General features: G+C 62.0%; 103 protein-coding genes and 2 pseudogenes (1 of these 105 running past the window's edge). 64 read left to right on the top strand and 41 right to left on the bottom strand.

Translation table 11 applies throughout. The features are described 5' to 3' along the window. Both HNP33_RS21175 and lysA read right to left on the bottom strand, forming a co-directional pair. On the bottom strand, positions 1-1,192 hold the 5' portion of the coding sequence (locus HNP33_RS21175; RefSeq protein WP_184706629.1) for an IPTL-CTERM sorting domain-containing protein. Its footprint begins 14 nt before the window's first position; the window shows 1,192 of its 1,206 coding nt (coding positions 1-1,192); its start codon is at positions 1,190-1,192; the stop codon falls past the left edge of the window. 386 nt (positions 1,193-1,578) lie between these two features. Further along, positions 1,579-2,841, bottom strand: coding sequence for a diaminopimelate decarboxylase (gene lysA / locus HNP33_RS06895; protein WP_184706631.1), 1,263 nt, complete (start codon positions 2,839-2,841; stop codon positions 1,579-1,581). Positions 2,842-3,104: 263 nt separating this feature from the next. Between lysA and HNP33_RS06890 the strand changes: the two genes are divergently transcribed. Continuing rightward, entirely contained in the window at positions 3,105-4,016 is a 912-nt protein-coding gene (locus tag HNP33_RS06890; RefSeq protein ID WP_233464424.1) for a LysR family transcriptional regulator, read from the top strand. Between the two features lie 53 nt (positions 4,017-4,069). Further along, positions 4,070-5,122, top strand: a complete 1,053-nt coding sequence (locus HNP33_RS06885; RefSeq protein WP_184706635.1) for a purine-nucleoside phosphorylase — start codon at positions 4,070-4,072, stop codon at positions 5,120-5,122. Positions 5,123-5,234: 112 nt separating this feature from the next. On the opposite strand, the gene HNP33_RS06880 is transcribed toward HNP33_RS06885, so the two are convergent. Continuing rightward, positions 5,235-6,764, bottom strand: a complete 1,530-nt coding sequence (locus HNP33_RS06880) for a M20/M25/M40 family metallo-hydrolase (RefSeq protein WP_184706637.1) — start codon at positions 6,762-6,764, stop codon at positions 5,235-5,237. A 109-nt stretch (positions 6,765-6,873) separates the two neighbouring features. Continuing rightward, a complete protein-coding gene (locus tag HNP33_RS06875; protein WP_325064915.1) occupies positions 6,874-7,500 on the bottom strand; it encodes a tRNA-uridine aminocarboxypropyltransferase in 627 nt (208 codons plus the stop codon). A 121-nt stretch (positions 7,501-7,621) separates the two neighbouring features. On the opposite strand from HNP33_RS06875, the gene HNP33_RS06870 reads away from it, so the two are divergent. Then, on the top strand, positions 7,622-9,442 hold the full coding sequence (locus HNP33_RS06870; RefSeq protein WP_233464418.1) for a chorismate-binding protein: 1,821 nt from the start codon (positions 7,622-7,624) through the stop codon (positions 9,440-9,442). A gap of 69 nt (positions 9,443-9,511) precedes the next feature. On the opposite strand, the gene HNP33_RS06865 is transcribed toward HNP33_RS06870, so the two are convergent. The 3 genes from HNP33_RS06865 to HNP33_RS06855 form a co-directional block, all read right to left on the bottom strand. Further along, positions 9,512-9,874: a 5-carboxymethyl-2-hydroxymuconate Delta-isomerase gene (locus tag HNP33_RS06865; protein ID WP_184706641.1), complete on the bottom strand. Its 363-nt coding sequence runs from the start codon at positions 9,872-9,874 to the stop codon at positions 9,512-9,514. Between the two features lie 93 nt (positions 9,875-9,967). Further along, complete coding sequence (locus HNP33_RS06860; protein WP_224152577.1) at positions 9,968-10,765, bottom strand: segregation and condensation protein A; 798 nt, start codon at positions 10,763-10,765, stop codon at positions 9,968-9,970. A 164-nt stretch (positions 10,766-10,929) separates the two neighbouring features. After that, positions 10,930-11,136: a DUF3460 family protein gene (locus HNP33_RS06855; RefSeq protein WP_184706644.1), complete on the bottom strand. Its 207-nt coding sequence runs from the start codon at positions 11,134-11,136 to the stop codon at positions 10,930-10,932. Between the two features lie 43 nt (positions 11,137-11,179). On the opposite strand from HNP33_RS06855, the gene HNP33_RS06850 reads away from it, so the two are divergent. Continuing rightward, positions 11,180-11,674, top strand: a complete 495-nt coding sequence (locus HNP33_RS06850; protein WP_184706646.1) for an outer membrane protein assembly factor BamE — start codon at positions 11,180-11,182, stop codon at positions 11,672-11,674. A 64-nt stretch (positions 11,675-11,738) separates the two neighbouring features. Here the strand turns inward: HNP33_RS06850 and HNP33_RS06845 are convergent, their stop codons facing one another. After that, complete coding sequence (locus tag HNP33_RS06845) at positions 11,739-13,409, bottom strand: SulP family inorganic anion transporter (RefSeq protein ID WP_184706648.1); 1,671 nt, start codon at positions 13,407-13,409, stop codon at positions 11,739-11,741. Positions 13,410-13,647: 238 nt separating this feature from the next. Here HNP33_RS06845 and HNP33_RS06840 point away from each other — a divergent pair, with 238 nt between their 5' ends. Next, positions 13,648-14,622, top strand: coding sequence for a Bug family tripartite tricarboxylate transporter substrate binding protein (locus HNP33_RS06840; protein ID WP_184706650.1), 975 nt, complete (start codon positions 13,648-13,650; stop codon positions 14,620-14,622). Further along, the gene (locus tag HNP33_RS06835) at positions 14,619-15,569 is read left to right on the top strand and encodes a BMP family ABC transporter substrate-binding protein (RefSeq protein ID WP_184706652.1); all 951 of its coding nucleotides are present in this window, start codon (positions 14,619-14,621) and stop codon (positions 15,567-15,569) included. The genes HNP33_RS06840 and HNP33_RS06835 overlap by 4 nt, the downstream gene beginning before the upstream one ends. Positions 15,570-15,572: 3 nt before the next feature. Here the strand turns inward: HNP33_RS06835 and HNP33_RS06830 are convergent, their stop codons facing one another. The 6 genes from HNP33_RS06830 to HNP33_RS06805 all read right to left on the bottom strand — a co-directional run bounded on the left by HNP33_RS06830 (position 15,573) and on the right by HNP33_RS06805 (position 22,052). Then, entirely contained in the window at positions 15,573-15,965 is a 393-nt protein-coding gene (locus HNP33_RS06830) for a hypothetical protein (protein WP_233464417.1), read from the bottom strand. Beyond that, a complete protein-coding gene (gene metG, locus HNP33_RS06825) occupies positions 15,965-18,112 on the bottom strand; it encodes a methionine--tRNA ligase (protein WP_184706654.1) in 2,148 nt (715 codons plus the stop codon). The genes HNP33_RS06830 and metG overlap by 1 nt, the downstream gene beginning before the upstream one ends. 169 nt (positions 18,113-18,281) lie before the next feature. Further along, on the bottom strand, positions 18,282-18,851 hold the full coding sequence (locus tag HNP33_RS06820) for a TlpA family protein disulfide reductase (RefSeq protein WP_184706656.1): 570 nt from the start codon (positions 18,849-18,851) through the stop codon (positions 18,282-18,284). Between the two features lie 4 nt (positions 18,852-18,855). Continuing rightward, a complete protein-coding gene (locus HNP33_RS06815) occupies positions 18,856-19,947 on the bottom strand; it encodes a transglutaminase-like domain-containing protein (protein ID WP_184706658.1) in 1,092 nt (363 codons plus the stop codon). Positions 19,948-20,125: 178 nt separating this feature from the next. Further along, positions 20,126-21,343: a patatin-like phospholipase family protein gene (locus tag HNP33_RS06810; RefSeq protein WP_184706660.1), complete on the bottom strand. Its 1,218-nt coding sequence runs from the start codon at positions 21,341-21,343 to the stop codon at positions 20,126-20,128. Positions 21,344-21,473: 130 nt separating this feature from the next. Next, a complete protein-coding gene (locus HNP33_RS06805) occupies positions 21,474-22,052 on the bottom strand; it encodes a restriction endonuclease (RefSeq protein WP_184706662.1) in 579 nt (192 codons plus the stop codon). Positions 22,053-22,160: 108 nt separating this feature from the next. Here HNP33_RS06805 and apbC point away from each other — a divergent pair, with 108 nt between their 5' ends. The 4 genes from apbC (at position 22,161) to HNP33_RS06785 (ending at position 26,935) form a co-directional block, all read left to right on the top strand. Then, positions 22,161-23,252 (top strand): iron-sulfur cluster carrier protein ApbC, encoded by a 1,092-nt coding sequence (apbC, locus tag HNP33_RS06800; RefSeq protein ID WP_184706664.1) that lies wholly within the window; start codon positions 22,161-22,163, stop codon positions 23,250-23,252. Continuing rightward, on the top strand, positions 23,252-24,190 hold the full coding sequence (locus HNP33_RS06795; RefSeq protein WP_184706666.1) for a LysR family transcriptional regulator: 939 nt from the start codon (positions 23,252-23,254) through the stop codon (positions 24,188-24,190). The genes apbC and HNP33_RS06795 overlap by 1 nt, the downstream gene beginning before the upstream one ends. Before the next feature lie 152 nt (positions 24,191-24,342). Beyond that, entirely contained in the window at positions 24,343-26,661 is a 2,319-nt protein-coding gene (locus tag HNP33_RS06790) for an FdhF/YdeP family oxidoreductase (RefSeq protein WP_184706668.1), read from the top strand. After that, on the top strand, positions 26,645-26,935 hold the full coding sequence (locus tag HNP33_RS06785) for a hypothetical protein (RefSeq protein ID WP_184706670.1): 291 nt from the start codon (positions 26,645-26,647) through the stop codon (positions 26,933-26,935). The genes HNP33_RS06790 and HNP33_RS06785 overlap by 17 nt, the downstream gene beginning before the upstream one ends. On the opposite strand, the gene HNP33_RS06780 is transcribed toward HNP33_RS06785, so the two are convergent. After that, positions 26,936-28,150 carry a hypothetical protein gene (locus HNP33_RS06780; RefSeq protein WP_184706672.1) on the bottom strand — a complete coding sequence of 405 codons (1,215 nt, stop codon included), beginning with the start codon at positions 28,148-28,150 and terminating at the stop codon, positions 26,936-26,938. 92 nt (positions 28,151-28,242) lie between these two features. Then, entirely contained in the window at positions 28,243-29,259 is a 1,017-nt protein-coding gene (locus HNP33_RS06775; protein WP_184706674.1) for a sensor domain-containing diguanylate cyclase, read from the bottom strand. A gap of 197 nt (positions 29,260-29,456) precedes the next feature. Here HNP33_RS06775 and HNP33_RS06770 point away from each other — a divergent pair, with 197 nt between their 5' ends. From HNP33_RS06770 to HNP33_RS06755, 4 genes are all read left to right on the top strand, one after another. Next, entirely contained in the window at positions 29,457-31,976 is a 2,520-nt protein-coding gene (locus HNP33_RS06770) for an ABC transporter permease (protein ID WP_184706676.1), read from the top strand. Between the two features lie 87 nt (positions 31,977-32,063). Continuing rightward, positions 32,064-32,468: a group II truncated hemoglobin gene (locus HNP33_RS06765; RefSeq protein ID WP_184706678.1), complete on the top strand. Its 405-nt coding sequence runs from the start codon at positions 32,064-32,066 to the stop codon at positions 32,466-32,468. Between the two features lie 166 nt (positions 32,469-32,634). Then, complete coding sequence (locus HNP33_RS06760) at positions 32,635-33,228, top strand: LemA family protein (protein ID WP_184706680.1); 594 nt, start codon at positions 32,635-32,637, stop codon at positions 33,226-33,228. Positions 33,229-33,288: 60 nt separating this feature from the next. After that, positions 33,289-34,404, top strand: coding sequence for a M48 family metalloprotease (locus tag HNP33_RS06755; protein WP_184706682.1), 1,116 nt, complete (start codon positions 33,289-33,291; stop codon positions 34,402-34,404). A gap of 157 nt (positions 34,405-34,561) precedes the next feature. Here the strand turns inward: HNP33_RS06755 and HNP33_RS06750 are convergent. Both HNP33_RS06750 and radC read right to left on the bottom strand, forming a co-directional pair. After that, positions 34,562-35,230: pseudogene (locus tag HNP33_RS06750) on the bottom strand (Smr/MutS family protein); the annotation flags it as partial. After that, entirely contained in the window at positions 35,227-35,925 is a 699-nt protein-coding gene (gene radC / locus HNP33_RS06745; RefSeq protein ID WP_184706686.1) for a RadC family protein, read from the bottom strand. The pseudogene HNP33_RS06750 and the gene radC, both read right to left, overlap by 4 nt. Before the next feature lie 68 nt (positions 35,926-35,993). Here radC and HNP33_RS06740 point away from each other — a divergent pair, with 68 nt between their 5' ends. From HNP33_RS06740 to serS, 3 genes are all read left to right on the top strand, one after another. After that, the gene (locus HNP33_RS06740; protein WP_233464416.1) at positions 35,994-36,479 is read left to right on the top strand and encodes an FKBP-type peptidyl-prolyl cis-trans isomerase; all 486 of its coding nucleotides are present in this window, start codon (positions 35,994-35,996) and stop codon (positions 36,477-36,479) included. Between the two features lie 2 nt (positions 36,480-36,481). Further along, positions 36,482-37,465 carry a 4-hydroxy-3-methylbut-2-enyl diphosphate reductase gene (gene ispH / locus HNP33_RS06735; RefSeq protein WP_184706688.1) on the top strand — a complete coding sequence of 328 codons (984 nt, stop codon included), beginning with the start codon at positions 36,482-36,484 and terminating at the stop codon, positions 37,463-37,465. Positions 37,466-37,598: 133 nt separating this feature from the next. Next, positions 37,599-38,915, top strand: coding sequence for a serine--tRNA ligase (gene serS / locus HNP33_RS06730; protein WP_184706691.1), 1,317 nt, complete (start codon positions 37,599-37,601; stop codon positions 38,913-38,915). 129 nt (positions 38,916-39,044) lie between these two features. On the opposite strand, the gene HNP33_RS06725 is transcribed toward serS, so the two are convergent. The 4 genes from HNP33_RS06725 to HNP33_RS06710 all read right to left on the bottom strand — a co-directional run bounded on the left by HNP33_RS06725 (position 39,045) and on the right by HNP33_RS06710 (position 42,415). Then, complete coding sequence (locus tag HNP33_RS06725; protein WP_184706693.1) at positions 39,045-39,794, bottom strand: type 1 glutamine amidotransferase; 750 nt, start codon at positions 39,792-39,794, stop codon at positions 39,045-39,047. A gap of 92 nt (positions 39,795-39,886) precedes the next feature. Continuing rightward, the gene (locus HNP33_RS06720) at positions 39,887-41,185 is read right to left on the bottom strand and encodes a type II toxin-antitoxin system HipA family toxin (protein WP_184706695.1); all 1,299 of its coding nucleotides are present in this window, start codon (positions 41,183-41,185) and stop codon (positions 39,887-39,889) included. After that, positions 41,178-41,657, bottom strand: coding sequence for a helix-turn-helix transcriptional regulator (locus tag HNP33_RS06715; protein WP_184706697.1), 480 nt, complete (start codon positions 41,655-41,657; stop codon positions 41,178-41,180). The genes HNP33_RS06720 and HNP33_RS06715 overlap by 8 nt, the downstream gene beginning before the upstream one ends. Positions 41,658-41,917: 260 nt before the next feature. Then, the gene (locus HNP33_RS06710; RefSeq protein WP_184706699.1) at positions 41,918-42,415 is read right to left on the bottom strand and encodes a ribosomal protein L7/L12; all 498 of its coding nucleotides are present in this window, start codon (positions 42,413-42,415) and stop codon (positions 41,918-41,920) included. A gap of 185 nt (positions 42,416-42,600) precedes the next feature. Between HNP33_RS06710 and HNP33_RS06705 the strand changes: the two genes are divergently transcribed. Further along, positions 42,601-42,891 carry a YkvA family protein gene (locus HNP33_RS06705; protein ID WP_184706701.1) on the top strand — a complete coding sequence of 97 codons (291 nt, stop codon included), beginning with the start codon at positions 42,601-42,603 and terminating at the stop codon, positions 42,889-42,891. A 109-nt stretch (positions 42,892-43,000) separates the two neighbouring features. Here HNP33_RS06705 and HNP33_RS06700 read toward each other — a convergent pair whose 3' ends face one another. Next, complete coding sequence (locus HNP33_RS06700; RefSeq protein ID WP_184706703.1) at positions 43,001-43,915, bottom strand: NAD(P)-dependent oxidoreductase; 915 nt, start codon at positions 43,913-43,915, stop codon at positions 43,001-43,003. A gap of 249 nt (positions 43,916-44,164) precedes the next feature. On the opposite strand from HNP33_RS06700, the gene HNP33_RS06695 reads away from it, so the two are divergent. The 11 genes from HNP33_RS06695 to nagZ all read left to right on the top strand — a co-directional run bounded on the left by HNP33_RS06695 (position 44,165) and on the right by nagZ (position 53,577). Next, positions 44,165-44,647 (top strand): DUF2501 domain-containing protein, encoded by a 483-nt coding sequence (locus tag HNP33_RS06695; RefSeq protein ID WP_184706705.1) that lies wholly within the window; start codon positions 44,165-44,167, stop codon positions 44,645-44,647. A gap of 155 nt (positions 44,648-44,802) precedes the next feature. Further along, positions 44,803-45,174 (top strand): VOC family protein, encoded by a 372-nt coding sequence (locus HNP33_RS06690; protein ID WP_184706707.1) that lies wholly within the window; start codon positions 44,803-44,805, stop codon positions 45,172-45,174. Between the two features lie 190 nt (positions 45,175-45,364). Next, positions 45,365-47,173: a translation elongation factor 4 gene (gene lepA, locus HNP33_RS06685; RefSeq protein ID WP_184706710.1), complete on the top strand. Its 1,809-nt coding sequence runs from the start codon at positions 45,365-45,367 to the stop codon at positions 47,171-47,173. A 12-nt stretch (positions 47,174-47,185) separates the two neighbouring features. Then, positions 47,186-48,154, top strand: a complete 969-nt coding sequence (gene lepB, locus HNP33_RS06680; protein ID WP_184706713.1) for a signal peptidase I — start codon at positions 47,186-47,188, stop codon at positions 48,152-48,154. A 24-nt stretch (positions 48,155-48,178) separates the two neighbouring features. Further along, positions 48,179-48,547 carry a DUF4845 domain-containing protein gene (locus tag HNP33_RS06675; RefSeq protein WP_184706714.1) on the top strand — a complete coding sequence of 123 codons (369 nt, stop codon included), beginning with the start codon at positions 48,179-48,181 and terminating at the stop codon, positions 48,545-48,547. Continuing rightward, positions 48,548-49,231 (top strand): ribonuclease III, encoded by a 684-nt coding sequence (gene rnc, locus HNP33_RS06670; protein ID WP_184706716.1) that lies wholly within the window; start codon positions 48,548-48,550, stop codon positions 49,229-49,231. A 78-nt stretch (positions 49,232-49,309) separates the two neighbouring features. Further along, entirely contained in the window at positions 49,310-50,296 is a 987-nt protein-coding gene (era, locus tag HNP33_RS06665) for a GTPase Era (RefSeq protein ID WP_184706835.1), read from the top strand. A gap of 105 nt (positions 50,297-50,401) precedes the next feature. After that, positions 50,402-51,163 carry a DNA repair protein RecO gene (gene recO, locus HNP33_RS06660; protein ID WP_184706718.1) on the top strand — a complete coding sequence of 254 codons (762 nt, stop codon included), beginning with the start codon at positions 50,402-50,404 and terminating at the stop codon, positions 51,161-51,163. Beyond that, the gene (locus HNP33_RS06655; RefSeq protein ID WP_184706720.1) at positions 51,160-51,930 is read left to right on the top strand and encodes a pyridoxine 5'-phosphate synthase; all 771 of its coding nucleotides are present in this window, start codon (positions 51,160-51,162) and stop codon (positions 51,928-51,930) included. The genes recO and HNP33_RS06655 overlap by 4 nt, the downstream gene beginning before the upstream one ends. A 55-nt stretch (positions 51,931-51,985) precedes the next feature. Continuing rightward, entirely contained in the window at positions 51,986-52,378 is a 393-nt protein-coding gene (acpS, locus tag HNP33_RS06650) for a holo-ACP synthase (protein WP_184706722.1), read from the top strand. Between the two features lie 107 nt (positions 52,379-52,485). Continuing rightward, the gene (gene nagZ, locus HNP33_RS06645; RefSeq protein WP_184706724.1) at positions 52,486-53,577 is read left to right on the top strand and encodes a beta-N-acetylhexosaminidase; all 1,092 of its coding nucleotides are present in this window, start codon (positions 52,486-52,488) and stop codon (positions 53,575-53,577) included. A gap of 6 nt (positions 53,578-53,583) precedes the next feature. On the opposite strand, the pseudogene HNP33_RS06640 reads toward nagZ, so the two are convergent. Beyond that, a pseudogene (locus tag HNP33_RS06640) lies at positions 53,584-54,510 on the bottom strand (LysR substrate-binding domain-containing protein). A gap of 132 nt (positions 54,511-54,642) precedes the next feature. On the opposite strand from HNP33_RS06640, the gene HNP33_RS06635 reads away from it, so the two are divergent. The 9 genes from HNP33_RS06635 (at position 54,643) to HNP33_RS06595 (ending at position 63,371) form a co-directional block, all read left to right on the top strand. Further along, positions 54,643-55,650, top strand: a complete 1,008-nt coding sequence (locus tag HNP33_RS06635) for an alpha/beta fold hydrolase (RefSeq protein ID WP_325064914.1) — start codon at positions 54,643-54,645, stop codon at positions 55,648-55,650. Between the two features lie 7 nt (positions 55,651-55,657). After that, on the top strand, positions 55,658-56,941 hold the full coding sequence (locus tag HNP33_RS06630; protein WP_184706726.1) for an MFS transporter: 1,284 nt from the start codon (positions 55,658-55,660) through the stop codon (positions 56,939-56,941). Between the two features lie 302 nt (positions 56,942-57,243). After that, on the top strand, positions 57,244-58,071 hold the full coding sequence (locus tag HNP33_RS06625) for an ABC transporter substrate-binding protein (RefSeq protein WP_184706728.1): 828 nt from the start codon (positions 57,244-57,246) through the stop codon (positions 58,069-58,071). A 332-nt stretch (positions 58,072-58,403) separates the two neighbouring features. Further along, positions 58,404-59,231, top strand: coding sequence for an ABC transporter substrate-binding protein (locus HNP33_RS06620; RefSeq protein ID WP_184706730.1), 828 nt, complete (start codon positions 58,404-58,406; stop codon positions 59,229-59,231). A 31-nt stretch (positions 59,232-59,262) separates the two neighbouring features. Beyond that, on the top strand, positions 59,263-60,087 hold the full coding sequence (locus tag HNP33_RS06615; protein WP_184706732.1) for a transporter substrate-binding domain-containing protein: 825 nt from the start codon (positions 59,263-59,265) through the stop codon (positions 60,085-60,087). 68 nt (positions 60,088-60,155) lie between these two features. Continuing rightward, a complete protein-coding gene (locus HNP33_RS06610) occupies positions 60,156-60,851 on the top strand; it encodes an amino acid ABC transporter permease (RefSeq protein WP_184706734.1) in 696 nt (231 codons plus the stop codon). Positions 60,852-60,860: 9 nt separating this feature from the next. Beyond that, complete coding sequence (locus tag HNP33_RS06605) at positions 60,861-61,574, top strand: amino acid ABC transporter permease (protein WP_184706736.1); 714 nt, start codon at positions 60,861-60,863, stop codon at positions 61,572-61,574. After that, positions 61,571-62,311, top strand: a complete 741-nt coding sequence (locus HNP33_RS06600; protein ID WP_184706738.1) for an amino acid ABC transporter ATP-binding protein — start codon at positions 61,571-61,573, stop codon at positions 62,309-62,311. The genes HNP33_RS06605 and HNP33_RS06600 overlap by 4 nt, the downstream gene beginning before the upstream one ends. 28 nt (positions 62,312-62,339) lie before the next feature. Beyond that, entirely contained in the window at positions 62,340-63,371 is a 1,032-nt protein-coding gene (locus HNP33_RS06595; RefSeq protein ID WP_184706740.1) for an isopenicillin N synthase family dioxygenase, read from the top strand. A gap of 96 nt (positions 63,372-63,467) precedes the next feature. On the opposite strand, the gene HNP33_RS06590 is transcribed toward HNP33_RS06595, so the two are convergent. From HNP33_RS06590 to lysS, 4 genes are all read right to left on the bottom strand, one after another. Further along, entirely contained in the window at positions 63,468-63,641 is a 174-nt protein-coding gene (locus HNP33_RS06590) for a DUF1328 domain-containing protein (protein ID WP_184706742.1), read from the bottom strand. A gap of 138 nt (positions 63,642-63,779) precedes the next feature. Further along, entirely contained in the window at positions 63,780-64,427 is a 648-nt protein-coding gene (locus HNP33_RS06585) for a mechanosensitive ion channel family protein (protein WP_184706744.1), read from the bottom strand. Positions 64,428-64,564: 137 nt separating this feature from the next. Continuing rightward, entirely contained in the window at positions 64,565-65,578 is a 1,014-nt protein-coding gene (locus HNP33_RS06580) for a hypothetical protein (protein WP_184706746.1), read from the bottom strand. Positions 65,579-65,737: 159 nt separating this feature from the next. After that, positions 65,738-67,279, bottom strand: coding sequence for a lysine--tRNA ligase (gene lysS / locus HNP33_RS06575; RefSeq protein WP_184706748.1), 1,542 nt, complete (start codon positions 67,277-67,279; stop codon positions 65,738-65,740). A gap of 242 nt (positions 67,280-67,521) precedes the next feature. Here lysS and HNP33_RS06570 point away from each other — a divergent pair, with 242 nt between their 5' ends. Further along, a complete protein-coding gene (locus tag HNP33_RS06570; RefSeq protein ID WP_184706750.1) occupies positions 67,522-68,079 on the top strand; it encodes a YggT family protein in 558 nt (185 codons plus the stop codon). A gap of 87 nt (positions 68,080-68,166) precedes the next feature. Here HNP33_RS06570 and accD read toward each other — a convergent pair whose 3' ends face one another. The 5 genes from accD to truA all read right to left on the bottom strand — a co-directional run bounded on the left by accD (position 68,167) and on the right by truA (position 72,734). After that, positions 68,167-69,039 (bottom strand): acetyl-CoA carboxylase, carboxyltransferase subunit beta, encoded by an 873-nt coding sequence (accD, locus tag HNP33_RS06565; protein WP_184706751.1) that lies wholly within the window; start codon positions 69,037-69,039, stop codon positions 68,167-68,169. A gap of 74 nt (positions 69,040-69,113) precedes the next feature. Beyond that, on the bottom strand, positions 69,114-69,923 hold the full coding sequence (gene trpA, locus HNP33_RS06560) for a tryptophan synthase subunit alpha (protein WP_184706753.1): 810 nt from the start codon (positions 69,921-69,923) through the stop codon (positions 69,114-69,116). Continuing rightward, on the bottom strand, positions 69,920-71,188 hold the full coding sequence (gene trpB / locus HNP33_RS06555) for a tryptophan synthase subunit beta (protein ID WP_184706754.1): 1,269 nt from the start codon (positions 71,186-71,188) through the stop codon (positions 69,920-69,922). The genes trpA and trpB overlap by 4 nt, the downstream gene beginning before the upstream one ends. After that, entirely contained in the window at positions 71,181-71,912 is a 732-nt protein-coding gene (locus tag HNP33_RS06550; protein WP_184706756.1) for a phosphoribosylanthranilate isomerase, read from the bottom strand. Before HNP33_RS06550 ends, trpB begins: the two co-directional genes overlap by 8 nt. Positions 71,913-71,915: 3 nt before the next feature. Continuing rightward, on the bottom strand, positions 71,916-72,734 hold the full coding sequence (gene truA / locus HNP33_RS06545) for a tRNA pseudouridine(38-40) synthase TruA (RefSeq protein ID WP_184706839.1): 819 nt from the start codon (positions 72,732-72,734) through the stop codon (positions 71,916-71,918). Between the two features lie 160 nt (positions 72,735-72,894). On the opposite strand from truA, the gene dnaB reads away from it, so the two are divergent. Then, positions 72,895-74,301 (top strand): replicative DNA helicase, encoded by a 1,407-nt coding sequence (gene dnaB / locus HNP33_RS06540; RefSeq protein ID WP_184706758.1) that lies wholly within the window; start codon positions 72,895-72,897, stop codon positions 74,299-74,301. Positions 74,302-74,475: 174 nt separating this feature from the next. On the opposite strand, the gene HNP33_RS06535 is transcribed toward dnaB, so the two are convergent. Then, on the bottom strand, positions 74,476-75,378 hold the full coding sequence (locus tag HNP33_RS06535; protein WP_184706760.1) for a LysR substrate-binding domain-containing protein: 903 nt from the start codon (positions 75,376-75,378) through the stop codon (positions 74,476-74,478). A 192-nt stretch (positions 75,379-75,570) separates the two neighbouring features. Between HNP33_RS06535 and HNP33_RS06530 the strand changes: the two genes are divergently transcribed. The 4 genes from HNP33_RS06530 to HNP33_RS06515 all read left to right on the top strand — a co-directional run bounded on the left by HNP33_RS06530 (position 75,571) and on the right by HNP33_RS06515 (position 81,622). Then, positions 75,571-76,704 (top strand): branched-chain amino acid ABC transporter substrate-binding protein, encoded by a 1,134-nt coding sequence (locus HNP33_RS06530; RefSeq protein ID WP_184706762.1) that lies wholly within the window; start codon positions 75,571-75,573, stop codon positions 76,702-76,704. Between the two features lie 121 nt (positions 76,705-76,825). Continuing rightward, positions 76,826-78,358, top strand: coding sequence for an aldehyde dehydrogenase family protein (locus HNP33_RS06525; protein ID WP_184706764.1), 1,533 nt, complete (start codon positions 76,826-76,828; stop codon positions 78,356-78,358). 112 nt (positions 78,359-78,470) lie between these two features. Then, positions 78,471-79,655: an NAD(P)/FAD-dependent oxidoreductase gene (locus HNP33_RS06520; RefSeq protein WP_184706766.1), complete on the top strand. Its 1,185-nt coding sequence runs from the start codon at positions 78,471-78,473 to the stop codon at positions 79,653-79,655. Positions 79,656-79,930: 275 nt separating this feature from the next. Beyond that, positions 79,931-81,622 (top strand): thiamine pyrophosphate-binding protein, encoded by a 1,692-nt coding sequence (locus HNP33_RS06515; protein ID WP_184706767.1) that lies wholly within the window; start codon positions 79,931-79,933, stop codon positions 81,620-81,622. 119 nt (positions 81,623-81,741) lie between these two features. Here the strand turns inward: HNP33_RS06515 and HNP33_RS06510 are convergent, their stop codons facing one another. The 3 genes from HNP33_RS06510 to HNP33_RS06500 form a co-directional block, all read right to left on the bottom strand. Next, entirely contained in the window at positions 81,742-83,469 is a 1,728-nt protein-coding gene (locus tag HNP33_RS06510) for a PhoH family protein (RefSeq protein WP_184706769.1), read from the bottom strand. Positions 83,470-83,747: 278 nt separating this feature from the next. Beyond that, on the bottom strand, positions 83,748-84,236 hold the full coding sequence (locus tag HNP33_RS06505; RefSeq protein WP_184706772.1) for a peroxiredoxin: 489 nt from the start codon (positions 84,234-84,236) through the stop codon (positions 83,748-83,750). A gap of 154 nt (positions 84,237-84,390) precedes the next feature. Then, the gene (locus tag HNP33_RS06500) at positions 84,391-84,771 is read right to left on the bottom strand and encodes an Mth938-like domain-containing protein (RefSeq protein WP_184706774.1); all 381 of its coding nucleotides are present in this window, start codon (positions 84,769-84,771) and stop codon (positions 84,391-84,393) included. Positions 84,772-84,981: 210 nt separating this feature from the next. Here HNP33_RS06500 and HNP33_RS06495 point away from each other — a divergent pair, with 210 nt between their 5' ends. The 7 genes from HNP33_RS06495 to moaD all read left to right on the top strand — a co-directional run bounded on the left by HNP33_RS06495 (position 84,982) and on the right by moaD (position 94,038). Then, entirely contained in the window at positions 84,982-86,274 is a 1,293-nt protein-coding gene (locus tag HNP33_RS06495) for a pyridoxal phosphate-dependent aminotransferase (protein WP_184706776.1), read from the top strand. Positions 86,275-86,436: 162 nt separating this feature from the next. Then, on the top strand, positions 86,437-87,771 hold the full coding sequence (locus tag HNP33_RS06490) for a homoserine dehydrogenase (RefSeq protein WP_184706778.1): 1,335 nt from the start codon (positions 86,437-86,439) through the stop codon (positions 87,769-87,771). 178 nt (positions 87,772-87,949) lie between these two features. Further along, a complete protein-coding gene (locus tag HNP33_RS06485; protein WP_184706780.1) occupies positions 87,950-90,133 on the top strand; it encodes a M48 family metallopeptidase in 2,184 nt (727 codons plus the stop codon). 165 nt (positions 90,134-90,298) lie between these two features. After that, complete coding sequence (gene thrC / locus HNP33_RS06480) at positions 90,299-91,726, top strand: threonine synthase (protein WP_184706782.1); 1,428 nt, start codon at positions 90,299-90,301, stop codon at positions 91,724-91,726. A gap of 61 nt (positions 91,727-91,787) precedes the next feature. After that, on the top strand, positions 91,788-92,348 hold the full coding sequence (gene mobB, locus HNP33_RS06475) for a molybdopterin-guanine dinucleotide biosynthesis protein B (protein ID WP_184706784.1): 561 nt from the start codon (positions 91,788-91,790) through the stop codon (positions 92,346-92,348). A gap of 168 nt (positions 92,349-92,516) precedes the next feature. Then, positions 92,517-93,749 carry a gephyrin-like molybdotransferase Glp gene (gene glp / locus HNP33_RS06470; RefSeq protein WP_184706786.1) on the top strand — a complete coding sequence of 411 codons (1,233 nt, stop codon included), beginning with the start codon at positions 92,517-92,519 and terminating at the stop codon, positions 93,747-93,749. Positions 93,750-93,777: 28 nt separating this feature from the next. After that, a complete protein-coding gene (gene moaD / locus HNP33_RS06465; protein WP_184706788.1) occupies positions 93,778-94,038 on the top strand; it encodes a molybdopterin converting factor subunit 1 in 261 nt (86 codons plus the stop codon). An 85-nt stretch (positions 94,039-94,123) separates the two neighbouring features. On the opposite strand, the gene HNP33_RS06460 is transcribed toward moaD, so the two are convergent. Next, a complete protein-coding gene (locus HNP33_RS06460) occupies positions 94,124-94,444 on the bottom strand; it encodes a hypothetical protein (protein WP_184706790.1) in 321 nt (106 codons plus the stop codon). 168 nt (positions 94,445-94,612) lie between these two features. On the opposite strand from HNP33_RS06460, the gene ddpX reads away from it, so the two are divergent. The 6 genes from ddpX to HNP33_RS06430 all read left to right on the top strand — a co-directional run bounded on the left by ddpX (position 94,613) and on the right by HNP33_RS06430 (position 100,761). Next, positions 94,613-95,182, top strand: a complete 570-nt coding sequence (gene ddpX, locus HNP33_RS06455; RefSeq protein WP_184706792.1) for a D-alanyl-D-alanine dipeptidase — start codon at positions 94,613-94,615, stop codon at positions 95,180-95,182. A 103-nt stretch (positions 95,183-95,285) separates the two neighbouring features. Then, on the top strand, positions 95,286-96,896 hold the full coding sequence (locus HNP33_RS06450; RefSeq protein WP_184706794.1) for an ABC transporter substrate-binding protein: 1,611 nt from the start codon (positions 95,286-95,288) through the stop codon (positions 96,894-96,896). A gap of 100 nt (positions 96,897-96,996) precedes the next feature. Further along, entirely contained in the window at positions 96,997-98,106 is a 1,110-nt protein-coding gene (locus HNP33_RS06445) for an ABC transporter permease (protein WP_184706796.1), read from the top strand. Between the two features lie 48 nt (positions 98,107-98,154). Then, a complete protein-coding gene (nikC, locus tag HNP33_RS06440) occupies positions 98,155-99,090 on the top strand; it encodes a nickel transporter permease (protein WP_184706798.1) in 936 nt (311 codons plus the stop codon). A gap of 10 nt (positions 99,091-99,100) precedes the next feature. After that, positions 99,101-99,994: an ABC transporter ATP-binding protein gene (locus HNP33_RS06435; protein WP_184706800.1), complete on the top strand. Its 894-nt coding sequence runs from the start codon at positions 99,101-99,103 to the stop codon at positions 99,992-99,994. After that, the gene (locus HNP33_RS06430) at positions 99,991-100,761 is read left to right on the top strand and encodes an ABC transporter ATP-binding protein (RefSeq protein WP_184706802.1); all 771 of its coding nucleotides are present in this window, start codon (positions 99,991-99,993) and stop codon (positions 100,759-100,761) included. The genes HNP33_RS06435 and HNP33_RS06430 overlap by 4 nt, the downstream gene beginning before the upstream one ends. A 65-nt stretch (positions 100,762-100,826) precedes the next feature. Here the strand turns inward: HNP33_RS06430 and HNP33_RS06425 are convergent, their stop codons facing one another. Then, the gene (locus tag HNP33_RS06425) at positions 100,827-101,078 is read right to left on the bottom strand and encodes a hypothetical protein (RefSeq protein WP_184706803.1); all 252 of its coding nucleotides are present in this window, start codon (positions 101,076-101,078) and stop codon (positions 100,827-100,829) included. A 231-nt stretch (positions 101,079-101,309) separates the two neighbouring features. Here HNP33_RS06425 and moaE point away from each other — a divergent pair, with 231 nt between their 5' ends. From moaE to HNP33_RS06390, 7 genes are all read left to right on the top strand, one after another. Beyond that, entirely contained in the window at positions 101,310-101,768 is a 459-nt protein-coding gene (gene moaE, locus HNP33_RS06420) for a molybdopterin synthase catalytic subunit MoaE (RefSeq protein WP_184706805.1), read from the top strand. Between the two features lie 239 nt (positions 101,769-102,007). Further along, positions 102,008-104,617, top strand: a complete 2,610-nt coding sequence (gene clpB, locus HNP33_RS06415) for an ATP-dependent chaperone ClpB (protein ID WP_184706807.1) — start codon at positions 102,008-102,010, stop codon at positions 104,615-104,617. 180 nt (positions 104,618-104,797) lie between these two features. Then, positions 104,798-105,136 carry a hypothetical protein gene (locus tag HNP33_RS06410; protein ID WP_184706809.1) on the top strand — a complete coding sequence of 113 codons (339 nt, stop codon included), beginning with the start codon at positions 104,798-104,800 and terminating at the stop codon, positions 105,134-105,136. Positions 105,137-105,306: 170 nt separating this feature from the next. Then, the gene (locus tag HNP33_RS06405) at positions 105,307-106,743 is read left to right on the top strand and encodes an aldehyde dehydrogenase family protein (RefSeq protein ID WP_184706811.1); all 1,437 of its coding nucleotides are present in this window, start codon (positions 105,307-105,309) and stop codon (positions 106,741-106,743) included. A 387-nt stretch (positions 106,744-107,130) separates the two neighbouring features. Next, the gene (locus HNP33_RS06400) at positions 107,131-107,670 is read left to right on the top strand and encodes a GNAT family N-acetyltransferase (protein ID WP_184706813.1); all 540 of its coding nucleotides are present in this window, start codon (positions 107,131-107,133) and stop codon (positions 107,668-107,670) included. A gap of 122 nt (positions 107,671-107,792) precedes the next feature. Continuing rightward, the gene (locus HNP33_RS06395) at positions 107,793-109,064 is read left to right on the top strand and encodes a methyltransferase (protein WP_184706815.1); all 1,272 of its coding nucleotides are present in this window, start codon (positions 107,793-107,795) and stop codon (positions 109,062-109,064) included. Positions 109,065-109,141: 77 nt separating this feature from the next. Next, positions 109,142-110,122, top strand: a complete 981-nt coding sequence (locus HNP33_RS06390) for a tRNA dihydrouridine synthase (RefSeq protein ID WP_184706818.1) — start codon at positions 109,142-109,144, stop codon at positions 110,120-110,122. Positions 110,123-110,130: 8 nt separating this feature from the next. Here the strand turns inward: HNP33_RS06390 and HNP33_RS06385 are convergent, their stop codons facing one another. Both HNP33_RS06385 and ribD read right to left on the bottom strand, forming a co-directional pair. Continuing rightward, positions 110,131-111,957: a phospholipase D-like domain-containing protein gene (locus HNP33_RS06385; protein WP_184706820.1), complete on the bottom strand. Its 1,827-nt coding sequence runs from the start codon at positions 111,955-111,957 to the stop codon at positions 110,131-110,133. A gap of 822 nt (positions 111,958-112,779) precedes the next feature. After that, positions 112,780-113,889 (bottom strand): bifunctional diaminohydroxyphosphoribosylaminopyrimidine deaminase/5-amino-6-(5-phosphoribosylamino)uracil reductase RibD, encoded by a 1,110-nt coding sequence (gene ribD / locus HNP33_RS06380; protein WP_184706821.1) that lies wholly within the window; start codon positions 113,887-113,889, stop codon positions 112,780-112,782. Positions 113,890-114,116: the final 227 nt, after the last annotated feature.

Below are 114,116 nucleotides of genomic sequence, written 5' to 3'. Positions count from 1 at the left end.
TGCGGCTGCGTGTAATACCGAATATCGCAAGCAGAGACGACAGGGCGATCAGGCCCAATACGCCCAGCGACGGCACAGGCGTAGGCCCTGCCACTGCTTGCGAGTCATCGTCTTTGACAACGACTTGTGCGGGCGAGCCCGACACGGTGTAGGCATCTGCAAGCGTAGGCGCGGCAATGGACAGCTGCGCAGTGACGTCTCCATCGCCAGGCGTCGTGTTGGCCGTCGCAGTGATGGTGCAGGAGGCAGAAGTTGCATTGGCCGCCACGGTGATGGGCGAAGCGCAGGTTGTGCTGTAGCGCGGGCTTGCAGCCGGCAGATTCAGGTTGACATCCATGGCCTGTGCAGAGGCCAGGCTGAGCGTCACGGTGCAGGTGCTGATCTGGTTGGCTGCATCGGTCAACTCCGAAGGCGTGCAGGCCACACTGGCTTGCGGTGCGGGAGCGGGTGTGAACGTCAAGGTGATGGATCCATCACCGCCATTGGTCTGAAGCGCTCCTCCATTGGATGCGACCGCAAAGGAGATATTCGCTCCCGCAGAGACGCTGCCTCCTCCTCTTCCGCCGCCGCCACCCGATGAGATGCCGCCACCGAATCCGCCACCACCACCACCAGCTTGGCTGTTGACGGGATTCACGCCACCTGCTCCCGTCCCGTTGCCAATCCCACCAGCGCCACCAACCCCGTCGCCACCCAAAAAGTTGCCATTTCCTCCAGGGCCGCCATTTCCTGCGGCACCAGGCCCGGGACCACTGAGGCCCGGAGTGGGGTTTGCGCCAAATTGAGAACTCCCGCCGCCGCCTCCGCCAGCGATGACCTGGTTGCCGATGGCGTCTGCATTCACATTGCTTGAGCCGCCGCCACCGGCCCCTGCGTTGAATCCCTTGCCTCCGCCTCCGACAAACAGCGGTAGGTTACTTCCTGGGGTGACCGAAATGGTTCCGGTAACGATTGCGCCCGCCGCCCCCGCCTTGCCTACGCCGCCTCCACCGCCAGCGCCCGTGGCAGAGACCGAGATGGAGGTGACGCCAGCAGGCACCTGGCAATCGTTGGCGCCCACCGTGGTGTACGGAACGCCGCTGACGCAAGGGGCCGCAATCGACGAGCCAGAGGCAATGCCCAACGCCGAAGCCAACGCGCCATAGACCGCAATGCGGTTGGAGCGAATGCCAAAAATAGAGAAGTGACTCATGCTAGTTCCCGCCGTACCTAGTACGTATGACCCATCGACTTGATCGCGCTCAGGCGATCTACAGTTATTGAAGCGCTCGATTAAATACGATAATCGATATAGAAAAATCAATAAATTGCAATCAATTGCCACTTGTGGGCTGGAGGCGCCAAACGGGGCTTCCTCGGGCACATGCACATGTGTGCTGTCAATTGAAAATTCTAGCGGTGCATTTGTTGGATGTAAACAAATGCTTCATTTTGGCGCGTCTGCGCGGCGGAACACGGACGCATCAATGCATGTCTGCGCAACCGGATAGCGCAGTTTTTTGGGGGCCATTGGCCGTTTGCCGGCGCGCAGGCACCGGGAACGGTCATGGTGTTCATGCCCGCACCCGGCCGGTTGCCTTATAAGCCCAGCTCCAGGGCCAGCAATTCATCTACCGTCTGGCGGCGGCGGATCAGGCGGGCGTTGCCGCCATCGACCAGCACCTCGGCCGCCAGCGGGCGGGTGTTGTAGTTGCTGGACATGGAGGCGCCGTACGCGCCGGTGTCGTGGATGACGAGCAGATCACCCACTTGTGCGTCTCCCAGCGAGCGTGGCAGCACCACGCCGCCGTCGCCCTGGGTGAACACGTCGCCCGATTCGCACAGCGGGCCCGCCACCACGGCGTCGCGCGCTCCGCTGCCTGTGTTGGGGAGTACGCCCACGCCACGGCGCTGGATATGCATGCCATGGTAGCTGCCATACATGCTGGGGCGCATCAGCTCGTTGAAGCCGGTGTCGACCAGCACGAAGTGGTTACTGCCCGCATTCTTGGTGGCGCGCACCGTGCCCAGCAGCACGCCCGACTCGGCCACCAGAAAGCGGCCAGGTTCCAGCTCCAGCCCCAGGTGGTGGCCAAGAATGGCCTCGGCCTGTTTGCGCGCGGCATCCCACAGGCCAAAGTAGTGACTGGTGTCGATGGTGGCGTCGCCTTCGCGGTAGGGGATGGAGAGGCCGCCCCCTGCTGAAATGGCTTGCAGATCGTGGCCTGCGGCCTTGGTGCGCTCCACCAGTTGCACCATGGCGCCACACACTTCCTGCAGATGGCCGTAGTCCACACCCGAGCCGATGTGCATGTGCAGGCCCGCAAGCCGGAGGCCGCGCTCGGCGATCACGGTCAGCGCCAGGGTCAGATCGGTGTGCCAGATACCGTGCTTGCTGTGTTCGCCACCGGTGTTGGTCTTGTTGCTGTGGCCATGGCCAAAGCCGGGGTTGATGCGCAGCCACACCACATGGCCTGGCGAGGCCTGGCCCAGCTGGTGCAACATGTCGATGGAGCCTGCGTTGACGGGCACCTGGTGCTGCACCACGGTTGCCAGCGTGGCTTCGTCCATCACATCAGCGGTAAAGACGATCTCGGCAGGCTCGCCAAAACCGGGCTGAAAGCCCGCCGCGATGGCGCGCAGGATTTCGCCGCGCGAGACGGCATCCACTTTCACGCCCTGCTGGCGCATCAACTGCAGGATGTGGATGTTGGAGCAGGCCTTTTGCGCAAAGCGCACCGTGTCAAACGCCTGAAGCTGGGCAATGCGGTTGCGGATGGTGGTGGCGTCATACACCCACAGCGGCGTGCCGAACTCATCGGCCAGTTGCCACAGCAGATCGGGGGCGAAAGGGTTGCTCATGATGTTGTTTGCTCTGGAAATGGGAGCTTTCGGCGCTCGACGGATAAGCATTGAAAGCCAGGATTCTTGAAAGCCTGAAACGCAACGATCCTTGCCTTTGCGCCAGAAAGTTGCAGTGTGCCTGCACTCATCTATCCAGTCGAATACTTGTTTTTCAATAAGTCATTCATAATGGATATGGATTCAATACCGCCGCCTTCATCATGCCTCGCCATTTCCAGGCGGACTCCACTGCCGAGTCTTCCGTCGATACCGCCAGCTCCATGCCCGAGGCGCCACGCATCCAGCATCGCCACATCGAGGTGTTCCGCGCCATCATGCTGGCAGGCGGGGTGACGGGCGCTGCGGGCCTGCTCTTCACATCACAGCCCACGGTGAGCCGTGAGCTGGCGCGGCTGGAGCAATTGCTGGGCTACGCGCTGTTCGAGCGCGTGCATGGGCGCCTGCGGCCCACGGCGCGCGCGCTGGCATTGTGGGACGAGGTGCAGCGCTCATGGCAGGGGTTGGATCGGGTGATCGAGCGCGCTGCTGCGCTGGGCAGGCCGCAAGGCGCGCGCATCAGCGTGCTCAGCATGCCTGCGCTCAGCCACGCCCTGCTGCCCCTGGCATTGGCCCGCATGCAGGCTGTGCATGGGCCAGTCGCTGTCAGTGTGGCCACCCAGGAGGCACCGCTCCTGCAGGAGTGGATGGCTGCACAGCGCTACGACCTGGGCCTGACCGAGCAGGGCGAGGTGCCGCCCGGCGTGCGCATGGTGGCGCTGCCTGCGGTCGATGAAGTGGCTGTGCTACCGGCTGGGCACGCATTGGCCCAGAAGTCACGGCTGCAGCCGCAGGATTTTGCGGGCCAGCCCTTTGTCAGCCTGGCCGAAGGCGATCCCTACCGCATGCAGATCGACCGTGTATTTGCCGATGCAGGGGTGGCGCGCCAGATGCTGCTGGAGACGCACAGCGCCATTGCGGTCTGCGCCCTGGTGCAGCAAGGGCTGGGCGTGGCCATCGTCAATCCGCTCACGGCGCGGGCCTGTGCCGCCGGGGCCAGCATGGTGGTGCGGCCGCTGACGTTTTCGATTCCGTTCGAGCTGCAGGCCCTGCTGCCGCTGCACCGCGCTGCCGTACAGGAAGTGGAGTGGCTGGTGGATGCGCTCAAGCAGTCCATGGCGCCAGAGTCAGCCTGAACCCAGCGCCTTTGCGCCCCTACAATCTGCGCATTTGCCCGTTGGAGATGTCCATGCGCTTTCGATTCACCGCTTCGGCCCAGGTGGCCGCCGTGGCCTGTGCCACGGTTTTGCTGGCAGGCTGCGCCAGTACAGACCGTCCATCCCAGGCAGCCAGCGCCGCCCAGCAGGCTCAGCCTGTGCAGGTCAAGGTGTTTGTGGCGGCCATGTTCGAGATCGGTCAGAACACGGGCGATCGGGCGGGCGAGTTCCAGCACTGGTACGAGCGCTACTTTCGCAATGCCCAGCCCATTGCCGTGGCTGGTGCGCTGAATCCGGTCTACTGCAACACCGATGGCGTGTGCGGCAGCGTGCTGGGCATGGGCAAGGTCAACTCGTCGGCATCGATGCAGGCGATCGTGCTCAACCCGCAGTTCAACTTTGACAAGGCCTACTACGTCATCAGCGGCGTGGCGGGCACGCCTCCTTCGCGTGGCACGATTGGCGATGTGACCTGGGGCAGCTGGCTGGTCGATTACGACCTGGGTCACCGCTGGGCACCCGAGGAGGGCCAGCCGGGCGCACCGGTCTTTGTGCCGCGCAAGGGCTACGAGGACTACCGCCGCTTTGCGCTCAACCCAGCACTGGTACAGGCGGCATACGCAATGACGCGCGCCGTGCCATTGCAGGACAGCGAATCGGCCCAACGCTACCGCATGCGCTACCCAGATGCTGCAGCGCGCAAGGCGCCGAGCGTGCATGTCGGCACGCACATCACGGGCGACACCTTCTTCCACGGGCCCGGTCTGTCGAGGGAAGCCCAGTACATTGCCAAGCTGTACGGCGCAGACGACTACGTTGCCACCGAGATGGAGGCTGCGGCGATTGCGCTGGTGCTGAAGCGCACGCACGGCACCGACCGCATCCTGAGCCTGCGCGGCTCGGTCAACTTCGACCAGGGCAATCCCAAGGAGACCACGCAGGCACACCTCGATCCCAAGCCGGGAGAGACCGCTGGCGGCTTTGCCGAGACCGTGGCGAATGTGGCGGTGGTGGGCAGCACATTTGTCGATACCGTGGTGAAAAACTGGCCGCAGTGGCAAAACGGCGTGCCAGCGCAGCGCTGATCCGGCAGCGCTGCCCAGCAGCACACGCCAAAAGAGGAAAGAGCCGCAGTACCTGCGGCTCTTTTTTGATGGACAGGCAGTTGCCAGCCCGTTGTCAGCCGGTTGCCCGGGCTTACTGCCAGGGCTGGGTCAGGATGTAGGTCAGGCTCTTGATGCCGTCGAAATAATTGCCCAGACGCATGTTCTCGTTCTTGCTGTGCTGGTTGTTGTCGGCATTGACCATGGGCACGATCACAAAAGGCACTTTCAGCGCCTGCACTGCAGCGCCCGTGGGAACGGTGCCGCCCATCATGCGGATCTGCACGGGCGTCTCGCCCCAAGCCTGCTGCATGCCCTGGCGCAGCCAGTTGCCGATGGGCGCGCCCAGATCGGTGCGCACGGCGGTGGACGATGCGGACACGCCTCCCATCTTCAGGCTGGCCAGCTTGGGGTACTGCGCGCGCTGCGCAGCCGTGGGTTCGCCATCGACCAGCTGAAAACCCTGCGCTTCGATATGGGCCTTGAGCAACTGCTGCAGGCGCTCAGGTGGCGTTTCGGGCACGGTGCGCAGGTCGAGTTCCGCAATGGCCTGCGCCGGCACCACTGTGCGGGCCTTGGCACCCACATCGGCAATCTGCAGCCCGCGCACATTGAGCGATGGGTACTGCATGGCCTCCTGGTAGTTGCTGCCCACCTTTTCCGCCTGCGCAATGCCCAGGCGCTTGCGCAGCGCGGCTTCATCGTCGGGAACCGCCTTCATCACGGCCTGGGTCTGCGCATCCAGTGTGATGCCGTCGTAGTAGCCCTTGACCAATACGCGGCCGTCGGGTGCCTTCATCGAGGTGAGCAACTGTGCCATCGTGAACGCCGGGTTGGCGGCGTAGTTGCCGTAATGACCGCTGTGCAGGTCCTGGCTGGGGCCGTAGACTGTGAGCGTGGCCTGCGCGATGCCGCGATTGCCAAACACCAGGGTCGGGCGATTGCTGGCGTGCATGGGGCCGTCGAGCACCAGCAGGGCGTCGGCCTGCAGATCGGCCAGATGCTCCTGGATGACCTGGCCGAGGGTGGGCGAGCCTTTTTCCTCTTCCGAATCGAGCAGGATCTTGATATTGGTGGCGGGGGGCAAGCCTTGTTGCTTCAATGCATCCAGTGCGGCCATCAGCATGATGATGGGGGCCTTGTCGTCTGACGACGACCTGCCGAAAACGCGCCACTCGGGGTTGGGCTGCGCGCTGTACAACTGGTCGAGCGCAATCTCCTTCCATGCGCCATCGGCCTGGCGCTCCTTGAGCACGGGCTTCCAGGGGCTCTCCTGCTGCCATTCGGCGGGAGTGACGGCCTGGCCATCCATGTGGGCATAGAAGAGCACGGTCTTGGTGGCGCCCAGCACTGGTGGCAGCGTAGCCAGCACCATGGGCTTGCTCTGGTTGGGCAGCAGTTTGGCGGTAAAGCCGCGCTTTTCCAGTGCTGCCTTGAACCAGTCCGCGTTCTTCTGGATATCGGCGGCCACGTTGGAATCATTGGGTATCGCCAGCACGTCGATCCATTCGCGCAGACTGGCGTGGCTGGCCTGTTGTATGGCTGATATAGACGGAGAGGCAGCCTGGGCGAGCCCTGCGGTACACAAGGCGGCTGCGGTCAGCGAGAAAGTGGAAAACTGCATGCAAAAGCTCCGGAAACAGGGAGAAATCAGAGGGCTATGCGGCGCAGTATCCCTGAGTGCGTGCTTGCATATGCGCTGTGCTTGTCGCGTGGGAGGCAGGCCACGCCAGTCAGTGCAGGGCCCGCAACCGCTGGTGTTGCGCAATCAGCCCAGCAAAGGACTGCTGCAGTGCCTGGACTTGCCACGCCTGCGCAGGCCAGCCCTCCAGTGCTTGCAGGGCATGCGTTGCGGCCTCCATGGTTGACAGTTGTCCTTCCCGCTGCGCCTTTCGGATGGTGTAGGCCGCCGGTCCCGTATCGGTCAGCGCCAGGCGCGGCAGTTGGGCCAGCATTGGGTTGGCATACAGCATCTTGCGGCTTTTGCGCCACGTACCGTCGATGACGACCAGGCGCAATGGCGTGGCCCGGGCCTGCGGGTCTTCGGGGGAGAAGCTGGCAACGGGCTCGCTGGGCGTCTGCGGATAGAGCAGTACCGCCTGGCGCGGCGCATCGCTGGCGTCCCAGGGCTGGTGCAGCCAGCGCTGGAGCTCGGCCTCGTCAAATGCTTCCGCCACCACCAGCCTGCTGGCAGGAAGGCTCAGATGCAGCAGGCGCGCCGTACCTTTGGCTTCGTGCACTTCCAGCGGGTGTTGCAGGATCAGCACTTGCGTATCTGTCGGCACCGGTTGGGCCAGTGCACAGATGCAGGCACTCTGGGGGCGCAGGCATTGGGGGCAAACGGCACGGTGGGTGGACACGCGGGTGAGGGAGGTGAGAACAGAAGGAGCGCTATTGTGACGCAAGCGCGTGTGGGCTGCGCTGTGCACAGACCATGAACACGCTCTAGGGACATGGCTGCGCCGCTATGCTGGCGCCACCATGGACCAGAGCATTTCGTTTTTTGCCCAGATCGATATGGGCCAGCCCCTGTATGGCGACGCAGAGCGCCTGCAGGCGGCCTTTCGCACGCCTTTGCGGGTGCTGAGCGCGCACGATGCGGATTCGCTACGCACCGTATTGCATGAAGTAGAGCAGGCCGCTTTGGCTGACTGCTGGTGTGTCGGCGGCCTGCGTTACGAGGCAGCTTCCGCCCTGGATCCCCGCTTGCCCACACAAGCCCCCGCCGGGCCCGGGCCCCTTGCGTGGTTTGCCGTTTGCGACGCGGATGGCGTACAAGAGGCGCTGGCACCCAACAATCAGGTATCTATGCCGCCGCTGCCATCGTTGCATTGGCACAACCCGCTGGCGCGAGATGCGTTTGATGCTCGCATCACCGGTATCCACCGCGCCATTGCAGACGGGCGCTACTACCAGATCAACTACACGCAGCAGTTGCAAGGCCAGAGCGACGCAGCTTGTGATGGCGCTGCGCTGTTTGCCACCTTGCAGCGCGCGCAGCCGGGCGGCTATGCCCTGCACATCGACATGGGGGGCGAGCAGGTGCTGTCGGTATCGCCCGAATTGTTCTTTGACTGGCACCGGCCAGCAAGTGGTGCGGGCGATATCCTGACCCGGCCGATGAAGGGCACGGCCCCGCGCGGTGCGACGCAGCCACAGGATGCGGCGCAGGCCGAGGCGCTGCGCAGTTCCATCAAGGAGCGGGCTGAGAATGTGATGATTGTCGACCTGTTGCGCAACGACCTGGGCCGTTTGGCCGAAGTGGGGTCGGTGCAGGTGCCGCAGCTGTTCGGCCTGCAGGCATTGCCTACGGTGTGGCAGATGACATCGGATGTGCGGGCGCGCTTGCCAGCGGGAACGCGCCTGCTGGATGTGTTCACGGCGCTCTTTCCCTGTGGCTCGGTCACCGGCGCGCCCAAGCGGGCGGCGATGCAGGCCATTGCCGAGCTGGAGAGCGGACCGCGCGGGTGGTACTGCGGCGCGCTGGGCGTGGTGCGCCCAGATGGCGCAGGCGGAATCCGCGCGACGTTCAATGTTCCGATTCGCACGGTAGTGCTCGGCGGCAGGCAACTGCAATGCGGCATTGGCAGCGGCATCACCGCAGACGCCACCGCAGAGGGCGAATGGCGTGAGTGGGGGCACAAACGGGCTTTTCTGGAGCGAGCCAGCATGGCATTTGATCTGATTGAGACTCTGGCGCTGGAAGCAGGTGAGCTGCGCCACCGAGAGCGCCATCTGCAGCGCATGGCAGAGGCTGCCGCGCACTTTGGCTATCCATGGAGCCTGGCAGAAGCGCAGGCTGCATTGCAAGCGGTGGCGCAAGCCCATCCGCAAGGTTTGTGGCGGGTGCGACTGCTGCTGGGTGCGCAGGGCGTTTTCAGCTGCGAAGCCTTTGCCTGCCCTCCATCAGCCGCGCAGGTGCAGCTGCAGTGGGCAGGCGCTCCGCTGGCCGAGGCGCACAGTGAATGGGTGCGCTTCAAGACCAGCCGCCGCGCGCACTACGAACGCTGGGCTCCGCAGGACAGCGCGGTGTTTGACACCGTGCTGTGGAACGAGGCGGGCGAGATCACCGAAACCACACGTGGCAACATCGCTGCGCTGATCGATGGGCGCTGGATCACGCCCGCCCTGCACTGCGGCCTGCTGCCGGGGGTGGGGCGGGCTGTGGCGCTGGATGCAGGCCGTGTGGAGGAAGGCGTGATCCGCCTTGTGGATGTGCCGCGCGTAGAGGCCTGGGCATTCATCAACAGCCTGCGGGGTTGGATTCCGGCGCAGGTGGGGGGAGACACACCTGCTTTGTAGCGCCCGCTCTGCCATGGGGTGCAAAAAAGGCCGCTTGAGCGGCCTTGGCAGGTGTGCGCAGAGGGCTGCTTACAGCGTGCCTTTGTAATAGGCCGCACGGTCCATGTCGACAATATCGACGCTCAACTGCACCAGCATGCCCTCGGGGTGGGGTGTGAGCTCGCGCAGCACGGCTGCGATGCGCTCGGACAGGTCGCGCTTCACTTCGGGCGTGCGGCCTGCCAGCAGGCGCAGCTCGGCATGCACAAAGCCGCGCAGGGCGGTCGGATCGTTGCCGATGACGAACTGCTCGGTACGGATGGTGCGGCTTTTCAGATCCTGCTCGTACTGCACCTGGCCGGAGGCAATGATGGTGGCATTGAGCGCATCGAGCGCATGCGCCTCTGGAAAGCCTTCCAGATTGCTGCTGTACTCAACGATCAGATGGGGCATGGTGGTATCTCCGTAATGTGCTTAAAAAGCATGGCTGCCAGCGCTTTGGTGGTGAGCGCTACAGGGTGTTTTGATGCATAAATGGCGCTCGGCTCACACCGGCGTGTACGACAGGCGCACATAGATGGGCGCGAAGGCCTCCGCCTGTGTGATCTCGATCAACGTCTCTTTGGCCAGCTCCAGCAGTGCGATGAAGGTCACTACTAGCACGGTGCTTCCCTTTTCGGGCTCGAAGATGTCTTCAAATTCGACAAAGCGGCGGCCTTGCAGGCGTTTGAGAATGGCGCTCATGTATTCGCGCACCGACAATTCTTCGCGCGTGATCTTGTGGCTTTGCACCAGCTTGGCGCGCTTGAGAATGTCGCGCCAGGCTGCCTGCAGCTCGTCGATCTGTACGTCGGGAAAGCGCGGCTGCAGGGCCTGCTCGATGAACACCTGCGCCTTGATGAAATCGCGCCCGTACTGCGGGGCAGCGCCCAGGCCCTGGGCGGCCAGTTTCATCTGTTCGTATTCCAGCAGGCGCCGCACCAGCTCGGCGCGGGGGTCTTCCGCCTCGTCGCTGCCCTCCTGCTTCTTGGGGGGCAGCAACATGCGAGACTTGATCTCGATCAGCATCGCGGCCATCAGCAGGTATTCGGCTGCCAGCTCCAGGTTGCGGCTGCGGATCTCGTCCACATAGCTCAGGTACTGGCGCGTGACACCCACCATCGGAATGTCAAGAATGTTGAAATTCTGCTTGCGGATCAGGTACAGCAGCAGGTCGAGCGGGCCTTCAAAGGCCTCCAGAAAGACCTCCAGCGCATCGGGCGGAATGTACAGATCGGTGGGCAGCGCAAACAACGGCTCACCGTACAGGCGTGCCAGGGCAACCTGGTCCACCACCTCGGGCATGGCACTGGCAGCGGCCGCAGCGGCGGCCGAATCAGCAGTGTCCAGATCGCCGGAAGTTGACATGCGAGGTGTTGCTTACTATCAAAACAGGAGCTGACTGCAATTGCCAGCCATACACTGGCGGCCGCCTGGCAGGCAATGCTGCCGCTAAAGGCCTGTGCAGATCAGTCGTGATTGGTCTGGTAGACGTAAGGCTTCTGAGCGACGCGGCTGGCCTTGAAATCGGCCTGCTCTTCGCGGTCGAGATCCTTGTCCCACAGCAGCGAGCGGCCTTCACGCTGGCCTGCTTCCAGGTAAGGTTTTTGTTCCTTGAGCTTGTTGATGAACTGCGTGACTTCGGATTGGTAGTCGGGGCGGCGGAAGAATGACATGGCTTATATTTACCTCTTTCCCTCGATTCTACCGAACCTGACCATGTCCCTCGTCACCAAGCTTGCAATGGCCGCTGCCGCGGTGGCCGCCACCGTGTTTTTGGTGGGCTGTGACCAACAGCGCATCAAGGAACTGGAGGAGTTCGTCTCGACCGAACAGGATGTGCGCGAAAAATTCGGCCCGCCCAACCAGATCTGGGATGAGGCCGACGGCTCGCACACGCTCGAATACACCCGCCAGCCCATGGGCGCGCAGAACTACATGATCACCATCGGCAAGGACGGCAAGATGACTGCTCTGCGCCAGGTGCTGGCGCCGGACTACTTTGCCAAGGTGCGCCCCGGCATGGACCAGCAGGAAATCCGTCGCCTGCTGGGCCAGCCCGCCAAGCGGGCCAGCTATCCGCTCAAGAACGAGGCCGAGTGGGACTGGAATTGGATCGATCCGCCCAATACCAAGATGCTGTTCACCGTGGTGTTTGATGCGCATGGCAGGGTAGTGCGCAGCAGCAGCACCGTGGTGTTGCAGGACCGCTGAGGTCCCGCTGCCCGGCAGGGCAGGCCAGGTGGAGATAACCTGACGCCTTTGCCGGTGCGCTGCGTCAGGTCGCCACGGCAGCGGCCGTGGCGCTTGCCACATCGGGCTGCAGATCAGCCTGCAGCCGCTCGTACAGACCGGTGCGCCGGGCGATGTCGAGCGGCTGGCCCACCAGGCCCGAGACCACGAGCCGCACCCGGTGCGCGTTGCAGGCCTTGCTGAGCGCTTCGAGCGCCTCGCCGCCGGTCGAGTCCACGTAGATCACATTCTTCAGATCCACCACCAATGCCCGCGCGGGCAGATGGTCTTCGAGCGATTCGATCAGCTTGGTTGCACCAAAGAAGATGGCGCCATAAAGCCGCCAGACCTGAACCTGTTCATCAAGCCCCACCAGCAAGGGCTGCTCGGCGGCCGTCAGGCGTTCGGCACGCGAGAGGCTGGAGATGCGGTAGATGAAGGTGATGCAGGCAGCAAAGATGCCGAACTCCACGGCGACCGTCAGATCGAACACCACGGTCAGCAAAAAGACTGACACCAGCGTGATGCGATAAGGCAGGCGATAGGTCCTGAGCCGTGCGAACTCGCGCCACTCGCCCATGTTCCAGGCCACGAACATCAGGATGGCAGCCAGCGTGGCCAGCGGAATGGATGCGGCCAGCGGCGCCGCCACCAGGATCACCAAGAGCAGAACCAACGCGTGCACCATGCCGGCGACGGGGCTGGTAGCACCACTTTTCACATTGGTCACCGTTCGCGCAATGGTGCCGGTGGCGGGCATGCCGCCGAAGAAGGGCGTGACGAAATTCGCAATGCCCTGCGCCATCAGCTCCTGGTTGGGGTCATGGCGGTCACCGATCATGCCGTCGGCCACACGGGCGCACAGCAGCGACTCGATGGCACCCAGCAAGGCCAGCGTGATGGTGGGCATCAGCAGAAAGCGCGCAGATTCCCAGCTGAAGGCTGGCAGCGTGAGTTCGGGCAGCGCCGCCGGTATGCCGCCAAAACGGCTGCCGATGGTCTCCACCGGCAATCCAAAGCCAGCCACTACGGCCGTGGTCAATACCAGCGCAACAATGGAGCCCGGCACCCGGCCGAGCCGTGCAGCCCAGCGCCCCATGCCGGCGCTTTTCCCCGCTGCTGCAGGCAGCCAGCGCTGCCAGCCCACGACCACGGTGAGCGACACCACGGCGACGCCGGTGGCCCAGGGGTTGATGGTGGACAGATGGTTGCCCAGCGCCCCCAGGATGCCGAAGAAATCGCCCGGCATCTTGGGGATGGAAAGACCCAGGAAGTCCTTGACCTGCGACAGTGCAATCAGCACCGCAATACCGTTGGTAAAGCCGATGATGACCGCCACTGGAATGAAACGAACCAATGTGCCCAGCCGCAGCAACCCCATAACGAACAGCAGCACGCCAGACAGTGCTGTGGCAATGATCAGATTGGCCACACCATACTGTTGCACGATGCCGTAGACGATGACGATGAAGGCGCCAGCGGGCCCGCCGATCTGTACCCGACTGCCGCCAAGCAGCGCAATCAGGAAACCCGCAATGATGGCGGTGAAGAGGCCCGCCTCGGGTTTGAGGCCCGAGGCGATGGCAAAGGCCATCGCCAGCGGCAGGGCAACCACAGCGACCGTGAGGCCAGCGCCCAGGTCCTGCAGAAAACGGGTGCGGTCATAGCCGCGCAAGGCCGCAAAGAGGCGCGGCCTGAATGAAAAAGGAACGTGCAATCTGACCTCCGGAGAAGTGGAACTGAAACGCAGGGGGTTCAGGACTTCGCCGGAGGGCCGCAATGGTGCAGCCGGGTGATGAAACGCCTGCGGCGCGACAGCGGCAGGATCAGTGCATGAGACATGGCTGAATCAGTGTACACCCGAAGATTTTTGCAGATCGATAGCCGAAATTCGCATTTGTGCCGAAGTCGCTGCCTTCGTAGCATGGCGGCTTTCTCTGGAGGATTTGCCATCCATGCTGCACCGCCGCCATTTGTTGATGGGCGCCCTGGCCGCGCTACCCGCCTTGTGCGCCGCGCAGGCTGCTCCGGCCGAATGGCCGCGCAAGCCGATTCGGCTGGTGGTGACTTTCCCGCCGGGCGGCGCCAGCGATATCGCTGCGCGCCTGCTGGCACCCTTGTTATCGGCCCAGCTTGGCCAGCCGGTGGTCATCGACAACCGGCCCGGTGCAGGCTCCACGCTGGGAGCACAGGCCGTTTCTCGCAGTGCACCCGATGGCTACACGCTGCTGCTGTCCAATTCGGCGGCGCTGTCGATCTCGCCGCACCTGATGGCGCGCCCTCCCTATGACGCCGCGCACAGCTTCACGCACCTGGGCTACATCGGCTCGGTTCCCACCGTACTGGTGGTTCGGCAGGATTTGCCGGTGCACAGCTTTGCCGAATTGGTGCAATGGTTGCGCAGCCAGCCGCAGGCCGTGCCCTATGGCAGTGGCGGGGCAGCGTCGGTGGGGCACCTGGTGGGAGCGGAGCTCGCACGCCTGCAGGGCTTGCAATTGGCGCATGTACCCTACCGGGGCGCAGGGCCCATGCGCTCGGACCTGCTGGCAGGCCATATTCCGCTGGCCATTGATGCATTGCCGCAGAACCTGCCGCTCGCCCGCGAGGGCCGTGTGCGACTGCTGGCGGTAACGGCAGCACAGCGCGTGGCGCAGGCGAGCGAGGTACCAACGGTGGCCGAGCTGGGCTTGCCGCAACTGGTGGCCGACAACTATGTGGGCCTGTCGGCACCTGCGGGCCTGCCAGAGACGGTGGCGCAGCGTCTGGACGCAGCGCTGCAGCGGGCGCTGGCCGATACCGGCGTGCACCAGAGCCTTACGGCCCAGGGCTTTGTGCAGCCGCCGCTGGACCGGCAGGCGTTTGCACGTCTGGTGCGCGATCAATCAACGGCCTGGGGCAGTGTGGCCCGGGCGACGGGAGCGACGTTATGAATTTTCTGGCTCGCCGCCCACGGGTGGCCGTTGCCCTGTTCGGCCCGCAGGGGCAAGGCAGCTTCAACGAAGCAGGTTTGCAGGGCGTGCAGCGCGCCCTGGCTGCCGGTCACGATGTCACGCCTTTGTGGATTGCGCCGCGCGACGAAGCCGCGCGCACGGCCGCGGTGGAGCAGCTGTGCGCGCAAGGGTTTGATCTGATCGTGGCCCATGGTGGGCAGGGCGATGAGCCGGTTGCGCGTGCGCTGCAACGCTGGTCTGGTCAGCGCTTTGCCATCACCCAGGGCAGCCTGCAGGCGCCGCGGGTGGCGCGCTACGAGGTACAGCAGGAGCAGTCCGCGTTTCTGGCGGGTGTGCTGGCGGCGTTATGCAGCCGCTCGGGCGTGGCCGCGCATTTCTCGGGCGAGCGCGTGCGCCCTGGCCTGCTGGGCCGAGCAGCCTATGCGCATGGCCTGCGTGCCGCAGGCTGGCAGGGGAGGTTGTTGACCCAATTCTGTGGTCACCAGCACCAGCCGCAACTGGCCGAGTTGTGCATCCACACCATGGCAGATGCTGGTGCCGATGTGTTGTTTGCCATGATCGATGGTGGCCGCAGTGGTGTGACGGCGGCTTGCCGCGCGCGAGGCGTGGCACAGATCGGCAATGTGCTCGATTGGGTGGCGCGCGACCCGCAGGTGTTCGTGGCCTCGGCGGTGGCCGATTCGGGCGAGGCCATTTTCCGTGCGGTGACCGACTTTGCGCGCGGCGAGCTGGCGTTGGGCGAGCGGCGGCGCTTTGGCCTGGAAGAGCCCGCACTGGTGCGCCTGCAGCTGCGCGGTGATCTGCCTGCATCGGTGCGCGTGCAGCTCGATACGTGGAGCCACCGGCTGTGCACCGGAGAGACGGTGCCGGACAACGAGTACGCCGGAGAGGAATGGCCGGTTCCGCAGGAGGCGGTTCCCGTCTAAGGCCTACGGCAATGCCTCTTCGGGTGGGCGCGAATTGCTTGCACCGGGGCCGGGCTGGTAGGGGTGGTTGGGGTCGCTTTCGCGGTACTTGATGGAGATGCCGCTGTTGTCTGGTTTGTCATCGGTCATTGCGCCATAGGCAGCGCCTACGCCCTTGCCAGCCAGCTTGGCTGTGCCGATTGCCACATCCGCTGCCACACCTACTGCAGCTGCGCCCACTGCCACCACGGTGCAGCCTGACAAGGTGGTGCAAAGAAGAAGGGCGCCCAGGCACGCCCATGGTGCAGCGCCGCTGGTGCTCAGACAGCTGCGTTTGCCTCCGGGCAGGCGCGGCCTTGAAAAAGCCCCTGCAGCCGCAAGGCGCAGAGGCTTGGCCGATGAACGGTGCCGCGTCATCAATGGATGCGCATGCCGGGCGCGGCGCCAGGGAAGGGCTCCAGCACATAGATGCCGGGGTTGGCTTTTTCATCCGCATGGCTGGCCGCCAGCACCATGCCTTCAGACAGACCGAACTTCATCTTGCGCGGCGCGAGGTTGGCAACCATCACTGTCAGCTTGCCAACCAGTTGCTCGGGCTGGTACATGCTGCTGATGCCACTGAACACGTTGCGCGTCCTGGGCTGGCCGCTTTCGTCTTTTTCGCCCACATCCAGCGTCAGTTGCAGCAGCTTGGTCGAGCCTTCCACCGCCTTGCATTCCAGAATCTTGGCAACGCGCAGGTCGATCTTGGCAAAGTCGTCGATGCCGATGGTTTCGGCCAGCGGCTCTCCGCCGGGAGCGTTTGGGTCGACCACGGCTTCGGCTTTTTTCTCTGCCTTCTTGGCTTTGGCAGGGGCCTCGGCAGCAGGGGCGGCCTGGCCAGCCGGTGCTTCAAACAGTGCTTCGAGCTGCTTGGGGTCAACGCGCTGCATCAGGTGCTTGTACTCGCCAATCTGGTGGCCCTGGCCGAGCGGCTTGGCCACATCGGCAAAGGTCTCGGGTGGCACGATGAGGAAGTTGGCCACCTCGGCAGCCACGCCGGGCAGGATGGGTTTGAGGTAGATGGTCAGAATGCGGAAGGCCTCGATGCAGGTCGTGGACACATCGTGCAGGCGCGCCTCCATGCCTTCCTTCTTGGCCAGTTCCCAGGGCTTGTTGGCATCCACATAGCTGTTGACCTTGTCGCACAGCAGCATGATTTCACGCGCGGCACGGGCGGTGTCTCGGGCTTCGTAGGCCGCCACGATGGCATCCTTTTGTTCGCGCAGGGCCGCCAGCAGGGCCACGCCGTCTTCGCTGACGGTACCGAGCTTGCCTTCGAAGCGCTTGGTCAGGAAACCCGCAGCGCGGCTGGCAATGTTCACGTACTTGCCGATCAGGTCGGAGTTGACGCGCAGCATGAAGTCTTCGGGGTTGAAGTCGATGTCTTCATTGCGGCCGTTGAGCTTGGCGCCCAGGTAGTAGCGCAGCCACTCGGGGTTCATCTGCAGGCTCAGGTACTTGAGCGGATCGAGGCCGGTGCCTCGGCTCTTGCTCATCTTCTCGCCGTTGTTGACGGTCATGAAGCCGTGCACGCAGATCCTGGTCGGCGTCTTGCGGCCACTGAACTTGAGCATGGCGGGCCAGAACAGCGTATGGAAGGTGATGATGTCCTTGCCGATGAAGTGGTACTGCTCCAGATCGGGGTCAGCCATATAGGCGTCATAGTCTTCGCCCCGCTGGTTCAGAAGGTTCTTGAGCGAGGCGAGGTAACCCACGGGCGCGTCCAGCCAGACATAGAAGTACTTGCCGGGTGCATCGGGAATCTCGATGCCGAAGTAAGGCGCATCGCGGCTGATGTCCCAGTCGTCCAGGCCTTCGCTGGTCGTGCCGTCCGGGTTGGTGCGCACGCCGAACCATTCCTTGATCTTGGCGGCTACTTCGGGCTGCACATGCTGGCCGTCCTGCGTCCACTCGGTCAGAAACGCAACGGCGCGCGGGTCGGAGAGCTTGAAGAAGAAGTGCTCGGAGCTCTTCATCACAGGCTTGGCGCCCGAGAGTGCGGAGTAGGGGTTGATCAGGTCGGTGGGCGCATAGACCGAGCTGCAGACCTCACAGTTGTCGCCGTACTGGTCTTTGGCATGGCAGCGGGGGCACTCGCCCTTGATGAAGCGGTCGGGCAGGAACATGTTCTTCTCGGGATCGAAGAACTGCTCGATGGTGCGCGTCTCGATGAACCCGGCCTTCTTCAGGTCGAGGTAGATCTGCTTGGACAGCTCGTGGTTCTCGGGGCTGTCGGTGTTGCTCCAGTTGTCGAAGGCGATGTGAAAACCGTCGAGATACTGCTTGCGGCCCGCAGCGATGTCGGCCACGAACTGCTGGGGCGTCTTGCCCGCTTTTTCGGCGGCAATCATGATGGGCGCGCCATGGGCGTCATCGGCCCCGACAAAGTTGACCGCATTGCCCTGCATTCGTTGCGCACGCACCCAGGTGTCGGCCTGGATGTATTCCATGATGTGACCGATGTGGAAGTTGCCGTTGGCATACGGCAGGGCGGTGGTGACGAAGAGCTTTCGTTGAGACATAGGGTTGCGGAACTTTCTGATCACTGAGGGGCGCGCGGCGAAGGCCGGGCACCGGTTCTGGCCACGTGAACGGCGAACGGGCGCCATCTGCGCCCAACGGCGCACCAGAACCGAAGGATTTTAGGCGTTTGTGGCGCCAAAGGGGATTCTTGCGGATAAGAAGTGCGGCCTAACCCCGCAAAACCGCAGCCAGCTGTGCCTGGGCGCGAGGGCCAAGCCAGTCGATTTCACCCACATGCCAGAGGCGAACCTGGCCTTGGGCATCGAGCACGAAACTGGTTGGCAGGGCAATGCCGCCCCAGGCTGGCAACTGCGTCTGGCTGCGGTCGAGCAATGCTTCGCCATGAAAAGGCACGGTTTGCAGAAACTGCAGCACGCGCGCAGGCATTTCGCCGTGGTTGACGGCCAACACGCGCAAGCTCTGGGGGCGGTATTGCTCCAGCAAGCGGTTGAACTGCGCCATCTCCAGGCGACAGGGCGCGCAATAGCTGGCCCAGAAGTTCAGGATGAGTGGCGCTCCTGCGTAGTCGGCCAGGCTGCGCAGCTGGCCGTCCAGGGCCAGCGCCTTCAGCTCCGGCCTGGGCTTGCCGGGTGGCCAGGGGGCCAGGTGGCCCAACGCGCGCGGATCCAGATCCTGCGCCGCCTGCACCTGGCGAGCCGCCAGCGTGGCCGAGAGCCAGGCCGCCGCTCCGCCCAGCTGTTGCAGGCAGCGGCGGCGGTGCAGCGGGGCGGGTGCCATGGCGTCAGCCCAGTTTGGTGGAGGTGATACGGTAGGTGAAATGCGCTGGATCCAGGCTGTCGAGGCGCCCCTGCGCCGTTTCACCTTGCGGGTACATGAAGAACCCCACGGCTTTGCCAGCGCCGGGCAGGCGCACATCGGCTGCCGTGTTGTAGGCCATCCAGTTGCCTTCCCAGCCGCCAAACAGCATGGCGCGGGCGGCGCGCACCTTGGGGGCATCCTTGGGCAGGCCGCCGGGCTGTTCTTCCAGCGCAACCTTGGCCACATCGGCAGGGTCGACAGGAATCCAGCCATAGCCATCGGCGTAGAACTCGGCGCGGCAGTGCTGGGCCTTGGAGATGTCACCGCTCTTGCCCAGGCTCTTGAAGCCGTGCACCGAGTCGTCGACGCGCACGCCATACACGTCGCGGGCAGGCACGCCGCTGGCGCGTGAGAGGGCGGTGAACAGACCGTTGAGGTCGGCGCACTTGCCCGACAGGTTGCCGCTGGTCAGCGTGTAGCGCACATCACCGGTGCCACAGCCTGCCACCGAGCCGTCGCGTGTGCAGTTGGCGACCATCCAGTCGTAGATGGCACGGGCCTTGCCAATGGCATCCTGCGGCTTGCCTGCTTCGGCCTGGATTTTGTCAGCTGTCTCTTTCACGATGCCATCCAGCGGGGCCAGCGATGTGGGCTGCAGGTAGGGGCGCAATTGCGCTGCGGGCAGCTTGCGGGCGGTGCCGGCAGCACCCAGGTCGGTGGCGCGGTCCAGCACGGCGATGCGGCTCTTGACTTCTACCGTGTGGGCACTGGCGGCATCTGCCCATTGCACGGCAATCATGCGGACATCGGTGCCGGGCACGGCAAACAGCTCGGCCTTGGTGGCGCCGGGGGCGCTGAAGGACACATCCACCGTGCGCTGGTAACCCGGCAGTTCGGCGGCGGGTACCGGAATCCAGACCTTGGACTGCGCGGTTTTTTCACTCAGGTCGACAAAGGTAGTGACTTCGAACTGGCGCCAGTTGGCCGCCGCAGCGGGAATGGCCACAAAGACGGAGCCGAAGCTGCCTGCAGATGCAGCGATGCTGGAGAGTTGGAGAAAGTGGCGACGTTGCATGAACAACCCCTTGCAAAGATAGATGGGCTTGCAAGGTTGCAACGTGGCTGCCGGGGCAATAAGGCGCACACGTGGCGCGCACTATGCGTGGAGAATTCACAGACGGCACTGCAGGACCTGCAAGAGACGGCTTATCGTAACAGGTCTGTCTGTCAGCCGCCGGGTTTTGATGGCGTTCTCAGCGCCGGCTCGGCCAGTCGAAAAAGGCGCGCACTTCTTCCTGGCGCGCCATGGTGTCGGCGCGCCCCAGCGCGATCAGTGCGCGGGTGTAACCGGGTTCGAACAGCAGGTAGCTGGCCAGCGCTGCACTGCCGATGCTGTGGTTGTGGACGGAGACGCCCATGGCTCCCAGCAGTGCGCGGACCGGTGTAGGCAGCTCTTGCAAGTGCGCCAGCGCAATGGCGTCCAGCGACTGCGAAGGCGTGAAGACCAGCAGATCCACAGGCCGCAAGGCGCTGCGCGCCTGTTCCAGCGGCGGAATCAGGCTCAGGGTGTGGTTGATGCGCTGGGCGCGCTCCACATCCAGCGAAAGCGCGTCCAGAAAGATAGTGGACAGCGCGTGCCCTGCCACCTGGGCCAGACTGGGGAAGGGCGGGTGCTCGCCTTGCGGCAGGTTCACCACTTCGTGCGAACGGCCCACGCCCACCACCACGATGCGTTGGGCGCCCAGGTGCACCGCAGGGGCCAGGGGGGCAGTCTGGCGCATGGCGCCATCGCCCAGGTAGTTGTATTGGCCGCGCACGTCCAGCTCGGTGGGCGGAAAGATGAACGGAATGGACGACGACGCCATCAGGTGCTGGTGTGTGATGCGGTCCTGAATGGCGCGGCGCTGCAGGCGCGACCAGCCGGGCACATGCGGGCCGGTCTCGTAGAAGGTGATGTGCTCTCCGGTGGTATAGCTGGATGCGGTGATGGCCAGCGCCGCCAGCTGGCCGCTGTGCAGCAGCTGCGGAATTTTTTCGAGCGGCAGCTCGGCCTGCAGCAATTGCAGCAGCGGCGTGTTGTCCAGCAGCGAGCGTGGTTTGCTGTGGTGCCAGCGGGTCAGCGCCCATCCCAGGGTCAGCAGGCTGAGCCAGCGCGCGCCGCTGCGCGCAACACCAAAGGCGTCGGCGCGGTAGACCTGGCTGGTTGAGAAGTTTCGCCATACGCGCGAGAGGCGCTGCACGGCCCGGTCGAAGTGGTCGGCGCCGCAGGCGAGGCCCGCGGCATTGATGGCGCCGGCAGAGGTGCCGACCGCAATCGGGAAGGGGGTGGGCGCATGGTCTTCCCCGGCGTTTTGCCGCAGGCGCGACAAGGCCTGGAGCACTCCCACCTGGTAGGCGGCACGGGCGCCGCCGCCAGACAGAACAATCGCGGTGAGAGCGTCATGCGGACTGTGGTGCAATGCGGTCGACATGGCGCCACGATAGCCGAAGTGAGAGAGCGGCGCTGGCAAGCACTGTCTTTTAGGTGCGCTGGTTGATCCGCAGGCGAGCTCGGAAACAAAAAACGCCTCTGGTTGAGGCGTTTTAAGGTGCTTGCATTGGCTAGGGCTGTGGCGTTTTGTGCAGAAGTGCCGCCAGCTCGTTGTTCTGTAGCACAGTAATTTTTTGATCGCGCGCAAACAAACGTGCGTTTTCACTCAAATCGCCCTGCAGCAAAACGTACGCGCAGGAGGCCCCTGCCTTTTGCGCGGCATCGTGCAGGGCGCGCAGGGGCTCGATGCCATGCACACCAGCCTTGCTGCGCTTGGTTTGTACCAGGGTCAGCTGGCCGTTGCGAGCGAGTTGAATGTCGGCATCGGGCTGCTGGCGCGTGGTGACGGTATAGCCTTCTGCCTGCCAGGCGCGTGTGAGCCATGCCTGCAGCTCGCGGGCGGGCAGGCTGGCGGCGCGGGCCAGCAGGGCTTCTGTAGCGGCGCTGCTGGGGGCGTTCCACTGCCGTTTGGCAGCCATGGCGCCGATCACGAAGAACGGCAGGCTGCCGGCAGCGCCTACAAATCGGATGTCCTTGGGCAGCAGCGCCAGGCACAGCAACACGATGATGGCCCCCACCACCACACTGATCCACCACGACGAACGCAGCAAAATCGCAAACACGGAGTTTTCGGCCATCTTCAGTTTCACGGGCGCAGCTCTTTCCATTCACAGACAGTGGTTTTCCGCACGGGCGGGCGAGGCTGTGATTGTCGCTGCTTCGCTATACTGATTGCTGTTTCAGGAATAGAAATTACGATGGCAGTTACACAACAGGCGCTGCTGGCCGCTTTGGCCAGTGTGCAGGATCCGCAAACGGGCAAGGATTTGGTGGCCACGCGCGCTGTGCGCAATGTGCAGATTGACGGCGGCGATGTGGCTTTTGATGTGGAATTGGGCTATCCCGCGCAAACCCTGTTTGCCGGTCTGCGCACCCGGCTGATTGCTGCGGCCAAGGCCGTGGAAGGCGTCGAGAACGTCTCCGTATCGATCTCCAGCAAGGTGGTGGCGCATGCTGCGCAGCGTGGCGTGCCGCTACTGCCCGGGGTCAAGAACATCATTGCAGTCGCTTCGGGCAAGGGCGGCGTGGGCAAAAGCACCACCACCGCCAATCTGGCGCTGGCGCTCGCAGCCGAAGGCGCGCGGGTGGGCGTCCTCGATGCCGACATCTACGGCCCCAGCCAGACCATGATGCTGGGCGTATCGGGCAAACCCGAGAGCACCGACGGCCAGACCATGGAGCCCAAGCAGAACCACGGCGTGCAGGTCATGTCGATCGGCTTGCTGGTGGACCAGGACCAGGCCATGATCTGGCGCGGCCCGATGGCCGTGCAGGCGCTGGAGCAGATGCTGCGCCAGACCAACTGGAATGACCTGGACTATCTGCTGATCGACCTGCCGCCCGGTACTGGCGATATCCAGCTGACGCTGAGCCAGCGTGTGCCGGTGACGGGGGCCGTCATCGTCACTACGCCGCAGGACATTGCCCTGCTGGACGCCAAGAAGGGCATCAAGATGTTCGAGAAGGTGGGCGTGCCCATTCTCGGTGTCATCGAGAACATGGCCATGCATGTCTGCAGCCACTGCGGCCATGTGGAACATATTTTTGGCGCCGATGGCGGCAAGCATATGGCGGCAGACTTCCAGCTCGATTACCTGGGCGCACTGCCGCTGTCGTTGCAGATCCGCGAGCAGGCCGACAGCGGCACGCCGACCGTGGTGGCAGCGCCCACCAGCGAAGCAGCTGGCATCTACCGCCAGGTAGCGCGCAGCATTGCCGTCAAGATTGCGCAGCAGGCCAAGGACTTTTCCAGCAAGTTCCCCACTATCACTGTCAGCAGCAATACCTGATGAACCTTCTGGCGGCCATGCGCTACCTGGCTGCGCTCAATGCGCATGGCCATTTTGCGCGGGCTGCCGAAGCCTGCCACATCACGCAGCCTGCGCTCTCGAATGCCTTGCGTGCACTGGAGCAGGAGTTCGGTGTAGCGATCGTTCGCCGGGGCCGTGTGTTTGCAGGATTGACGCCCGAGGGCGAGCAGGTTCTGCAGACCGGGCTCGAAATGCTGCAAAAAGAAGAGCTGCTGCGCCAGTCTTTGAGCGCGCAGGCGGGGCATTTGCAAGGCCACCTGCGCATGGCGGCCGTGCCCACCGCCATGCCCATGCTGGTGCGCTTTGCCACCATGCTGCGCAGCCAGCACCCTGGCGTGTTGCCGGTGCTGCATTCGATGAGCTCACCGGATATCGAGCGAGGGCTGGAAGCGCTGGGCCTGGATTTGGCGCTGGGCTACAGTGACCGCATCCGCAGCCCACGTACACAGTGCCTGCCGCAGTACCAAGAGCACTATTACCTGTTGCGCAAGCTGGATGGCGATCAGGCCGGTCTGCACTGGGACGAGGCCATGCCCTGGGCGCAGGCAGGCGAGCAGGCGCTGTGCCTGTTGACCCCCGACATGCACAACCGACAGATCGTGCAGCGCGCATTTGCCTGCGTGGATGTGCAGCCGCGCCCGGTGCTGGAGACCAATTCCGTGCAGGCGCTGTTGCAGGCGGTGCTGGACGGGGGGCTGGCCAGCATCGTGCCCGGAGCAGTGCTGGCCACGGTGCGCCACATGCCGGGCGTGCATGCTGCGCCGCTGGTGGATCCCGTAGTGCACAGCGAAGTCGCTTTCATCTACCAGCAGGCCCAGGCTGCCATGCCAGCCTTGCAGGCGGCACTGGCGCTGATGGCAATGCCAACCTGGCACACGCTGTGCCAGCACCATGCGGGCGCATTACAGCATTCTTGATTAAATTCGTTATTGGCACTTATCCTGCAAGGGCAGGCAGCTCACATTTTTATATTGAATGCCGGCATTGCGATAAGAAATTTGACCAAAGTCAATCGCGCGGCTGAAATGCGGGCATTCATTCACTGGCCCTGTCTGGTGGGACGCTTGCCATGCACGAACAAAAAATTGCCTTCTATGCGGGCCCTGCCGGGGGCTGGGGCGCTCTCAACAGCGTAAAAAATGCGCTGCTGCACCAGAACATAGCGCTCAAAGGGGCCAAGACGCTGCTGTCTGCCAACCAGCCCGATGGATTTGACTGCCCCGGCTGTGCATGGCCTGATCGCAACCATGCATCGACCTTCGAGTTCTGCGAGAACGGTGTCAAGGCCGTGGCGGCAGAGGCCACCGCCCGTCGCGCAGGCCCCGAGCTTTTTGAGCGGTATACCGTGCAGGAGCTGGCTGCGCACAGCGACTACTGGCTCGAAGACCAGGGCCGCCTCACGCATCCGATGGTGTATGACGCGACAAGTGACAAATACCAGCCGATTGCCTGGGACGAAGCCTTTGTCATCATCGCCAGGCACCTGAATGCGCTGCCGGATCCGAACCAGGCGATCTTCTACACATCGGGCCGGGCCAGCAACGAGGCGGCGTTTCTGTACCAGCTGTTTGTGCGGCAATACGGCACCAATAATTTCCCCGATTGCTCCAATATGTGCCATGAGCCCAGCGGCACGGCGATGCGCGAACAGATCGGCGTCGGCAAGGGCACGGTCGAGCTGGCTGATTTTGAAAAGGCGGACGCCATCTTCATCTTTGGCCAGAACCCGGGCACCAACCACCCACGCATGCTGGGCGAGTTGCGTGCTGCGCACAAGCGCGGTGCACGCATCGTCAGCTTTAACCCGCTGCGCGAGCGCGGGCTGGAGCGTTTTGCCGATCCGCAGGACAAGCTGGAGATGGCAACTCTGGGCTCAACGCCCATCAGCACGCATTATTTTCAGTTGCGCATTGGCGGTGATCTGGCGGCTGTTACCGGCATGGTTAAGCATGTGCTGGAGCAAGAGGCGGCAGCGCATACAAGTGGGGCTCCAGGCGTGCTCGACCACGCCTTCATCGCCGAGCACACCATGGGCCTGGAGGCATTGGCTGCCAGCGTGCAGGATGCAAGCTGGGCAGAGCTGGAAGCCATGTCGGGCCTGACCGAAGCGCAGATGCGCGCGGCTGCAGATGTATACCTCGGGGCGCCCAGCGTCATCGCCTGCTGGGGCATGGGCATTACGCAGCATGCGCATTCGGTGGCCACCATCCAGATGATCACCAACCTGCTGCTGTTGCGCGGCCACATCGGCCGGCCGGGCGCAGGGCCCTGTCCCGTGCGGGGCCACAGCAATGTGCAGGGCGATCGAACCATGGGTATCTGGGAAAAGCCGTCTGCCACCTTGCTGGACCGCCTGGGCGATGTGTATGGCTTTGAGCCGCCGCGCGCGCATGGCGTCGATGCGGTAGAAGCCATTGCCCTTATGCGGGATGGCAAAGGCAAGGTGTTTTTTGCGCTGGGGGGCAATTTTGCAGCCGCGACGCCGGACACGGTCGCCACCTGGCAGGCACTGCAGCGCTGCGATCTGACGGTACATGTCACCACCAAGCTCAATCGCAGCCATGTGGTGCATGGGCGGCAGGCGCTGATCCTTCCATGCCTGGGGCGCACTGAAATCGATCTGCAAAACGGCAGGGCGCAGGGCGTGACGGTGGAAGACTCGATGAGCATGGTGCACATCTCGATGGGCATCAACCCGCCAGCGTCCGAACACCTGCTCTCCGAACCTGCGATCATTGCCCGCCTGGCGCATGCGACGTTGGGGGCGCGCAGCCAGGTGGACTGGCTGGCGCTGATGGGGGACTATTCCCTGATCCGCGACGAGATCGAGAAGGTCTTCCCGGATTTTGCCCGCTTCAACCAGCGCGTGGCGGTGCCTGGCGGCTTCCGTCTGCGCAATACGGCCAGCGAGCGGCTGTGGGCTACCGCCACGGGAAAGGCAACTTTCCAGGCCCATGCACTGCCCCGCAATACGCCGCTGCAACGGGCTCGTGAGCGCTCGCCGGGGCAGCGCGTCTTCACCTTGCAGAGCACACGCTCGCACGACCAGTACAACACCACGGTCTATGGCATGGATGACCGTTACCGGGGCGTGTTCGGCCAGCGCCGCGTGCTGTTCATCCATGCAGAAGACATCCGCGAGTTGGGCATGCGTGACGGGGACTGGGTCAACATCCGTACTGTGTGGAACGACGGCGTGGAGCGCCGGGCGGACGGATTCAAGCTGGTGGCCTACGATACGCCACGCGGCAATCTGGCGGCTTACTATCCCGAGACGAATCCGCTGGTGCCCCTGACGGCGGTGGCAGAGCGTGCGGGCACGCCTACTTCCAAATCGATTCCGGTAGTGCTGGAGCGCGCTGCGACCGCCCATGACGTCGCTGCCTGACACCTTGCCCCTGGCCGCCCGGATTCTGCTTGCCCTGGCGGATCTGCAGGATGCCCCGGGGGCAGAGGTTTCGCTGCCGCGCCTTGCCAGGCATCTGGGCGCCAGTGCGAGCGTGCTGATGCGGGAGTTGAGCCTGATGGGCGATGTGGCCCTGGGCGTCAATGCCAGTGCCGGGCCGGGTTGGGTAAAGGTGCGGCAGGCCGATAACCGCTGGCTGGTGAGTCTGGCGCTCTCGGGCCGTGCGCTGGCTGCGGGGTTGCAGCAAACCCGATAGTCAGGGGTGGTTCAAGGCGAGGCGAAAGCTCCCGGGCGGGGTGAGGGTGCTGAATTTTTCATCGAGCAGCCATTGCCTGCCGGGCATCAGCAGAAAGTCTTCGCAGTTGGGCGCATTGCAGCGCTGGCTCTCCACCAATTCCAAGACCACAGCGTCTTCCGTGGCCTTGTCGGTGGAGCGGCCATGGACACGTACCGCCGCCACACGTCCTTGCGCGTCCCACTCAGCAATGGCTCCGCGCAGCAGCACGCGCGACCAGTCGCCGCGTGTGCGTCTGGCCGGTTGCACCACCGCCTCGGTGGCGGTGCGGGCGGCAGCCATGCGCACAGCCACCAGAATGACCTGCTTGTCAAAGCGGAAGGGGTTTTTCTCCAAGGCTTCCAGCGAGACCAACTGGCCCGCGCCAGTCTTCTTGGCAAAGGCATGGATGCGGTCCCGGTTGGCCTGCAGGTCTTTGGCGTCCTGCTGGTCTTGCTGCAGACGGGCCTGTTGTTGCGAGGCTTCATTGCGATAGCTGGACCATTCGGGAGGCTGCTTGCGCAATTGCTTCGTGGCTTGAACCACGCCGCTGGGAATATTGCCATTGGAATCTGGCGACCAGTCGCCGCCCCGCTGCAGGCTGACACGCAGAAAGCCGCCTTTGACGGCCGCAGCGCCATCCGGGCACAGGGATTGCCAGTGTGCATAAGCCCGGTCGAGCCAATCCCGCGCCAGGGCGTCGTCGGCCAGGTTGCCGTTGGCCGATACCTGCAGCCCCAGAGGCTGGCAGGCCGACGCAGGCAGCTTGCCTTCCACGCGGCTTTCCGCCCACAGGCGACCCGGTTGCGCCCCTTGGGGTGCGGGCATGGAGCCCATATCGAGCAGGACACGGGTGTTGTCCACGCGGCGGGCACCAACGGTGTGCTTGTTCTCCAGAAAAACACCCTGGCTGAATCGGCCCTTCCAGGTGGTGGGCGGTGCATCGGGTGCGTGGCGCAGTTGCCAGCTGGCGGTGCCCTGGCCTTCGGCGAGGCCATTCTTGCATCCACCTTCGTAGCGGTAGATGTAGTCGCTGGTGCGCATGATGCCGGCAACTACCACTTCGCAGCTGCCACTGGCAACGCCTTCTGGCGCAGCGTATGCAGGCTGCATTGCGCAGGCGGCGGCCAGGTACCAGGCGCTCCACCCCAGTGCGGACGACGCAAGAATTCTGAAGTTGGTGTTGATGGCTCTCATGGGTGCTCCCTCAGGGCTTGGCGGCAATTGCCTCTGGGTGGAGCTGATTATGCATAGGCTGGCAAGGCGCGCCACAGACGGAGGGCCTTGGCTCAGTGCCGTTGCTTGCGCGTCAGTTTGGTTTGGTACATCTGGGCATCGGCCTGCTGAAGGGCGGAATCCGGTGTGCATTGGCCAGGAGCCACAGCAACAATGCCGACGCTGGCGCCGCCATAGGGCAGCACCAGCTCAGGCCCAAGCTGCAACCCAGGGGACAAGGTGCTCGAAAAGATTCGCAACTGCGTCTCGTGGAGAGCTGCTGCCGGGTCGGTCAACAGCGGGGGGCCCAGGCCGGCAAATACGAATTCGTCGCCGCCCAGGCGGGCTACAAGGTCTGAGCCGCGGACAGCGCCTTGCAGCTGCTGCGCGATCAGCTGCAAAAAGTGATCGCCTGCCTCATGGCCGTGCCGGTCGTTGATGGCTTTGAAGCCGTCCATGTCGATCATCGCCACCAGTACATGGCATTGCTGGCGTGCTGCCAGTTCCAGCAGTTGTGCCAGTTGCTCTGCCATGGCGCGGCGGTTGGGCAGCCCGGTCAATGCGTCGGTGCTGGCCAGGCGCAGCAGGGCGGCGTTCTGGGTCTGCACGGTGGCCAGCAGCTGTTCGCGCTCCACCTGCTGGGCAATCAGGTGGGCAAACAGGCGCATCACATCCTGCGCTTCCAGGGTAATGGGCAGTGCATGCGCGCTGGCAGCGCACAGGGTGCCAAACAGCGCACCATTGGCCATCCGCACGGGTGTGCTGGCATAGGTGTGAATGCCCAGTGCCCGCGCCGCCTGCGAATCGCCCCAGATTTCGCTGACATCGGCGCTGTAGGGGCATTGCTCTTCCAGCGCGCGCTTGCACAGGGTGTCTTCCCACGCGACGCTCAGGCCTTCAGGAATGTACAGGCGCTGGGTATTGCTGGCATACAGCACATGCTGCATTCCTTCGTTCAGGTCGATATGGGTCAGGTACGTCGACTCGAGCTGGGTGAGTTTTTGCAGCATCTCCAGCATGGGGCGGGCCAGATCCTCGAGTTTGTGTGCCTCTGAGACAGTGTGGGCCAGTTGTGAAAGCAGCGTATCCATGGCATGAAACTCTAGACGGCAAGCGTGTTGCATATCGTAACTGGCTTGTGCGGCTGTTCAAAGGCCCTGCGCCCCTGCATGAAATAGCGGCGTTCCCTCGCAAGCGAGATTCTGGATTTCCCGGCGCAGGGACTGGTTGTGTGCCTCGGATGCCCGCCGCTTGCAGGGGATTAGCGTGCATCAGTTATGTTTCGGCCATGGGACACAAGATTTTCGGACTCGGATGGCGCAACCTGGTGCGTGACTGGCGCGCGGGTGAGTTGCGTTTGTTGTTGGTAGCCGTGGCGTTGGCGGTGGCTGCCTTGACTTCGGTTAGTTTTTTCTCTGACCGATTGCAGGCTGGACTGCAGCGCGATGCGAGCCAACTGCTGGGTGGCGATGTAGTCATCGTCAGCGACAACCCGACGCCTGCTGCGTTCTCGCAAAAGGTAGCGCAGCTGGGTTTACAGGGCGTGGCGACGGTGAGCTTTCCGACCATGGGGCGGGCCGCTGACGCGGATGGCGGCGAGACCCGCCTGGTAGGGCTCAAGGCCGTGCAGGACGGTTATCCATTGCGTGGCCGGGTGCGTGTTGCGCAGGCGATCGATGGAGCCGACGCACCTGCAGAGGGGATTCCCGCGCAAGGCGAGGTCTGGGTGGATGCCAGTCTGCTGGAGGCATTGGGCCTGCGCATGGGTGCATCGCTGTGGCTGGGGGACCAGGCATTCAGGATTGGCCGCATCATCTCCATTGAGCCAGACCGGGGCGCCGGGTTTCTGGGCTTTGCGCCGCGCGTGATGATGCGCTGGAGTGATTTGCAGGCGACCGGCCTGGTGCAGCCGGCCAGCCGTCTGGTGTATCGCTATGCCGTGGCCGGTGCGCCGGATGCCACAGCCCAGTTCCTGCAGTGGGCGGAGCAGCAGGTAGCAGCTCCGGACAGCCATGGCGTGCGGGTGGAGTCGTTGCAAAGCGGCCGCCCGGAGATGGAGCAGACGCTCAATCGTGCGCAGAAATTCCTGAATCTGGTGGCCTTGCTGGCTGCCTTGCTCTCTGCCGTGGCTGTGGCGTTGGCAGCTCGCACTTTTGCCAATGCACACCTGGGCAGCGCCGCGCTGATGCGCGTGCTCGGTCTTTCGCAGCGCGCTATTGCTGGCTCCTATCTGGTGGAGTTTTTTGCAGTGGGGCTGGCCGCCAGCCTGATTGGCGTCGCTTTGGGTTTTGCCATGCACTACCTGTTCATCGGCTTGATGGCCGGGTTGCTTGCGGTGGAGTTGCCGGCTGCGAGCGCCTGGCCGATTGGCGTGGGGCTGGGCATGGGCATGACTTTGCTGTTGGCTTTTGGCCTGCCGCCGGTGTTGCAGTTGGCCCAGGTTCCACCGCTGCGGGTGCTGCGGCGTGAGTTGGGCGCCATGCGACCGGCGTCGGCCTCGGTGTTGCTGGTGGGCATGGCTGGTTTTGCTGCGCTGCTGATGCTGGTGAGCGGTGACTGGGCGCTGGGCGGTATTGCCGTTGGCGGCTTTGCCGCAGCCGTGCTGGTGTTCGCGCTGCTGAGTGCAGTGGCAATTGCCGTGCTGCGCCGCTGCGTGCATGAGGCAACCGCGCCGCAGTGGCTGGTGCTGGCGACGCGCCAGGTGGCGGCGCGGCCTGCGTTTGCGATGGTGCAGATCAGCAGTCTGGCTGTAGGCCTGATGGCTCTGGTGCTGCTGGTGCTCTTGCGTACCGACCTGATCCAGACCTGGCGGCAGACGACGCCGCCCGATGCGATGAACCGTTTTGTGATCAATATCATGCCGGATCAGTCCGATGCCTTCCGTGCTGCCTTGGCCAAGGCGGGTATCAGCAAGGTGGATTGGTACCCGATGATTCGCGGCCGCCTCATTCAGATCAACGGCAAGGCCGTAGGGCCGCAAGACTATACCGAAGACCGTGCCAAGCGCCTGGTGGACCGGGAGTTCAACATCTCCAACAGCACCGACCTGCAAGAGCACAACCAGGTGGTGCAGGGCCGCTGGGTGGCGGGCGATGTGCAGGGCATCAGCGTGGAAGAGGGCATTGCCAAGACCTTGGGCCTCCAGCTGGGCGACCGTCTGCTGTTCGACATGGGCGGCGTGAAGCGCGAGAGCACCATCACCAGCTTGCGCAAGGTGGATTGGGGATCGATGCGCGCGAACTTCTTTGTCATGTACCCGCTGGAGCACGTGGATGATGTAGCCGTGACCTATCTGGCTGCCTACCGCGCGCCTGATGTAGCGGGCTTTGACAATGCGCTGGTGCGTGAGTTTCCCAATATCACCAATGTCGATTTGCGCGCTACGGTGGCGCAGCTGCAGCGGGTGCTGGACCAGGTCATCCGGGCAGTGGAATTCCTCTTTGGTTTCACGCTGGCGGCGGGCCTGGTGGTTCTGTTTGCCGCGATCACCGCAACGCGCGAGGAGCGGGCGCGGGAGTTCGCCATCATGCGCGCGGTGGGCGCGCGCGCGCAGTTGCTGCGCCAGGTGCAGCGCGCCGAGCTGGCGGGCGTGGGTTTGCTCGCAGGCGTTCTGGCCAGCGTGGTGGCCGTGGCCATAGGCTGGGCGCTGGCTCGCTACGTGTTCGACTTTGCCTGGACGCCTCGCTGGTGGGTGCCGCTGGCCGGTGGCGCCTGTGGCGCAGTTCTGGCCCTGCTGGCTGGCTGGTGGGGGTTGCGCGAAGTCCTGCGTCGGCCTGTGGTGGTGACTTTGCGCGAGGCCGCGGAATAGGCATTGCGCAGTATCGTTTTGATAGCTGCTGGCGCTCGTACATCAAGCGCTGGCGGTATATTTCATCTTAGTTGAATTGGCTGCTATATGGAAATTGAAGAAAAGCCCCCTTTTGATACGCCGTTTGAATGGATTGGCGGCGAGCCTCAGGTACGGGCCCTGGTGGATCGCTTTTACGATTTGATGGATCTGGAGCCAGGCTATCGGGACCTGCGGGCCACCCATGGCAGCAGCCTCGATGATGCGCGCGACAAACTGTTCTGGTTTCTGTGCGGATGGCTGGGCGGGCCCGATCATTACATCAGCCGCTTTGGCCACCCGCGCCTGCGGATGCGGCATATGCCGTTTTCCATCGGTATTACCGAGCGTGACCAGTGGCTGGCATGTATGAATCAGGCCATGGGCGATGTGGGGGTCGACGAAACGCTGCGTGCGCGTCTGCAGCAGAGCTTTTTCCAGACTGCGGACTGGATGCGTAACCGGGGCGTTTGATGAATTTTGCTACACATCAACGTCTTCGATAAAAAAATGAATGAAAAGATATAAAAGTAACAAAATGCAGAAAACCTGATATTTCTCAAGTGTGAATTTTTTTGTTTTCAGGTGCGCATGGCTCCATAATGGCCTCACCAAAAATATAGAGGATGGGTGAGGGAACATGAACACAACCTGGATGGTGGTGGCAGCGGTATTGGCCGTGCTGATCGTGTGGGGCATCATGGTGTACAACCGCTTGATGGAATTGCGTAACCGCACCACCAACGCATTGGCGCAGATCGATGTGCAGCTCAAGCGCCGTTACGATCTGATTCCCAATCTGGTATCAGTCGCCAAAAAATACCTCGAGCATGAATCGCAGACGCTTGAAGCAGTCATTCGCGCGCGGGGGCAGGCCCAGGCAGCAGCTGCTGCATTGCGCACCGCCCCCGGCAAGCCGGAGGTGACGCAGGCCATGGTGGCCGCAGAAACCGCGTTGGGTGGCGCACTGGGCCGCTTGATGGCGGTGAGCGAGAGTTACCCGGAGTTGAAGGCGGACGCCACCATGCGCTCGCTCAGCGAAGAACTCAACAGTACGGAAAACCGCATTGGCTATGCTCGCCAGGCCTATAACGACCAGGTTCTGGAGTTCAATAACGCCTCCAAGGCGTTTCCGGCGGTTGTGGTGGCGGCTCTGCTGGGATTTCCTGCGTTGCCGATGCTGCAGTCCACGCAGAGCGCGCAGGAGCGCGAAGCCATTCGTGTTCAATTTTGATGGCTGCTGGCGCGCTCCGGTTGTGCGCTGCGGCCCAAAAATCTCTCAAATCTTGCAGCGATGAAGTTCTGGGATTTCCAGGCCGACGCACGGCGCAGCACCAAAGGCCTCCTCGGGGCCTTTTTGCTATTGGTGCTGGGCATCGTGGTGTCGGTGCATCTGGGGCTGGCCCTGGTGTTCTGGACTCCGGCACTGGTGATGGTGGCCACTACGCCGCTGACGCTGGAGCAGGCCGCAGTTACCTACCCCACCGGCTTTCTGGCCACCAATGTCGGTTTGGTCACCCTGATGGTGCTGGGCGGTGCCTGGATCAAGCGTGACAACCTCAGGCAGGGCGGTCTGCATCTGGCAAGGCAGCTGGGCGCGCGTGAAGCGCGGCCCGCGCTGTCGCATGCGGAGCAGCAGTACGCCAACATCGTGCAGGAGCTGTGCATTGCCGCCGGTGCCCGGCTGCCGCAGGCCATGGTGCTCCCGCGCGATATGTCTCTCAATGCCTTCGCTGCCAGCTGGGAGGCCAAGGATGCGGTCATCGTGGTATCCATGGGAGCGCTGGAATACCTGAGCCGGGATGAGTTAAAGGGCGTGGTGGCGCATGAGCTGTCTCACCTGCACGAAGGTGATACGCGGCTCAATATGGAGCTGGCGGGCTACGTGTTTGGCCTGGAGATGCTGTTCAACTATGGTGAGGAATGGTCTGAACGCGGTGTGCCTGTTTTCGGCTGGCCATTGATGGCCGTGGGCTGGCTAGGCTGGTTGGCCGGTCAGGCACTCAAAGCGGCTGTGTCGCGTCAGCGCGAATACCTGGCCGACGCCCAGGCGGTGCAGTGGACACGCAACCCCGACGGCTTGGGCCGTGCACTGCGCAAGGCCCTGTGGCAACAGGACCACGCGCACGAAGCAGCGGCCATGCACAGCCTGCCCGGCATGCGCCGCGGCGCCGGCTTGCACTCGCCCCTGATTGCGCACATGCTGCTGGTGGATGTAGAGGACAGCGATGCACTGCACGATGCCTGGCACCTTGGTGGCGCAGATTGGCTGGCCTCGCACCCCCGTCTGGAAGAGCGCATCGCCCGCATCTATGGACAAGAGCAGGATGCCCTGCCGCTGCAGGAGGAGCACCAGCGCTGGGTGAATCCATTCTCCGCGCCCCTGCCGCTGGCCAAACCCGAGGGCTGAGCTTCTGTCGCTAGGATTTTCTGGAACTGCGCAACTGTGCTGCCCAGAGAGCGACCTGCTCCATCACCGGATCGGGTGCAGGCATCTGCGCAGACTCTTGCGCCAGCTTTTGCATCTGCAGCAAGGCATCGGCTACGGCTACCGCGCTGCTATTGGTTTGTGATGGTCTTAGCAGTACGACCAGCGCTCCTGCACCACCTTCGGCAGGGCGTGCCTGCACAAAAGCCAGCACTTCGTTTTTCTGCACCAGCCAGCTGTGGACGCGGCCCTTGAGCACCGGCATGCGCCCGGGCGAACCCAGGCCCTTGCCGTGCACCACGCGCACGCAGCGCAAGCCCTGGCGGTGCGACTGGCGGATGAAGTTGCCCAGTGCCTCGCGTGCCTCGTCGGTCCGCATGCCGTGCAAATCGATCTGGCGCTGGATGCTCCAGTGCCCTGCGCGCAGCTTGTGCACCACATCGCGGCCAATGCCTCTGCGACGAAAGCTCAACTGCTCGTCGGTGTCGAGCAGTGTGCTGGCATCGAATTCATCGCTCATGGCCTCGATCAGCACGCGTTCTTCATCCGCCCAGTGCTGCAGTGGCAGTGGGTCGGGGGGGACATTGTCCTGGGTGACGTGGTTGTTGTGCGGCAATGGGCGCACGGCTCCCACCGCCCTGCGGAAAAGCTCGCGGTCGCGCTCTGCTTGACGAAGTGCCTGCTGGCGAGCCTGCTCCTCGGCCTTGCGTTGCGCAGCCTGCTCGCCTGCCAATGTGGCAAGAGCCTTGCGCAACTGTTTCCAATCCTTGAGAGATGCAGCCGCTGCTGCTTTCTCCTGTTTGCTCACATCTCACCTTCCTCGGCCATCGACAACGTGGCGCCAGGCGCAACGATGATATGGTCCAGCACACTCACATCCACCAGCGCCAAAGCGGCCTTCAGGGTTTGCGTCAGTTGCCGGTCGGCTGGGCTGGCCGCTACCTGACCGCTGGGGTGATTGTGCGCCAAAATCACGGCCGAGCAGTGGTGGTGCAGTGCGCGCAGCACCACTTCTCGCGGATAGACGCTGGTCTGGCTCAGGGTTCCCCGAAAGAGCTCTTCCAGCGCAATCAACTGATGGTGGCAATCCAGAAACAGCACGGCAAACACTTCATGCTGCTTGTGGGCCAGATGCAGCTGCAGATACGCTTTGACTGTGGCTGCGCCGTCCAGCACGGTGCGTTGTTGCAACTGCTGGGCCATGGCGCGGCGCGCCAGCTCCAGTACTGCCATCAACTCGGCCCGCTTGGCAGGGCCCAAACCCTTGACTTCGCGCAAGTCGGCGTCGCTGGCTTGCAGCAGTCCTGACAAACCACCAAAACTGCTTCTGGATTGAGCGGTGCGAGGAGCCAGCAACTCGCCCGCCCATTGAAGAACGCCTTTGCCTGCCATGCCGGTGCGCAGCACAATGGCCAGCAGCTCGGCATCTGTCAGGGCGCTGGGGCCGCGTGCCAGCAACTTTTCGCGTGGCAGGCTGTCAGGGGGCAGGTCTTTCATGGGCAAGCGGAGTTGGTTTTGGTGCAGGGTTTCACCCTACAACCTACAATACGAACCAGTTTATAGGGATTTGCATGACTACTCCGATGGCCCCCGTGACGCCGCTGCCTGCCGATGCGCCAGTGGTACAACCCGGATCGTTTCTGACCTTGCATTACCGCCTGGCCGGCCCGGCGGGCGATGTGATCAATACCTTCGATGGCAAGCCCGCCACTTTGTCGCTGGGCATGGGCGAGCTCTCGCCTGAGGTCGAAAACCTGCTGCTGGGCCTGCCAGAGGGTGCGCACACCACCTTCCATGTGCCCGCTGGCGTTGCCTTTGGCGAACGCAATCCCGACATGGTGCAGTGGGTGGCTCGCAAGCTGCTCAATGAGCTGGGCGATCCGATGGAGCAGTACACCCAGGGCGACGTAGTGCAGTTCCCTACACCGGATGGCAGTGGCACCTATGCGGGCGTGGCCCTGCAGGTGCGCGACGATGGTGCTGTGCAATTTGACTTCAACCACCCGCTGGCGAGCCAACCGGTGACGTTTGAAGTCAAGCTGATCGGGGTGCTTTGAGCATGCTGCGGCCGCAAGAAATCGTTCTGGCCGAACCGCGCGGCTTCTGCGCGGGGGTGGATCGGGCCATCGAGATCGTCGAGCGCGCGATCGAGAAATTTGGCGCGCCCATCTATGTGCGCCATGAAATCGTGCACAACACCTACGTGGTGAACGATTTGAAGGCCAAGGGCGCCATCTTCATCGAAGAGCTGGATGATGTGCCTCCGGGTGCGACCCTGATCTTCTCCGCCCATGGCGTCAGCAAGGCGGTGCAGCAGGAGGCCGAGCGCCGGGGGTTCAGCATTTTCGATGCAACCTGTCCGTTGGTGACGAAGGTGCATGTCGAGGTTGCCAAGCTGGCTAAGGAAGGCTATGAGTTCATCATGATCGGCCACAAGGGGCATCCCGAGGTCGAAGGCACGATGGGTCAGCTGTCCGAAGGCATTCACCTCGTGGAAGACGTGGCGGATGTGGCCAGGGTCAACCCCGGGCAGACCGAAAAGCTGGCCGTGGTGACGCAGACGACCCTGAGCGTGGATGATGCCGCTGAAATCACTGCTGCCGTCAAGGCACGCTTTCCGCAGATACGCGAGCCCAAACAGCAGGATATCTGCTATGCCACGCAGAACCGGCAGGATGCCATCAAGGTGATGAGCCAGCAGGTGGATCTGGTGATCGTGGTGGGCAGCCCCACCAGCTCCAACAGCAACCGCCTGCGGGAGCTGGCCGTCAAGCTTGGAACACCCGGCTACATGGTGGATAACGCCGATGAATTGAAGCCGGAGTGGTTTGACGGCATTGCCCGTGTGGGCCTCACCGCTGGCGCCTCGGCTCCCGAAGTGCTGGTTGGGCAGGTGATCGACCGTATCAAGGAACTGGGCGCCGTCAGCGTGCGCAAGATGGATGGCATTCAGGAGACCGTCAAGTTTCCGCTACCCAAAGGCTTGAAGATCGATGTGGGTGGGCTCGAAATCTCCGCCCGATCCCCGGAGACGGGGCACTGAAGAAACTATCAAATTCGTAGCTGCCAGCGCTCCTGAAAAGGGCGATAGCGGCCAAAAAACACTAAAAAATTTCCGGTCAAGGGCCGCCCACCGGTCCGCCACCGCGAATTGCCAAGAATTCCAAGAGGACACCATGCTCGATATTCAGCTACTCCGCAAAGACCTGGACGCGGTCGTCGCACGACTGCAGACCCGCAAGAACCCCCAGGCTTTTTTGAACGTTGACGCTTTCAAGACGCTGGAAGCGGAGCGCAAGACCATTCAGACCCGTACCGAAGAGCTGCAAAGCAAGCGCAACCAGCTGTCCAAGCAGATTGGCATGCTGATGGGTAAGGGCGAGAAAGACGCCGCCGAAGCTGCCAAGGGCGAAGTGGCTGCCATGAAGACCGAGCTGGAGCAATCGGCTGCGCGTCTTGACCAGATCCAGGCCGAGCTGCAGGCCATGCTGGTGGCCGTGCCCAACCTGCCGCATGAATCGGTGCCCGTGGGCGCCGATGAGGGTGGCAATGTGGAAGTGCGCCGCTGGGGTACGCCCAAGGCTTTTGATTTCGAGATCAAGGACCATGTGGACCTGGGCACGCCGCTGGGGCTGGATTTTGAATCGGGCGTCAAGCTGGCCGGTTCGCGCTTTACGGTGATGAAGGGCCAGATCGCTCGCCTGCACCGCGCGCTGGCGCAGTTCATGTTGGATACGCAGACCGGCGACCACGGCTACACCGAGTGCTATGTGCCCTACATCGTCAACAGCGATTCGCTCAAGGGCACCGGCCAGTTGCCCAAATTTGAGCAGGACCTGTTTGCTGCCAAGAAGGGCGGCCAGGATGCAGAGCCTGTGCCCGATACCTCGGCGCTGTACCTGATCCCGACCTCTGAAGTGCCGCTCACCAACCTGGTGCGCGACGAAGTGCTGGCCGAAGACCAGTTGCCCATCAAGCTGACCGCGCACAGCCCATGCTTCCGCTCGGAAGCCGGATCGGCGGGCCGTGACACGCGCGGCTTGATTCGTCAGCACCAGTTCGACAAGGTGGAGATGGTGCAGATCGTCCATCCCGACAAGAGCTATGAAGCCCTGGAAGAGATGACCACCCACGCCGAGCATGTGCTGCAAAAGCTCGGCCTGCCTTACCGGGTGATGAGCCTGTGTACCGGCGACATGGGTTTTGGCGCCGCCAAGACCTATGACCTGGAAGTGTGGGTGCCCGCCCAGAATACCTACCGCGAAATCAGCTCGGTGAGCAACTGCGAGGCCTTCCAGGCCCGCCGCATGCAGGCCCGCTTCAAGAATGCGCAAGGCAAGAACGAGCTGGTGCACACCTTGAATGGTTCGGGATTGGCCGTGGGCCGCACCCTGGTGGCTGTGCTGGAAAACTGCCAGAACGCCGATGGCTCGATTACCGTCCCGGAAGTCCTGCGCTCGTACATGGGTGGCGTGGCCGTGCTGAAGGTGTAGGCCTTTTTAGCCTGCCCACCAATCCGTAAAGCCGGTGCAGCGATGCACCGGCTTTTGCTTTGTGTGATGTTGGCCGGAGGGGCAGTGCGGTGGCGCCGAAGCTGGTGCACGGCACCACAGCCCTCCCGGTCATGCCAGCGCCAGACGCGCCTCTCCCCACTTGGGCATGAAAAACAGGCGCGGGCGCTGCAGCTGCGCAGTCCAGGCGCTGTAGGTTCGCTCTGCGATCTGGTGCAATTGGTTGATATGCATGGGCAACTGCGCCAGTATCTGCGCCCTGGTCTGCACGGCTGGGCCACCCGCTTCGCGCAGCTCGGGCTCGCCTTCGTCACACCAGTTACGCACGCTCTGGGCTGTGACTTCCAGATGGCCCTGAAAAGCCCAGTGCGGGCCATGCACAAAGCCTTTGTTCAGGCAGTGGCTGCCGTACATGGTGCGGGTGGCGCCCTGCGGAATCTCAAAGGTGTCGTAGTGCCAGTTGAAGAGGGTGGCCTGCGCCGGCAAATCCATGCGCGCCTGCGCGTGCGGGGTGACCCAGACGCGGCTCCACCCGATATTGGCGCAGGGGTTGCGCCATACGCGCGCACCCATGGCGCGGGCCAGCATCTGCGCGCCAAAGCAGTGGCCGAGCACGGGCACGCCACCCGCCAGCGCGCTTTGCAGCAGGCAGTGTTCTTGCTCGATCCAGCGCAGCTGCTCATTGGCGCCGTGGTTGCTGCCGAGTACGACGATGCCGCAGTAGTCATGCGCATGCAGTGGAGCGCTGCCCTCGTCGCAGGGCGCAATCAGTGCGCAGCAGATGCCGCGCTGCCGCAGATGATCGAGCAGTACGCCGGGGCCTTGCGAGGTTTCATGCTGGAGGATGGCAACAGGTTTCATACATGGAGGCTTGGGACGCAAGCCCTTGGTGGAGATGCCTCCAATGTAGAAAAACTGCCGTTTAGCGCACATCTAGACTGCGCAGGATGCTATCAAGATTGCATAAAGGTACCGACCGAAGTCCCGCAAGCAAGGTAGGCCTTGCGTTGCAGGCGGAGTGCGTCACGGTCGATGCTGGCGTGCAGCAATTCCATGTCTGCAGCGCACACGCCCGACTGTTCAAAATGCGCGTGCCATCCATCCACCACTTGGGCTACCTGCTGAACCAGTGCTAGGGCGCGTTGCTTTTTGATGCCGAAGTCATTGATTTCAGTCAGTGCGTTTTCGACAGAGGATTCCGCCCCCATGCGGCCCACGGCCATTGCCTGGTAGCCCAGGTTCTGCAAGCTGGGTAGCATGTCGTAGGCGGGTGTCAGGTCGTAGTAGCCATCAGCCAGATTCAGGCTGATGCTGTGATTGCGTTCGTGGTCGTCGGTGTTGTCCGTCAGGATATTGAACACCATGCGTTTGAACAGCTCTTCGCGCATGGCCGCTTGCCGCTCGGGATGGCCCATGCGCAGCAATATGGTGGCCAGGGCGCTGTAGCTCTCGGGCAGGTTTGCGGCACGCAGCGCGGTTTTGGCAGACAGGCAATGCACACGGTACGGGCCTGCACGGTCAAAACGCGCAATGGTGAGCGCATGCCGTGCCTTGCCGTAACGTGGGGGTAGCGGCAACACGCCCGTGGCTGCCGACTGGATGCCTGCTTTGGCGGCAAGAGTCATGGTGGCGTGTTCGATCAAAGGCGTATCCACCGGATCGTCCAGCTCGCCGAACTTGATGACACAGGTGCCTTGTTCTGACTGCAGCAAGGCCTTGGGGCGCGCACCGCCCAGGGTGACGCCGGGCTGCACCAGGCGCTGAATGTCGGGCGTGATGGGGGCCTGGGTCTGCACGTCTTCCACTGCTGCTGCCAGCTGGGCCACATCCTGCAGGCGGGGGTAGGGGCCGAGTGCGCGTGGAATGTATTGGTCTGCCGAGACAGAAACACCCAATGCCCCAAAACGGTCATCTCCGGCAAACAGCAGCATTTCCAGAATCGACAGCCGGGCGGGCCGGTCGATATGCCGGATGATGCGTTCGCCCCAGCGGTCGGGGCGGGCGTCATCTATCGCCCCGGGGGCGCTGGCCGACTCGCCTGCACTGAAAAGCTGGCTGGCCACCATGGGCAGGTCTTCGCTGAGTGGAAAGTTCCACCATTGCGGTGCATAGCTGAAAGTGGCGCAATCGGCCACCAGCTGTGACAGGCCCAGCTCACCTACCAGCACAGGTGCTGCGGGGTTCACCAAGGCCCATACATACAACTGGTCCTGGGGCCGGTAGCCGCGGGCGGTAATGCTGCGTTCAGCCATCGCGCTTCTTGTTGGTGGGGCCGGCCATCAATGCCGCCAGGCCCTGGGCCGTGGACCAGGCTTTGGCGGGCTCTGCCACGCGGATGGGGGGCTGGCTCGTGGCCGGGCTGGCTGCAGGGCGTTTGCGTGCCCCTGGCGCTGAGTAGGTCGAGCTTGTGGGCCTGCATTTGACGCGAACCCTGGACACTTCCTTTTCCAGCGCCACATGGTCATTCAGGGGTGCCACCAGATCGGCCAGACCTTGGGCCTGGTTGATCAGCCACATGCACATCACGTACGAGGCCATGGCAACAGAGGGATCCCCGCGCTCAATGCGAGCCATGGTGGGCTGGGAGATTCCGAGTTTCTTTGCCCACTGCGCCTGCGATTCGCCACGGCGCTTTCGCGCAATGGCGATGTTGTGCGCCAGCTGCTCAATCTGCTGGAGCACCGCGTGGGGATAGTCGGCAGGTGATGTGTTTTGGCGGGGCATTCATAGATATTACTGCTTTCTCAAATTTTTGCATATCTATGAATATATTATTCTGATTGCACGTGCTGTTGTAGGAGGTTGGAGCAAAATATGATGGGATTTATTCATAAAAGATAGATTTATGGCTTAATTAATTCTTCTATGAATAAATTGACTCCATTGTGTCACGCGATGGCGGGGCACAGTGCTCAGTGCGCTATCAAGGAGAAGTGCTTGGGCAATTTTTGATGATCGGCCAGTCGCTGCGGCCGCATCGTCTGTCACGGCAGTCCAAAGTACCAGCAAGCGGCAGCGGCCAGCCCCGCAAGCACCAGCCCTGCGAGTGCAAGCAGGCCGGTAGATGCGCCTTGCACGCGGCCTGGCTCGTAACCCGGCTGTTGCCATGCTGCGCCGGGTGTGGGGTGAGTGCTACTGGTGGGTGAGGCAGCATGGCTTTCGCGGTAGTCGGCCTGCCACTGCTGCGGGTCGCCAGATTCAATGCGGTCCTTGGCTTCTTTCAGGCCCATGCCGGTCGCGTCCTTGAGCAATTTGATTGCCACCAGCTTGTCGCCTCGGGCGAGCGCTGCCTCGATGGCCGGAGCCAACTGCTGGCGAGTCGCGCTGTCCACGGTGGCGTGCTCGCCATCCAGCATGTCTTCCAGCATGTTTTTGGCCTCTGCCAGGCCCATGCCGGTCGCTTCGCGCAGCTGTTTGATGGCTTGTACCTTGTCTCCGCGCCGCCAAGCGGCTTCGATGTCGGGCCGGATGTGAGATGTCATGATCGGTTGTTTGCTATCAAATGAGGAGCTTTTTGTACAGAAATATGCGCTACAGGCTGGTTTCATCCAGAGATCTCGAAGTTCACCAATATCGAGGGTTGTAAAAATATACACAGGCTCTTGTCATCCCCCGGCGGGCCCGCACGTTAGAGTCTCGTCCGTTTCATTTTGAAGGAGTCTGCGCCATGTGGAAGCTCGGTCGCCTGCTGACGATGTTTCGCAAGGAATTACTGCTTGCCTGGGCGGTGCTGCGTGATCCGCGTGCGCCCAAGCTCGCCAAGCTGGTAACAGTACTGGCGGCGCTGTATGTGATCAGTCCCATTGATCTGGTCTCGGACTTTATCCCCGTACTTGGCTGGCTGGATGACGGCGTGATCGCATATCTGCTGCTGCAGCTGGCCTGGAGGTTCTTGCCAGAGGAGTTGCTGGCTTCGCTGCGCGCGCGTGTGGAGGCGCGAACCGCATCTGCGCGTTGAGTTTTCTCCATTGGCTACTTTTTAATGGCAAATTGCGCCCGCCAGTAAAGCGCCAAGGCCTGTTGAGTGACTCAGCAGGCCTTTTTGATGGGTTTCCGTCTGTGCAGGTTCAGACCGGTGTCCAACCTTTGGGAACCCGCGGCTTATCGATCTTGGCCAGCTCGCACACCACATCAGCCATGCCGGAGAAATCGATGCTGCCATGCTGGCTGGCACGCGCCAGGCTGTAGCTTTCGTGCACGGCAGCGGCTACGGGCATGGGCACCTTTGCGGCGTGCGCGGCGTTCACTACCAGCGACATGTCCTTGTGAGCCAGGTCGATCGTAAAGCCGGGCGTGGTGTCACCCACCAGCACCTTGTTGGCAAAGTTCATGCGCAACTGTCCATTGGTAGCGGAGGTGCCCAATAGCACCTGCAGGGTTTTGGTGATGTCCAGCCCAAAGCGCTGCGACAGGGCCAGCGCCTCGGCGTTCACCTGTGTCAGGCTGACGGCTACGTAATTGTTGACCAGCTTGGTGCGGCCTCCCGTGCCTACCGGGCCGCAATGGTGTGTAGTGGTGCCCATGGCATCCAGAAGCGGTTTGACCCGCGCAAAATCTGTATCGCTCGCGCCCACCATGAAGAGGGATTCACCCCGATCCGCATGCTCGGCAAGGCGGCCCACGGGCGCGTCCACCACCGAAAGGCCCTTGGCCGCAGCGAGCCGCGCCAGCTTGTCGGTTGCCAGTGGATCGATGGTGCTCATATCCATCAAAATGGTGCCCGGCCTCGCATTGGCAAAAATGCCATCGGCTGCCAGTGCCAGCTGTTCCACCTCCACCGAAGATGGCAGCATGGTGACAACAATGGAGCAATTCCGTGCAATATTGGCCACCGGCGCGGGTTCAGCACCCATGGCTGCCAGGTCGTCCACCGCAGTCTGGTTCAGGTCATGCACCTTCAGCACAAATCCCTTTTTTATCAAATTGGCAGCCATGGATTTGCCCATGCGCCCCAAGCCGATAAAGCCGATCTTGTCTGCCATTGCGTATCTCCTTGTTGCTGTGGTTGCATGATGCGGGAGCGACGCCGCTTGTCCCTGTCAAAAACAAGACAGTGCATAGAGGCGCCTGGTAGGTTGCACAGATGCGCGGTAAAGCGCGGGGACGCCTACAGGTTCTTACACGCTGGTGTGGGGTTTGCAAACTTCCACATTTGCAGCGGCAGCCTTCGTGCTACGGTAGCCACCCTGGGCGGGAACGGGCCCGTCAACCCAATGGAAAGGATCGACACCATGAAGAAACTTGCAATTTCCGCCTTCTTGCTGGCAGCGCTGGGCGGCGCGGGCTTTGCTGCCCAGGCTTCGGGGCTGGGCGATGCGGTCAAGGGCCAGTTGAGCGGTGCTGCAGGCTCCAGCGGCAGTTCATCATCGGCGGCTTCTGCGCTGAGCGGTGCACTGGGTGGTGGCGACGCATCGTCGCTCTCGACCCTGGGTCTCGCGGGCTCGGGCACGGCAAGCAATGCCGCAGGCGTCATCACCTACTGCATGAAGAACAACTACCTGAACGCTGACAAGGCCGCGCAGATGAAAAACCAGTTGCTCGGCAAGATTGGCCTGGGCCAGAAGGAAGAACCCAAGGACGAGGGGTATGCCAGCGGGCTGGCAGGCATGATCAAGGGCGCCAATGGCCAGTCGTTCAGCCTCGACAGCATCAAGGGCAAGGCCAAGGAAAAGGCCTGTGATTTGGTGCTCGACAATGCCAAGTCGCTGCTGTAAGCCAGGGTAACCGTGGGGCACGGGCCACGGAGAAAGCAGCCAGCAGGTCTTAAACCGTGCTGGCTTTTTTCATGGTGCCGCCGCATGATCCATAGCGAGTCCAATAGCGAGTCGGCTTGGAGATGCAGGTGGCAATCCAGACAGAGGCGGTACCCATGAAATTCGAATCGGTCTCTCCCATCTTTTCGGTCACAGATCTGCCGCAGTCGATAGACTTTTATCGGCGTGTGCTCGGATTTGGAATCGCCTGGTCCTGGGGCGATCCCCCGGATATTGCTGCCGTTTGCCGCGATTCGGTGGAAATCACGTTGATTCAGCGCGCAGGGGCCAGCCCTGCGGGTGCTTCGCATATCTACCTGCGGGTTTCTGAAATAGATACCTGCTACCAGGGCATCGTGAACGCTGGCGCCAGGATTGTCGTTCCTTTGCAAGACCGCCCGTATGGCATGCGCGATTTTCGGATAGCCGATCCCAGTGGCAATGAGTTGTCCATCGGGCAGGTCATTGCCGGTGCGCATGGGGCATAGGTACTGGGCTGCCAAAGGGGAGCCCAAGGAGAGTTTTTCGGATGGTGAAAAGGCACTTGCCGTGCCAGCAGGCTTGGGGTGCTTTGCTTTTTGCCTACAATGCTTGCTTTCGGCTGGCTTTGCCCGCCGCTTTGGCGTGCCCGCCGTTGGGAAGCGCGTGCTTCTCCGGCCTTTCTATTGTTGTTTGTTGATGCAGCACATTCGTAATTTTTCCATCATTGCCCACATTGACCATGGCAAATCCACCCTGGCGGATCGCTTGATCCAGCGCTGCGGGGGCCTGGCCGAACGCGAGATGGAGGCCCAGGTGCTGGACTCGATGGACATCGAGAAAGAGCGCGGTATCACCATCAAGGCGCAGACAGCCGCGTTGCAGTACAAGGCCAAGGATGGCCAGGTCTACAACCTGAATTTGATCGATACCCCCGGCCACGTGGACTTCTCCTACGAAGTGAGCCGCTCCCTGTCTGCCTGCGAAGGCGCGCTGCTGGTGGTGGATGCCTCGCAGGGCGTGGAGGCGCAGACTGTGGCCAACTGCTACACCGCGCTTGATCTGGGCGTGGAAGTGATGGCGGTGCTCAACAAGATGGATCTGCCCCAGGCTGATCCTGACAATGCCAAGGCTGAAATCGAGGACGTGATCGGGATTGACGCGAGCGATGCCATTCCGTGCTCGGCCAAGACCGGCATGGGTGTGGACGAGATTCTGGAGGCGGTGGTTGCGAAGGTGCCCGCACCCAAAGGCAGACCCGATGCCCCGCTGCGTGCGATGATCATCGACAGCTGGTTTGACAGCTATGTGGGCGTGGTGATGCTGGTGCGTGTGGTCGATGGCGAGCTGAAGAAGGGCGAGCGCTTCAAGATGATGGCCAGCGGCGCCGCCTACGAAGCCAACAACGTCGGTGTCTTCACCCCCGCCAACCAGCCACGCGAGTCGCTCAAGGCGGGCGAGGTGGGCTACATCATTGCCGGTATCAAGGAATTGAAGGCCGCCAAGGTGGGCGACACCATCACGCTGGAAAAGAAGCTCCCCAACAACCTGGGCCCGGCGAGCGAAGCGCTACCGGGCTTCAAGGAAATCAAGCCACAGGTGTTTGCAGGCCTTTACCCGACTGAGGCGTCCGAATACGACCAGCTGCGCGATGCGCTGGAAAAGCTGCAGCTCAACGATTCATCGCTGCAGTTCGAGCCTGAAGTGTCGCAGGCGCTGGGCTTTGGTTTCCGCTGCGGCTTTCTGGGCCTGCTGCACATGGAGATCGTGCAGGAGCGTCTGGAGCGCGAGTTTGATCAGGATCTGATCACCACTGCACCGAGCGTGGTCTACCAGGTGGTCAAGGGCGACGGCGAAGTCATCGATGTGGAAAATCCCTCGAAGATGCCGGAGACCGGTCGTATCGAAGAGGTGCGCGAGCCTATCGTGACGGTGCACCTGTACATGCCGCAGGATTATGTGGGCCCGGTCATGACCCTGGCCAACCAGAAGCGCGGTGTGCAGATGAACATGCAGTACCACGGCCGCCAGGTCATGCTGACCTACGAGATGCCGCTGGGCGAGATCGTTCTCGATTTCTTCGACAAGCTCAAGTCGGTGTCGCGTGGCTATGCCTCGATGGACTATGAGTTCAAGGAGTACCGCGCCTCCGACGTGGTCAAGGTCGATATTTTGCTCAATGGCGACAAGGTCGATGCACTGTCCATCATCGTGCACCGCTCGCAGTCGGTGTACCGAGGCCGGGCTGTGGTGGCCAAGATGCGCGAAATCATCAGCCGCCAGCAGTTCGACGTGGCCATTCAGGCTGCCATTGGTGCCAACATCATTGCACGAGAAACTGTCAAGGCGCTGCGCAAGAACGTGCTGGCCAAGTGCTATGGCGGCGACATCACCCGCAAGCGCAAGCTGCTCGAAAAGCAGAAGGCTGGTAAGAAACGCATGAAGCAGATCGGCTCGGTGGAAGTGCCGCAAGAGGCATTCCTCGCAATCTTGCAAGTGGAAGAATAATTCAGAGCAAATATGCCAATCCTGACGACACTGATTCTGGCCGCTTTTGTGGGCTATATGGGCGCCTGGTACTCGGGTGCCATTGAAGGCAATTTTGCGCTTTTGCTGCTTCTGGCCACTGTGGTGACCGGAGCCTACTGGCTGGCAGAGCGCTTCTATTTCTTGCCCAAGCGCCGTGCTGCTGCTGCTGCGCTTGAATCATCGGCGGCAGAGCGCAATGCGCAACTGGCTGCCCAGGGCATTCAGAAGGTAGATGGCCCGGATGTCGCAGAAGCCAAGACGCGGCTTCTGATGCAGCCCTGGTGGCTGGATTGGACCGCAGGTCTGTTCCCGGTCATTGCGGTGGTTTTCATCCTGCGCTCCTTTTTGTTCGAGCCATTCAAGATTCCATCGGGCTCGATGATTCCCACCCTGCAAGTGGGTGACCTGATTTTGGTCAATAAATTCACCTATGGGGTGCGCCTGCCGGTCCTCAACAAGAAGATCACCGAAGGCAATGCTCCCCAGCGTGGCGACGTGATGGTGTTCCGCTACCCACCCCAGCCCAGCATGGACTACATCAAGCGCGTAGTGGGTGTGCCCGGTGATGAAGTTGCCTACATCAACAAGCGGCTGACGATCAACGGCAAGCCTGTGCCAACCACCAACCAGCCTGATTACTTTGAGCAGGATGCGATGCGCTACTTCAAGCAGATCGAAGAGCAGTTGGGCGAGAAGACGCACAGATCCATCATCAACCCCGATGTGCCCAATTTCGTCCAGGGCGTGACCGATTTCAAGTACAAGGAAAACTGCCGTTATTCGGTGGAAGGCGTGGTCTGCAAGGTGCCAGAGGGCCATTACTTCATGATGGGGGATAACCGCGACAATTCGTTGGATTCCCGTTACTGGGGCTTTGTGCCAGACGCCAATATTGTGGGCAAAGCCTTTTTTGTCTGGATGAATTTCGGTAACATCAAGCGAATTGGATCATTTAACTAGAACAGCTTTTGAGAGGGAATGTTTATGCGAGCCATCCAACCCGCAACCCGTAGCCGCCAGCGCGGAATGTCATTCATTGGCTTGGTGCTCTGGGGTTTCATCATTGTGGCGTTGGCGATTGTGGGTAGCAAGGCCGTCCCGATCGTGATCGAGAACATGAACATCAAGAAGGCTGCCATCAAGGCCGCCCGGCAAGGGACAACCGTTCAGGAAGTCCGTGCCATTTATGCACGGGCACAGGCCATTGATGACATGACCTCGGTCAATGACAAGGATCTGGAAGTGGCCAAGGACCAGGAAGGCAAGATTGTGGTGTCGTATAGCTACGAGCGCGACATTCCGCTGTACGGGCCGGTGTACTTGGTCTTCCGTTTTAACGATAGTGTGAAATAGGTGGAATCAGAACTCAGCCGATTGCAGGAACGCCTGCAGTATTCTTTCTCGAACGGTGCGTTGCTGCAGCGAGCGGTAACGCACCGTAGTTTTTGTGCAGAGCACAATGAGCGCCTCGAATTTTTGGGCGACTCGGTTCTGGGGCTGGCGGTATCGACCATGCTGTTCCAGAAGCTCAAAACCACGCCCGAAGGCGATCTCTCGCGTATCCGTGCCAACCTCGTCAAGCAGGACACTCTGCACCAGATCGCCTTGCGGCTGGAGCTGGCCAAGGTGCTGCGCCTCGGAGAAGGCGAGTCCAAGTCCGGCGGGCGCGAGCGGCCCTCGATTCTGGCCGATGCGGTAGAAGCCATCATCGGAGCAGTGTATCTGGATGCTGGCTACACCCAGGCCGAAGCAATCGTGCACCATCTGTACGAGCGCGTCGAGATTTCCCAGCATATGCCTGCTGCTTCCAAAGATGCCAAGACGGCGCTGCAGGAGTGGCTGCAGGCGCGCAAGAAGTCGGTGCCTCTGTATGAGGTGACCGGCACCACGGGGGCAGCCCATGCGCAGACTTTCCATGTGGACTGCTCCGTGCCGGCCTTCCAGGCCAGGAGCCAGGGCGCGGGTCCGTCGCGCCGCGCAGCAGAGCAGGCGGCTGCCGCCATCATGCTGCAACAATTGCAAACCCAGCACCGCTGAGCTTTTATGACGTCTAAAAAAACACCTCCGCAAGGCACTGGCGCAGCGGATGCTTCCCAATTGCCATCGGGCCAGTCCATGGCAGATCTGGATGCGATGCTGGCTGCGGCCAAGCCTGGCTCGGCTGTGGCGCGTGCAGATGCCGCCGAGCCCGCCTCAGCCCCTGCCGGCCCCCAGCGTTGCGGCCTGATCGCCATCGTCGGCAAGCCCAATGTGGGCAAGTCTACCCTGATGAACGCTCTGGTTGGTCAGAAGATCTCGATCACCTCGCGCAAGGCGCAAACCACGCGGCACCGCATCACGGGCATCCGCAGCCGGGACAACACCCAGTTTGTGTTTGTCGACACACCGGGGTTCCAGACCAAGCATTCCACGGCATTGAACAAATCGCTGAACAAGACCGTCATGGGCGCGATTGGCGATGTGGATCTGATCCTGTTCGTGGTGGAGGCGGGCAGCTTCACGCTGGCCGATGCCAAGGTGCTGAGCCTGTTCAAGCCCGGCATTCCCACCTTGCTGATCGCCAACAAGCTCGATAACGTGCATCGCCGCCACGAGATCGCGCCCTGGCTGCAGGGCATGCAGGAGCGCCATCCATTTGCCGAATTCGTGCCCATGTCGGCCAAGAACAAGGGCGATATCGAGCGCCTGTTTGGTATCTGCGAGAAATACCTGCCCGAGCAGGACTGGTTCTACGGTGCAGATGAGCTGACCGACCGCAGCGAGAAATTTCTCGCCGCCGAAACCATCCGCGAAAAGCTGTTCCGCTTTACCGGTGATGAGCTGCCCTATACCTCTACCGTGGTCATCGACAAGTTCGACGAAGAGCCAAGCAAGGCGCATGGTCGCTTCATGCGCATTGCAGCGACGATCGTAGTGGAGCGCGACGGCCACAAGGCCATGGTGATCGGCGAAAAGGGCGAAAAGCTCAAGCGCATCAGCACCGAGGCACGGCAGGAGCTGGAAAAGCTCATGGGCGCCAAGGTGTTCCTCGAAGTATGGGTCAAGGTCAAATCCGGCTGGGCAGACGATGAGGCGCGCGTCAAATCCTTTGGTTACGAATAAGCACTGGTAGTTCTTATTTTTGAAAGGCTGTACAGCAGCTGTAGCCCAGCGCAGGCGCCCGCACCGCCTGTTTTGCATTGAATCCTGCGCTCTGTCCGCAAGCCCATGGCCGTCAAACGCGTCAACGACGAACCCGCCTTCATCCTCCATCGCTATGACTGGAGCGAATCCAGCCTGATCCTGGAGTGCTTCACGCGCCACCGCGGGCGCGTGGCGCTGGTGGCCAAAGGGGTGAAAAAGCCAACTTCCAGCTTTCGCCCGGTGCTGCTGGCGCTGCAGCCGCTCAAGCTCTCGTGGGGCATTGGGGGGGACGGCGCCGCCGACATCCACACGCTCAAAAGTGCGGAATGGGTGGGCGGCCACACCATGCCGGTGGGCGAAGGGTTGCTGTCTGGCCTGTACCTGAACGAGCTCTTGATGCGCCTTCTGGCGCGCGAAGACCCGTTTGCCAATCTGTTCGATATGTATGCCGGGGTGGTGCAGGTGTTGGCTACAGACCACGGAGAGGTGCTGGAGCCGGTATTGCGTGCTTTCGAGCTGCTGCTGTTGCGCGAGCTGGGCCACCTGCCGTCGCTGGCGGTACAGACCCTTTCTCTGCAGCCTGTGCGGGAGAAGGTGCACTATGTGCTGGTGCCCGAGGCGGGTCTGCGCGAAGCCACCCCGCATGACCGGGCCAGCCTCTCCGGCAGCCAGTGGCTGCAGCTGGAAGCCGCATTGCACACTGCAAATCCATACCCGCATGTCTTGAGGGCTTGCGTGTTGTGTGCGGGCGAGTTAAAAGCACAATTGCGTGCTGTGCTGCAACACCATTGCGGCCAGCCGGTACTGCGTACCCGCCAGTTGATGATGGACATCCAATCGCTATGACCACCCCCGTGAAAACCGCCTTGTCGGTCAACCTCAACAAGGTTGCCCTGATCCGTAATACCCGCCACCTGGGGATTCCAAGCGTCACCCGCGCTGCGCGCCTGTGCCTGGAAGCGGGTGCCCAGGGCATCACCGTGCACCCGCGCCCGGACGAGCGCCACATCCGCGCCGATGACGTGGAGAAACTGGCCGAGGTTGTTGCCACCTGGCCCGTGCCGCGCGAGTTCAACATCGAAGGCAATCCTTTCCACAACCTGATGGAGTTTGTGCGCAAGTACCGCCCGCACCAGGCCACCTTCGTGCCCGACGGCGAAGACCAGTTCACCAGCGACCATGGCTGGAGCTTTCCCCAGGATGCCGAACGCCTTCGCCCCCTGATTGCCGAATGCAAGGCGCTGGGCGTGCGCGTGAGCCTGTTCATGGACCCGATCCCCGAGCAGATGGCTGCCGCCAAGGCAGTCGGTGCCGACCGCGTGGAGCTGTACACCGAGCCCTATGCCGCAGCCTTTGGCACGCCAGAGCAGAGCGTGCAGATTCGGCAATACGCCGCAGCCGCGCAGGCGGCGCAGGCAGCAGGCCTGGGCGTGAACGCGGGGCACGACCTGAGCCTGCGCAACCTGACTCCGTTTGTAGCCAATGTGCCAGGCGTGCTCGAAGTCTCGATTGGTCATGCTTTCGTGACCGATGCGTTGGAGCTGGGCTACGCCGAAGCCGTGCGCGCCTACCTGCGGTCTCTCGCGGCGCGCCCAGATGGGGTGCTCCTGTAATCATAGCTATCTGCGCCCATTGATTGGGCGCTAGCGGCTGATTCTCTTCAGAACCATGATCTACGGCATTGGTACCGACATCTGCGATATCCGCCGCATTCGCGCCACCCTGGAACGCCAGGGCGAGCGTTTTGCCCACAAAGTGCTGGCAGAGGGCGAGCTGGCGACATGGCGGCGCCGTTCCGAGCGCTGGCCCGACCGGGGCGTGCGCTACCTTGCCACGCGCTTTTCTGCCAAGGAAGCCTTCAGCAAGGCCGTGGGGCTGGGCATGCGCATGCCCATGACCTGGCGCCACTGCGAAATCATCAATCTGGCAAGCGGCAAACCTGCCATTGCATTGCATGGTGAGTTGGCTACCTGGTTTGCTGCGCAAGGGCTTACGGCCCACATCACGGTGACTGATGAGGTCGATTACGCGGCCAGCTTTTGCGTGGTGGAAAAACTGTAGCAACACCGTCAATCCAAACTAAGCTAGACCCAAAGGCTGTTGGTACTTAACTGCCAAGCGCTGATAGCTATTGTTTTTATAGTATTTATTCACCTATATTTTTGCCCATGACCATGCACGCTCCACTGATCATCGATATTGCTGGCAAACAACTGACGGATGTGGACCGCAAGCGTCTGGCGCATCCGCTGGTTGGCGGCATCATTCTGTTCGCCCGCAACTGGGAAAACCGCTCCGCGCTGGTGCTGCTTTGCGCCGACATCAAGGCTGTCAAGCCAGACTTGCTGATCTGCGTCGATCACGAGGGCGGGCGCGTGCAGCGCTTTCGCTCGGACGGCTTCACGCACCTGCCGCCCATGCGCGCCTTCGGTCAGATGTGGATGGATGATGGCAAGGGTAGCAAGCACCGCGAGGGCAGCGGCGCCATGCGCGCCATGAACGCAGCCACTGCGGCGGGCTATGTGCTGGGTGCAGAGCTGCGCGCCTGTGGCGTGGATTTCAGCTTCACGCCGGTGCTCGATCTTGACTATGGCGAAAGCTCCGTCATCGGAGACCGCAGCTTCCACCGCGATCCGCGCGTGGTGGCGGCCCTGGCCAGGAGTCTGATGCATGGCCTGCTGCAGGCGGGCATGGGCAATTGTGGCAAGCATTTTCCCGGCCATGGCTTCGTCAAGGCCGATTCGCATGTCGACATTCCTGTCGATACGCGCAGCCTCTCCGCCATTCTGGCCGAAGACGCCGCGCCGTATCCCTGGCTGTCCAGCGCTCTCACGGCGGTAATGCCTGCCCATGTCATCTACCCCAAGGTCGACAAGCGTCCTGCAGGCTTCAGCGAAAAATGGCTCAAGGACGTGCTGCGCAGCCGCTTGCGCTATGACGGCGCCATCTTCAGCGACGACCTCAGCATGGAAGGCGCTCGCCGCATTGGTGGCAAGCTCATCGGCTACACCGATGCAGCCCTGGCGGCCCTGAATGCAGGCTGCGACATGGTGCTGCTGTGCAACCAGAGCCTGGGCCTGGGTGCGCATGTGGATGAACTGCTTGCCGGCATGGATGCCGCGCTGCAGGACGGCCGCTGGGTGCCCGATGCGGATTCCGAATCGCGCCGCCTGGCTCTGTTGCCTGACACAGAGCCCCAGGCCTGGGACGATCTGATGCATCAGCCGGCCTACCGCAATGCGCTGGATTTGCTGGTCTGATCTTTCTTAGGCTGCTACACCAGCCTCCTCGCGCACCCATTGCGCAAAACGAGCCAGCGCGCCCTGGGCGTCATCCGCATGGCGCTGGCGGGCCGAGGCAAAGGGCACCAGCCAGTAGCCATAGGGGCTGAGCGTGGGGTCGATGGGGGCGAGCGCCACGAGGCGTCCATCTGCCAGCATCGGCGCAATCAGCTCGTAGCGGCCAATCGCCACCCCCTGACCGGCAATGGCTGCCTGAATCACCTGGTCGTACTGGTTGTAGCGCAACATGCGCTGTGCGCTGCTGGGGGGTCAGCCCCGCGCCTGCAGCCAGCCGTGCCAGTGCAGCCAGGGGCGGTTGGGCAGGTCCAGCTCCAGCAGTACCTGGCTGGCGACTTGTGCCGATGTTTCCAGCCGTTGTATGTTCAACGAAGGGTGCGCCACAGGCACCAGTGATTCGCCGAACAGGCGCTGCGCACCGGCAGGAGCATCCTGTGCTGCGCAATAACGGATGGCCAGGTCAATGTCTGGTGTCTGCGGGCCATGCAGCCGGTTGTCTGCGGCCACGCGCACCTCCACATCGGGGCAGCGCTGTTGAAAGCGCCCCAGGCGCGGCAGCAACCATAGTGCGGTGATACCGATGCTGGCTGAGACGGTGACGCTGTGGCGCTGGCCCTGTGCGGCAATCTGCCCCAGCGTGTCGTGCAGCGCGCGCAGATGCTGGTCGGCACTTTGGTACAGGCGCTCGCCTGCGGCGGTGAACTCAATGCTGCGGTGTCCGCGCACCAGCAGGGCCACGCCCAGGGCTTGCTCCAGCTGGCGGATCTGCTTGCTGACGGCCGATTGGGTCAGGTACAGATCCTGGGCCGCCAGCGTGATGCTCATACGCTGGCCCACGACGATGAGGGTGCGCAGCAGATCCAGCGAAGGCAGGGTGGACAGTGGTTTTGACATTCCTTTAACTCATGTGATAGCCGACGAATATTCGTTTGAACATGCACCGGCAATGGCCTGTAATACGAGCACTCTAGCGCAAATTCTCGGCCTTTCATGTATCGTGAATCTTCGAATCGCTCTGCACCGCCAGTGGCCACTGTCCTCCCGGCGCCTTCTCTGTCGCCTCCATCTGCGCGCCAGGTTCACATTCCTGCCAGCGATGGGTATCTGCTGCAGGGGCAGTTCTGGCCCGCTGTAATGTCGCCACCCGCTGGGCTGCCAAGCCCCGAGCTACGCCCGGTGGTGGTGATCAATCCGGCTACCTCGGTTGCGGCTCGTTACTACCATCGCTTTGCCCGCTTTCTGCAACAGCAGGGTATGGATGTGCTCAGCTGGGATTACCGGGGCATCGGCCAATCGCGCCCAGCTTCACTGCGCGGGTTCGAGGCGGGCTGGCTGGTCTGGGGCGAGCGCGATTTTGAGGGCGTGCTGCAGTGGTTGCAGCAGCACTGCCCGGGCCAGCCGGTGGATGTGGTGGGGCACAGCGCAGGCGGCTTCATCAGCGGGCTGGCGGCGTCCGCGACCTGCCTGCGCAGGGTATGCACGGTGGCTGCGCAATTGGGTTACTGGGCAGATTTTGAACCGGCCCGGCGCTGGCGCATGGCCGCCAGATGGCAACTGGCCATGCCCTTGCTCACGGCAGTGTGCGGGTATTTTCCCGGTCAGCGCCTGGGGTGGCTGGAAGACACGCCCAGCGGTGTGGTGCAGGACTGGACGCAGCGCATGCGTCGCTACGAAAAAGCCTGGGACCAGGGCGGCCCTCCATCCTTGATGGCCGAGCGTGCCGCGCTGGTTGCTCGCACGACCCGGTTGACGGCGCCGATGCTGGCCATCAGCCTGGAAGACGATGCGTTTGGCACGGTGCCGGCCATCGAGCGCCTGCTGGGCTACTTTCCCGACAGCCCGCGCATCCATGTACGCCTGGCTCCACAAGCCATAGGCGCCACCGAGATCGGTCACTTCGCCTTCTTTCACAACCGCTTCGAGCACACGCTGTGGCCGCTGGCAGTGGCCTGGCTGCAAAGCGGCAGGCTGAGCGGCAGCGAGCCATGGACGCGCACCGATCTGCCAGCAGCCGCAAGCAGCGCAGCTCTCTGAGGACAACATGACAAACCATTCCACCCATTCCCCATCTCCCTTGCAGGACGAAGTCTGGCGCCGCCGCTGGCAACTGGTGCTGGCCGGCGGCATCATCATGGGCTGCGCATTGGGTATACGCCATGTGCAGGGGCTGTTGATGCAACCCGTCATTCTGGAGCGCGGCTGGAGCCGAGAGGAATTCGCCTGGGCTGTGGCGCTGCAGAACCTGGTATGGGGACTGGCCCAGCCTTTTACCGGCATGGTCGCCGACCGCTTTGGCGCTGTGCGGGTGATGCTGGCCAGCGCCGCATTGTATGCAGTGGGCCTGGTGTTGATGGCGCAATCGCAGAGTACATGGCTGCTGACCTGGGGCGATGGCGTCTTGGTGGGCATTGCCCTGTCGGGCACAGGCTTTGCCGTGGTCTATGGTGCACTCAGCCGCTTGTTTTCTCCGGCTCAGAGGCCCTGGGCACTGGGTGTGGCGGGTGCGCTGGGCGGCTTGGGCCAGTTTCTGATGGTGCCCCTGACCCAGAGCCTGTTGCTGCAGTGGCATTGGCAGCCGGTCGTGCTGGCACTGGCCGCCGTCATGGCTGTGGCGGCCCCGCTGGCATTGTTGCTGCGCCAGCGCACGCCCCCAGCGGCTGACGGGCGGGCAGCACCTGCCGAACCCGCTGAACCTGCCCAGAACATGCGTAGCGCGCTGCGTCAGGCTTTTGGCCACCAGGGGTTCTGGTTGCTCAATGCCGGCTTTCTGGCCTGTGGCTTTCAGCTTGCCTTCATTGCCGCGCATCTGCCTGCCTACCTGCTGGACCAGGGGCTGGGGGCGCGGGAGGCTGGTATCTGCCTGGCGCTGGTGGCCCTGGCCAATGTGCTGGGCACCTATGCCTGCAGTTGGACGGGCGGCTGGATGCGCCGCAAATATGCGCTGGCACTGCTGTACCTGGTGCGATCGGCCATCATGCTGTGGTTCGTGCTGACGCCGGTTTCTGCAGCCAGTGCCTATGTTTTTTCTGTGGCCATGGGTCTGCTGTGGCTGGGGACCGTGCCGCTCACCAACGGCCTGATCGCGCAGGTGTTTGGCGTGCGCTACCTCAGTACCTTGTTTGGCTTCGTGTTCTTTGGGCACCAGGTAGGGGGCTTTCTGGGCGCGTGGCTAGGCGGGATGGTCTACGACGCGACCCATTCGTACCTGTGGCTGTGGTGGGCCGCCATTGCCCTAGGTGTGCTTGCCGCATTGCTGCACTGGCCCATCAATGACGCGGCGCTGGGCGAGGTGCCCGCAAATCGGCTCGCGCCCATTGCGCGATGAAAGGGCGGGCCCGCATGCACAGTTGCATCAAAAAAATGGCTATGGCCAGCCTGCTGACAGGCTTGGCGGCAGGTGTATTGGCCTGGGCATGGCAAGCTTGGACGGCCCCGGAATCACTGATGCGCCTGCTCAATGGTTTTTCGCTGTGCAGCTAAGTGGCCATGCCATGCCGTCCCGCCAAGGCAACAGCGACAGATTTGGAATTTCCATATGACTTAAAAGTAGTATTGCATCGCTTTTTATAACCATAGAATTTATGACACAGTTTCGCCTGGTAGCGGAACAGAACAAGGAACGATGCAATGAAGACCGGTGTATGGGCTGCCACTGCGGCGGCGTTGGTATTGCTGACAGGCGTGGCAAAGGCAGATCTGCTGGCCGATATTCAAAAAAAGGGCGAGCTCGTGGTGGGCGTGCTGGGCACGGATGAGCCCAATAGCTTCATCGATCCCAAAACCCGCGAGCTGGTGGGCTACGACGTGGATCTGGGCAAGGCGGTTGCGCAGAAGATCGGCGTCAAGCCCGTGTTCAAACAACTGACCGTGGCGGCGCGCATTCCAGAGCTGCAGCAAGGCCATGTCGATCTGCTGGCTGCATCGCTCACCCACACCAAGGAGCGCGAAGCGCAGCTGGATTTCTCCATCACCACCTTTGTGACCGGTCAGACCGTGCTGGTCAAAAAGAGCAGCGGTATCAACGATGTGCCGGATCTCGCGGGCAAGCGTGTGGTGACCGTCAAGGGCGGCACGCAGGAGCCCAACACCAAGAAGGCCGTGCCCACCGCAACCGTCATCACCTTCGATACCGCACCGCAGGCCTTCCAGGCATTGCAGCAAGGCAAGGGAGCAGCCTTTGTCAACGACGACAAGAGCGTGGTGCGTGCCCTGGTGCAACTGGGCGACAACGGCAAAGATTACAAGATTCTGCCGTCCAACCTGAGCATCGAGCCTCTGGCGCTGGGCATCAAAAAGGGTGAGAGTGGATTGAAGCAGGCAGTGGACAGCACACTGCGTGAGCTGGAAGCCAGCGGCAAGGCCGAAGCTCTGTACGAGCAGTGGTACGGTCAGAAAAGCCCGCTCAAGATGCCCAAGCGCAATTTCAAGTTTGATAGCGATCAAGTGACTGATTGATCGCTGTGCGATGGTTCAGAAAAAGGCAAAGCGCTCCTTGCGGGCGCTTTGCCTTTGGCAAACCCGCAGACGAAGGACACGCCTGCCTCCGCCTCTGCCAATGGGTGCATGGTTCCGCGCTGTTGCGTGATCTGCACAGCCAAATTATGCGATGGCGCATTCCTGCGCGTAGGTGCAATATGTGCGTTTGCAGCATCATCGGGTTTGCGAGAGCGCCTGTCGCTCCTGGCCGCTGCTACAGTGTTCTGTGGACTGAAACCGGTACGCAAGGCCCATTCCTTGCACGGGTAGGGTATTCAGCGCCTCAGAAATGACAAGGGACAAGGAGCACTATGAAAAGGCGTGTGTGGGTGGCAGCATTGGCCAGCCTGGCATGGGTGGCTGGTGCGGCAAATGCAGACCAGTTGGCCGATATCCAGAAAAAAGGCGAGTTGATCATTGGCGTATACGGCTCCAGCGAGCCTTTCAGCTTCATCGATCCCCAAACCCGCGAGATGGTGGGCTACGAAGTGGACATCGGCAAGGCTGTCGCCCAGAAGCTCGGTGTCAAACCCGTCGTCAAGCAACTCAATCTGGCAGCCCGCATACCCGAATTGCAGCAAGGCCATGTCGATATCCTTGCTGCAGCCCTGACGCACAACAAGGAGCGCGAGGCGCTGGTGGATTTCTCTCTGACCACCTATGTCACCGGCCAGAAGGTCATGGTCAAGAAAACCAGTGACGTCAAGGACGTGCCGGATCTGGCAGGCAAGCGCGTGGTGACCGCCAAGGGCAGCACGATGGAGGTCAATATTCGCAAGGCAGTGCCTACTGCGGTCATCGTGACTTTTGACACCTCGCCCCAGGCCTTTGTGGCCCTGCAGCAAGGGAAGGCAGTGGGCTTTGTCAATGACGAGATCAGCCTGGTGCAGGCCAACTACGAGTTGGGCGAGCGCAGCAAGGACTACCGCGTGCTGCCGATGAACCTGAGCACCGAGCCATTGGCGCTGGGCATCAAGAAGGGCGAAGCCGGTTTCAAGAAGATGGTCGATGACCTCTTGCGTGAAATGGAGGCCAGCGGCGCCGCCAATGCCTTGTACGAAAAATGGTTTGGTCAGCAAAGCAAGCTGAAACTGCCAGCGCGCAGCTTCAAGTGGGACAGTGACAAGATCAGCGAATAAGTGAAACAACGCAACACAACAAGGAGTTGATATGAAAAGACGTGTATGGATTGCAGCCGTTGCCAGCCTGGTAGCGGCCAGTGGCATGGCACATGCCGACCAGGTGACCGATATCAAGAAGAAAGGCGAGCTGGTCGTGGGTGTGCTTGGTACGGACGAGCCCCTCAGCTTCATCGATCCCAAGACCCGCGAGCTGGCGGGCTATGACGTTGAGCTGGGCAAGGCTGTGGCGGCCAAGCTTGGCGTCAAGCCGGTGTTCAAGCAGATCACGCTGGCAGCGCGCATTCCGGAGCTACAGCAGGGCCATATCGACCTGCTAGCCGCGTCGCTCACGCACAACAAGGAGCGCGAGGCGCAGATCGATTTCTCGCTGACCACGTTTGTTGCGGGGCAAAAGGTGCTGGTCAAGGCGGGCAGTGGTATCAAGGATGTGCCTGATCTGGCTGGCAAGCGCGTATCGACGGCCAAGGGCAGCTCGATGGAAGTGAACATCAAGAACGCCGTGCCCACTGTGACCGTGGTGTCCTTTGACACTTCGCCACAGGCGCTGGTAGCGATGCAGCAGGGCAAGGTTGTCGCCTTTGTCAACGAAGACCAGAGCCTGGCACGCGCCCTGGTACAGATGGGTGACCAGCGCAAGGACTATGTGATGCTGCCGACCAGCATCAGCTCCGAGCCGCTGGCGCTGGGCATCAAGAAGGGCGAGGCAGGTCTCAAGAAGGTCGTGGACGACACCCTGCGCGAGCTGGAAGCCGGCGGCAAGGCAGAAGCCATGTACGAGCAATGGTTTGGCCAGCAAAGTGCCCTGAAACTGCCCAAGCGCAGCTTCAAGTTCGAGACCGACAAGATCGACTGAACGAGAACCAGCGCTGTGTATGACAAGGCGCTGCTCCCAGCGCCTTGTCATGTTTTTGGATATCTGAGATGACGACTTTTGATGTGCAGATGCTCTTGTCGGGCCAGTACCACGATATGTTGGTGGCAGGCTTCAAGATGTCGCTGCAGTATTTGTTCTATGCCTTCTGGATTGCGCTGCCACTCGGGCTGGTGATCGCTCTGTGCCGCCTGTCGCCATTCAAGGCACTGCGCTGGATCGGAGCCACCTATGTGGAGTTGATCCGCAGCATTCCACTGCTGGCGCATATGCTGTTCTGGTACTTTGGCGTGCCAGAGCTCTTGCCCACTGCCTGGAAGGAAGCGCTCTACGCCGGACCGGTTGAATCGATCTGCGCCGTGGTGGCCCTCGGGGTGTACACCGCAGCCTACATGGCAGAAGACATCCGCAGCGGCATCCGTGCCGTGCCTGCCGTGCAGATGGAAGCATCGCGGGCGCTGGGGCTGACCTACATGCGCACCATGCGCCTGGTAATACTGCCGCAGGCATTGCGCTTCACGGTGCCGCCCCTCATCTCGCAGACCCTGAACATGTGGAAGGGCACATCGATCGCCACCGTGATCGGTGCGGCCGAGATGATGTACCAGGCCGGGCAGGTGGAGAGCCAGTCCTTCCGCAGCTTTGAAGCCTTTGCATTTGCCAGTGTGGCTTACCTGGCCGTCTCACTGGTGATCACTTTTGCCGCCATCTGGTTCCAGCGCCGTTATCCGGTGCGCACGATGTAAGGGACGCAGATGCTGGAACTCATTCAAACCTATTGGTTGTATTTTCTGGTGGGGCAATACCCCAATGGCCCGCTGGGCGGCCTGGCGCTGACGTTGATTCTGGCCGTCATGGGCCTGCTGCTGTCGTTGCCGCTGGGGCTGCTGCTGGGCATGGCACGCATATCGCCATGGCGCATCGTGCGCTGGCCGGTCACCGCCCTGGTGTATGTGGTGCGTGGCACGCCGCTGCTGATGGTGGTGTTCTGGGCATACTTCTTCCTGCCCAGTGTCACGGGCCACAAGACCGATCAGTTCTGGACCATGCTGATCGCGCTGGTGATTTTTGACGCTGCGTATCTGGCCGAGATCGTGCGTGCCGGTATCCAGGGCCTGCCCAAAGGGCAGATGGAATGCGCGCGTTCACTCGGGCTGTCGTATTTCAAGGCCATGCGCACCGTGATCCTGCCGCAGGCACTGCGCAATTCACTGCCTTCGCTGGTCAACCAGTTCATCTCGACGATCAAGGAGACCTCGCTGGGCTACATCATCGGGCTGGCTGAGGTGACGTTCATCGCCACGCAGATCAACAGCCTGGTGTTCACCAAGCCCGCGCAGGTATTCGGCATTCTGGGCCTGACCTATTTCGTGCTGTGCTTCGGGCTGTCGCGTTTTGCATTTTGGATTGAGAAGCGGCTGGAGCGCAAAGGCTTGGGCAGCCGCCGTGTAGAGAAGGTAGCCGCATGATTGAGCTGAAGAACGTGAACAAGTGGTATGGCGATTACCACGCGCTGGTCGATGTCAACGAGACGATTCCCACCGGAGAGGTGGTGGTGGTGTGCGGCCCTTCGGGCTCGGGCAAATCCACGCTGATCCGCACCATCAACCGGCTGGAGGAGATCCAGTCCGGCACCATCTTGCTCGACGGGCAGGATGTGCATGACCCCAAATTGAATGTGAACCAGCTGCGCGCGGGCATCGGCTTCGTGTTTCAGCAGTTCAACCTGTTTCCGCACCTGACGGTGCTGGAGAACTGCACACTGGCTGCGGTGCAGCTCAAGAAGATGACGTCGGCCGAGGCCAAGGAGCGCGCGATGGAGCTGCTGCACCGCGTGGGGCTGGCCCACAAGGCAGAGGCAATTCCCAATCAGCTCTCCGGCGGCCAGCAGCAGCGGGTGGCGATTGCGCGTGCGCTCACGCTCAAGCCGCCAATCATGCTTTTCGACGAGCCCACCAGTGCGCTTGATCCCGAAATGGTGGGCGAGGTGCTGCTGGTGATGCGCGATCTGGCCAAGGACGGCATGACCATGGTCTGCGTGACGCACGAGATGGGCTTTGCCCGAGAGGTGGCCGATCAGGTCATCTTCATGGACCAGGGCGCCGTGCTGGAACGCGCCAGACCCGAAGATTTTTTCCTGCGCCCACAACACCCGCGTACCCAGAAATTCCTGGCAGACATTCGCTCGCCGTTCGACAAAACCTGAGCACTGCATTGTCTGCAACCGCATCCCCATGACGACCGAGATTGTTTCCTCTTCCGCGGCGAGCCTGCCGGTGATTGATATTGCGGCGCTGGTCCATCCTGATGCCGATGATGCGGCGCGCGCAGCAGTGGCGCATGCGATGGGCAGCGCCTGCCGCGAGCACGGTTTTTTCTACATTCGCCACCATGGCGTTCCGCAGGATCTGATTGACCGCCTGCATGCCTTGAGCCAGGCGTTTTTCAGCTGGCCCGAAGAGAGCAAGATGCAATGGCGCATGGCTTTGGGCGGCCGCGCATGGCGCGGATATTTCAAGGTTGGAGGCGAGCTGACCTCGGGCCTGCCCGATTGGAAGGAGGGCCTGTATCTGGGCACCGAGCTCCCAGCCACGCATCCCCTGGTACAGGCCGGAACGCCCGTGCACGGCCCTAATCTGTTTCCCGAACTGGAGGGCTATCGCGAAGCCATTTTGCAGTACATGGAGGCGGTCACGCAGGTGGGGCACCGCGTGATGGAGGGCATCGCACTGAGCCTGGGCTTGCCGGTCAGCTATTTCTCACAGCGCTACACCGCCGATCCGCTGGTGCTGTTCCGCATCTTCAACTATCCGAGCATGGATGTGCCTGCGGGTGTGGATGCGCCTTGGGGCGTTGGCGAGCATACCGACTACGGGCTGCTGACCATTCTGTACCAGGACCGGATCGGGGGCCTGTCCGTGCACACGCCGAGCGGGTGGGTGGATGCGCCGCCGTTGCCTGGCACCTTTGTCTGCAACATCGGCGATATGCTCGACCGCATGACGGGTGGCCTCTACAAATCCACGCCGCACCGCGTCCGGCGTAACACGTCGGGTACCGACCGCCTGTCGTTTCCGCTGTTCTTCGATCCGAACTTTGAAGCGCGCGTGCGGCGCATCGAAGGGCTGGCTGGCGCACCCGCGCGCGACGACAGCAGCGAGCGCTGGGACAAGGCCAATGTGCACGCGTTCAATGGCCGCTATGGTGACTATCTGCTTGCCAAGGTATCCAAGGTGTTTCCCGAACTCAAGGACGAGGTGCTGTAGCCATGCACGGTATTGCCCGCACCAGGTAGTACTGCCAACACACAAGAAGCCTGCGCATCGGCAGGCTTTTTTTGTGTGCGAGTGAAGCGCTGTCGGCTACGCAACCGCGCCGATACCTAGCGCCGCCACGATCAGGAAGATCACGGTGATCACGATAAAGATATAGAACAGAATTTTCGCAATCCCTGCAGCGCCCGACGACAAGCCGGTAAAACCGAAAACGCCAGCGACCAGCGAGATCACTGCAAAGATAATGGCCCACTTGAGCATACAAACCTCCTGTGCAATGGAATGCACTGAGCTTATGTGTTGGCTGGCGCTGTCTGCGTGAGGCGATGGGGAGTATGTCGGTAGGTGTGTGCTGACAGATGGTGCGGAGAGATGGCCGGTGAGGCGGGAGCCCCAGGCTCAAGGCGCAGGAGAAGGCAAAGACGTGTTTGCCGCGACCGCAGGCGCTTCGGATGCCTCGACGGTCTCGGTTGGCAGCGGCTGCGGTGGCGCGTCTGTCCAGCGGCGCACCACTTTCTGAAAGACGTGCGTGTTCGGAATCTGCAGAACGATGCGGTGCGCCGGGCCCGCAGAAAAGTCTTCAAGCGTGGTGTAGAGCATATTGATGTCGACCACGCGGCCTTTGGCTCCCGGCTTGTCCAGCGCATCCAGCACTTCGATGTAGTCGCCCAGGCGGTAGGGCCGGACGGTGAAGATGAGCAGCGCACAGAAGAAATTGGACAGCACGCTCCAGGCGGCAAAGAACGCCACGGCGCCGACGGCGGCAAAGCCTGAGAAAGCCGTCCACAGCACGGTGGCGCTTACCCCCAGCCGCTCCAGAATCAGCAAGATGGTGCCTCCGATGATCAGCCAGCGCACCAGACCTTTGACGGGCACCACCAGCTCCAGCGGCCATTTGTAGTGCGCCGCCGCACGGTTGATGAGCTTGCGGGTGAGGTAGTGCAGTGCAATCGACAGCAGCAGAATCAGTGCAATCTGAATGGCAGGAACAATGATGTCCATCCATTCGGCGGCCCAGGTAGGGATCAGTGCTTTGAATCGGTACATGGCAAAGGAATCAGAGAGGGGCTGCCGCTACAAAGGCTTTACAACGGGACAGCCAGGATGGCATGGCTGCAATCCGCGCTGATGCGGGCGATGGAGCGAACGCCCGGAGCGATCGGCGGGAAGGCAAGAACGCACACTCACGCTACGGGCAGAGCGGTATTGTGGGCACGGCTGGCCTCGTCGTGCCAGTCCACCAGCGGCTGGGCTTCGAGCGCAATTCTGGCTTCGCCCAGTTGGCTGACGAACTGGCAGGCGCTGTACTGCGCTGCCTTGTTGTCGTACTCACGACTCCAGCGTTCGCGGTCTGCCCTGTGCTTGTCATCGGCAGGCCAGCGCCTGACCTGCGGGCTGGGACCGCCCATGTCCATTCGCCAGGGTTTGCCGCTGACACGGGCGCGAAAGCACTGCTGCTGCGTGCACAGCCGTTGGTACAAAGGGTCTACCTGCAGCGCGGAAAACAATGCCTGCACGTCGGCATCGGCCGGCTGCATAGGCTTGTGGGTGACGATGACGCGCAAGCCCTTGGGCGTGCTGTAGATGCGCAGCCCCCAATCGGGGTGCTTCTCGGAGAAATGGGTGATGCGCTGGATGGCGGCTTCGCGCGGATCAGCCCGCTTGGCGGCGTCCTGGCGGGCTGCGAGCCAGCGCCTGAACCACAGCACCAGCACCAGCGCGGCAAGTGCGAGGGATGCCCACGCCACCGCACTCCAGCCCTGGGACTGCATCAGAAACCACCAGCCCATTGCCACTACGGCCAGCGTGCCCAAAGGTCGCAGGCTCGGTGGAGGCGCTTCCCTCGGATAGTCAACATCGGCAATGGCAACATGGGGTGTATTGAGGCAGTGCGCGCCATAGCTGTTGCGCGTCATGACGGTCTCGCCGCGCTGCTCCAGTATCTCTTCGCGGATCGGGGTCTCGCCGTTGAGGCCGTATTCATTGAGGCGTTCCATCCGCCGAAAATGTCCATCCAGATTGCGCAGCTTGGGGGCGGCAAGTGCCTGATCCAGTGCCGCCTGCGCGCGCTCGCGGGCATGGGCTTCTGCTGCTTGCTGGCTTTCGTCTGACCAGCCCCAGCGCTGCACGGTCACACCGTGGCGCATACCGGTCTCGTGGCGCAGCCGTGTCTGCGCCCAGTAGTGTGGAATCTGCATGGCCGCCAGTATATCGGCCTGCCTGCTGGGGATTGTGTGGCACCCCGGCTGGCGGGTGCCCACGGCTGCAGCAGATAATTGATGAAAAAAAGCTGCCAGTGCTTTTTGATCAAGCACTGGCAGCTATTGTTCTGAAAGCGTGCCGGGGCACGCTGTGCCTTACTGTTCGCGGCGCAGTGCCGGGAACAGGATGATGTCGCGGATGCTGGCGCTGTCGGTCAGCAGCATCATGAAGCGGTCGATGCCAATGCCGCAGCCGCCAGTAGGAGGCATGCCATATTCCAGAGCGCGCACGAAGTCGTGGTCGTAGTACATGGCTTCGTCGTCGCCACCATCCTTGGCTGCAACCTGGGCATTGAAGCGGGCCGCCTGGTCTTCGGCGTCATTGAGCTCGGAGAATCCATTGCCGAATTCGCGGCCGGTGATGTACAGCTCGAAACGCTCGGTCACCTCGGGGCGCTCATCATTGGCGCGCGCCAGTGGGCTGATTTCGGTGGGGTGCTCCATGATGAAGGTCGGGTTCCACAGCTTTTCCTCGACCACCTCTTCAAAGTAGAGCACCTGCAGGCTGGCCAGTGAGCGGGTGGACAGCTTGTCCTTGTCCTCTTTCATGCCCAGCTTCTTCAAGGCATTGGTCAGCCACTCACGGTTGCCCACGTTCTCGCCTGCATCGGTGTATTTGACGATGGCTTCGGTGATGGTGAGGCGCTCAAAGGGCTTGGCCAGGTCAACCGGCTTGCCGCCATAGGTGAGCTCCAGCGTGCCCACGGCCTTCATGGCAGCGTCGCGGATGAGCTGCTCAGTGTAGTCCATCAGGTCGCGGTAGTTCCAGTAGGCCGCGTAGAACTCCATCATCGTGAACTCGGGGTTGTGGCGTACCGAAATACCTTCGTTGCGGAAGTTTCGGTTGATCTCGAACACGCGCTCGAACCCGCCCACGATCAGGCGTTTGAGGTACAGCTCGGGCGCAATGCGCAGAAACATGTCCTGGTCCAGCGCATTGTGGTGGGTGATGAATGGCTTGGCATTGGCGCCGCCAGGTATGGGGTGCAGCATGGGTGTTTCCACCTCCAGAAAGCCGTGTTCGACCATGAATTCACGGATACCCGCCACGGCCTTGCTGCGCGCCACAAAGCGCTTGCGCGCGTCGTCATCGGTCATCAGGTCGACATAGCGCTGGCGCACCTTCTGTTCCAGATCGGCCATGCCATGGAATTTGTCCGGCATGGGGCGCAGGCTCTTGGTGAGCATGCGGATCTTGGAGACCTTGAGCGACAGCTCGCCGGTCTTGGTCTTCATGAGCGTGCCTTCGGCGCCGATGATGTCGCCCAGGTCCCACTTCTTGAAATCGGCGTAGGCTTCTTCGCCCACGGCATCGCGCGTCACATACAGCTGGATGCGGCCGGTTGCATCCTGCACGGTGGCAAAGCTGGCCTTGCCCATCACGCGCTTGAGCATCATGCGGCCGCCTACGCTCACGGCTACGGCCTGGGCTTCCAGTGCTTCTGCCTCGGTGGCGTCATGCGCGGCAATCAAGGCCGCTGCACGGTCTGCAGGCTTGAAGTCGTTGGGGAAGGCCACACCCTTGCCTTCGCGCTGTGCCTCGCGCAGGGCTTTGAGTTTTTCGCGGCGCTCGGCAATCAGTTTGTTTTCGTCCAGCGCAACCGGCGCTGTCTCTGGAGTGGTGTGGTTTTCAGACATGAAGCAAGCCAGCATTGCGCTGGTAATCGGCCAAAACCCGTCATTTTAAGTTTTTTGGCAGCGCCTGCACCTGCCAAAACCGGAGTGCCCGACTGGGGTGCGGCTTTTGATGCCGCTGCGAGAGGGGTTTTGCGTGCCTTTCTTGTCACGATCCGCATAAAATAGGACAGTATTGCCCGTATTCATTGGGTTTTTAGCTTCTCTTTGTATAGCAATCAGGGCTTTGCCCTTGTGGGATACCCATGCTTCATCAGATATTGTCGTTGTTGCTCAATGTGGTCGGTGGTCTGCTGACCGGAGCATGTCTGTTGCGCTGGTACATGCAGCACCAGCGTGTCTCGTTCAACAATCCGCTGGGCCAATTGGTATTGGCGCTCACCAGTTGGCTGGTGTTGCCCTTGCGCAAGGTCACCAAGGCTTTGCCAGGTGGCGACTGGGCCAGTGTGCTGGGGGCGTGGCTGGTGCAATTGGTGCAGTTCCTGTTGCTGTGGCTGGTGGGCGGTGGCGTGGCGTCGGTGGCTGCCGTGTTTGTGGTGGCTACCATTGGCGTGGCCAATATCGCCATCTCCAGCATGGTGGTGATTTTGCTGGTGCACTGCGTGCTGTCCTGGCTGTCTACAGGCAATGCTGTCATTCAGGCGGTGTTCTACCAGCTCACCGCTCCGCTGCTACGGCCGCTGCGCAAGGTCATTCCGCTGGTGGGAGGGGTGGATCTGTCGCCCATTGTGCTGATGGTGCTGCTCCAGATCGTGGCCATCGTGCTGGCCAATGTGCAGTCGCAGCTGTTGATGGCCATGTAGTGGGGCTGTGGCGGTGCAAAGGCCGCCTGCAAGGCTCAAAAAAAACCAGCCTGGTCGGCTGGCTTTTTGGTTGGTGCATGAGGCCGGTCAGGCCACGGCGTCTGCTGGCAGGCGCTGGAGCATGGCCAGGCTGCTGGAGATGCGGTCGCGCAGCTCGCGGCGGTCGACGATCATGTCCACACCGCCCTTTTGCTGCAGGAACTCGGCGCGCTGGAAGCCTTCGGGCAGCTTGACGCGCACGGTGTTCTCGATCACGCGAGGGCCGGCAAAGCCGATGAGGGCATTGGGCTCGGCCATGACGATATCGCCCATGAACGCAAAGCCCGCAGACACGCCGCCCATGGTCGGGTCTGTCAGCACGCTGATGTAGGGCAGGCCCTTCTTGGCAAAGCGGGTGAGGGCCGCATTGGTCTTGGCCATCTGCATCAGGCTCAACAGCCCTTCCTGCATGCGGGCGCCGCCGGTGGCGGTAAAGCAGACGAAGGGCACTTTCTGTTCCATGGCGGTTTCTACGCCGCGCACAAAGCGCTCTCCAACGACCGAGCCCATGGAGCCGCCCATGAACTCGAATTCAAAGCAGGCTGCCACCAGGTTGACGCTCTTGACCGAGCCGCCCATCACCACCAGTGCATCGGTCTCGCCGGTGTTTTCCAGCGCTTCCTTCAGGCGTTCGGGGTATTTGCGGCTGTCCTTGAACTTGAGGGCATCGACCGGCAGCACTTCCTGGCCGATTTCGTATCGGCCTTCGGCATCCAGAAACTGGTTCAGGCGTGCACGGGCCGACATGCGGTGGTGATGGCCGCATTTGGGGCAGACGCTGAAGTTTTGCTCCAGATCAGTCTTGTACAGCACGGCTTCGCACGCGGGGCACTTGATCCACAGGCCTTCGGGCATCTGGCGGCGCTCGGCCGGGTCGGTGTGCTGGATCTTGGCGGGTAACAGTTTTTCTAGCCAGGACATGGTTTTTTCCTTTGCTTTCGCGCTTGGTGGGCCGCCGTATCATGTATCAGAGTACGAGCGGCCCGAGGGGCGCATTATGCGTCAAGCGCCTTGCGGACACCGCGCAAGAAGTCTGAAACGATGGGAACGACCTTCTCGTGCGGCTGGGTTTCAATCAGCTGGATGATGCGCGTACCAATCACCACCGCATCGGCGACCTTGCCGATGGCCTGGGCGGTCTGCGCATCCCGAATGCCAAAGCCCACGCCCACGGGAATGTGCACATGCTCGCGGATCTTGGGCAGCATGGCTTCGACCGCAGCGGTATCCAGCGTACCGGCACCGGTCACGCCCTTGAGCGAGACGTAGTACACATAGCCACTGGCCACGCGCGCCACCTGCTGCATGCGCTCTGGGGTTGATGTGGGAGCCAGCAGGAAGATCAGATCCATGCCATGCCGGCGCAGATCCGCGGCAAAGGCTTCGCATTCTTCGGGCGGGTAGTCTACCACCAGCACCCCATCCACCCCGGCAGCGGACGCATCGCGCACAAAGGCGCCCGCACCACGCAGTTGGTCGTAGCGTTCCACCGGGTTGGCGTAGCCCATCAGCACGACGGGTGTGACGCTGTCCTTCTTGCGGAACTCGGCCACCATGGCCAGTACCTGCACGAGGCCAATGCCCAGCGACAGCGCCTTTTCGCCTGCTTTTTGGATCACGATGCCGTCGGCCATCGGGTCGGAGAAGGGGACGCCGAGTTCAATGACATCGGCGCCTGCTTCCACCATGCCGTGCATCAGCGCGGGTGTGATGTCGGCGAAGGGGAAGCCTGCCGTGACATACGGAATCAAGGCCTTGCGGCCGGCCAGTGTCAACTGGTCAAACGTGGCTGCAATGCGGCTCATTTGGATGCTGCTCCTTTGACGGTGACGCCGCGGGCCGAAGGCTGGGTGTAGAAATCCACGCCCGACAGGTCGGCTACGGTGCCGATGTCCTTGTCGCCCCGGCCGGACAGGCTCACGAGGATGGATTGCTCGGGGCGCATGGTCTTGGCCAGCTTCATCGCGTAGGCGACGGCGTGGCTTGATTCCAGCGCAGGGATGATGCCTTCGGTGTGGCACAGGTAGTGGAAGGCGTCGAGCGCTTCCTGGTCGGTGATTCCGACGTACTGGGCACGGCCGATTTCCTGCAGCCAGGCGTGTTCGGGGCCGACGCCGGGGTAGTCGAGGCCCGCGCTGATCGAGTGGGTTTCGGTGATCTGGCCGTTTTCATCTTGCAGGATGTAGGTGCGGTTGCCATGCAGCACGCCACTGGAGCCGCGCTGCAGCGACGCCGAGTGCTTGCCGCTGTCCAGGCCTTCGCCTGCCGCCTCCACGCCGATCAGTCGCGTGTTCTCGTAGGGAATGTAGGGGTAGAAGATGCCCATGGCGTTGCTGCCGCCGCCGACGCAGGCCACGACGGCGTCGGGCTGCTTGGCCGCCATGTTCTGCTCTTTGAACAGCTGGGGCATCTGCTCCAGACATTCGTTGCCGATCACGCTCTGGAAATCGCGCACCATCATCGGGTAGGGGTGCGGGCCTGCCACGGTGCCGATGATGTAGAAGGTGTTGTCCACATTGGCCACCCAGTCGCGCATGGCTTCGTTGAGCGCGTCTTTCAGCGTCTTGCTGCCCGAATCGACCGGCACCACGGTGGCGCCCAGCAGTTTCATGCGGTAGACATTGGGGCTTTGGCGCTTGACGTCTTCGCTGCCCATGTAGACCACGCATTCGAGGCCGTAGCGCGCGCAGATGGTGGCTGTGGCCACGCCGTGCTGACCGGCGCCGGTCTCGGCGATGATGCGCGGCTTGCCCATGCGCTTGGCGAGCATGGCCTGGCCGATCACGTTGTTGATCTTGTGCGCGCCAGTGTGGTTCAGATCCTCGCGCTTGAGGTAGATTTGCGCGCCGCCCATCTCGCGCGACATGCGCGCTGCGTGGTAGACGGGCGAGGGTCGACCCACGTAGTGCGCCAACTCGTACTGGAATTCGCGCAGGAATTCCGGATCGTGCTGGTACCTGTCGTACGCCTCGCGCAGCTCGGCGAGCGCGTGGGTCAGGGTTTCACTGGCGAAAGAGCCGCCATAAGGGCCGAAGTGGCCTGCGGCATCGGGTTGCTGGTATTCAAACATGGAAAGGGTTCTGTGCAAGAAGCGCGTCTGCCGCACGCACGGCGGCGACGAACTGGTGGATCTTGTCGGCGTCTTTGATGCCCTTGGCAGGGTGGCCGTCGGGCCCGGTAGCTTCGACGCCGGAGCTCACATCAACCGCGAGCGAAATGCAGCGCGGCCTGACCTGCACAATGCCATCGGTCACGTTTGCAGGCGTGAGTCCACCAGACAAAACGAGATGAGAGGCTACGTTTGTTGGAAGCAGTGACCAATTGAATGCCTTGCCGCCACCGCCGAATCCGTCGACATGGGCGTCGAGCAGAATGGCCTTGGCGTGTGAATATTGATGTGCGTATTCTACGAGGTCAAATTCTGCCGCAGCGTCGCCAAGGGGTATGCGCGCTGCCCGCAGGAACGCACGGGTGCCGCCCGCCGTGGCAGCCAGACACTGCTGCGGCGATTCATCCCCATGAAATTGGGCAATGGCGCCAGGTACATGGGCACAAGCAGCTATCACTTTTGAGGGTTCTTCGTTCACAAACAGCAGCACCGGCGTGACAAAGGCGGGCAGACGCCGGGCCAGTTCGGCGGCGCGCTCCACGCTCACGGCGCGCGGGCTCTTGGCATACAGGACAAAGCCGATGGCGTCCGCACCGGCGGCCACGGCTGCGTCCACATCGGCCTCGCGTGTCAGGCCGCAGATCTTGATGCGTGTGCGGGCGGGGATGGGGGTTGTGTGCATCATGCTTCAGGCAAACCAGTCAAAGGAAACGGCCTGGGTGGGCAGGCCCCACTGTGCATCGTACTGGGGGCCGAGAAAATACAGTCCGTCCGGTGAAAAGGTGGGGGCGGCCATTTCACGGCTCCTGGCATCCAGCACTTCCTGCATCCATTCGGGGGGCTTCACGCCCTGGCCGATCATGATGAGGCAGCCCATGATGTTGCGGATCATGTGGTGGAGGAAGGCGCTGCCCTGGAAATCAAACCGCCAGTAGCACGATGGCACGCCATCGCGCGCGCTGCTGGGGCGCATCGGGCTGTGGGCGATGTCGATGGCATACAGCGTCTTGACGGGCGACTTGGCTTGGCAGCCCGCGGCGCGGAACGACGAAAAATCATGCTCGCCCAGCAAAAACTGCACGGCCTGCTGCATGGCGGCGATATCGAGCGGCTGAAACACCCAGCCGACGCGGCCAAACTCGACACTCGGGCGCACCGGCGATTGCAGCAGCGCATAGCCGTAGCGGCGCGAGGTGGCGCAGGCGCGGCTGTGGAAGGCCTCGGGCACGGCGCGTGCCCATTGCACGGCAATGTCTTTGGGCAGGAAGGTGTTGGTGCCGCGCACCCACGAGGCTTCTGCGCGCTCCACCGGCGCGTCGAAATGTACCACCTGCATCAGGCCATGCACGCCGGCATCGGTGCGACCGGCGCAGATGGTTGAGATGGGGGAAGCAGCGAAGCGGCCCAGGGCCGCTTCGAGATGGTCTTGGACGGTGCGGCCCGATGGCTGGCTCTGCCAGCCCTGGTACGCCTGTCCGTTATAGGTAATACCCAGTGCGATGCGCATGGCGCCGATCATAACTGGTGATGCCATGCTGGCAGCGGAGCAGGGGCCCTACCAGACTGGGCAAGGGCCGGGCGGCGGGCGAGGCATTCGAGTTGCGCTATTCTTGCCGCATGGCGCTGGCACCGATCCGGCGCGCATCTATTGCTGGAACCCTTTCCCCATGTCAGAGACTTTTCCCCCGATGGACGATGCGTTCATCACCCCCGACAAACAGGTGGCGCAGTTGCGCATTCCGCCGCATTCGATCGAGTCGGAATCGAGCGTGCTGGGCGGCCTGCTGCTCGACAACAACGCCTGGGACCGGGTGGGCGACGTGCTGGCCGAAGACAACTTCTACCGCCATGAGCACAAGCTGATCTTTACCGCCATTGCCAGCATGATCAACGCAGGCAAGCCCGCCGATGTGATCACTGTCTACGAACATCTGCAGGGCATTGGCAAGGCCGAAGAAGTAGGCGGGCTGGCCTATCTGAACCAGTTGGCACAGTACGTGCCCAGCGCCACCAATATTCGTCGTTACGGCGAAATCGTGCGGGAGCGCTCCATTCTGCGCAAGCTGGTGACGGCCAGCGACGAGATCGCCACCAACGCCTTCAATCCGCAGGGCAAGACGGTGGATCGCGTGCTAGATGAGGCCGAGCAGAAGATTTTTGCCATTGGCGAGGAAGGCTCGCGCATGAAGCAGGGCTTCCAGTCGCTGGACACCCTGGTGGTCGATCTGCTTGACCGTGTGCAGGAGATGGCGGACAACCCGGTCGATGTGACTGGCGTGCCTACAGGGTTTGTGGACCTGGACCGCATGACCAGCGGCCTGCAGGCGGGTGACCTGGTGGTGCTGGCGGCGCGCCCGTCTATGGGCAAGACCTCGTTTGCGGTGAACATTGCCGAGCATGTGGCGCTCAACGAAGGGCTGCCGGTAGCCGTGTTCTCGATGGAAATGGGCGCGGCCCAGCTGGCGGTGCGTATCGTCGGCTCGATCGGCCGCGTCAACCAGGGCAATCTGCGCACCGGCAAGCTGACCGATGAGGAATGGCCGCGCCTGTCCGAGGCGATCGAGCGCCTGCGCACCGTCAGCCTGCACATCGATGAAACCCCGGGTCTTACGCCATCGGAGCTGCGTGCCAACGCGCGGCGCCTGGCACGCCAGTGCGGCAAGCTGGGCCTGATCGTGGTCGACTACCTGCAGCTGATGAGCGGCTCGGGCGGTGCATCGTCGGACAACCGTGCCACCGAGCTGGGCGAAATCTCGCGTGGCCTGAAGATGCTGGCCAAGGAACTGCAATGCCCAGTAATTGCGCTGTCGCAGCTCAACCGCTCGGTGGAGCAGCGCACCGACAAGCGACCCATGATGTCCGACCTGCGCGAATCGGGCGCCATCGAGCAGGACGCGGACATCATCATGTTCATCTACCGCGATGATTACTACAACAAAGAGAGCAACGAGCCTAATGTTGCCGAGGTCATCATTGGCAAGCAGCGTAACGGGCCAACGGGCACAGTCAAGCTTTTCTTCCAGAAGAACCAGACCCGTTTCGAGAACCTGGCCGTCGGCGCAGACGATTATTGAGGAATCGCCCTTGCGGGACCGCAGAGCCATTCAAAACAATAGCTGGCCACGCACGGCTTTCTTGGATTTGAAGCGAAAAAGCGCCTGAAAGCCATTAATAGAATGCGCTACCTGCTTCTATTTTTGTAGTCCCTTCATCAGTGGCGGCATTGCTCAGGGCTGCGGCTTTCTTTGCTAGCGCCCGCTTTGCTGGCTTTGCGCCACCACCCAGCTCTCAAACGCCTGCAATGCCTGCGAAGGCTCGCGGTAGGTGGGGTAGCTGAACCAGTAGCTTTGCGTGCCTGGCGAGGTATGGCTGTGGGCGGGTACCACCTGACCGGCATCCAGCGCGGGTTGCACCAGCACCTCGGGCACCAGGCCTACGCCCAGGCCGGCGCTGGCCGCCATGATCACCATCGAAAACAGCTCGTAACGCGGTCCGCGCGAGGCCTGCACAGAGTAATCCCAGCCCAGTTGTGCATACCAGTCGCGCCAGGCATTGGGACGGCTCTCCAGTCCGATGTGGACGAGTTGGCGCCAATCAGCCTCTGCGCCCAGTGCGTGCTGTTCCGCGAAGGCCGGGCTGCAGACGGGGATGCAGGCGCCGTCGCGTGCAATGCGCTGGCCCTGGGTTTGGGCCCAGAGGCCGTCGCCCGAGTAGATGGCGCCGTCGAAACCGCTTTCTTCAAAGGCAAATGGCTCCGAGCGCACAGACAGGTGCACATGAATATCAGGGTGCAGCCTGGCAAAGGCGGGCAGGCGCGGCACCAGCCACTGCGTGGCAAAGCTGGAGACGACGGCCAGATGGATGGCATAGCCCTGGGCGCGGCTGTTGGCGATTTCCTGCGTATCGCGCTCCAGGCCGTTGAGATGCAGGCGCACCCGCTGGGCATATCGTTTTCCCGCATCGGTGAGCATCACGCGGCGCTTGTGCCGTACAAAAAGCGGCACGCCCAGGCGGTCCTCCAGCGCCGCCACATGGCGGCTGACGGCACTGGCGGTCAGCGCCAACTCGTTGGCAGCACGGGAAAAATTGCCGTGGCGGGCCGATGCTTCGAAGGCCATCAACAGCCCGATGTTGGGGATCGCGTTGCGCATGGGGTAGGTACTTTGTTCTGAAAACGCAATATGTCTGGCTATTTTCGCATTTTGCTGTTCCTGATTGTTCACATAGCATTTTTAGTTATTGATGGTCTGTGGCCCAGCAGGTGGCAGACCGCGAACACCAGCCAGCAACGCACCAGAGCAGTGCGGGCGGCATAACAGGAGACATCACCCATGCCATTGACCATGACCCATCGCCTCGGTTCCCTGACTGCCATTGCAGCTGCCGCCTTACTGGCTGGCCCGGTGCACGCCCAAACGGCGCAAACCGTCAAGATCGGCCATGCCGCGCCGCTGTCGGGACCCATGTCGCACTGGGGCAAGGACAATGAAAACGGCATCCGCTTGGCGATCGAGGAGTTGAATGCGCAGAAACTGGTGATTGGCGGCAAGCCTGTGCAGTTCGAGCTGAAATCCGAAGACGATCAGGGCGATCCCAAGCAAGCTGTGGTGGTGGCCAACCAGATGGTGGATGGCGGCGTGCAGGCCATGCTGGGGCATTTCAACTCGGGCGCAGCCATTCCAGCAGCGCCCATCTACAACAAAAAGAGCATTCCCAACCTCTCGCCGGCCACCAACCCCGGCTTTACCGAGTTGGGCTACAACAACGTGTTCCGCGTGCTGGCAAGCGATGCCGACGTGGGCGCTGCGCTGGCTGAGCTGGCCGTGAACAAGCTGGGCGCCAAGCGCTTTGCCATCGTGGATGACCGCACGGCCTACGGCAAGGGCTCTGCTGACGACTTTGCCAAGCGCATCAAGGCCTTGGGCGCCGAGGTGGTGGCGCAGGAGTTCACCACTGATAAGAGTGTGGATTTCTCCGCGATCCTGACCAATATCCGCGGCAAGAAGCCGGATGTGATCTTCTACGGCGGCATGGACGCGCAGGGCGGCCTGATCGCCAACCAGATGAAGCGCCTGGGCGTCAAGGCCAAGCTGATGGGCTCGGACGGTCTGTGTACCGCCGAAATCCTCAAGATCAGCCAGGGGGCGGTCAACGACGTGCTGTACTGCAGCCGCGGCGGCGAAGAGCTGGCCAAGCGCCCCAAGGGCGCAGACTTTGCCAAGCGCTACCATGACCGCTTCAAGGCCGAGGTGCTGACCTATGGCCCCTTCATGTATGACGCGATGATGGTGGTGGCCGCCGCCATGAAAAAGGCCGACTCCACCGACCCCGCCAAATACCTGGCTGCCGTGCGCGATGTGAACTACGAAGGCGTGACCAATACCTTCAACTTTGACGAAAAGGGCAATCTGAAGAACCCCGGCGTCACGGCCTATGTGTACAAGGACGGCAAGCAGACGCAGATTTCCTACAAGTGATAAAGGGCTGACTGCCCACGGTTTATAGTGAAAACCACTGCTTGCGCGCACCTACAGAGCGCAGGCAGCTTCTTTTTTGATAGTAGGCCTGCCAAGGCCAAAGCGTAAGGAACGAAGAGCGATGAGCACATCCACCACCCGTTTGAACGAGATCTGCAAGCAACTGGCGCTGGATCTGAAACCCCTCTCCGGTAACGACATCACCAGCCGTTCACCCGCTGATGGTGCCACGCTGGCCACGCTGAAGGCGCACAGCGCCGAGCAGGCGAGCGCAGCGATTCAGGCCGCGCACAACGCCTACCTGCAGTGGCGCACCGTGCCAGCGCCCGTGCGCGGCGAACTGGTACGCCGCTTTGGCCAGACCCTGCGCCAGCACAAGGCGGCGCTGGGCGCACTGGTGTCGGTGGAAGCCGGCAAGATCACGTCCGAAGGCCTGGGCGAAGTGCAGGAGATGATCGACATCTGCGACTTTGCCGTCGGCTTGTCGCGCCAACTGCACGGCCTCACGATTGCCAGCGAGCGCCCTGGCCACCGCATGATGGAAACCTGGCACCCGATGGGTGTGGTCGGCATCATCTCGGCCTTCAACTTCCCCGTGGCCGTGTGGTGCTGGAACAGCGCCCTGGCGCTGGTATGTGGCGATGCCGTGGTGTGGAAGCCTTCCGAAAAGACCCCGCTCACCGCCGTGGCCTGCCAGCACCTGCTGGAAAAGACGATTGCCGAGTTCAACCAGGAGCAGCCCGGCGCCGTGCCAGCTGGCATCAGCCAACTGCTGATTGGCGCCCGCGACGTGGGTGAAGTGCTGGTGGACAGCCCGCTGGTGCCCATTGTCAGCGCTACCGGCTCGACCCGCATGGGCCGCCAGGTGGGCGTGAAGGTGGCCGAGCGCTTTGGCCGCTCGATCCTGGAGTTGGGCGGCAACAACGCGATGATCGTGACGCCATCGGCCGATCTGGAGCTGGCCGCGCGCGCCATCACTTTCGCCGCCGTGGGCACTGCAGGCCAGCGCTGCACCACCTTGCGCCGCCTGATCGTGCACAAGAGCATTGCCGACCAACTGGTGGCGCGCCTGGAAAAAATCTACGGCAGCGTGACCGTGGGCGACCCGATGACTGACGGCACCCTGGTGGGCCCGCTGATCGACAAGGCATCGTTTGACGGCATGCAGGCAGCCCTGGCGCAGGCCAAGGCAGAAGGCGGCACTGTGATTGGTGGGCAGCGTGAACGCGAAGACCTGGGCGCAGACGCCTACTACGTGCGCCCCGCCCTCGTGAAGATGCCAGCGCAATCGAAGGTGATGGAGCACGAAACCTTCGCCCCGATCCTGTACATCGTCACCTACGACGGCAGTGCTGAAGACGCGATTGCCCTGCAGAACGCCGTGCCGCAGGGCCTGTCGTCGGCCATCTTCACCAGCGACCTGCGCGATGCGGAGCGTTTCATGTCGCCCGCAGGCAGCGACTGCGGCATTGCCAACGTCAACATCGGCACTTCGGGCGCGGAAATCGGTGGCGCTTTCGGTGGCGAGAAGGAAACCGGCGGCGGCCGTGAATCGGGCTCCGACGCATGGAAGGGCTATATGCGCCGTGCGACCAACACCATCAACTACAGCGGCGCGCTGCCGCTGGCACAAGGCGTTCGCTTTGACGTCTGACGGCACCTGCTGAGCCGCTGCGCGGCGTCCCTCGCTCTTCTCTGGGCGGGGGCGCTCATGGTGGTGGCTCGGTGGCGGGCACGCCCTGGATTGACTTTGTGATCTTTGATCTATGCAAGAACTTCCTATCGTCATCGTTGGCGGTGGTGCTATTGGTAGCGCCATCGCCTATTTTTTGACCCTGCAGCAGCCCGGCTTGCCGGTGCTGGTGGTCGAGCGCGATCCGAGCTATGCGCAGGCGTCGTCGGCGCTGTCGGCCAGCTCCATCCGCCAGCAGTTCTCCACTGCCATCAATATTGCGCTGTCGCAATTTGGTATTGGCTTCTTGCGCAACCTGAAAACAGAACTGGCTGTTGGCACGGACCAGCCCGACATCGGTCTGGTGGAAGACGGCTACCTGTATCTGGCGACCCAGGCGGGTGAAGCCGTGTTGCGCGACAACCATGGGCTGCAGCGTGCACACGACGTGGATGTGGCACTGCTGGATCCGGACGCGCTCAAGACCCGTTTTCCGTGGCTGAACGTTGACGACATCGTGCTTGGCTCGCTGGGGCTGTCGGCGGAAGGGTGGTTTGACGGCTACCTGCTGATGCAGTCGCTCAAGGCCAAGGCGGTGTCACAGGGTGTGAAGTACCTGCGGGCCGAAGCCGTGGGTGTTGCGCATTCCAGGCACGACGGCGTGGCCCATGTGGATGCCGTGCTGCTGGCAGACGGTACGCGCATTGCCTGCCGCGCCATGGTGAACGCAGCCGGTGCCTGGGCCAGGCCTGTGGCTGGCTGGCTGGATATTGATCTGCCCGTGCACGGCAAGCGCCGCACGGTCTTCAACCTGTCCAGCCCCGCCAGGTTGCCGCAGTGCCCGCTGTTGATCGACCCCTCGGGCATCTGGCTGCGGCCGGAAGGCCATGGTTTCATTGCCGGTTTCTGCCCCGAAGAGGGAGACGATGGCAACGATATTCCGCTCGATGTGGAACACGACGCCTTCGAGAATTTTGTCTGGCCGACGCTGGCCGAGCGCATTCCCGGCTTTGAGGCGCTGCGCGTGGAAAGCGCCTGGGCGGGTTACTACGAGATGAATTTGTTCGACCACAACGCCATCATTGGCCTGCACCCCAGCTGCGACAACGCCTATTTTGCCAATGGCTTTTCGGGCCATGGCCTGCAGCAGAGCCCTGCGGCTGGCCGTGCGATTGCCGAGCTGGTGCTGACCGGGCGCTACCAGACCCTGGATGTGAGCCCGCTGGGCTGGGAGCGCCTGTTGCGCAATGAACCGTTGCTTGAGAAATGCATCATCTGAACCAGACAACCCGGCGCCGCCGGGTGACGTAGATCAAGAGGGCTGAGCACCATGCGGAGTATGGTGTCCGGCCCTTTTTCATTGGGCCGCCCCAAGATGAAAAGCGCCCCTCTTGGAGGGGCAGCGGCCACACGAAGTGAGCAAGCGTGGGGAGCAAATTTTCATCGCCGGGCCGCCCCAAGATGAAAAGCGCCCCTCTCGGAGGGGCAGCGGCCACACGAAGTGGGCAAGCGTGGGGAGCAAATTTTTTTCGATTTCAACAAGGAGACAAAAATATGACGCAGGCAAACATCCAGCGCACCGGCGGCCAGCTGGTAGTGGATCAATTGGTGATCCATGGCACCCAGCAGATATTCACCGTGCCGGGCGAGAGCTTTCTGGCCGTGCTGGACGCTCTGTACGATGCGCCCATCGAAACCACCATCTGCCGCCAGGAGGGCGGCGCCGCGATGATGGCCGAGGCGCAGGGCAAGCTCACCGGCCGCCCCGGCATCTGCATGGTGACGCGCGGCCCGGGCGCCACCAATGCTTCGGCGGGCCTGCATGTGGCAATGCAGGATTCGACGCCGATGATTCTGTTTGTCGGCCAGATCGAGCGCAGCGCGCGCGACCGCGAGGCCTTTCAGGAGCTTAATTACCGTGCCGTCTTCGGCCCCATGGTGAAGTGGGCGACCGAGATCGATGACGCGGCGCGCGTGCCCGAAATCATTGCCCGAGCATTTGCCATAGCCACCAGCGGCCGCCCCGGCCCGGTGGTGATTGCTCTGCCTGAGGATATGCTGCGCGATACGGTGGCGGTGCCCGACGCGCGGCCTTATCAGCCCGCACCCGCCAACGCCGCGGATGCCGATGTACAGGCCGTGGTCGCCAAACTGGCTGCTGCCCGCAACCCCATCATCATTGCAGGCGGCTCGCGCTGGAATGCGCAGGCCCACCAGGACATCGCAGCCTTTGCCGCCGCCCATGCCGTGCCGGTGGCGTGTTCGTTCCGCAGGCAGATGGTGTTTCCGGCCAACCATCCCAATTACGCGGGCGATGTGGGTCTGGGCGTCAACCCCAGGCTGATCGAGCGCGTCAAGCGCGCCGATCTGGTGGTGCTGTTGGGCGGGCGCATGTCCGAGGTGCCGTCGCAGGGTTACAGCCTGCTGGGTATTCCGGCATCGCAGGGCCAGCAGTTGATCCACATCCACCCTGATCCTGACGAGCTGGGCCGTGTGTACCAGGCCGATCTGGCCATCGTGGCAGCACCAGACAGTTTTTGCGCAGCGCTCGCCAGACAACCTGCAGTGCACGCCAGCGAGGCCCGCCGAGAGCTGGTAACGCAGGCCCATACGGATTACCTGGCCTGGAGCAATCCGGCGCCCATACAGGTGCCAGGCAGTTTGCAGATGGGCCAGTTGATGGCGCATGTGCGCGAAGTGCTGCCCCCCGATACCGTGTGGTGCAACGGCGCTGGCAACTTTGCCACCTGGGTGCACCGGTTCTGGCCCTTTACCAGCTATGGCAGCCAGCTCGCGCCTACCAGCGGCAGCATGGGCTACGGCTTTCCGGCTGCGGTGGGCGCCAAGCGGCTGTGGGCCGATCGCAGCGTGGTGTGCATTGCGGGCGACGGTGATTTTCTGATGCACGGCCAGGAGTTTGCGACGGCCGTGCAGTACCACTTGCCCATTGTGGTGCTGCTGATCGACAACGGCATGTACGGTACGATCCGTATGCACCAGGAGCGTGACTACCCCAACCGCGTGAGCGCCACCGAGTTGCGCAACCCCGATTTTGTGGCCTATGCCAAGGCTTTTGGCGGCAATGGCTTGCGCGTGGACAGTACAGAGGAGTTTGCTCCCGCTCTGGCCATCATGCGAACCTGGGCGGCCGAGCACCAATTGCCGGTGATCGTGCATTGCAAGCTGGACCCGCAAGCCATTACGCCTTCGCGCAGCCTGGACCAGATTCGCGGTACCGGCGCCTGACGATTCTCTGCCATTCGGCCAAATAAAAAGCACCTGCAGGGCAGGTGCTTTTTTTGATGGTCTTGGCTACTGGCGCTTTGCAGTAAAGTGCTTGTTGCTACTAATATGGTAGCTGTAAATTACAGCACATCGCTGGCAAAATCGGCCAGGCGCGAGCGTTCGCCACGCGCCAGGGTGATATGGCCGCTGTGCGGCCAGCCCTTGAAGCGGTCAACCACATAGGTCAGGCCCGATGAGCCCTCGGTCAGGTACGGCGTGTCGATCTGGGCCAGGTTGCCCATGCAGATGATCTTGGTGCCCGGGCCGGCGCGGGTGATCAAGGTTTTCATCTGCTTGGGCGTCAGGTTCTGTGCCTCATCGATGATGACGTACTTGTTGAGGAAGGTGCGGCCGCGCATGAAGTTCATGCTCTTGATCTTGATGCGGCTGCGGATCAGGTCGTTGGTGGCAGAGCGGCCCCATTCACCAGGATTGCCGCCATCGCCCTTGGCCAGAAACTCCAGGTTGTCGTCCAGTGCGCCCATCCAGGGGCCCATCTTCTCTTCCTCGGTACCAGGCAGAAAACCGATGTCCTCGCCCACGCTCACCGTGGCACGGGTCATGATGATCTCGCTATAGCGGCGCTCGTCCAGCACCTGCGTCAAACCGGCCGCAAGCGCCATCAAGGTCTTGCCGGTTCCGGCCGTGCCAGCCAGGGTGACGAAGTCCACGTCCGGATCCATCAGCAGGTTCATTGCGAAGTTCTGCTCGCGGTTGCGGGTGGTTACGCCCCAGACGTTGTTCTTCTGGTGGCCGTAGTCCTTCAGGGTCTCCAGCACGGCAGTCTTGTCGCGGATCTCAATCACACGGGCAAACAGGCTGTTCTCACCCGGCGCTTCGTAGTACACGAACTGGTTGATGTGCAACTGCTGCGTGATGGCGCCGCTGATGCGGTAGCAGGTGGAGGCGCCAGACTGCCAGCTTTCCACCTTCTTGCCCACCTTGGCCCAGAAATCCAGCGGGAGCTGCAACATGCCGGTGTAGAGCATGTCGCCGTCTTCCAGCGTCTTGTCGTTCTGGTAATCCTCGGCTTCGAGGCCCAGCGCACGGGCTTTGACGCGCATGTTGATGTCCTTGGACACCAATACGACGGGGCGTTCCGGGTGGCGCTGGCGCAGGGCTTCGACGACACCCAGGATCTGGTTGTCGGCCTTGCCTTGCGGCAGGCTCTCAGGCAGATGGTAGTGGAGCGGCTCGGTCTGGAAGAACAGGCGCCCGGTCGCGCCTTTCTGGCCGGTGGCGTCGAGGTGAATGCCCTGGGCCAGTTGCGATTCCTGCGTGGCGACCAGTGCATCGAGCGTGCGGCTTGCCTGGCGGCCGTTGCGGGCCACTTCGGTCATGCCCTTCTTGTGCGCGTCGAGCTCTTCCAGCACGATCATCGGCAGGTAGATGTCGTTTTCCTCGAAGCGGAACAGGCTGCTCGGGTCGTGCAGCAGCACGTTGGTATCCAGCACAAACAGCTTGGCGACGCCGCTGCCGGTCTTGCGCACCTTGGCAGGCTTGCTGGCAGGCATGGCGCTGTCGGCCGCTGTGTATTTGGCCGGTGCCGTCGGCGTATTGGCGGTAGTGGCCTTGGCGGGCTTGGCCGCTGTTTTTTGCGTACGGGCAGGCTTGGCGCTGGCCGGGGCCATGCGCTGCAATGCTTGCGCGCTTGCGGCGATCTGGGTGGGCTCCAACTCCAAAGCGAGCTCAGAGACATCGCCGATCACGGGGCCGGTGGATTTGCGCGTTTTGGCAGGGGCCTTGGCGGCCAGGTCACCGGAAGAGAGCCGGCTGGCGCGTCCGGTAGGTGCGGGAGGCAGAGGCATGAAGCAAAAGGCCTTTATCAATTACTCGCCAAAGGGGCGATATCCACATCGGAATGCAGGCCTGCCAAAGCAAAAAAGGCCATCTCGCAAGCAAGACAGCCTTTTTTGAAGATCGATAGGGCAGCAACGCATTCCGGGCTCAAACATATGAGTCCATTATGCACATTCTGCCGGACAGAAAAATGTCAAATTTCTGTCATCGTGCAGACGACAACGGCGCATCCCTGCATGACAGGCGATGCGCCGCAAAGGCACGATGAATCTCGTGCGGGACTGGCTTATGCAGCCTTTTTCTGCGCGGCCTTCATCGACTTGACCGCCTTGAGCACTTCTTCCACGTGCCCCGGCACCTTCAGGCCGCGCCATTCCTGCATCAGCACGCCATCGGGGCCGACCAGGAAGGTCGAGCGCTCAATGCCCTTGACCTTTTTGCCATACATGATCTTGTTCTTGACCACGCCGAACATGTGGCAGAGCTTCTCCTCAGTGTCGGCGATCAGCTCAAACGGCAGCTCAAGCTTGCCTTTGAAGTCATCGTGCGATTTCATGTTGTCGCGCGATACGCCGAACACCGCCGCACCCGCCTTCACGAAGTCCGCGTATTTGTCGCGGAACTGCATGGCTTCGGTGGTGCAGCCGGGAGTGTTATCCTTTGGGTAGAAGTACAGCACCAGAATTTGCCCCTGATGCGATGCATTGGAAACCTTCAGGCCTCCCGTAGCTTGTGCTTCAAATTCTGGCAGGGGTTTGTTGACAACAACAGCCATAGCGCTCTATTTTCTCCGGAGTAATCGCAAAAAGGCCGCAGGAATCAAAGTGCTCATATAGTTGTTATTCAGGCCCACGACCGCAAGCTGCTATTTTACCCCGAATCCAAATATTTATCGAGCCCCCTCGATAATCATAGACTATCGATTGTGGCTATCCGGCAGGCCATTCCACCACGGCGGCCAGCAACACCTTGCGGCCTTCCCCTGCCAATACGTTGTAAGTACGGCATGCCGCGGGGGTATCCATGGCCTCGAAGCCGATCCGTTGGGCAATCAGGGGTGCCAACCACGCAGGTGGAGGAAAACGTAAGCAATTGCCACTGCCGAAAATGATGGTCTCGACATCAAAGTCTGCCAGCTGCGCAAAATGGGCGGGCCCCAAGTCGGCAAAGCTGTTGCAGTTCCAGGGCTGGAGGGTGCCATTGGAGCAGACCACCAGGCTGTGCTCGTAGCGCTGCTTGTCCACGGCGATCCAGTCGCGGTCGTAGCCGGTGACGGTTAACGTGTTGGATTTGTCTGGTTGGAATTTCATGGGGGGCGGGCTTTCGGCAGAGGCGGCGTTCGTACTCTGGCAGGGCAGTACGATCCATTGGGTACCACTACACTGTGGTATTGGTGAAGAACTGTGGTCAAATTATAGGTTTCACCTCGCCGGTTCTGTGGTTATCGGGTGCAGGCACTCTCTGCCGACCTGCTGCTGCCGGGCTGCAATCCCTCGTTTTCAAAGGTAGTGCTCTCTGTCATGAAGACCATTCACAAATCCGCCAAGCTGGCCAATGTTTGTTACGACATCCGAGGGCCCATCATGGACGCGGCCAAGCGGATGGAAGACGAAGGCCAGAAGATCATCAAGCTCAACATCGGCAACTTGGCCGTGTTCGGCTTTGATGCGCCTGAGGAAGTGCAGCAGGACATGATCCGCAATCTGCCCAACTCGGCGGGCTACTCTGACAGCAAGGGTATTTTTGCGGCACGCAAGGCGGTGATGCATGAAACCCAGCGCCTGGGCATCAAGGGGGTGACGCTGGACGATATCTATCTGGGCAACGGTGCGTCGGAGCTGATCAGCCTGGCGACCAATGCCTTGCTGGACACCGGCGATGAAATGCTGCTGCCTGCGCCTGATTACCCGCTGTGGACGGCGGCCAGCAGCCTCTCAGGCGGCACGCCTGTGCACTACATGTGCGACGAAGACAATGGTTGGATGCCCAATCTGGCGGACATTCGCGCCAAGATCACGCCGCGCACCAAGGGCATTGTGGTCATCAACCCCAACAATCCCACCGGCGCGCTCTACAGCAAGGAGCTGCTGCTGCAGATCATCGACATCGCCCGCGAGCACGGCCTTGTGGTGTTTGCCGACGAGGTGTATGACAAGGTGCTGTACGACGATGCCGTGCACACGCCGATCGCAAGCCTGTCGCAGGATGTGCTGACGATCACCTTCAATTCGCTGTCCAAGGCTTACCGCAGCTGCGGCTACCGTGCTGGCTGGATGGTGATCTCGGGCGACAAATCGGGCGCTTCCGATTACATCGAAGGCCTGAACATGCTCTCCAACATGCGCCTGTGCGCCAATGTTCCAGGCCAGTGGGCGGTGCAGACGGCACTCGGTGGCCACCAGAGCATCGACGAGCTGGTGCAGGAGGGCGGACGCCTGCGCAAGCAGCGTGACATGGCCTGGGAGATGATCAATGCCATTCCCGGTGTCAGCTGTGTCAAGCCCCAGGGCGCGCTTTACATGTTTCCACGCCTCGACCCGAAGGTGTACCCGATCCAGGACGACCAGGAATTCTTCCTGCAGGTACTGAAGGAAACGCGGGTGATGCTGGTGCAGGGCACGGGCTTCAACTGGCCCCAGCCGGACCACTTCCGCATCGTCTTCCTGCCGCATGAGCCGGATCTGAAGGAAGCGATCAACCGCCTGGCTGGCTTTTTGGCCAAGTACCGCCAGCGCTATGGCACCGACAAGCTGGCTGTGGTGCCAGCAGCCGAAGCACCTGCCAAACTGGCCAAGGCCAGCAAAGTTGCCTGAGCCATGTGCAGCGAGGCAAGCCGACATGAACGAGGCGCCGTCCCGCACGGGGCCGCCTTGTGCAGACTGCGCTGGCACCCGTCATATTCAATTTGATAGCCGTCGGCGCTTGTCAGACAAGCGTCGGAGTGTTTTTTTATTGCGAACTATTTGTAGAGACTTATGAAACCGATCCAAGTTGGCTTGTTGGGCATCGGCACCGTGGGCAGCGGTGTCTTTGGCGTGTTGCAACGTAACCATGACGAGATTCGCCGCCGCGCTGGCCGCGAAATTGCAATCACCATGGTGGCCGATCTGGACGAAACCCGTGCACATGCCGTGGTGGGAGAGCAGGCCAAGGTCGTGAAGGACGCGCGTGATGTGATCGCCAACCCTGATATCGACGTGGTGGTGGAGCTGATCGGCGGCTATGGCATTGCCAAGGCCCTGGTGCTGGAAGCCATTGCTGCAGGCAAGCATGTGGTGACCGCCAACAAGGCGCTGCTGGCGGTGCATGGCTCCGAAATCTTCAAGGCAGCCGCAGAAAAGGGTGTGATGGTGGCCTATGAGGCTGCTGTGGCTGGCGGCATTCCCATCATCAAGGCGCTGCGTGAAGGCCTCACCGCCAACCAGATTCAGTGGATTGCCGGCATCATCAACGGCACCACCAACTTCATCCTGTCCGAGATGCGCGACAAGGGCCTGGATTTCGATGTGGTGTTGAAGGAGGCGCAACGCCTGGGCTACGCCGAGGCCGATCCAACCTTCGACATCGAAGGCGTGGACGCAGCCCATAAAGCCACCTTGATGAGCGCCATTGCCTTTGGCGTGCCCGTGCAGTTTGACAAGGCCTATGTCGAAGGCATCACCAAGCTGTCGTCGGTGGACATCAAATACGCAGAGCAGCTGGGCTACCGCATCAAGCTGTTGGGCATTACCAAGCGCGCTGAAAAGGGCATCGAGCTGCGCGTGCACCCTTCGCTGGTGCCAGCCAAGCGCCTGATTGCCAATGTGGAAGGCGCCATGAACGCTGTGGTGGTGCATGGCGATGCCGTGGGCACTACGCTGTACTACGGCAAGGGTGCGGGTTCGGAGCCTACCGCTTCTGCGGTGATTGCCGATCTGGTCGATATTGCCCGCCTGGATGGTGCAGATGCCTCCCACCGCGTGCCACCATTGGCCTTCCAGAGCAGCACTTTGCGCGAGGCGGGGCAGGATCTACCTGTGCTGCCCATGGCCGAAGTGGTGACCAGCTACTACCTGCGCATGCGCGTGGCTGATGAGGCTGGCGTGCTGGCCAAGGTAACGGGCATTCTGGCCAACGCAGGCATCAGCATCGACGCCGTGCTGCAGCGCGAAGCCGATGAGGTGGGCGGCGAGGGATCGACGCAGACCGATCTGATCATCCTGACCCACGACACGCGCGAAGGCGATATGGACAAGGCGCTGACCGAAATCCAGGGCCTGCCCACGGTGCTGGCGCCCATCACCCGCATCCGCAAGGAAGAGCTGAACTAAACCCGCGCGTAGAGTAGTTCACACGTCAACCGCCACCGGCATAGTGCCGCTGGCGGTTTTATTTTTACCTATTGTTTATTTTTATTCCATATTGTTTCAAAAATTACTCGTTATTATCAATCGCTTAGAACCATAGCCGGTCGTTCAGGCCGGCGATATAACAGGAGGGATGACGAGCATGTCTGAGACCGACAAGAAATGGGCTGCACGGGCCAAGCGCTGGGCGGTGTTGTTTGGCATTCCGTTGCTCATGCTGCTGATTGGCATGTGGCAATGGTCGCGGGCCGGTGCTTCGGTGGATGTGCAGGCAACGATTGCCGAGTACGAACAGGTCGTTCAGGAACTCAAGGCGATGGAGGACGCAAGCCCCCGGGGCCGGGCAAAGGTGAAAGACAGCGAGGGCCGCAGCGTGGATGCCAGGCTGATGCGCAGCCGCTACGAACGCGCCTTGGCCGAGTTGAAGGCTGGCGGGCTGAACGTCACTACCCGCAATCTGCAACCAACACTGGCGGGCTGCACCATGGCTTTCAGCGTGCTGGCGCTGCTGTGGTCGGCACTGGGCGTGTTCTACCAGAATGCCATGGGCAAGAAGGCGATGCAGTCGCGCGAGCAATTGCTGGCCACATTTGAAAAAGGCCGCAGGCTGCTGCCGACCTATATGGTGGTGATGGTGCTGCTGCTGTTTGCCGCCGCCATTCCGCTCCTGGTGTACGAGATGATGCCCATCCTGCGCCACAACCGATACAGCAAGGGCGACATGAAGCTCATGCTCGTGCTGGGGGGCCTTGCGCTGTTTCTGCTGTATTCAGGCTGCAAGGTGCTGTGGGATGTGTGGAAGGCATCGCGCAAGCCGATGGAAAACGAGCCTATCGATGTAATGGGCCAGAGCCTGGCGCGCGAGAAGGCACCCGAGCTCTGGGCCTTTGTCGACCGTGTAGCTGCCAAGACTGGCGCAGGCATGCCTGACAGCATTGTCGTCGGCCTCAATGAAGGCTTTTTTGTCACCGAACACCCGGTCAAGCTCAGCAATGGCAGCATGGTGCCTGCCGGGCGCGTGCTGTATCTGCCCTTGCCGTACATGGCTTTTCTCAATGCCGGTGAGGTGGCTGCAGTCATCGGCCACGAGCTGGGCCACTTCATTGGGGAAGACACGCTCTACAGCCAGCGGTTCTCGCCGATCTATGCTGCCACCATCAACCACCTAGTGGCCATCAGTGGCGGAGAAAAGCACGAGGAATCCTGGATGGATTTTCTGCGCCGCCCGGCCACCCTGTTTGGCGAGATGTTTCTCGACAGCTTTCACGAGGCAGTGCGGTTTTGGGGCCGCAAGCGTGAGCTGGCAGCCGATGCTGTGGGCGCCAGCGTGGTCAGCCCGCAGGCCGTTGCTTCGTCGCTTTTGCGCATCACCGCGCTTGAACCTCATGTGAGCGAAGCGCTGGAGATGAACTGGGACCAGGGCCAGACGGTGGAGGGCGGCATCGTGGGCCATGTGCGCCAACTGGTGGCGAGCAAGGGCATGGCTGATCCGAGCCAGCACCTGGAAAACCGCCAGTCGCACCCCACCGATACCCACCCCGAACTGGCCGTGCGGCTGGATGCGTTGGGAGTGCCCATCACTGCAGAACTTCTGGGCCGGGCGATGGACCCGCTGGGCAGTCGTTTGCTGCAGGAATTTGGCCTGGAACAAGGGACTGCGCCCGCTGCGGCAACTGGCGGCACCATGGCGGGCAGCGTGGCACCTGCGGCAGTGGTGGATGTCAATGCGGCCTTGCAAAGTGAGCTGACCAGCGTTGCAGCGTCTGCGCGTTCGGCCAAGATTGCCGAGTTGCAGGAGATCGCGGCCTTGGGACGCGAGCGGACCGTGATCTACGAGCGCTCCTGGTTTCAAACCGGGCTCTTTGTCTTCTTTACCGTGGTCTGCGTGGTGGGCGCTGCGTTCCTGTTCAACAGCAGGAACGGTCAGCTCTACGGCGTGGGTGTTCTGTTGGCGGGGCTGGCCTGCGCCTATTTCGCCTTCCTGTTTTCGCGGGACGGCAAGGAGCCCGCATTGGTACTGGCTCCGGAAGGCGTGCAAATGTTCAAGGCGCAGGAGCTGCTGCCATGGTCGGCGATTGACGACTTTCAGTTCAACCAGGCCAACCATGTGCTCACCATCACTCTGCCGCTGGAGCAAGGGGTGGTGCCGCCTGCCCTGGGCGTGGGGCGCAGGCGGGGGCAATACGTCAAGAAAAAGCACCGGTTGGTGCTGGCGCTCAAGGGGGTGAAGAAGATGAAAAACGACGCCTTTGCCGAGCTGATGGTCAATTACTGGCGGGCCTATCACGCAAGGCGCGAGCTGCAGCGCATGGGTGTGCAGCCCTGACTGCCTTGCAGATGTTTTCTGCGCTTGAAGGGCCCGCCGGGGCCCTTTGTCTTTTGTGTCGCAGTCCTCAATTGAACCTAAAGCGCACCAGTACTGGCGGCTGACCGATAATAGACGGCTGATTTCAGGCCCGCGAGGGCTGTGTTCCAACCATCTGCTCCATCCATGCTGTATCTCTCCACGCGCGGCTATGCCGAACAAAAACGTTTCTGCGATATCCTGCTTGAAGGCTTGGCGCCCGATGGCGGCCTGTACCTGCCGGTGGAATATCCCCAGATCGATGACGCCAAGCTGACCCAGCTGCGCAATACCCTGGCAAGCCAGGGCTACGCCGCCCTCGCATTCGAGATACTGTCGCTCTATATCGACGACATTCCTGCAGCCGACCTGAAGGCCATCTGCGCCAAGACCTACACCCGGGAGGTGTTCGGCACCGACGCCATCGTGCCGGTGCGCCAGCTGGATGGCAATCTGCTGATCGAGGCCCTCTCCAATGGCCCCACGCTGGCCTTCAAGGACATGGCCATGCAACTGCTGGGCAATTTGTTTGAATATGAACTGGCTCGCCGCGGCGAAGCGCTGAATATTCTGGGCGCTACCAGCGGCGACACCGGCAGCGCGGCCGAGTACGCCATGCGCGGCAAAAAGGGCGTGCGCGTATTCATGACCAGCCCGCATGGCCGCATGAGCCCGTTCCAACAGGCGCAGATGTTCAGTCTGCAGGACGAAAACATCCACAACATCGCCATTGAGGGCGTGTTTGATGACTGCCAGGACATCGTCAAGGCCGTCAGCAACGACCACGCTTTCAAGGCCAAGTACAAGATCGGCACCGTCAACTCCATCAACTGGGCGCGTCTGCTGGCGCAGGTGGTGTATTACTTTGCCGGCTACCTGCAGGCCACCAAGAGCAATGCGGAAAAGGTGAGCTTTACCGTGCCCAGCGGCAACTTCGGCAACATCTGCGCAGGCCACGTGGCGCGCCAGATGGGCTTGCCGATTGCCAAGCTGGTGGTGGCCACCAACGAAAACGATGTGCTCGACGAGTTCTTCCGCACCGGCATCTACCAGGTGCGTGGCGCAGCCAACACCTACGAAACATCAAGCCCTTCGATGGACATCAGCAAGGCCAGCAACTTTGAGCGCTTCGTGTTCGATCTGGTGGGCCGCGACGGTGCACGTACCCGGCAGCTGTTTGCCGAAGGTGTGGCCAAGCAAGGCAAGTTTGACCTGAGCGCCGACCCGGCTTTCAAGGATGCAGCCGCCAAGTACGGCTTTGCGAGCGGCAAGAGCACCCATGCAGACCGTCTTGCCACCATCAAGGACACGTTTGAGCGCTTTGGACAGATGATCGACACCCATACCGCAGACGGTGTGAAGGTGGCGCGCGAACACCTGGGCGCCGAGCCGATGATCGTGCTGGAAACTGCGCTGCCCATCAAGTTTGCAGCCACCATTGAAGAGGCGTTGCACCGTCAGCCCGACCGTCCCGCCAAGTTCAATGGCATTGAAGACCTGCCCAAGCGCGTGGTGGTAATGGCGGCCGATGTGGAACAGGTGAAGGCGTTGATCGCCGATACCTGCAAGGTGTAAGCGAAAAGGGTTGCTGGCGCTTGATGCATGGGCGTCAAAAGCTATCAAAAGAGGAGCGTGTATGCAGGTGGTCTGTTTTGCGGGCTATTCGGGCAGCGGCAAAACCACCCTGGTCGAGCAGGTGATTCCGGTGCTGATCGCGCAGGGTTTGCGTGTGTCGGTCATCAAGCACACACACCACCGTTTTGACATCGATACCCCCGGCAAGGACACCTGGCGCCATCGAAAGGCCGGGGCCTACGAAGTACTGGCTGCATCCGACCAGCGCATGGTGCTGATGCGTGAACTGCCCTGGCCGCAAGAGCCCGATGTGCATGCATTGATTGCGCAGCTGGACAGCAGCGTGGACTGGGTGCTGGTTGAAGGCTTCAAGGATTGCGACCTGCCCAAGCTGGAAGTGTTGGCCAGCGCGCCTGCAACAGATGGCAGGCCGCCCCTGTACCCGCAGGACGGCTATGTGCAGGCTGTGGTGCGCTCGGCAGGCCACTACCTGAGCCCGGCGACTGACTTGCCCGTGCTGCCCCGTGATGAGCCCATGACCGTTGCGCAATGGCTGCTTGCACATGCCGACCGCTTTGGCTACACGCCGCCTTGTGTGCTTGCCAACGAGATGGCGGGGTAGAGGCAGCACGCAAGCCCAGGGCAGGCCGCATGCATTGCTTCACTGCCCCTGTCCCATGTCAAACAGCAGCGCGGCTTGTGCGGGCCAGAATGCAGGAAACCATGGCTCCATGGCGCAAGCCCTTGCAGGCACTGCTTGCGCAGCTTTGAAAGATTGAGGATTACCGAAATGAACCCATCCACCCGCCCACCACTCAAGACCCTGGCCGACGCCCTGGGTGAGTTGCTGGCGCAGGCGAAGCCGCTTGCTGCGGCAGAGCCGGTCAGCACCTTTGATGCCGATGGCCGCGTGCTGGCGCAGGATCTGGTGTCGGCGTTGCAGGTGCCGTCGTTCGACAACAGCGCAATGGATGGCTACGCATTGCGAGCTGCCGATGTGGCGGCGGCGGGCGTGGTTCTGCCTGTGAGCCAGCGCATTGCCGCAGGCAGTGTAGGCGCAGCTTTGGCTGCAGGCACTGCTGCACGCATCTTTACCGGCGCGCCCGTGCCCGATGGCGCCGATGCGGTGGTGATGCAGGAGGAATGCGCGGCACGCGATGATGGCAGCGTGCAGATCAACGCTGCTGTGGCCTGTGGCCAGAACATCCGCAAAAGCGGCGAAGATATTGCGCGTGACAGCACCATCATCGCCGCTGGCACGCGCCTTTCGCCCGCAGAGCTGGGTCTGGCCGCCAGCATTGGCTGCGCCAGCCTGCAGGTAGCGCGTCGCCCGCGTGTGGCGCTGTTCTCCACCGGGGATGAGCTGGTCATGCCCGGAGAAGTGGCGCCACAGAATCTGCCAGCGGGCAGCATCTACAACAGCAACCGGTTCTTTCTGCGCGCCATGCTGCAGAGACTGGGCTGCGAGGTGATCGATCGGGGCATTGTTCCCGACAGCTATGAAGCCACGGTGGCCGCATTGCAATCGGCTGCGCACGATTGCGATCTGGTGCTGACGAGCGGCGGCGTATCGGTGGGTGAAGAAGACCATATCAAGCCCGCCGTGCAGGCGTTGGGCAGTCTCGATCTGTGGGCCATTGCCATCAAGCCGGGCAAGCCGTTTGCCTATGGCAAGGTAGGGAGCTCCCATTTCATCGGCCTGCCAGGCAACCCAGTATCGAGCTTTGTGACATTTGCGCTGTTGGTGCGGCCTTTTGTGCTGCGTTTGCAAGGCGTGCAGAATGTTGCGCCGCAGGCTGTCACCATGCGTGCCGATTTTGACTGGCTGCGTGCCGACAGGCGCCAGGAGTTCCTGCGTGCGCGCATCAATGCCCAAGGCGGTCTGGAGCGCTTTGCCAACCAAAGCTCCGGCGTGCTCACCTCGGCAGTGTGGGCCGATGGGCTGGTCGACAATCCGGCAGGCGCCACAATTGCCCGGGGCGATCTGGTGCGATTCATTCCATTTGCGCAATTGCTGGGCTGATGGTGGCTATGGTTCTGGGAGTCAACACATGTCGGTGAAAAACATTCAACTGCGCTATTTCGCATCCATCCGCGAAGCCATTGGACGGGGCAGCGAGAGCATGCAAACGGATGCTGCCGATGTAGGCGCACTGCGCAATGCCTTGCTTGCGCGCGGTGAGCCCTATGCCACTTGCCTGGCGCGTGGCAGGGCCGTGCGCATTGCGGTCAACCAGACAATGGGTGATGAAGATGCCATGCTTGAAGATGGCGCCGAGATTGCCTTCTTTCCACCGGTAACGGGCGGCTGACTGCCATCTTTTCATACAAGAAAAAGCCGCGCGAGCCTGCCTTGCGCGGCTTTTTGCATGGCTGCGAGGGCGGGTGGAGTGAAGTTCAGGATTCAGGCTGAGCAAGCTCTGGCGCCTTCCACCCCAGCAGCTCGGCCAGGCGCAGGATCACCCAGCGCGCTTCGTGCGGTGTCACCACGGCGCCTTCGCCCTGCAGGCCCATCAGCATCGTCTTCAGGATAGCTGCCTCTGATGGTGCGCTTTGGTGGTAGAGGATCTGCGCCTGTTCCACCAGCATCTGGGCGAGGTCTTCGCACAGCTCGTAGCGGGCGGCCACTTCGGCCAGCGGCGTCAGCAGCTTGTGGTTGCGGCCCTGGTGGAGGGCGATGAAGGAATCGGGGATGAAAATCTGGCTGCCGTCTTGCATGCAAAAGTGTAGCGCATGGTGATACAGGGGTTAGCACCAGCATGCGGGGCGCGTGAATCTGGTTATCGTGATCAACAGTTTTTACGATGATCTCCGCCGGGTTGACGATGCAGGACGCATCTACGCCCCTAGCGCCGCCCGCGCTAGCACGAGCGGTAAACCTATCTCATGGCGCCCACTGCTTCCCTGGTTTCCATTACCGAAGACGACCACGATGTGCATCTGTATCTGGCCTACGCCACGGCAGACAACTTCATGGGTCGGCCCGTCTACCGCAACGCCTATTGCTACCTGCATCCGGACGCCGAAAAGGCGCTGACCCGCGCCTCGCTCTCGGCGCGCCAGGCGGGGGTGCGTCTGCTGGTGTTCGACGCCTACCGGCCCGCGCAGGCGCAGCAGATTCTGTTTGACTATGCCCAGGATCCCACTTTTGTGGCCGACCCCAAGCGCGGCTCGCACCACACGCGCGGCTGCGCAGTCGATGTAAGCCTGTTGGACGAAAACGGTCAGCAGATGGACATGGGCACTGGCTTCGATGCCATGCAGGCCGAATCCTTCCACTTTTGTGCAGGCCTGCCAGCGCAGGTGCAAAAGAACCGCCTGATGCTGCTGGGCATCATGCTGTCGGCAGGGTTTCAGCACATCCCCAGCGAATGGTGGCATTACCAACTGCCTGGCGCCATGCAGTACCCGCTGATCGAGGATGGCGCCGGGGGCGTGCCCAAGCTCATGGATTGAACAATCCGCGGTGGGGTTGGCACGCTGTGTGCTTTTTCAGGTTTCCAGGTTTTAGGCCCTTCCGGCTTTTCCGCTTTTCAGATACCCAAGAGAGGAGTCTTCCATGCAGACAATGATTCATAGACAGGTACTGGCTGCTGCTGCGGCCGTGGCGTGTGGAGCCGCCGCTGTGGGCTGGTTGCCCTTCGCACAGGCGGCCACTCCCAAGGACATGCTGGTGATGGCGGGCACGCTTGATGAGTTCTCTACGCTCGATCCGGCCGAAGTCTATGAGCTGGTGCCGATGGAGTATCTGGCCAACACCTACGACCGGCTGATTCGCGCCAACCTGTCTAAGCCTGGCGAATTCGATGGCGACATGGCCGAATCGTGGAGTGTCAGCGAAGATGGCAAGACGTTCACGTTCAAGATCCGTCAGGGCCAGAAGTTCCACTCGGGCAACCCGGTCACTGCCGAAGACGTAGCCTGGTCGCTGCAGCGCACGCCGCTTTTGGGCAAGGGCGCAGCCGTGGTGCTGGCCGGTATCGGGTTGACCAAGGACAACGCGCTGCAGAACGTCAAACTGGTCGGCGCGAATACCGTTTCCGTCACCACCGACCGCAAGTTTGCGCCAACCTTCGTTCTGTCCATTCTGGGCAGCTGGCCCGCTTCCATCGTCGACAAGAAGCTGCTCACCGAAAAGGCGCAGGGCAACGACATGGGCAATGGCTGGCTCAAGACCAATGAGGCAGGCTCGGGCATCTTCAAGCTGAACAAATGGACGGCCAACCAGACCCTGACCCTGGACCGATTTGACAGCCACCGGTCGCCTGCTGCGATGAAGCGCGTGGTGCTGCGCCATGTGCCAGAGGCATCGGGCCGCCGCCTGCTGCTGGAAAAGGGCGATGTGGACATTGCCCGCGAGCTGAGCCCGGACGACATGGTGGCGCTGGAGAAAACTGGCAAGGTCAAGCTGCAGCCGGTGCCGCAGGCTGTGGTGTACTACATGGGCATGAACCAGAAGAACCCCAATCTGGCCAAGCCCGAGGTGCGCGAAGCCATGCGCTATGCGGTGGACTACGACGGTATCCAGAAGAACATCGTCAAATCTCTCTACAACGTGCACCAGACTTTCCTGCCCCCGAACATGCTGGGTGCCTGGAAGAACAACCCCTACAAGCAGGATGTGGCCAAGGCCAAGGCGCTGCTTGCCAAGGCGGGTCTGCCCGATGGCTTTGCCGTGACCATGGAAGTGCGCAACACCTATCCGTACAACGAGGTTGCGCAGGCCGTGCAGGCCGATCTGGCCAAGGTCGGCATCAAGCTGACCCTGAATATTGCCGACAACAAGCAGACCCTGGCCAAGTACCGCGCCCGCACGCACGACATCTACATGGGTGAGTGGTCTGCCGATTACCTCGATCCGCATTCCAACGCCCAGGGCTTTGCCTGGAACCCGGACAACTCCGATGCATCGCCCTACAAGATGCTGTCATGGCGCAATGCCTGGGATATTCCGGATTTCACCAAACGCACTGACGAGGCGCTGGCCGAGCAGGACACCGCCAAGCGGGCTGCGCTGTACCAGGCGATGCAAAAGGATTTCCAGCCGGTTTCGCCGTATGTCGTCATGTTCAACAAGGTCAGCCAGGTGGCCATGCAAAGCAATGTGAAGGATTTCACGGTGGGGCCGATCTATGACCTGGTGCAGTACCGCTCCGTCAAGAAAAATTGAGTGTTGATGCAGCAGGGTGCGCGCCGCTGATGGCGTGGCACCCCGTTGTGTGTTGCGGATGGTGGCCCTGCACAGCCAGCCCCGCGTATTTGGTTTTGCTATGGCTTCCAGCTCTTTTCCCGGTTCTTCTGCTGCCACCGCCACGCCCGCTGCGCAGGCGGTGGCGCAGCGCAGTGCGGGCCAGCGCCTGTGGCGGCGCGCCAAAGGCTTGCTGCAATGGCTGGTGATGCTGTCCATCACCTTGCTTGGGCTGCTTGCCATCACCTTCTACATTGGCCGCATGGTGCCGATTGATCCGGTTCTGGCCGTTGTTGGCGACCGTGCCACGCCCGATATCTACAACGCCGCCAAAGAGGCCATGGGGCTGGACAAACCGCTGTGGCAGCAGTTTGCGATGTATGTGCGCGATGTGCTGCATGGCAACCTGGGCACGTCGATCCTGACGAGCAACCCGGTGTGGGAAGACATCAAGCGCGTCTTTCCCGCCACGCTGGAGTTGGCAACGCTTGCCACCATCCTGGGCGTGCTGGTGGGCGTGCCGCTGGGTGTGGCCGCTGCGGTGCGCCACAACAAGCTCACCGACCATGTCGCCCGCTTTGTCAGCCTGATTGGGAGCTCCATGCCTGTGTTCTGGCTGGGCATGATGGGGTTGATGCTGTTCTACGCCAAACTCGGCTGGCTGCCCGGGCCGGGCCGCATCGACCCGGTATACGACGGCATGGTGACTGAGGTGACCGGCAGCCTGCTGATCGACAGCGCGCTTGCTGGCGAGTGGGATGTGCTGGGTGATGCGCTGTGGCACATTGCGCTACCGACTTTGATCCTGAGCTATTTCTCTGTGGCGTATTTGAGTCGCATGACGCGCGCCTTCATGCTGGAGCAGCTGAGTCAGGAATACATCATCACCGCGCGCGCCAAGGGCGTGCCCGAATGGCGTGTGGTGTGGGGCCATGCATTCCGCAACATCGCCGTGCCGCTGCTCACCGTCATTGCCCTGACCTACGGCAACCTGCTCGAAGGCTCTGTGCTGACGGAGATCGTTTTTTCATGGCCGGGCATTGGTTCGTATCTGACCGGCGCGCTGATGAACGCCGATATGAGCGCCATTCTCGGCTCCACCCTGGTGATTGGCACCGTCTTTGTGGTGATCAACCTGCTGACCGATGTGCTGTACGCGGTGTTTGATCCGCGCGCACGCCGCAAGACTTGAGTATGGAAGAGAAAGCTGTTGGCGCTTGTCTCTGAAGCTCGGAATGCTATGAATTTAGATAACTCTAATCTTGCCGACACCAAGCAGCCCCTGCGGGACTGGCTGCTTTCCGATGCGCCTGCATCACCGCGCCAGGCCTTCTGGGGGCTGTGGTACCGGCGCGCACGCCGCTTTGCCCGCAATCCGCTCAGCATGGCAGGCCTCTTGGTGCTCGTGGTCTTGCTGCTGGTGGCACTGCTGGCGCCGTGGATCGCCACGCACGACCCGCTGGCCCAGGTGCTGGGCGACCGCCTGCAGCCCATTGGCAGCGCGGGCCATTGGCTGGGTACCGATCAATTGGGCCGCGACATCTTCTCACGCGTCGTCTACGGCTCGCGCCTCACCCTTGTCATTGCCATGCTGGTGTTGGTGATCGTGGTGCCGATCGGCCTGCTGATTGGCGTGGTGGCGGGCTACTTTGGCGGCTGGGTCGATACGGTGCTGATGCGCGTGACCGATATCGCGCTGGCCTTTCCCAAGATTGTGCTGGCGCTCGCCTTTGCCGCCGCCATGGGGCCGGGTGTGGTCAATGCGGTGATTGCGATATCGATCACGGCGTGGCCTGCCTATGCGCGCCTGGCGCGGGCCGAGACCTTGAAGGTGGTGGAGAGCGATTACATCCACGCCGCGCGGCTGCAAGGCGCAAGCCATGCGCGCATTCTGTGGCGCTATATCACGCCGCTGTGCATGTCGTCGGTCATCGTGCGTGCCACGCTCGATATGGCGGGCATCATCCTTACCGTGGCGGGCCTGGGCTTTCTGGGCCTGGGCGCGCAGCCGCCCAGCCCGGAATGGGGTTTCATGGTGGCATCGGGCCGCAATGTGCTGGTGGATGCCTGGTGGGTGGCCACGGTGCCGGGTATTGCGATCCTGATCGTGAGCCTCGCGTTCAACCTGCTGGGCGACGGTCTGCGCGATGTATTTGACCCGCGACATGCTGACTGAGGGCGCTGTCATGAATACCGAAGTGCATACGCCCACCCCGCTTGCGCAGATCAGCCATCTGCGCATCAGCTTTCCGACCGCCACCGGCGCGCTGCGCGAGGTGGTGCGCGGCCTGTCCCTCACACTGATGCCGGGCGAGCGCCTGGGCATTGTGGGTGAGTCGGGTTCTGGCAAATCGCTCACCGGCCGCGCGCTGCTGGGTATGCTGGCACCGGGCGCCGTGTGGTCTGCCGATGCCATGCGTTTTGAAGGCCGCGACCTGCTGGCGATGAAACCCGCCGCGCGCCGCCAGCTGTGCGGACGCGATATCGGCATGATTCTGCAGGACCCCAAGTACTCCCTCAACCCTGTGATGACGGTTGCCAGCCAGCTCAAGGAGGCATTTCACCTGCGCGAGCCGCACCTCAAGGGAACGGCCCTGCAGGCGCGCATGGTGGAAGCGCTCGAAGCCGTGCATATCCGCGATCCTGAGCAGGTACTCAAGGCCTACCCGCATGAGTTGTCTGGCGGCATGGGACAGCGCGTGATGATTGCGATGATGGTCTCGTCAGGCCCCAAGCTGCTCATTGCCGACGAGCCGACCAGCGCGCTCGATGTGCTGGTGGCCATGCAGACCCTGCGCGTGATGGACGAGCTGATCGCTCGGCACAACACCGGCCTCATTCTGATCAGCCACGATCTGGAACTGGTCAGCCAGTTCTGTGACCGCGTGGTGGTGATGTATGCCGGCCAGGTGATGGAAACCTGTGCGGCTGGCGACTTGAACCAGGCCACTCACCCCTATACCCGCGCCTTGCTGGCCGCCAGCCCCCGCTTGCAGCAAGACCAGGCATGGTTGCCCACCATGCAGCGCGACCCGCGCTGGCGTGAGCCACAGGCCAACATGGCGGGAGGCCTGCAATGATCGATGTGAATGGTGTGAGCATCGGCTTTGAAACGCCCAGGGGCTTTAAGACCGTAGTGCACGGGGTGAGTCTGCAGGTGCCGCAGGGGCAGGCCTATGGGCTGGTGGGCGAATCGGGCTCGGGTAAATCCACCGTACTGCGGGCGCTGTGCGGCATGACGCCGCTGTGTGGCGGGCAGATGCAGGTGGCTGGCCAACCGGTTGCCAAGCACATGCCCAAGGCGCAGCGCCGTGCTGTGCAGATGGTGTTTCAGGATCCGTATGCCTCGCTGCACCCGCGCCTGACCGTAGACCAGAGCCTGCGCGAGCCGCTTTTGATCCATGGAATGGACCGTGTGGCCGAGCGCGTGACCCAGGCGCTGGCCGATGTGGGGCTGGACGCCAGCTTCCGCTACCGGTATCCGCACCAGCTCTCGGGCGGGCAACGCCAGCGTGTGGCCATCGCCCGGGCCCTGGTGCTGGAGCCGCAGGTGCTGCTGCTCGACGAACCGACCAGTGCGCTCGATGTATCGGTGCAGGCGGAAGTCCTGAACCTGCTCAAAAAGCTGCACCACGAGCGGGGCCTGACCATGCTGCTCGTCAGTCATAACCTGGCCGTGGTGGCGTTCCTGTGCAGCCAGCTCTCGGTCATGCAGCATGGCCGTATCGTTGAAAGCCTTGGTACGGACGCAGTACGGGCCGGTGCGGTGCAGACCGACTACGCCCGCCAGCTGCTCACAGCCGCCGACGGCTACCGCCGCGTGCAGGCGGTGGTGCAGACGGTGTGATTAAAGAATAACTGCCAGCCCTTACTCATCAAGCGCAGAATGCTATTGATTTGATAGCTATTGGGTCAGGGCGTAAAGCGCTTCTCGAAACGGGCTACGTCCTCTTCCAGCTCAAACGTCACCACCTGGCCCATCTTCTGGTCGGTTTCGCGGCAAGCGGCATAGACGCTGGTCTTGCCCGCGAGATCCATGGCTGGAATATCGATGATTGCGTAAGGGTAGGGAACGAACACGTGGTACTCGAACACGATGCGGTGCTCGTTGCGCGGATTGGGGTAGAGCAGGTAGCCGTGGGCGCTCAAGGTTTTGCTGGGCATGGCACTTTGTCAAAAAATACAGAATTGCTGTTAGTGTGCCGCAAGCGAGAAGGGCTGACGGGGCGGCGTGGTTTACGCGGCATGCCACATGGCGGGCCCGTATGGATGGGCTGGTGCACCATCAGCGCGGATATTTCTGCGGCCTTCCGGGCAGAATTTTTGGTTCCACGCAGTTTTGAGGCGTGCTACGCTTGGCCTATCTCAACCCCGCCAGCTGACCGATTTATCTCCATGTTTCACACCCATATCGCCGTACAGACCGCTGATTTTGATGTGAGCGAGGAGTTGCGCCTGCTGCGCGCGGCAGATGCGCGCATTGGTGCGGTGTGCAGTTTTGTGGGCACGGTGCGTGACCGCAATGACGGCAGCAGCGTGGCCAGCATGGAGTTGGAGCATTACCCAGGCATGACGGAAAAGTCGATTGCCGAGATGGTGGAGGCAGCCCGTCAGCGCTTTGATATCTACGGTGCGCGCGTCATCCACCGGGTCGGGTTGCTGGCACCGCAGGACCAGATCGTGCTGGTGGCCGTGTCGAGCGCGCACCGGGGCGAGAGCTTTGCCGCCTGTGAATTTCTGATGGATTACCTCAAGACGCAGGCACCGTTCTGGAAGAAGGAAGACACCCCCGAGGGCGCACGCTGGGTAGACGCGCGCGTGGCCGATGACGCGGCAATGGCACGCTGGAACTGAATCTTGGTCTGCAAAGACTTTGGCGCCGTAACGCCTTCTTGCTTAAAACCATAGCTACCAGCGCTTTTCCGCTGTGCATTATTGGCTAATTTGAATGAAAAATCGCTGTGGGATTCGTCCTGCAGACCGGATGGGCCGCGCCTGATATACCCGTATCAGGCTGCCTGCCGCTTCTTGAAAAATCGGCAGGAGACGCAAAATATTCTGCAGTTCAATTTTCCAGACGGAATATTCATTTCATGCGAATCGACAAATTAACCACCAAGTTCCAAGAGGCACTGTCGGACGCCCAATCGCTGGCGCTTGGCAACGACAACGCCTATATCGAGCCCATCCACGTCCTCACTGCCATGCTGCGCCAGCCAGAGGGCCCCAAGTCGCTCCTGGCGCGCGCTGGCGCCAGCGTGACGGCGATGACGACCGCTGCCGAGAACGCCATCAAGCGCCTGCCTCAGGTGCAGGGGCAGGATCAGGTGACGGTGGGCCCCGAGCTGCAGCGCGTGCTGCAGGCGACTGAGAAGGAAGCCATCAAGCGCGGCGACCAGTTTTATGCCAGTGAGCTGTTTCTGCTTGCATTGACCGATGACAAGGGTGAGGCGGGCCGCGTCGTTCGTGAGGCGGGATTGACCCGCAAGGCCCTGGAAGCGGCGATTGATGCCGTGCGCGGAGGGCAGGGCATGGACAGCGCAGACGGCGAAAGCCAGCGGGAAGCCCTGAAGAAGTACACGCTTGACCTGACCGAGCGCGCCAGAAGCGGCAAGCTCGACCCGGTGATCGGCCGCGATGACGAGATTCGCCGCACCATCCAGGTGCTGCAGCGGCGCAGCAAGAACAATCCGGTGCTCATCGGCGAGCCTGGCGTAGGCAAAACGGCCATTGTTGAAGGCCTGGCCCAGCGCATTGTGGCAGGCGAAGTGCCCGACACCTTGCGCGACAAGAAGGTGCTGGTGCTGGACATGGCCGGCCTGCTGGCCGGTGCCAAGTACCGCGGCGATTTTGAAGAGCGCCTGAAATCGGTGCTCAAGGAAGTGGCGCAGGAAGAAGGGCGCATCATCCTGTTCATCGACGAAATCCACACCATGGTGGGCGCGGGCAAGGCCGATGGCGCCATGGACGCGGGCAATATGCTCAAGCCTGCGCTCTCGCGCGGTGAGCTCCATTGCATCGGCGCCACCACGCTCGATGAATACCGCAAGTACATCGAAAAGGATGCGGCGCTGGAGCGGCGCTTTCAGAAAGTGCTGGTCAACGAGCCTTCGGTGGAAGACACGATTGCCATTTTGCGTGGCCTGCAGGAAAAGTATGAAGCCCACCACGGCGTGGACATCACCGATCCGGCCATCGTCGCTGCCGCCGAGCTGTCGGCGCGCTACATCACCGACCGTTTCCTGCCCGACAAGGCGATTGACCTGATCGACGAGGCGGCTGCCAAGATCAAGATCGAGATCGACTCCAAGCCCGAGGTGATGGACAAGCTCGAACGCCGCATGATCCAGCTCAAGATCGAGCGCGAGGCGATGAAGAAGGAGACCGATGAAGCTTCGCAAAAACGCCTGGCCCTGATCGAGGAAGACCTGTCCAAGATCGAGCGCGAGTACGCCGACATGGAAGAAATCTGGAAGGCCGAGAAGGCCGATGCCATGGGCAGCGAGCAGATCCGCAAGGAGATCGACCAGATCAAGTTTCAGATCCAGGAAGCCACGCGCAAGGGCGATTTCAACCAGGTGGCTGAGCTGCAATACGGCAAGCTGCCCAGCCTGGAAAAGCAGCTGGCCGAGGTGCAGAAGGACGAGAAGGGCGAGCAAGCCAAGGACAAGGGCCACAAGCTGCTGCGCACCCAGGTGGGCGCCGAGGAAATCGCTGAAGTGGTGAGCCGCGCGACTGGCATCCCCGTCGCTAAGATGATGCAGGGCGAAAAGGACAAGCTCCTGCACATGGAAGCCAAGCTGCATGAGCGAGTGGTGGGCCAGGACGAGGCGATCAATGCCGTCTCCAACGCCATCCGCCGTTCGCGCTCGGGCCTGTCCGACCCAAACCGGCCCACCGGATCGTTCCTGTTCCTGGGCCCGACCGGCGTGGGCAAGACCGAGCTGTGCAAGGCCTTGGCAGGCTTTCTGTTTGACAGCGAAGACCACCTGATCCGTGTCGACATGAGCGAGTTCATGGAGAAGCACTCCGTCTCGCGCCTGATCGGTGCGCCCCCAGGCTATGTGGGCTACGACGAAGGCGGTTACCTGACCGAGGCCGTACGTCGCAAGCCCTACAGCGTGATCCTGCTCGACGAGGTGGAGAAGGCCCACCCCGACGTCTTCAACATCCTGCTGCAGGTGCTGGACGACGGACGCCTGACCGACGGTCAGGGGCGGACCGTGGACTTCAAGAACACGGTGATCGTGATGACCAGCAACATCGGCTCTCAGCTCATCCAGGCGATGGTCGGACAGCCGTATGAAGATGTAAAAGACGCGGTGTGGGGGGAACTCAAGAACCATTTCCGCCCCGAATTCCTCAACCGTATCGACGAGACGGTGGTGTTCCACGGCCTGGATGCCAAGAACATTGAATCGATTGCCCGTATCCAGCTCAAGCAGCTGGAGGCACGCCTGGCCAAGATGGATCTGCATCTGCAAGTCTCGGATGCCGCCATGGCCGAGCTGGCCAAGGTGGGCTTCGATCCGGTGTTTGGTGCCCGTCCGCTCAAGCGTGCCATTCAACAGCGCATTGAGAACCCGCTGTCGAAATTGTTGCTGGAGGGCAGATATCCGCCCAAGAGCACGATTCCGGTGTCGGTCGATCCGGTGCAGGCGCCGGGCGAATTCCATTTCGGCAAATCGGTGGAACAGGTCTGATGCCTGCAGCGTGGGGCTGGGAACGTGCCCAGTACCCATGCTGAGCCCACAAGCATTGCAGTGCGCTATGCTTGTTGGGCGGTCGGCAGACCGCTCGGGGCTTGAAAAATCGCAGCATGCCCATCACATGGTGTCATGCAGCAGTGCTGCGATGGGCCATGAGCCATGAAAGGAAATGCGTTGAACGAATTGTTGGCAACCGTGGTGAGCTGGACTTTACGAGTGGTCGTCGTGCTGGCGGGTCTGGTGTTTTTCGCCAGCCTGTTGGTGGTCGCTGCCATCGCCGCGCTCCTGTGGGGCGCTCGCATGTTGTGGGCCAAGCTGACCGGCAAACCGGTGGTTCCGTTTGCATTCAAGATGAACCCCGCTTCGGGCTGGACCACGGTGTACCGCTCTACGGCGCGCTGGACGGCCAATGGCGGCGGCAGCAGTGACCGCGCTGCGGCATCTGCGTCTGGTCGGGCCGCGGTCATTGACGTCACTGACGTTGAGCCGCGCGAGATTCGTTCGCAGCATTGATGACAGCAGGGCGCGCCCTGTTTTGGATAAAACCCGGTTATGCGGATGCCGCTGGCCGGGTTTTTTATTGGCGGTGCATTGGCTTCGGCCCCCAGATGCGTTCTGAAGACGTTGGCAGGCCAGGTTTTTTGCGTTGCTGACAGCTTGATGCAGCGCCTACAAGGAATGTTATGGACGTGAGCGAACTGCACTCCCGCTTTGCCGCCATGCGCGCGGCCAGCCGCGCGGAGCCCGACACGCCATTGCTGCTGCGCCGCGAGCGCTTGCTGCGGCTGCAGAAATTGATAGCAGACAGCGCGGACCAGGTAAGCGCAGCCGTGCAATCAGACTTCGGGCAGCGTTCTGCCAAAGTGACCGAGCTGGCAGAGTTGCTGCCGCTGCGCAGCCAATTGGCCCAGGCGCTCAGCCAGCTCAAGCGCTGGGCGGCGCCCCAGCGCATTCCTACGCCACTGCATTTGCTGCCAGCGCGTGCCTGGGTGCAGCCCGTGCCGCTTGGGGTGATCGGTGTGATTGCGCCATGGAACTACCCTGTGCTGCTGGCCTTGGGGCCCGTCATCAGTGCGCTGGCAGCGGGCAACCGTGTCATCGTCAAGCCGAGCGAACACACGCCTGCCACCAGCGCCTTGCTGGCTGATCTGGTGGCGCGCTACTTTGCAGATGACGAAGTGGCTGTGCTGGTGGGGGATGCGGGGGCAGCAGCCGATCTGGCGGCGCTGCCGCTCGACCATCTGCTGTTCACGGGCTCCACTGCGGTAGGGCGCAAGGTAGCGCTGGCGGCTGCCACCCATCTGGTGCCCACCACTTTGGAGTTGGGAGGCAAAACGCCCTGCCTGCTGGAGGCGGGCTGCGACATCCGCGACGCCGCGCGCAGGATCGCCCACGCCAAGCTCTTGAACGCGGGGCAGACCTGCATAGCCCCTGATTACGTATTGTTGTCAGCGGGCAGCGAAGCAGCCTTTGTGGACGCCTATGCCGATGCAGCGCGCCAGATGTATCCGCAGCAGCAAGGCAACCCTGACTACACCTCGGTCATCAACGCCGCCCACACCAGCCGACTTCTGGCCCTGCTGGCGCAGGCCGAGCAAGGTGGGGCGCAACTGGTTCGCATCAGTGATGACCAGCCTGCCGTACCGCAAAGCCGGATGGGGGAGGGCATCAGCCGGCAATTGGCGCCTGTGGTGGTGCTTGGAGCGACGCCGCAGATGCAACTGATGCAGGAAGAGATTTTTGGCCCCATTCTGCCGGTGCTGCGTTACGACGACCGCGAAAACGCGATTGCCACCATCAACCGGGGCGAGGTGCCGCTGGCGTTTTACTGGTTTGGCAGCGACCCCAGGCAAGGCCAGGATGCGGCCCTGCGTGTGCGGGCGGCGGGCATGTGCATGAATGACTGCCTGCTGCAGTTCGTACACGATGGCTTGCCGTTTGGCGGCTGGGGCGCAAGCGGCTGGGGAGCCATCCATGGTGAACATGGATTCATGCGCTTTTCGCACGCCAAACCGGTACTGCGCGCGTCGCGTTGGTCACCCGCAAAGTGGCTGTACCCACCTTATGGCGGGCGATTTGACAGCATCATGCGCATGCTTAAGGGCAGGATGATGCGCTAAGTGTTTGATTTATTTAATGTGAAAGGCCTAGGGTAAACGCCTAGCGTAAATATCAACGCTTGCAAACCCTTGCGTAAATTGACCTACAAGCCAACCAAGGGACTACCCAAATGATGTCTGGAGTGCGACAATGGAAGGCTTTCGAGCACCACATCCCTTGCGGCGCGCTGTTCCCGCGCTGACTCTTCCATACGCCCTTAAAACAGCCATTGGCAGCCATTGTCTGCCTTTGCTGCGTGAGCCATGGCGTGCTGCAGACTGTCCATGTTGAGCCCCAAGCGGTGCTCCACGGGCGGGACTGGCATCCGGCCGGGCGGGATGGTCGCAGTGTATTACGAGTTGTGCGTGCTTTTTGGTTAATTCATTGATTTTTGTTTTCGGTTATCCATGTCTGAAACTATCACCTTTCTGGTTCGTCCCGCTACGCTTCGTGATGCCAAAGCCATTGCTCAGATCCACGCCTCTGCCTCGGTAGAAGCCTATCGCGGCGTCTTGCCCGACGATCAGCTCAAAGCCATGTCGTCTGTCGAAAAGCGCCAGGCCTACTGGCGCGAAGCGATCGAATTTTGCGAACCCCAGGTGCAAGTGGCCGTCGAGAACGACAAGATCGTTGGTTTTGTGGGTTTTGACCGTTCGCGCGACGCCAAGACCCGTCCCACTACCGGCGAAATCTGGGCCATTTATGCAGCACCCAGCCACTGGGACCAAGGCGTTGGCGTAGCGCTGTGGGATGCCGCCCGTGATGGCCTCGCAGAAGAAGGCTGCACATCGGTGACCTCCTGGGTGCCTCTGCGCAATGAGCGCGCGCTTCGCTTCCACGAATCTGCAGGCTTCAAGCGTGAAATGTCTACCGCCAAGACGGCCACCGTGGGCGCCATCAAGATCGAAGAAGTGCGCATGCAGCGCTCTTTGATGAACCGCGGATAATTACACTCTACAGCTGTGGCAGCAGATCGCTGCGCAGCGCAGAACATGCTCGAAGAGGCCGTCCTGCACGGCCTCTTTTGTTTTTTGCGGCCACGCCGCATGCTTTGTGAGAAAGCACCACCATGACCAGCGTTCGCCCCGAAGGGGTACCCGATGCCTCCACCGTAGCCCCTGCCACCATCCAATGGACCGAAGGGGGCGCCGAGCGCAGTGCGCGATGGCGCTGTGAGCGCGGCAGCGCCGCGCCAGCCCGTGTGGTGCTGGCCGATGACACCATGCCCGCCGATACGGCCTATCGCCTTGCCTGCGAAGGCACGGCGCTGCTGTGGCGCGGTGATTTCCAGAACGCACGCCAGTTGCTGCAGGCTTTGGGTCGGCGGCTGGACAAGACGGGTGAGCGCAGCTCCAAAAGGAAGGCGCTGCCCGTGCCTGCTGCTGCCACTGCCAAGAAGGGCATGCCCGCGCCGCAGCAGGCCCTGCCTTTTCACCAGCAGCGCCAATTGCAGGCCCAGCGGGCGCGCGTGCTGTCGATGGTGCTGATCGAGCTGAATGCGCAATATGGCGTGGCATTGCGCCGCGCACCCCAGGTTGAGGCCGCCTGTACGGATGCCTGGGGCGCTGCAGAAGCTGAAGGCACAGGCGCGCTGGGCAATGTGGTGTCGCTGCGGGAGCTGCAGGCCCTGGTGGGGGCGCATGAGTGGCGCAAGAAGGGCGTGGAGATTCCCGCACTCGCCAAGCTGGCGCCGCGTGGCTACGCTCGCATTCACCCGCACTATGGCGTGTTCTCGCCTGTGCGCGGCGAGTACATCGATCTGCTTGCCCAGGCACCGCTGCCTACGGCGCTGGCCAAGAAATCCCTGGCTTTCGATATCGGCACCGGCACGGGTGTGATTGCCGCTGTGCTGGCGCGCCGTGGGGTACAGCAGGTGGTGGCTACCGACACCGACCCGCGCGCGCTGGCTTGTGCGGCAGACAATCTGGAACGCCTGGGCGTGGCTGCCAGAGTGACGCTGGCGCAGACCGATCTCTTCCCTGAAGGCAAAGCGGCCCTGGTGGTGTGCAACCCGCCATGGGTGCCGGCCAAGCCCAGCGCGCCGGTGGAGCGTGCCGTGTACGACGAAGGCAGCCGCATGCTGCGCGGCTTTCTGGCCGGTGTATCGGAGCATCTGGCGCCAGGAGGTGAGGCGTGGCTGGTTCTGTCCGATTTTGCTGAGCACCTGGGGTTGCGCCGCCGCGAAGAGCTACTGGCCTGGATTGCCGAGGCTGGCCTGCAAGTCGTGGGCAAGCACCATATCCGGCCGCACCATCCCAAGGCGCAGGACGAAGCCAATCCACTGCACCGCGCGCGCGCTGCCGAGGTGACGACTTTGTGGCGCATGCAGGCGGCCTGGTAACCCTTTTGCTATTCAATTGGTAGCTAGTGGCGCTTGATAGGTATGTGCCACTAGCGAGTAATACTCAAAAAACCGTCATGCGATTGCTTCTGGCGCCGATGGAAGGCCTGCTCGATTTTGTGCTGCGCGACGTGCTCACCCGCATCGGCGGTGCAGACCGCTGTGTGTCCGAGTTCATCCGCATCACAGGCAGCCTGTTGCCCGACAAGGTTTACCTGCGCACCATGCCCGAGCTGCTGAGCGCCAGCCATACGGCGGCTGGCACCCCGGTGCGTGCACAACTGCTGGGGAGCGATCCGGCCAGCATGGCCGCCAATGCGGCGCGGCTGGCGGCCCTGTCGCCCGAAGGCATTGACCTGAACTTTGGCTGCCCTGCCAAGGTGGTCAACCGCCACGGCGGCGGAGCATCGTTGCTGCAGTATCCCGATGCGATCTATGCGGTGGTGGCGTCTGTGCGCGCCGCTGTGCCAGCGCACCTGCCTGTATCGGCCAAGATGCGCCTGGGCTTCAACGACCGCAGCCTGATGCTCGAATGCGCCCAGGCCATGCAGGGCGCAGGCGCCTGCGAGCTGGTGGTGCATGGCCGTACCAAGCAGGACGGCTACCGCCCGCCTGCCTACTGGGACCAGATCGCCCGCATCCGTGAGGCGGTGACGGTACCCGTAGTGGCCAATGGCGAGATTTGGACCGTAGAAGATGCCTTGCGTTGCCAGGCCGAATCAGGGTGCACCGACTTGATGCTGGGCCGCGGCATGGTGGCGGACCCGGGCCTGGCATGGCGCATTCGCAAGGCAGTGGCCGAGCGGGCAGGCGAACCGCTGCCAGAAGGCTACCGCGATATCGGTTGGCCCGATCTGGTACCCGCCTTGTTGCGCTTTTGGGAGCTGGTCTGCGCTGATCTGGAGCCGCGCCAACGTGCAGGGCGCCTGAAGCAATGGCTCAATCTAATGCGCCGCGCCTATCCCGAGGCCGAGGCCGCTTACCAGCATGTGCGGGTGATGACCGACCAGCGCGCCATCACTGTATGGCTGGCTGAGTTGCAGGCGCGCACCGTTTGAACAGGCTCTTACAGCATTGAGTCTGGTGTAAACGGGCTGATGATCTTGAGCATCAGCCGCAGGGGCAGGCTGGTGTCGGGCTCTGTGGTCTCGTCTTGCAACTGACTGCCCTGGGGAGCCTTCCACACCAGCTTTCCATCTTGCAGCACGACGTGCCAGGCGCCCGATTGCAGGCCGCGTTCAATCATGCTGGTGGCTTGGCGGGAGAGTTCGCGGCTGCGCACCAAAACGGCAATCTCGGTGTTTTGCAGTTTGGAGCGCTCATCCAGGTTCATCGATCCGGTCACGAACAACTGGCCGTCGAGCACCAGGATCTTGCCGTGGAGCATGATGCGCTTGCCTTCGAGAAAGCTGTTTTGCCCGCTGCCCACACCAAAAGCGGCGCGCAAGGTGCTGTCGTCGCTGATGAGCTCATACAGATCCACGCCACTGCGAAGCAACTCTTCGCGGTATCTGGCATAGCCCACGTGCGCGATGGGTGCATCGTTCGACGACAGCGAGTTGGTGAGAATGCGCACGCGCACGCCGCGCTCTACAGCAGCCTTGAACGCAGAACGCATATCTTCGTTGGGAACAAAGTAGGGCGAGACGATGAGCAAATCCTTTTTGGCATAGGCCAGCAGATGGATAAGGCCATCCACCACGGAGTCTGCCGCAAGAGGGGGCTGCGGCGTCCCGCCAGCAGAGACCCGCGCAGCCACCTGCGTCGACCGCAGGCGTAGCTGGCGCAGGGCCTGGGTTTCCATCACGCCGGGGGCTGTCGTCATCGCTTCAGTCTTGCCATCCGAATCGACTGTAGGAATCTTGCTGGGTTCATCGGCAATCATCACGGCCCGCGCCCATACCAGCGGAGTCTTCTGCAGATCCAGCGCCTCCATATCCCATGCTCGGGCACGCTGCTCGGTGGAAACGCTGCCGCCTCGCGGCTCTCCATCCGGCGGCATGGGGCGGGTGGTGCTGGCGCTTCCGCTCAACCCTGCACCATTGCCAGCGCCTGCCGCACCGCTGGCTTGTGAGGCTTGCTGCATGGCCAGCAGCGCGTCCTTGCTGATCAACGATTGCACGGGGTAGGCACGCTCGTTGTTCCAGTAGCGGTCAAAGCTGTGAGACAGATCCTTGACCACCGGCCCCAGAATCAGCACGTCCGTATCCAGGAAGTTGGAGCTGTCGTCGTTGTCGAAGTAGGAGTCGCCAAGGTTGCGCCCGCCCATCACACCCATCACGTTGTCGGCCAGAAACAGCTTGTTGTGCATGCGCTGCTGGGCGCGCTGAAAATCGGTTACGGCATACCACATGCGGCTGAGCGGGGAATCGCGGCTGCCCATCAGCGGATTGAACATGCGCATCTCGATATTGGGCTCGAACGCCAGGCGCATGACCTGGGCATTGCGGCCAGTACCGTGGAAGTCATCCAGCAGCACCCGCACCCGAACGCCCCGGCGCGCCGCCTTGACAACGGCATCAAGCAGGCGAGCCGTGCTGGCATCGGCGTGGATGGCGTAGTACTGCAGATCAAGCGTTTGCTGTGCACCTTCCACCAGCGCCAGGCGTGCACCGTAAGCGGCCTGGGCCCCGGCCAGAATCTGAAAACCCGAGGCTTCGGCACCGGCCTTGTTCTCTGCTTGCTTGCGCTGGTAGGTAAGCGCCCCCAGCGCGGTGCTGGCAGATGGTGATACAGCGTGGGACATCGGCCTCTCCACTTGGGTCGGCAATTGGGTCGCACAACCCGTCAGCATGACCGCTGCCATCACCAGCCCGGCAATCCATCCCACTTGTGACCGGGGCAGCAGAGCGTGTGCAGTATTGGCAGGGGAAGGCACGGGATCAAGGGACATGGTGAGGGCGATAACAGGCTGTAACTTAGGGCAACCCTATTGTGCGGGGCAAACCCCGGTTCTGCGCACATGGGATGGGTGCCAGCCGGTGTATCCGATGTTGTCGGACACAGATGCCCGCATCACGCGTCGCGCGCCCGCAACGCGCCGCTGTTTCATGGATTTGGTGCTGGCAACGAAAGGCAGACGCGCCTAAGCTCACTGCAGCATGATTGATGCACGACTGAGGAGACCTATGCCGCGCCAACAACACATTGCCCGCACGCTGATGGCCGTTTTCATCGGCGCAGCCATACTGGGCCCCCAAGATGTCTGGGCGGCACGCAAACATGCGGTTGCCACCCAAACGCATGCAACCAAAACGCATGCAGTCAAAACGCACAAGGCCAAGCGCAGCAAAAACCTTGGCAGTGAAAGCGCCGCTGAACGAGACCGGCGGTTGTTGCGTGAATGCAAGGGCTTGCCCAACGCAGGTGCGTGCCTGGGGTATGCGAGTTAGAAAGCAGCTCGCGCATGCGCTCAGAACGTGTTTACGATCTCTACGCCGCCGCGTTGGAGTGCAATCGGGATGAGTTCGAAGCGCTGGGCCGCAGCTTGCACCGGGGTGCAAGCAAGGGCTAGCGCGAAGAAATCGCCCGATTTCACGCCAACCCAGAGGGACAGTGGGTTTGGGGGCGCCCGGCTAGGGGCGGTCTGCTTCGTTGCAGCACTTGCCAATAGCTGGCTATTGGCTGCGCACTGCGCCTCGCATCCCATCCCTAGCCGGGCGCCCCGCAAAGCCGCTGTCGCGGCGTGAGGAGATCGTAAACACGTTCTCAGGCATCAAAAATCGTAGCGACCAGGCAGGCGGGCAATAAGGCGTTGGTCTGTGCCGATTGTGGTGCGTTCCAAGACTTCCAGCCGTGGCGCGTCTTGCAGGTGGGCCAAAGCCATACCGCCGAAAACATCCTGTCCGCGGCCTAGCAGCATGGGAGCCTGGTAGAGCACCAGCTCATCCACCAGGCCCTCCTGCAGCAGAGCGCCGTTGAGAACGCCGCCTGCCTCCACATGCAATTCGTTCACCTCGCGCTGACCAAGGTCGCGCATCAGGGCAGTCAGGTCAATGCGATCGGCACCAGATGCGGGCAGGCAAATCACTACTGCACCGGCGGCCTCCAGCGCGGCGCGGCGCGCGGCGTCATCCTGCGCGCAGTAAATCAGCACTTCACGTGAGGCGGCAAAGATGCGCGCAGCGGGAGGCGTGCGCAACTGACTGTCCAATACCACCAGGCGTGGCTGGCGTGGCGTATCCACATAACGCACATTCAGCGCCGGATCGTCAGCCAGCACGGTGCCAATCCCTGTGAGGATGGCACAGGCACGTGCGCGCCAGTAATGGCCGTCCGCTCGCGTTGCCTCACCTGTAATCCATTGACTGCTTCCATCGGCCAAGGCGGTCTTGCCATCCAGAGACATGGCGGCCTTGAGGCGTACCCATGGAGTTTTGCGCACCATGCGGCTGAAAAAACCAATGTTCAGCTCGCGTGAGGCTGCGCCGCCAGTCTGTGCGTCGCACACATCCACAGCTACGCCTGCCGCTCGCAGCCGCGCAAACCCATCGCCAGCAACCAAGGGATTCGGGTCGGCCACCGCGGCTACCACCTTGGCAACCCCTGCGGCAACCAGCGCATCACAGCATGGCCCGGTGCGCCCATGGTGTGAGCAAGGCTCCAGGGTCACATAGGCCGTCGCACCTTGCGTACTGTGGCCGCGTGCGGCCGCATCCCGCAGCGCCATCACTTCGGCATGCGGGCCGCCAGCCTTCTGGGTATGGCCTTCGCCAATAACCCGCCCTTGCGCATCCACCAGTACACAACCTACACGGGGGTTGGGAGACGTGATGAAAAGCGCGCTGGAGGCCAGGTTCAGCGCCCTGTGCATATATTTATTCATCAAAATCTATTTCTTGATTAATTAAATTGCATTGTGGTGCATTTATTACTGAGACAACTTCCATCTGTCATGTTTTATCGGCCATCTGTCGTCCGTTTAAATGTTTATTTTCCATCCCCACTACGCTTGGATGGGCTTTGTTGCACAAATCCGGGCCGCAGCGGTAGTAGGCTCGGATGATGAGTGAGACGAACTGGGGTCGGCGCAAGTACCGCACCACAAACTGG

It is taken from the genome of Comamonas odontotermitis, assembly GCF_014207855.1.
GTDB lineage: Bacteria > Pseudomonadota > Gammaproteobacteria > Burkholderiales > Burkholderiaceae_C > Comamonas > Comamonas odontotermitis_A.
This window is presented reverse-complemented; position numbering and strand designations above follow the sequence as displayed.

Bases quoted from the DNA above. Each gene is read 5' to 3' on its own strand.
- HNP33_RS06725 (WP_184706693.1), bottom strand. From the start codon at position 39,794: ATGAAACCTGTTGCCATCCTCCAGCATGAAACCTCGCAAGGCCCCGGC.
- HNP33_RS06615 (WP_184706732.1), top strand. From the start codon at position 59,263: ATGAAAAGACGTGTATGGATTGCAGCCGTTGCCAGCCTGGTAGCGGCC.
- HNP33_RS06485 (WP_184706780.1), top strand. From the start codon at position 87,950: ATGTCTGAGACCGACAAGAAATGGGCTGCACGGGCCAAGCGCTGGGCG.
- HNP33_RS06865 (WP_184706641.1), bottom strand. From the start codon at position 9,874: ATGCCCCATCTGATCGTTGAGTACAGCAGCAATCTGGAAGGCTTTCCA.
- HNP33_RS06820 (WP_184706656.1), bottom strand. From the start codon at position 18,851: ATGGCACCCGCCCCGCTGCACCGCCGCCGCTGCCTGCAACAGCTGGGC.
- accD (WP_184706751.1), bottom strand. From the start codon at position 69,039: ATGTCCTGGCTAGAAAAACTGTTACCCGCCAAGATCCAGCACACCGAC.
- HNP33_RS06510 (WP_184706769.1), bottom strand. From the start codon at position 83,469: ATGCCTCTGCCTCCCGCACCTACCGGACGCGCCAGCCGGCTCTCTTCC.
- truA (WP_184706839.1), bottom strand. From the start codon at position 72,734: ATGCGCATCGCACTGGGTATTACCTATAACGGACAGGCGTACCAGGGC.
- HNP33_RS06590 (WP_184706742.1), bottom strand. From the start codon at position 63,641: ATGCTCAAGTGGGCCATTATCTTTGCAGTGATCTCGCTGGTCGCTGGC.
- HNP33_RS06695 (WP_184706705.1), top strand. From the start codon at position 44,165: ATGAAGAAACTTGCAATTTCCGCCTTCTTGCTGGCAGCGCTGGGCGGC.
- HNP33_RS06715 (WP_184706697.1), bottom strand. From the start codon at position 41,657: ATGCCCCGCCAAAACACATCACCTGCCGACTATCCCCACGCGGTGCTC.
- HNP33_RS06850 (WP_184706646.1), top strand. From the start codon at position 11,180: ATGTCCCTCGTCACCAAGCTTGCAATGGCCGCTGCCGCGGTGGCCGCC.
- lysA (WP_184706631.1), bottom strand. From the start codon at position 2,841: ATGAGCAACCCTTTCGCCCCCGATCTGCTGTGGCAACTGGCCGATGAG.
- HNP33_RS06830 (WP_233464417.1), bottom strand. From the start codon at position 15,965: ATGACGCGGCACCGTTCATCGGCCAAGCCTCTGCGCCTTGCGGCTGCA.
- glp (WP_184706786.1), top strand. From the start codon at position 92,517: ATGAACCCATCCACCCGCCCACCACTCAAGACCCTGGCCGACGCCCTG.
- HNP33_RS06815 (WP_184706658.1), bottom strand. From the start codon at position 19,947: ATGCAACGTCGCCACTTTCTCCAACTCTCCAGCATCGCTGCATCTGCA.
- HNP33_RS06505 (WP_184706772.1), bottom strand. From the start codon at position 84,236: ATGGCTGTTGTTGTCAACAAACCCCTGCCAGAATTTGAAGCACAAGCT.
- HNP33_RS06520 (WP_184706766.1), top strand. From the start codon at position 78,471: ATGCAAGAACTTCCTATCGTCATCGTTGGCGGTGGTGCTATTGGTAGC.
- HNP33_RS06445 (WP_184706796.1), top strand. From the start codon at position 96,997: ATGGCTTCCAGCTCTTTTCCCGGTTCTTCTGCTGCCACCGCCACGCCC.
- ribD (WP_184706821.1), bottom strand. From the start codon at position 113,889: ATGAATAAATATATGCACAGGGCGCTGAACCTGGCCTCCAGCGCGCTT.
- HNP33_RS06570 (WP_184706750.1), top strand. From the start codon at position 67,522: ATGCTTCATCAGATATTGTCGTTGTTGCTCAATGTGGTCGGTGGTCTG.
- apbC (WP_184706664.1), top strand. From the start codon at position 22,161: ATGGCAGTTACACAACAGGCGCTGCTGGCCGCTTTGGCCAGTGTGCAG.
- clpB (WP_184706807.1), top strand. From the start codon at position 102,008: ATGCGAATCGACAAATTAACCACCAAGTTCCAAGAGGCACTGTCGGAC.
- HNP33_RS06885 (WP_184706635.1), top strand. From the start codon at position 4,070: ATGCGCTTTCGATTCACCGCTTCGGCCCAGGTGGCCGCCGTGGCCTGT.
- HNP33_RS06740 (WP_233464416.1), top strand. From the start codon at position 35,994: ATGACTACTCCGATGGCCCCCGTGACGCCGCTGCCTGCCGATGCGCCA.
- acpS (WP_184706722.1), top strand. From the start codon at position 51,986: ATGATCTACGGCATTGGTACCGACATCTGCGATATCCGCCGCATTCGC.
- HNP33_RS06760 (WP_184706680.1), top strand. From the start codon at position 32,635: ATGAACACAACCTGGATGGTGGTGGCAGCGGTATTGGCCGTGCTGATC.
- HNP33_RS06430 (WP_184706802.1), top strand. From the start codon at position 99,991: ATGATCGATGTGAATGGTGTGAGCATCGGCTTTGAAACGCCCAGGGGC.
- HNP33_RS06655 (WP_184706720.1), top strand. From the start codon at position 51,160: ATGACCACCCCCGTGAAAACCGCCTTGTCGGTCAACCTCAACAAGGTT.
- moaE (WP_184706805.1), top strand. From the start codon at position 101,310: ATGTTTCACACCCATATCGCCGTACAGACCGCTGATTTTGATGTGAGC.
- HNP33_RS06700 (WP_184706703.1), bottom strand. From the start codon at position 43,915: ATGGCAGACAAGATCGGCTTTATCGGCTTGGGGCGCATGGGCAAATCC.
- HNP33_RS06765 (WP_184706678.1), top strand. From the start codon at position 32,064: ATGGAAATTGAAGAAAAGCCCCCTTTTGATACGCCGTTTGAATGGATT.
- HNP33_RS06450 (WP_184706794.1), top strand. From the start codon at position 95,286: ATGCAGACAATGATTCATAGACAGGTACTGGCTGCTGCTGCGGCCGTG.
- HNP33_RS06435 (WP_184706800.1), top strand. From the start codon at position 99,101: ATGAATACCGAAGTGCATACGCCCACCCCGCTTGCGCAGATCAGCCAT.
- HNP33_RS06780 (WP_184706672.1), bottom strand. From the start codon at position 28,150: ATGAGAGCCATCAACACCAACTTCAGAATTCTTGCGTCGTCCGCACTG.
- HNP33_RS06515 (WP_184706767.1), top strand. From the start codon at position 79,931: ATGACGCAGGCAAACATCCAGCGCACCGGCGGCCAGCTGGTAGTGGAT.
- HNP33_RS06385 (WP_184706820.1), bottom strand. From the start codon at position 111,957: ATGTCCCTTGATCCCGTGCCTTCCCCTGCCAATACTGCACACGCTCTG.
- HNP33_RS06610 (WP_184706734.1), top strand. From the start codon at position 60,156: ATGACGACTTTTGATGTGCAGATGCTCTTGTCGGGCCAGTACCACGAT.
- HNP33_RS06530 (WP_184706762.1), top strand. From the start codon at position 75,571: ATGACCCATCGCCTCGGTTCCCTGACTGCCATTGCAGCTGCCGCCTTA.
- nikC (WP_184706798.1), top strand. From the start codon at position 98,155: ATGAATTTAGATAACTCTAATCTTGCCGACACCAAGCAGCCCCTGCGG.
- HNP33_RS06690 (WP_184706707.1), top strand. From the start codon at position 44,803: ATGAAATTCGAATCGGTCTCTCCCATCTTTTCGGTCACAGATCTGCCG.
- HNP33_RS06460 (WP_184706790.1), bottom strand. From the start codon at position 94,444: ATGCAAGACGGCAGCCAGATTTTCATCCCCGATTCCTTCATCGCCCTC.
- ispH (WP_184706688.1), top strand. From the start codon at position 36,482: ATGCTGCGGCCGCAAGAAATCGTTCTGGCCGAACCGCGCGGCTTCTGC.
- HNP33_RS06620 (WP_184706730.1), top strand. From the start codon at position 58,404: ATGAAAAGGCGTGTGTGGGTGGCAGCATTGGCCAGCCTGGCATGGGTG.
- HNP33_RS06600 (WP_184706738.1), top strand. From the start codon at position 61,571: ATGATTGAGCTGAAGAACGTGAACAAGTGGTATGGCGATTACCACGCG.
- HNP33_RS06625 (WP_184706728.1), top strand. From the start codon at position 57,244: ATGAAGACCGGTGTATGGGCTGCCACTGCGGCGGCGTTGGTATTGCTG.
- mobB (WP_184706784.1), top strand. From the start codon at position 91,788: ATGCAGGTGGTCTGTTTTGCGGGCTATTCGGGCAGCGGCAAAACCACC.
- moaD (WP_184706788.1), top strand. From the start codon at position 93,778: ATGTCGGTGAAAAACATTCAACTGCGCTATTTCGCATCCATCCGCGAA.
- HNP33_RS06405 (WP_184706811.1), top strand. From the start codon at position 105,307: ATGGACGTGAGCGAACTGCACTCCCGCTTTGCCGCCATGCGCGCGGCC.
- HNP33_RS06550 (WP_184706756.1), bottom strand. From the start codon at position 71,912: ATGATGCACACAACCCCCATCCCCGCCCGCACACGCATCAAGATCTGC.
- ddpX (WP_184706792.1), top strand. From the start codon at position 94,613: ATGGCGCCCACTGCTTCCCTGGTTTCCATTACCGAAGACGACCACGAT.
- HNP33_RS06770 (WP_184706676.1), top strand. From the start codon at position 29,457: ATGGGACACAAGATTTTCGGACTCGGATGGCGCAACCTGGTGCGTGAC.
- HNP33_RS06785 (WP_184706670.1), top strand. From the start codon at position 26,645: ATGACGTCGCTGCCTGACACCTTGCCCCTGGCCGCCCGGATTCTGCTT.
- trpB (WP_184706754.1), bottom strand. From the start codon at position 71,188: ATGTTTGAATACCAGCAACCCGATGCCGCAGGCCACTTCGGCCCTTAT.
- HNP33_RS06630 (WP_184706726.1), top strand. From the start codon at position 55,658: ATGACAAACCATTCCACCCATTCCCCATCTCCCTTGCAGGACGAAGTC.
- HNP33_RS06425 (WP_184706803.1), bottom strand. From the start codon at position 101,078: ATGCCCAGCAAAACCTTGAGCGCCCACGGCTACCTGCTCTACCCCAAT.
- HNP33_RS06580 (WP_184706746.1), bottom strand. From the start codon at position 65,578: ATGCAGATTCCACACTACTGGGCGCAGACACGGCTGCGCCACGAGACC.
- metG (WP_184706654.1), bottom strand. From the start codon at position 18,112: ATGTCTCAACGAAAGCTCTTCGTCACCACCGCCCTGCCGTATGCCAAC.
- nagZ (WP_184706724.1), top strand. From the start codon at position 52,486: ATGACCATGCACGCTCCACTGATCATCGATATTGCTGGCAAACAACTG.
- dnaB (WP_184706758.1), top strand. From the start codon at position 72,895: ATGTCAGAGACTTTTCCCCCGATGGACGATGCGTTCATCACCCCCGAC.
- HNP33_RS06775 (WP_184706674.1), bottom strand. From the start codon at position 29,259: ATGGATACGCTGCTTTCACAACTGGCCCACACTGTCTCAGAGGCACAC.
- lepA (WP_184706710.1), top strand. From the start codon at position 45,365: ATGCAGCACATTCGTAATTTTTCCATCATTGCCCACATTGACCATGGC.
- HNP33_RS06870 (WP_233464418.1), top strand. From the start codon at position 7,622: ATGGACCAGAGCATTTCGTTTTTTGCCCAGATCGATATGGGCCAGCCC.
- HNP33_RS06890 (WP_233464424.1), top strand. From the start codon at position 3,105: ATGCCCGAGGCGCCACGCATCCAGCATCGCCACATCGAGGTGTTCCGC.
- HNP33_RS06675 (WP_184706714.1), top strand. From the start codon at position 48,179: ATGCGAGCCATCCAACCCGCAACCCGTAGCCGCCAGCGCGGAATGTCA.
- HNP33_RS06860 (WP_224152577.1), bottom strand. From the start codon at position 10,765: ATGCCCGAGGTGGTGGACCAGGTTGCCCTGGCACGCCTGTACGGTGAG.
- trpA (WP_184706753.1), bottom strand. From the start codon at position 69,923: ATGAGCCGCATTGCAGCCACGTTTGACCAGTTGACACTGGCCGGCCGC.
- recO (WP_184706718.1), top strand. From the start codon at position 50,402: ATGGCCGTCAAACGCGTCAACGACGAACCCGCCTTCATCCTCCATCGC.
- era (WP_184706835.1), top strand. From the start codon at position 49,310: ATGGCAGATCTGGATGCGATGCTGGCTGCGGCCAAGCCTGGCTCGGCT.
- HNP33_RS06595 (WP_184706740.1), top strand. From the start codon at position 62,340: ATGACGACCGAGATTGTTTCCTCTTCCGCGGCGAGCCTGCCGGTGATT.
- HNP33_RS06535 (WP_184706760.1), bottom strand. From the start codon at position 75,378: ATGCGCAACGCGATCCCCAACATCGGGCTGTTGATGGCCTTCGAAGCA.
- HNP33_RS06495 (WP_184706776.1), top strand. From the start codon at position 84,982: ATGAAGACCATTCACAAATCCGCCAAGCTGGCCAATGTTTGTTACGAC.
- lepB (WP_184706713.1), top strand. From the start codon at position 47,186: ATGCCAATCCTGACGACACTGATTCTGGCCGCTTTTGTGGGCTATATG.
- HNP33_RS06400 (WP_184706813.1), top strand. From the start codon at position 107,131: ATGTCTGAAACTATCACCTTTCTGGTTCGTCCCGCTACGCTTCGTGAT.
- lysS (WP_184706748.1), bottom strand. From the start codon at position 67,279: ATGTCTGAAAACCACACCACTCCAGAGACAGCGCCGGTTGCGCTGGAC.
- HNP33_RS06605 (WP_184706736.1), top strand. From the start codon at position 60,861: ATGCTGGAACTCATTCAAACCTATTGGTTGTATTTTCTGGTGGGGCAA.
- serS (WP_184706691.1), top strand. From the start codon at position 37,599: ATGCTCGATATTCAGCTACTCCGCAAAGACCTGGACGCGGTCGTCGCA.
- HNP33_RS06840 (WP_184706650.1), top strand. From the start codon at position 13,648: ATGCTGCACCGCCGCCATTTGTTGATGGGCGCCCTGGCCGCGCTACCC.
- HNP33_RS06880 (WP_184706637.1), bottom strand. From the start codon at position 6,764: ATGCAGTTTTCCACTTTCTCGCTGACCGCAGCCGCCTTGTGTACCGCA.
- HNP33_RS06500 (WP_184706774.1), bottom strand. From the start codon at position 84,771: ATGAAATTCCAACCAGACAAATCCAACACGTTAACCGTCACCGGCTAC.
- HNP33_RS06795 (WP_184706666.1), top strand. From the start codon at position 23,252: ATGAACCTTCTGGCGGCCATGCGCTACCTGGCTGCGCTCAATGCGCAT.
- HNP33_RS06395 (WP_184706815.1), top strand. From the start codon at position 107,793: ATGACCAGCGTTCGCCCCGAAGGGGTACCCGATGCCTCCACCGTAGCC.
- HNP33_RS06490 (WP_184706778.1), top strand. From the start codon at position 86,437: ATGAAACCGATCCAAGTTGGCTTGTTGGGCATCGGCACCGTGGGCAGC.
- HNP33_RS06525 (WP_184706764.1), top strand. From the start codon at position 76,826: ATGAGCACATCCACCACCCGTTTGAACGAGATCTGCAAGCAACTGGCG.
- HNP33_RS06855 (WP_184706644.1), bottom strand. From the start codon at position 11,136: ATGTCATTCTTCCGCCGCCCCGACTACCAATCCGAAGTCACGCAGTTC.
- HNP33_RS06835 (WP_184706652.1), top strand. From the start codon at position 14,619: ATGAATTTTCTGGCTCGCCGCCCACGGGTGGCCGTTGCCCTGTTCGGC.
- thrC (WP_184706782.1), top strand. From the start codon at position 90,299: ATGCTGTATCTCTCCACGCGCGGCTATGCCGAACAAAAACGTTTCTGC.
- HNP33_RS06720 (WP_184706695.1), bottom strand. From the start codon at position 41,185: ATGGCTGAACGCAGCATTACCGCCCGCGGCTACCGGCCCCAGGACCAG.
- HNP33_RS06585 (WP_184706744.1), bottom strand. From the start codon at position 64,427: ATGTACCGATTCAAAGCACTGATCCCTACCTGGGCCGCCGAATGGATG.
- HNP33_RS06390 (WP_184706818.1), top strand. From the start codon at position 109,142: ATGCGATTGCTTCTGGCGCCGATGGAAGGCCTGCTCGATTTTGTGCTG.
- HNP33_RS06810 (WP_184706660.1), bottom strand. From the start codon at position 21,343: ATGTCGACCGCATTGCACCACAGTCCGCATGACGCTCTCACCGCGATT.
- HNP33_RS06755 (WP_184706682.1), top strand. From the start codon at position 33,289: ATGAAGTTCTGGGATTTCCAGGCCGACGCACGGCGCAGCACCAAAGGC.
- HNP33_RS06705 (WP_184706701.1), top strand. From the start codon at position 42,601: ATGTGGAAGCTCGGTCGCCTGCTGACGATGTTTCGCAAGGAATTACTG.
- HNP33_RS06710 (WP_184706699.1), bottom strand. From the start codon at position 42,415: ATGACATCTCACATCCGGCCCGACATCGAAGCCGCTTGGCGGCGCGGA.
- HNP33_RS06790 (WP_184706668.1), top strand. From the start codon at position 24,343: ATGCACGAACAAAAAATTGCCTTCTATGCGGGCCCTGCCGGGGGCTGG.